This is a genomic window from Paenibacillus ottowii (assembly GCF_050516475.1).
GTDB classification, from domain to species: Bacteria; Bacillota; Bacilli; order Paenibacillales; family Paenibacillaceae; genus Paenibacillus; species Paenibacillus ottowii.
Genome location: NZ_CP191577.1, coordinates 5,247,181 through 5,361,170, shown reverse-complemented (window position 1 = coordinate 5,361,170; position 113,990 = coordinate 5,247,181). Strand labels below are relative to the sequence as shown.

Below are 113,990 nucleotides of genomic sequence, written 5' to 3'. Positions count from 1 at the left end.
CGATCACTCCGGTTATCCCAAGCAAACGCAATCGGCGGGTAAAGCGCCCGTTAGATTCTGAAACGTATAAAGAGCGACACTTAATTGAATGCTTTTTCAACAAAGTAAAAAACTATCGACGCTTGGCCACTCGCTATGAAAAAACAGCGAACATGTTCATGGCTTTTTTGACGCTGCTTTCAATTCGTTTATGGCTCAAATAGGTTTGCGTACAGGCCCTAAAAAGAAAGCACCAAAGAGAATAGATGCAGAGCCCTAAAATTTCAGGTCATTAATGTAAGCGTCGCTTGGTTCTGAGTCCCCTTTGATCTTCCAGGCTTCGTTGGCACGCCATCCCCAAGTGGGGTTTCGTTTACTTAAAATACCAAACGTGAAAAAAGCAATAGCAATAAGAATAAGCATGAATCCCATTTAATCAGCCCCTTTAAGTAAATCATACCAATAATCAACAACGGTTTAAAAGCATACTTAAGTGCTTCAAGGGAATTGTACAAGCCGTGGAGAGTATGAAACGACTTTGAAGAAACTGGGCGATATGATCCAAGAATTATCATGTTCTCTTTCATCTTGTAGGAGACACCTCATAATAAGAGCCTAAACACTATGCGCTGTACTGTATATATGGGTGTGGTAGTATAGACCGATGCATGCTTATAGAAAGGGTAAATGCAAGAGAGATCAGTATAAAATACGGCAGATAAAAACAACTCTAAAGTAAGCACCTTTGAAAAAAAGTGCTTACTTTAGAGTTGTTTTTATTATTAAGGGAATATTTTGTAAATGAAGCCTTGATAAAATGGGCACACTCTATGGTTACCTTTTTGTTGCCATTTATATAAATAAATATTTCCAGCAAAGCCTCCTTCTATGTAAAATTTTGAAGTTGGAACTATCGATTTCATATCATCTTTAACCGTTGCACCTCTGATACCAGTGACCCATTTGGATTCCGCATCAAAGTAGAAGTGCGCTTTGTAATCCAGCTTATGGAGAAGCGCACAAGCACGAAACATATAATTACTGAAATTAAATTTTTGGGACTAAAGTAGAATTAAACATTAAACTAACAGGATACTAATGCCTATATTTGTAGGATGTCATCTTAGAAAGCGGCAGAGGAACGAAAAGGGACAGCATCATGTATTATTCATCTTGGTTCTAAGAGGCCGAAAGAATGCACGAATATCCTCGGCAAAAAACTCTGGTTCCTCCAGAGCGGTAAAATGCCCGCCGCGGAGCATTGGAGACCAGCGGATGATATTGAGGCTGCGCGAAGCCCACTCTTGGGGAGGCTGCAGGATATCGGCCGGAAATAAGGCCAAGCCCGCTGGAACTTGTATGGAGCCGAGCGGCGGCAAAGAGTTTGCATTTTCATAATACATACGTGTTGATGAAGCTATAGTGTTGTTAACCCAATAAATCATGATATGCGTGATTAATTCATCAAGATTGAAGGTTCTCAAAAGGTCGTCCCCACAGTCGCTCCAGGCACGGAATTTTTCGATAAGCCAGGCAGCCAGACCTGCCGGCGAGTCGGAGAGTCCATAAGCAAGAGTTTGTGGACGCGTTGATTGCATGGACATATAACCTCCTTCCTTGGAGATCCATTCGGCAGCGTTTTCTCTATATTGGCGTTCTGCTTCCGAAAGTTTGTCTGGATCCTGTGCAGCCATAAGCTCTCGAATAATGCCGATATCAGTCAGGTGAATGCCTACTAAAAGCTCAGGATGGTTTGAAGCTAGATATCTTGTAACGCCAGAGCCTATATCGCCACCTGCGGCAGCAAATTTTTGATATCCCAATATCTCCGTCATAAGTTTAGCCCACATTTCAGAGACATAAAAATTGTTCACGCCCTCATGGATTGGACGACCAGAGAACCCAAACCCGGGTAAGGAAGGGATGATGACGTCAAAAGCATCTTCAGGATCACCGCCGTGATTGGCCGGATCGGTAAGCAGAGGAATGACTTTCTGATAACGGAGGTAGCTGTCCGGCCAGCCATGTGTAAGAATAAGGGGCAAGGGAGCTGGACCTTTCCCATGCTCATGGACAAAGTGTACATCTATTCCATCGATCTGGCAGCGATATTGGGATAACCGGTTAAGCAAAGATTCTTGTGCGCGCCAATCATATTGATCTCGCCAATAGGAAACGAGTGTTTTTAAAAAATTCAAATCCGTTCCCTGCTTCCAATTCGATTCTACCAACTGGTCCGGCCAACGGATATTCTGCAGCCTGGAATGTAGATCATCAAGAACTTCATGGGATATATGAATGTTAAAACGTCTAATAGCCATAGCGTTGCTTCTCCTTTTCGTCTGGATGTTGACGACGTCATTATATCATTTGGATTGGCGTGCTACACTGTTATAAGTGAAGCATTTAACTATACGATTTGATAGGTGATGACTATGCCACAAATAGACCGCTACAAACAAAGAACCGTAAATATTGAATTCAACGCCATCGAGGATTTTACGGTTTTTCCCCATCCCGAACGGCTTACGCTAATTTTTATTACGTCTGGAAGCATCAAATGGAATTTGAACGAAAGGCCCATATTCGTTAGCGCACCCAGCGTACTATGTTTGACAGAAGACGATAAAGTGCAAGTGATGGAAAAAAACGATGTGGCTGCGCAATCCTTTAGCTTTCACCTTGAATTTCTGAACTCGACCGTTCTGTCCGAAACCAAGGAATATTTTCCGGAAATTCCCAGGATACATACAGGCCTTTCTCTTTTTCAAAGAAATCAGGGTTATTACGGCGTACCTCGTATAACCGAGACGGCTTATCCACTTTTATTGGAATGGTTTTTTGTGCTGGGCACGGAGGTTCAAGCGCAAAGCGACGCGCTTTGGGTGTGCAGAATCAAAAGGTATCTGATTCAAATTTTGGGGTTGTTAGAAGAATTGAATCAACAAAGGGAACACTCACCTGTTGATGCAGTATTGGATTATATCCACACCCATTATTCAAAGAAGATTTCCTTGGAGGATTTAACGAATTGCGCTCATTTGAACCGTGTAACGTTGAATAAGAGGTTTCAGGAGAGATGCGGAAATACAGCAATGGGTTATTTGCTTTCTTATCGGTTGAAGGTTACGCGTGATCTTTTGACTCACACAGATATGAGCCTAAATGAAATTGCCCGTGCTGCGGGTTTCGAGTATGATACTTATTACATTAAACAGTTTACGGCGAAACTAGGTATGTCTCCTACTACTTATCGAAAAACCTCACGTGAGTTGGCTGGTGCTCTATAACCAGCCCTTAAGGTTTTAAATGGTTTTAAGGCTATAACCAGAATGCATCGTTTGATCATCTGTGAGTGCCATTTTCACCTTGTTTTTCCTCCAGACTTTCAGTGTTTCTCTTTCCAAGCGGCCTTAGGGTAACTAGAGCTTCGAAGAGCATAGCGACGACTTTACAAAATGACGAGCATTCTGTATTAGGGAAAAGCCATCAATAAAATAGCTCCGCCTCTCTTGTTAGAACCTATCTTTATATGATCGTTTTAATTCATCTCTATATTGAGTTGGTGAGGCCCCTGTCCACTTTTTGAATTGTTTTGAAAAATACAAGGGATCAGAAAAGCCGCAAGAATTTCCGACCTGTTCAATGCTTATATTTGTGTTCAATAACTTCTTGGCTCTTTCCATGCGAACCTGATTAATGTACTGCTTGGGGGATAAACTGGTAAGTTGTTTGAACACCTTAGTAAAGTGTGTGCGGTGATAGCCAAGAGAAGCTGCTAATTTCTCAATGGAGATTGGCAGCATATACTGCGTTTGGAACCATCTAATCGCTTGTTCTACTAAACGTTCGGAGTCGGTAAGAACTTCAGCTGAAGAATAATGTAATTTATTTGCATTCAAGCGAGCAAATTCTGCTAAGAGTAAGCGAAACCAACCATCAGTAGCTAAGGTAGTGATCGTCTTGCCCGATTTATGTTCTAATTGATGTTCTATTGTTTCAAATATGCTTGCCAGATTTGCAGAATTTGCATCCCTTAAGATGGGATCAGTAATTGTAACCAGAGTGATCTGATATGGGCTTCATCAAAACACAAGCACAAATGGAGATCCAAACCTTATTGCTAAGGCTTGGTACAACTTATATGATAAAAAGGATTGCTTTGAAGATACTTTTCAATAAAAACATCGGCAGACAAGGACAAAAAATAAAATCCTAGTCTGCCGATGTTCGCTTGAACTATCGTGTGCTTTTAGTTCAATCTTTTCTCTTTTCATAAAAGCTGTTGTGCCAAGCTTTCTGCTGTTGAAAACACGTCTTACTCTAAGTCACTTTATAAAATTCTAATTCCCACCGAGTTCAATCGTTTTTGTGGCGACACGGTCATGAAATTCCCGATCATGTTCCACAAATACAATGGTCGGCGTGTACTCAAGCAGCAGTTCCTCAATTTGCATCCGGGAAATCACATCGACAAAGTTGAGTGGTTCGTCCCAAATATGCAGATGAGCCTCCTCACATAGGCTTCTCGCGATCAGGACTTTCTTTTTCTGCCCGCCGCTAAACGCAGATATATCCTTTTCAAACTGGATGCGGGCGAAATCTAGTTTACGCAACACGGCCTTAAATAAGCTTTCGTCAATTCTGTGCTCTGCTGCATAATCGGAGAGTGTTCCTCGCAGATGAGAAGTATTTTGGGATACATAGGAAACGCGAAGCTGCGGGTCCCGCTGAAACGTACCTGTATAATGTAGCGCCTCAGCGTTGAGCAGGTGAAGCAAGCTAGACTTACCTGAACCATTTGGACCTGAAATTGCAATCCGATCTCCGGGTTCAATCGTCAGACTCACGTTCTTGCAAACCGCTCTTTCCCCGTAGTAAATCGTGACATGATCCAGTATCGCCAGTTCGGATTTGGAATACTCAAGCTGAGAAATCGCAAGGCTTTCCGACTGTTCGATATTTCGGAGCAGTTTCGATTTTTCCTCTAAAGCAGCGTGTTGCCGCTGTTCGATGGATTTTGAGCGTTTCATCATTTTGGCTGCCTTATGTCCGACGTACCCCTTGTCAAGCTTGGAACCGGAATTTCGTGTGCCATTTTTCGATTTTTCGGTCTCGAAAGACCAGCTACTAGTACGTTTAGCAGAAGCAGATAAACGCTGTATGTCTTTGTACAGCTTTTCGTTTTGTGCCATTTCGAATGTATCCTGACGAGTTTTGTTCGTCCACCAGCTGGAAAAGTTGCCTTTTTGGATTTCGATATTCGTTTTATTGATCGAAAGAATATGATCCACGCAGCGGTCGAGAAAAGCCCGATCATGTGAAACAAGGATAAAACCGCGCTTTGTATTTAGATAATCGGCAACAAGCTTGCGTGCATGCACGTCGAGATGATTGGTCGGCTCGTCGATGAGCAGAAATCGATTGTCTTGGATGAAGAGCACGGCTAGCAATACCTTCGTCTGTTCTCCTTGGGACAGCGATTCAAATGGCCGGTACAGCACGTCTTCTGACACCTTCAGCAGGTTCAGTTCGCGCATCAGCTTCCAGCTTTCATAGTTTGGCACGATCTCTTCGACGACATCTAAGGTCAAATATTCTGGATGTTCGACGGGGAACGGGAAATAATCAAAGGCCACTGGTGTGGAGATCGTACCGCTGTATTCGTACTTCCCCTGCAGCAGGTTTAAGAACGTCGTTTTACCCCGACCGTTTCGTCCTGTAAAGCCTAACTTCCAGTCTGTATCAATTTGAAAATGGACATGTTCGAATATGGGGTCATAGCTGCCTGGATAGGCAAAAGTAAGATTGGTTACCTGAATGGCGGGCATGGCAATCATCCTTTCGTGTAGAAATAAAAAAAGAGCCGCAAGAAAGGTGCTTTCTTGCGGCTCTAATCCATACGAGGAAATAAGACCCCATTCCAAGGGGCCGTATGACTGTCCGGATAGGGAGCGCAAACGAAATGCAGACCTTTCTTGCAGAGATGAAATAAAACGACCCTAGCCAAATCGCTGAGTCCGTTCTTTTCGAGATCTCAAAACAAGAAAGTCCTACATGTATCCGTTCAACTCCCGTCATCAAATTACATCCAGTTTATCACAATAGCAAATTAACTACAACCTGCGTTGTCTCTTAGGCTAAAAATCCTCGCATAATTCAACTAAACTCATTGCTAAAAAACTAGGAACAACATACAGCAAAAATATAATGAAAAGAATCATACTCTCTGTCGGCAGAAAAGATTAGTGGTAAGTTTTTTTGTGGTCAACTAATGAGAAAAATTAATTAATTATATTAATTGCATAATATATTGACATATGGGTCAATTATGGTGAAAAATGAAGTGTGTTTTTAAAAATTATGGAATTTTTATTCGAAGGGTGGCTATGGAATGAAGCATACACCTACGATTCGAGCTGAATTAGACAGATACCTACAACAAAAGGGTTTGAGTTTAACACAATTTGGTCATATTGCGGATATGAATAGGGGAGCAGTAAGTGCTATCGTGACAGGAAACAAGCCTTTGTCTGTTAACCAACTGGATCGAATTACTGAGGCCATGGGTTTACCAGAAGGCTACTTTTACGACTTGTTCGTAGAAAACTACATCATCGACCATCCTCCGAATATGAGGCGAATTGAGCCATTTTTATATCGCTGTGCGGAGTTGGACAAGTTTGGTGTGATCCGTCGAGTGGTGGGAGTCATCATGGATAATTTACTGTATTCGCCCAAGCTATTTGACATTGCAGAGGAATTATTGGCACAGGGACGGCATGATGCCGCGCTGATACTCTATGAAAACGTGGCAGAAGTGGAGAAATATCAGCACTCTGAACGTTTGGCGATTTGTCAGTATCGCATGTTCACGATCCAGATTGGTGACGATCAAAGTCGTAACCTAAGGGTAGCAACACTGTTTGAGCCTTATGTTGAGCGTTTGAATGAAATAGACCAGCTTGACGCATTGAAGGATTTGGCAAACGTGTACAGGTCTTTACGAAAATGGGACAAGGTTGATGAAGTTGCTCGCAAAATGAGAGCTAAAGCGGAAATCCAATATTCAATGAAACACCAATACAAGAGTCGAGAATACGATGAGGCTACCAGAAAGTTGAGTCGCCCTATGTTTGTATATATTGCCTATGCTGACCTGTTATGTGCAAGTGTCTGTGATGCCCAAGGCGATTATCAGCAAGCTCTACAATATACATACGCCTACGCAGACTTGGATTGGGTCAAAGAAACTGATGACAATACCCTTTATTGGGTTAAATTGTATCAGGATTGGGCGAGATGCAATATTTATGTTAATAAGCTCCTGTCAGGAGATATAAGTGTGCTTCCAGATTATGTTGAATACATAGCTGGAACAGCACATACTATGGAAAGTGAGAAACTTTCGAAGCTATTGAACGTTATGATAGCTGCTAACCGATTTCAGTTAGACGTCAATGATATACTTAAACGGTTTGAAATGATTATTGATTCTTTTGTACAACAGCCATCATCGGATATGTATACTCATCAGGTAGTACCAGAGCAAACAACATGTTTTAAATATGAACTTGCTAAATACTACTTGAACAGAGGCAATTACTCTTATGGCTTCAAATACCTGCTAGATGTGTTATCTAAATCATTAGCCAATAACAAAGAATCCTTTTTCATTAGATGCATAAAATTATTTGAGCAGTTTAAACAATTTGCTGACGTTAGAACTTTTATAAAGTATGAAAGTTTAGTTAGTGTAGGGCAAAGAGAAAGATTATTTTACTATTAATATCCATGTCCTCTTTTTAGAATAAATGTTTAAAATACTAAAAAATGGTACTTTGATCATTGCAGCTAGTTTTTGTTTATTGTTACTGTGACTGTTCAGTCACATAGTCAGGTTATTCAACTAAAGGATGTGAGTTGGAAGGCTTAAACGTAAGCAAGGCCAATCCCTGCAACCTTAACTGAACCGCACCCCAAATCTTAAACACTTGGTATAATCCGCTAAGAAGAAAGGGGGCGGATTTTACTTTATGGTTAAATACAGTGAAGAAATATGAATTAAAGTTGCTATAGATGTACTTGAGGGGCGCTGTCTGAGAACGAAGTAGCACGTAAGTATGGAATGAACCATGTAACGGTTAATGAATGTGTAGCCGCATACTCCAAGCGTGGAGCTGCGGGATTGATCAGGGAACTCACAGGACTTTTACTGGATAACAGAAGCAGTACATATTAGAAGATATGCATGAGAACCATTTGAGTTATAAAGCTTCTGTGAAAAAGTAGACGTACAGGATATATCCATTCGGAATCGGAGCGTATTTATCGAAATGAAGGACCTGAAGGACTCTATATTGAGCGTCGAGGACGTACAGCTAATAAAGAGCCACAGAAAGAATTGGAGGTAAATGAAAGTGTTATAGACGAGCTGAATAAGGAAAACCGACGCCTTCGTATGGAGGTTACGTACCTAAAAAAATTGAATGCCTTAGTACAGAAAAAAATTCATTACAAACGACGACAAAGCTCATGTGATTTACGAGCTAAGGCATGAATTTAACGTCAAAGAGCTTGTCAACATTGCAGGCATTCCTCGAAGAACTTACTATTATCACGTGAAAAAGTGGAACAAGCCTGAAGTACGCCGATGTGAAAACAGGAATGCGGCGTATATTTAATGATGAATTAAAGTGTCGAGCAGGATACCGAACCATGACCAGAGAGATTCGCAAAATGACTTCCTATCAATCATAAGACAGAAGCTACCAGAGCACACAATCTCATTCTGTATTCTGATCAATGAATGGTGGCAATATCAACAAAAGCACTACCGGTATATGCTCTCTGAGAGAGGAGTCACACAAAGTATGTCACGCCGAGGGAACTACCTGGATAACTCCGTGATAGAGAATTTCTTTGGGATTGTAAAGAAGGAACTTCTTTACATACAAGAATTTGAATCCATTGAACATTTCATTCAAGAACTACATCAACATCAATATATACACTATTACAACTATCGAAGAACCAAACAAAAGCTCAGAGGACTGTCGCCGGTAGAATAACGCATTTAGTCCTCTGTAGCAGCCTAAGTCTGTCTGTGTCTAACGTTTTGGGGTCAGTTCATAACGGTGGGCGGGGATTTTTCTATTTACCTAAATGCCCGGTCACAGAGTGTATTTTCACATATATTAAGGTGACGACAAATAAAGGAGGGCTAAAGCTATGAGTGGATGCGCAGGTCCAGCTATTTGCGGTGCGTGGACTTCTACAACGGCAATCTTGGTGCTCTATATCCTCTTGGTTATTATCCTTAAATCGTGTTGGATTTAACTTTCTTAAGATAGCGGTTGGATGCTCTCTCTTCATTTAACTAACACCTTATTGGCTTCGGCTGGTAAGGTGTTTTTAATTCACTTTGTTTCAAAATTTGAAATCTAAGGGTTTATTGGTTATCGTCAAACCAAATGTTTTCAGTTCCGGTTCGGGTGTCTGTCCAAACCGTTACAAGACGGTCTGTCTGCGGGACAACTGCATTGCCGATGTAGTCTCCGATCAAAGTTAACCCTGCCACACTGAATGAAGTGGTCGTTATGCGAGTGTTGGTAAATGTATTTCCGCCATCTCTAGATGTAGCCAGAAAAACGTCAAGATTAGGCGGATTGACTCGATTGGTGTAATAGGAAACGAAAACTGCCCCATCCGATGGAGAAACTGTAATGGCCGGAAAAAAGTTCTGCGATCCCGCCGGACTGTTTGTAATGGGTTGAGGCGGACCCCAATCGACGCCAAAGTTTGTCGAGACAGAGAGGAAGATATCCGAATAGCCTTGCCGAAAGTCTTGCCATACAGCGTAGACATTTCCTCGCGTCGTTGGTGCATTCGAGATATCGCCCCCCATGACAGGGTATGTCAGGCACCTGAACTGGTATCCTGGCAGCGGGGAAGGTGGGACAACGACGGGCGTAACTCGAGTTTCAATTCCAAAGGATGTTCCACCATCTTGTGATGTACGAGTGTTAAATTCACTTATATCGGGGGGCTGGGTAATCCATCCTACGATAAGAATTCCATTTAATGTGATGGCCATCCCGGGGAATTCTTCAAATTCGTTAACTGAAGAGAGAAGGGATGGAGCCGAGTACGTATTTCCTCCATCGATGGAACGATTGAAGAATATCGTATTTCCGGGTATAAATTGCGTGTTGTAGTCGTGTGTATAGCCAGTATAAATGTTTCCAAAAAACGGGCTGGAGCCCGCTTTATCAGTGGTAACAATTACTTGATCGTCATTGACGAATTGTCCAAATCCCTGGTTAACAATAACAGGCGATCCGAACGAAGATGCGTTATCTATGGACGTATAAGTGACGACTGTACCGCTGAGGCCGTCTGAATCAAAGGCATGGGCCGCCACGACAAAGGAATTGGGGAAAATATAATCAACATGTGGAGACTCGATGCTAGCGAACCCGGCTGGTGTTGGAAGTATCGTTGTGCTCCATGTCGCACCAGCATCGATTGACCTGTACAAGCCAATAGCCGCTGGTCCTGTTCTTAAATCTACAGCAACCACCACCATAACAGAGGGATTTAGCCAGTTTACGGCGATGGAGGGCTCAAATTGGCTACTAGTACTTGGTGAGATTTGTACATTTACCATGATGACTTCTCCTTTTGTTAAAGGATAATGGAAGTTTTTTTATGGGTTGAGTTGTGCGATTTGGGTGAGGTCTTGTTGTAATACTTTTTGGTAAGGAATTACGTTTCCAGATGAGTCCGTCCCAAATACAGTAATGACTGTATCCGTCGGAACCGTTCCTGTTACGAGAAACTGAACCTCGTAAGCAAAATTACCTGCAATGTTGAAATTAAGAAGTTGACTCGTGTTGGCATTGATGTTCAGTGAACCTGCATAAACCAGTGCCTTACTCACCGTACTGTTCCATACGTAGATATGATACACAACGTTGGATGAAAAGCTAAGATTATCATTGCCGATGTTAATTGCAAGATTTGTGGCAGAGGAGACAGTTCCTGTATTTGTAATAATGCCCGTTGTAAAAGCCATGAAAACAACACCTCTCTATTCATTTTTTTATAGTATATGAAGTACGTGCTAGTATGGTTTGGACAAAATCACCTCTATGAAAAAGTAAGAGTGAAGTGAAAGTCTAAACTTAGGAACTACAGTCTTGAGGGCCCATCAAATATAAAAATCATAGACAACTTGTCTTGAACTCTTAGGAGTAGTCTTTTTGTTTTGTATGCATGAACCATACACAGAACGTAAATCCGGTGGTGAACCAATCGAGTTTGTAAAAGGTGAGGTCATTGGCTTTACTTATAAGAATAATAGTTCCATAAACCTTTCAGCTAAGTCTCCAAACTTGACTCATTCGCTACATATTCGAAGCAAAATTCCGCTTCATTCGCTTCCTTCAGTTGTAGACAATGCGGATAATTCCAACATGCTGTATACATGGGCAAACACAGAGTATAAACCTGATAGTGAGGATTACTATCGCAAATGTAATATCCAAATCGTTAGAAATGAAAACACAATCCGAGATATTACGTTTACACACGCTTATGTAGATGAGTATCAAGAACAGATTGATACCAGCAAGAGATCCTTGAATTTGAACTTGTTTTGAAACAAAAAGAAGATCAATTGGGAAAAATTCAGTACACTCCTCAGTTAGAACCCAAGGAAATAAGTGAACAGGATCAGTCTGATGTCTCGCAAAAAATACTCGAAGGCGCATATAGTAAGAATATGCTAATGTATGCAGGAAATAATACTTATCCGTTTGAAAATCCGATGGTAGAACTAGAAAAAACTTGGGTGCGAGGCGTAGAGAAGGTAAAGAATTCAACAGATACTGTAATACATTATCCTGATCGTAAAGCATTTGCATTAGTAGCTGTTCCTATAGCTCGAAAGAAGTACGGGGACATTACAGCCAATTTACTTCAACATTCACTTGATTACAACCCAGGAAATTTATACTTTAACGAATGGTCATACGAGGCGCAGCAAATTAAAAAATCTAAAGAACACATCGCAATAGTTAATGACGAAGTCAAAAAAGCTAATGCTAATAAAGCTAAAAGTTTTTCAAATAATGAATCTAAGGGATTAGAAAGCGATAAAGATTTATATAATGCTTTTCACAAGATGTATTATAAAATAAATGGAAACTACGTTGATGGGCAATGGAAAATTACTACAATATATTATGCTATAATAATTCCCTCGTAGAATTTCATTTCAACGGCAGCCGTGGAGAAAATAAAGTCCTAGACTGCCGTAGCTTTTTTTGAATTAACGTTTATCGTTGGCTTATTCAGGAAATGAACTTTAGGGCAGCGCTAATATATTCTTAACTGGCTAGTTTCAGCCCCACAGCAGAGCTTAGGACCAGCCCTATACATAAAATCCGCATTAAACTGCGTGGCTCATTATAAAACATCATTCCAAGGATAGCACCTCCAGAAGCGCCAACTCCAGTCCATACAGCGTAAGCTGTGCCCATCGGGAGTGTTTTCATTGCCAACGATAAAAAAATAAAACTTAGACCAAAACCTGTAATCAAAAGAGTCAGCGATTTCCAACTACGAGTTTGATTGAATTTGTTTATAAGTAATACTCCGATCATTTCAAAAATGCCCGCCAAAATCAAATACACCCAATTCATACTTCGCTTACCTCCTCTTTCTTCTTACTAAGCATTTTCAGTCCAATCACTCCAATAAGCAGCAACGTGATCCAAGCAACTTTTGAAACACTTATGTCTGCGCCAAACCAAAGGATTTCAGTTACCACAGTTCCTGCCGTCCCTAGACCGACAAATACAGCGTATACAGTTCCGACAGCTAATGAACGCGCCGCCCTTATCATCAAATAAAAGCTGATGTAAATTGCGATTACTGTACCAGCCCATCCCCAAAAGCTATCCGCATGCTTTAACCCACTAACCCAAGCAACTTCGAATATAGCCGCCACAATGACTGAAATCCACGTTTTGTTCATAACACGTTCCTCCTTAAACTTCGTAATAAAAAATTAGCCAAAAAAAAGAATAAAAGAGCCTGGGAAATAAAACGCAGATGCGTTTATCTCCCAGGCTTTTATCCCTCCGTGTCACAGCCACTTGGCTGTGCGTTCTCTCTCGGACCAGACCAATCTTGCAATTGCGGAACCCTAGAAAACGTTTTTATTCAGTTATTGGATAAAGTCATACTAACACGCGATATAATGTGAGTCAATTTATAATTCTATCACTAGAATCTTCATACAAGTAGTAAACACCTATTGGATTTGGCTGATCGAGTATTTTTTTGGTTAACTGAATGCCCGGCCACAGGGTCGTAGCCATACATATATTAAGGTGAAAACAAATAAAGGAGGGCTAACGCTATGAGTGGATGTGCAGGTGTGTGGACTTCTACAGCGGCAATTTTGGTGCTTTATATCCTCTTGGTTATCATTCTTAAATCGTGTTGGGTTTAATGTTGTGAAGAAGATTGTATAGTGGCCAACGGAGAAATGGTTTCTTTCATTAGATTCTAGCTGATCCTGCTGGTGTGGTACTTTTTTTACCTGCATGCCCTATCACTAAATATATTCTTACCATATATTAAAGTGATGAAAGATAAAGGAGGTTTAAAGGCATGGGTGCATATGAAGGTAATAATGGCGGCGGTGCATGGACTTCTACAGCAGCAATTTTAGTGCTCTTTATTCTCTTAGTTATCATCACTAAATCACTTTGGGTTTAACTTGTGAAAAGCACTACTGGATAATATCACTTTACTCATGGGCTGTAAAAGGTTGATCCTAATAAGCGCATAAGCTATTTGGCAATAGTCACAGCATTCGCTTTTCTTTTGAGGGGTGCTTGCTGGATGTTTGCCAAAATAGTTTTGCGCTTATTGGCTTATTAGAAGGGCGAATGCCTCATATATGTTTGATACCTATGAAGATCGGAATTCACTTCGACACATCTTATCATATAGAAGATTAAGAAAATAAATTCTCGTTACATACTTAAAAGGGCATAGTATATTACCGGGAAGCCGCTTCGAAATGTATTTCCGAACATACCTTAGAACATGAGAACATAGAAGGAACAGATATTCCAAAAATAGGGAGGTTGTTTTGTCTTTGTATTACTGATTCCATTTTTAAAATATGAAATGGAGGGAATATTGTGCCACGTGCTTCAGTCATACTGCCTGTTTATAATAATGTGGATTTTGTCTTGGAAGCAATACACAGTATTTTGGTTCAAACCTATTCGGATTTTGAATTAATTGTTATTGATGATGGTTCGACAGATGGAACTACCTTTCTTATCTCCCAAATAACAGATCCTAGGGTGATAAAAATCTTTCATAAAACCAATCGGGGATTGATCGCTTCTCTAAATGAAGGATTAAAGAAGGCTAATGGTGAATATATCGTTCGTATGGATAGCGATGATATTTCTACGCCAGATCGACTAGCTATACAAATAGCATTTATGGACCAAAATCCATTGGTTGATGTATGTGGAGCTGCTTTTACTACGTCTAGTGGGGGAACAATGAAAGTAAATCCGGCCAGTCACGAAGAAATTAAAACATGGTTGCTATTTCATTGTTGTATCTGCCATCCTGCAATAATAATGCGTACTAGCATGATCCATCGGCTTGGTGTTCAATATGATAGCAATTATCCCCATGCCGAAGACTACGAGCTGTGGAACCGATTAGCTTTCCAGGTACAAATGGCGAACCTGCCCATAAACGTTTTGTATTATCGTCAACATAATGGACAAGTATCCAATCAGCATAGAGCTATACAGGATGCTACCGCGCGGAGAATTCGTCAAAGACAGTTTAGCAAGTTAGGCTTGGAATTATCAGATGAAGAGAATCAGATTATGCTGGACATTCTAGGGTTCAAGATTAATCCCTATGATTATAATAGTTACACCAGAGCTTTAGGTTTTGCCAACTGGGTACTAGATCAAAACAGTAAGTATTTGCTTTATAACCAGGAACTATTAAACATGGCGTTTTCACGATGCATATCCCATATTCCGTATTAAGCAAGTGATCCGGTTGGATCGGTGATGCTCTTATGACACATTAGTTGGTTGAATATAGAATAGGAGGACTCTACTGGGTATCTGGTATGAGTCTTTTTTGTTTATGGAAGGAATCCCTTTTGTTCTAGTAAATCCTCTGTGGCCTTCCATAGTTTTTGCTGCACCTGAGGATCTCCGCCAGGTAACACTGGTTTAATAGATTTCCCGGTTCCGACGTTAAAGTATCCACCTGTTTTTTTATGATATTCCGGCTCTACAATCAATCGGGTGATGATATCTGCTCCTCTTCGCGGATCCCCAAGGTGGAAAAACTTGAGCAATCGTTCCAATAGAGGGGCAAACCAAAGTTCTCGTCCCAAACCGGTAACATTGAATCCTGGATTTAGTGCATTTACACTGATTCCCGTATCCGACCACCGTTTTGCCAGCTCAGCAGTGAACATAATATTCAATAATTTGGTTTTACCATAAATGGGGGATGAGCCACGAGCGGTAAAGGGGGTTGTATCTGTTAAATCCTCAGGAAGCTTTAAAACTCCATGACGGCGTGAAGCTTCGGAGGCAACATTGACAACTTTGGCCTTACCTACGTTCTGCAGGCACGGTTTTAGCGTATGAGTTAACAGCCACGGCGATAAATAATTTATGGCCATCATTTCGGGTAATCCCTCGGGGGTGATGCGTTGCTCAAAAGCATGGATTCCCGCATTGTTTAACACCACATCAATTTTAGGGTATGCGGCGGTTATTTCACTCCCAATCCGTTGAACATCCTTCAGTACTGATAAATCTCCATAAAAAAAGTCAACTTTTGCTGACGCGTTAACCAGCTCAATCTTTTTTCTTGTAGCTTCAGCACGTACCTTACTCCTGGCAGTCAAAACAAGATCAAAGCAGCCGCGTCTTCCTAATTCAATTGCGACTAGCTGTCCAAGCCCACTTGTGGCGCCTGTTATGACAACAACAGCACTTTTAGACATCGTCATTTCTCCTTCATGTGTTACAATTTATTGGAGCAGTCAATCCGGTGAGTTAGCATATTTGATTGATATATGTCCACTATAATAATTTAGTTGATATATGTCAATCAAATATGTGTTGTGATTTTTTGATCGAGAGAAAGGTGATTGAGGATGAAATATAATAAAGTCAAAGATGCACCGAGGGCGAAATTGGAGATTGAGTTAGGAGAACAGCTTAACGCACTCATCAGTGCTTCACATGCCCTGAATGTCAGAGCTGCTGCGAAATTTGATTCCTCCTTACAACCTGCCGCCTTCCATATTGTTCGTTGGCTGTATTCTTATGGCCCAACGAACGCTGCGACTTTAGCGGAATCAACTGCGATGGATCGAAGTTCAGTGAGTCGTCTTGTCAAACAGCTCCAGTCTTTGGGATATTTGAACAGAGAGACATCCCAAAGTGATGGACGGGGAGTTGTGTTGTCTCTTACCGAGCATGGACAGCAAAAATTAATTGATGCACTTAAGGAAAAAGAGTCAGTTTTCTATGAACGAATTTTGAACTGGAAAGATGAGGATCTCCATGAATTCATCCAAATGCTTAGGCAATTTAACGGATTCGACCACCGGAGCGGAATATAATTTTAGGAAATGACCGCCATGTAAACATTCACAAACGATATCGTCACTTTCCAAAAGAAAATACAAGGAAAAGAGTGAAATTTTCGATTAGTGGTTTAGAAAACCTATTTAACGCGAAACAGGGACCTCTTACGGTTCCAGCAACTTTGAAAATCTTTCTCTGATAAAGCAAAAAATTGATTCTGATTCACCAGTATATGGATGGATTCAATTAGAATCCAAAGAGTGGGTTAAAGCAGGATCAGCTATAATTAAATATTAGAAAGTTCTTAATGTGAGTATAAGTAAACATCGCCAAGCCAACGGTTAGGACCTACAAATGAAGCAGTAACATAATCTCTATTCGTACCATACAGAGTAATCGAGATATTGAAGTCAGTTCCAGCATCTTTAAGATTGGCTGTATTTACAGTAACATATATTCAACATTAGATAAATAAGTTTGAGAAAGCTATAACTGGCAGGACGGGTACTCTGATGTATCATTTAACACAAAACAAGCAGGAAGAATTCTTCCTGCTTTCCTGCTTGCAGCTTGTAAAGGATTATTAGCGTCTACGTTGTCCATCATTCACGCTAAACAGATTAACAGCCAGTGCGTTACCTCTTGCACGCGCAGTGGCTCTCTGATTGGAACGGATGTTTAATCTTCTTCTTCTCAATTCACGATTGCAGTGTCTTCTGCTCATATTATCACCTCCCTTCAAAGAATGAAGGTGTGGTTGAATCTTAGTGATGTCTATGCTTACGTTTGGAAATTTTGATATTCAATGCATTGGTTGCGAGGGCATTTCCGCTTCCAGTTCTCGCAGCTGCCGCTTGAAAAACTTTAACGACCAGATATCTATTTTTTCCGATGCGATGCTTATACGTTTTAACTCTATTTCTGATCATCTGCATGTCTCCTTTGCTTTAGGTCTGCTTTATATATATGTCAATTGTGCTAGTAATGTATCAGCATAAATCTACTAAAGACGAAAAGAAGCTAGTACCTATGTATCTAAATGTTTAACAAAAAAGCTCACGCTTGCCTATGTTCGCCTTCCCACCTTTACGTTATTGGAAGGTTACAGTGGGTTCACATGAGTCAAATTTCCATATGGTTAGCTTATAAAAGGAACAGAAAAGAGCAGACGGAACTATCTCGAATAATGGGGCGGATATTATAGTGGAACAATGTAGGTTACCGAAAAGGGAAGATTAACTGTTAGACGCATACATAATAAAGATAGTAACAATATAAAACCGGCTCACCTAGGTGGCCGGTTTTATATTAGTAGTAGTATAACGGGGAAGAAAGCACGATAAATCAGTGGAAGTCCCGGAAGAGTCCAATAACCTTGCCCAATATGCTGACGTGTGTCAGGCGAAGTGGTTCAAAGGCTGGATTTTCAGGTTGAAGCCGGATATGATCTTTTTCCTTGTAAAAGGTTTTAACTGTAGCTTCGTCTTCATCTGTCATAGCCACAACAATGTCTCCGTTATCAGCGGTCTGCTGCTGACGTACGATTACATAGTCTCCGTTAGCAATACCAGCTTCAATCATGCTTTCGCCTACAACAGATAACATGAATATTTTATCCTCACCAACAAAGTGTTGGGGAAGAGGAAAGTAATCTTCAATATTTTCTGTCGCCGTAATAGGAAGACCAGCGGTTACTTTGCCGACGACGGGAACACGACTAATGGAGTAATTAATCAAGTTGCTGTTATCCGACTCGTCTTGACCGAGTAATTCAATAGCCCGTGGCTTCGTAGGATCGCGACGAATGAGTCCTTTTTTCTCCAGACGATCCAAATGACCGTGAACCGTAGAACTGGAGGCCAATCCGACTGCCTCGCCTATTTCGCGTACAGAAGGGGGGTATCCCTTTAGACGCACTTCATTGCGGATAAATTCAAGAATGGCCTGCTGGCGGCTCGAAATCTTAGACATACCGTATCAACCCCATTTAGTAACGTTTGGGAAAATTATAGCATAGAACCTCCGTTCGTACAAACATAAGTTCTAAATAATCTCTAAAAATATTTACGAACTTTTGTTCTCTTTTCTATTGAACAAAACAAATGTTCGTGTTATATTGTGAAAAAACATAAGAACAAACGTTTGGAGGACGCAGCCAATTATGAAATATAGCACTTATCAAAGTATTTTCCCGATGAATTTAGAAGATTTACAAGAGACCCGAAAAGAGGGGAAGTTGCGTCTGTTACAAATGAATACCAATACTCTTTTACTTAAGCTTCTTGTTCTTGTCATTGTCGTTTGGGTTGCAGGGGCAGGTGTACTTACGGTTTTCGCAGCTCCTTCCGTTTCTAAGGAAGAAGTGATTAAGCTAACCGTACAACCTGGAGATACATTATGGGAGATTGCAGCGAATCACAAGCCAGAACGAATGGATACACGGGTATATATTGAAGGAATCGTGCGTATTAACGGTTTGGAAGATGGAGGAGTACAGGCAGGTCAGGTACTTAAGCTTCCACACTTCTGATCTACAGACTATAGAGCTTGTCAGGGAGCGCAATGTGGGAGCCTTGACAAGCTCTTTTCTACATGTCAAAGTGTATTATATCTTTGCTTTTATGGAGGGGACACAATTTGGATATAGACAGCTTGGTACAGCGCATTAATGAATTAGCGCGCAAAGCAAAAGCCGAAGGATTGACGGAAGATGAAACCACAGAGCGCGCCAATCTTCGGGAAATTTATTTAGGCAACATTCGCCGTAATTTTCGGCAGCAGCTTGAAACCATTGAATTTGTGGACGATGATACGTCGAAGGGAAATGGCGGGCTGAAGCATTAAGGTCGCTAAAGCCTGCATCATTTGCCTTTTGTTTTAGGTATCTTTCCTGGTATCTATATAGATCAGCTCTAAGGCAATTGTTTTAATGTAATATTTATTGGGAAGGGAATTGAGAGATGGCCCGATCATTTGAAAGAAAAGTACGTAAAAACACAGCACATTTAAATAAAACACGCAAGAAACAAGGCATTCAAACCATTAATGGCGCAGGTTCAGCAATGGACATTTTCCGTGGCCGTAATATTACTGTTCCAATCATGCTGGCTGGTCTTGCCGTATTGTACATGCTTATGAGTTACTTTTTGACTAAAACCGGCATGCGGGGAATGGATTGGCTTGTATTTGGCTTGTATTTAATGCTGGCTGTGATCTTCTTCATTCGTCGTCCTTATTTAAAGGTAGGAAAAGATACCCTTTATATGTTAAAAGGTGGTAGAGAACGCCCGATGACAGCAGGGGATATGAAAGCAATCAAAATTGAAAAGGGCTACGTTACCGTTGAAAGAAAAGGCAAGGGCGGTAATTTTATCTTCACAAAATCACTGGGACGCTATGACACGGATGCCATTGCAGAGCGCCTTGAAAAGTTTGCACTATCCAATCAGATACAGGTAGAAAAGAAATAACGGATTTAGCCTGTAGCTCTGTAAGTAAGGCCGTATGATGTTATTTTTTTTCATATAACATGGTGCGGCCACTTGCTTAATATGGGCACACATAATGATCTGATACGTGACCAAACAGACAGACTTTACATATACAGGGGAAAGAGAGTGGATAATTCATATGACGATTCAGGCGATAATGTTTGATCTTGATGACACCCTTCTGTGGGATGAACGTAGTGTAGAAGAAGCATTTGATGCAGCATGCCAAACAGGCTACCGAGAAACAGGTACTGATCCCAAAACTCTGGAAGAAGCTGTTCGCAAGGAAGCGCGCGCTTTGTATGAGTCCTATGAAACCTTTAGTTTTACTCAAATGATTGGCATTAATCCGTTTGAAGGGCTGTGGGCGAATTTTACAGCAGGTGAGCAACCTGAATTCCGTCAATTGGAACAGTTGGCCCCTGTATATCGAAAGGAATCATGGCGCAGAGGGCTTCAGCAGTTGGGGATAGATAATGAGGAGCTGGCGGAAAAGCTAGCTACCCAATTTGCTTCGGAAAGACGTGCACGTCCACATGTATATGAAGAAACGTTTGAGATACTGGAACAATTGAAGGGGGAATACAAGCTGTTATTGCTGACAAATGGTTCCCCTGATCTACAACAGGAGAAACTAGATGGGGTTCCTCAATTGGCTCCGTTCTTTGATCATATTGTCATTTCAGGTTCATTTGGTCGGGGCAAGCCTGATCCTTCGATATTTGAGCATGCTTTGGGACTTTTAGGTATTGAACCTGAACATGCTCTAATGGTAGGAGATAAGCTGACGACTGATATTCAAGGAGCTTTGGCAGCTGGTGTCCATTCGGTGTGGGTGAATCGGAACGCTAAAACCAATACTACAGAGATTAAGCCGAAGTTCCAAATCAAGCATTTGTCTGAACTGCACGGAATTATTCAATCGCTAAAGTGAGAAATCCACAGTCTTCAAAAAGGTATCAAGAAACTCCCTTCGCTCGATATGATACAGAGCAGAGGGAGTTTTCTTATGCGCACCATAAATTATGATTAAGCTTTAATGAATGTTGGATCTTCGAACGGTTCGGCAATCCAGCCATTTTCTTCGATGAACAAGCGGACTGCGACGATCTTTTGATTTTCCATTAAAGTGAAGAAGTGCGGAGTATTTTCAGGTACGGAAATGACGTCACCTGGTGAAAGCTCTACATTAAAATAGCCGATCTCTTCAGAGCCTTTAATGATGAAAATTCCTTTACCAGCAACGATGGCACGGATTTCATCCTCGGTATGGGTGTGAATTTGCTCGAACTTGGCCAACAGCTCGTCCAGATTCGGCGTTGCTTCAGATAAGGTGATAACGTCCCATATTTTATATCCGCGACGTGCAGCTAAATCCTTGATTTCGGATTCAAATGTGTTAAGAACAGCGGCTTTTTGATCATCTGTCAGTGTAAAGTTTTCTTGCAGTTCCCCTGACAGCTTGGAAGCATCCCAGTGTTCATACAATACCTGGTGACTCTCCAAAAATTCACGTACTTGTTCTTCACTGCTAATTCGCTCATTCGTGTTACGTATTAAAATTTCTGCCATATATAATTCACCCTTTTCCACTTGGATTAATGTTATATAAAGAATACCATGTCTTGAACTGTTGTACAATATAGGATTAAAACATTGATAAGGGGAACGTCTATAACTAAAAAATACAGTTTAAAGACGTTCGTCTATAACGATGCATACTTTAAAAATAGATCAGTTAAGTCGTTTATGGTAAAGAACAGCCTGTATAAAACGTATGTTTTTACTTCAATCTATCTAAATGATACGGTTTCTGCTAAACTAGGATTTAACGTTTTGCGGGGGTGAAGAAATTTTGGATAAAGTTAGCTTGCAGGATGCGTTACAACGAAGAATACTGCTTCTTGATGGTGCTATGGGCACTATGATTCAGCAGGAGGACCTTACTCCCGCTGATTTTGGTGGGGAAGAACTCGAAGGCTGCAACGAGATGTTGGTCTTAACGAGACCGGATGTCATTCAAGGGATTCATGAAGCATACTTGGAAGCCGGAGCAGACCTGATTGAAACGAATACATTTGGAGCAACGTCCGTTGTTTTGGCGGATTACGATATACCAGAACGTGCCCGTGAAATTAATCTGGTGGCAGCCAAACTGGCGCGTAACGCGGTGGATAAATACAGTACTGCGGACAAGCCTCGTTTTGTTGTAGGAGCTATGGGTCCAACCACGAAAACCTTGTCTGTCACAGGCGGTGTTACATTTGCAGAGTTGATTGAAAGCTATCAGGAGCAGGCTTTGGCGCTTATTGAAGGCGGGGTGGATGTTCTTCTATTGGAGACTTCACAGGATACGCTGAACGTTAAAGCGGGAAGCATCGGAATTCGTCAGGCTTTTGAGCAGACAGGGATTGAGCTTCCGTTAATGATTTCTGGCACGATTGAGCCGATGGGGACGACGTTGGCCGGACAAAATATTGAATCCTTTTGCATCTCACTCGAACATTTAAATCCAATCTCGATTGGACTGAATTGTGCTACAGGTCCAGAGTTTATGCGTGATCATATTCGTTCTTTGTCTGAAATGTCCTCTGCAGCTATTAGCTGTTATCCAAATGCGGGTCTGCCCGATGAAAATGGTCAATACCATGAATCGCCGGATTCATTAGCTCGTAAAATGGCTGCTTTCGCTGAAAAAGGCTGGTTGAATATCGCAGGTGGCTGCTGCGGTACCACACCAGAGCATATAAGGGTTATGAGTGAAAGTATGGCGCAATACGAGCCTCGTCAGCTCGTAGGTCATCATCCTCCTGCCGTATCAGGTATTGAGCCTGTGTATATTGAACAGGACAATCGTCCATATATGGTTGGTGAGCGAACGAATGTTCTTGGCTCCCGTAAATTCAAACGATTGATCGTGGAAGGCAAATATGAAGAGGCGTCTGAAATTGCTCGCGCTCAGGTAAAAAGCGGTGCACATGTCATTGATATTTGTGTGCAAGATCCGGATCGCGATGAGATGATAGATATGGAAGCATTTTTGAAACTGGTCGTAAACAAGGTAAAAGTACCATTGGTGATTGATACCACGGATATTAAAGTTATCGATAAAGCTCTTCAGTATTCGCAAGGTAAGGCCATTATTAACTCCATTAACTTGGAGGATGGTGAAGAAAAATTTGAGAAAATGGCTCCTATTATTCATAAATACGGCGCTGCTGTTGTTGTCGGAACGATTGATGAACGCGGGCAGGCAATTGCACGTGAGGATAAGCTTGAGGTAGCCAAACGTTCTTATGATCTGTTGGTGAACCGTTATGGTCTGGCAGCAGAGGATATCATTTTTGATACGCTCGTATTTCCGGTAGGAACAGGGGATGAGCAATATATCGGTTCAGCGAAGGAAACGATTGAGGGCATACGTATCATTAAAGAAGCTCTCCCCGGGGTTCATACCATATTGGGCATCAGTAACGTATCCTTTGGTTTACCGGAAGCGGGTCGTGAAGTACTTAATTCTGTCTATTTATACGAATGCACCAAAGCAGGATTGGATTATGCGATTGTAAATACAGAGAAGCTTGAACGCTATGCATCTATCCCTGAGCATGAACGGAAATTGGCAGAAGATCTGATCTATAATACAAATGACGATACGTTATCTGCATTTGTAGCAGCTTTCCGTAATAAGAAAGTGGAGAAAAAAGAGAAGATATCAAACCTTTCGCTCGAAGAACGACTGGCTTCCTATGTCGTGGAGGGAAGTAAGGAGGGACTGATCCCGGATCTGGAGCTAGCGCTCGCCAAATATTCTTCTTTGGAGATTATTAACGGACCGCTGATGAAAGGGATGGAAGAAGTAGGACGGCTGTTTAACAATAACGAGCTGATTGTTGCAGAGGTACTGCAAAGCGCTGAAGTAATGAAAGCATCAGTGGCCTATTTAGAGCCGTTCATGGAGAAAAATGAATCCTCGGTAAAAGGTAAGATTTTGCTGGCAACGGTCAAAGGTGATGTGCATGATATAGGTAAAAATCTGGTGGAGATTATTCTATCCAACAATGGTTACCATATTGTAAATCTGGGTATAAAAGTACCACCAGAACGCATTATTGAGGCTTATCGTGAAGAAAAGGCTGATATGATCGGACTATCCGGTTTGCTTGTTAAATCGGCACAACAAATGGTGCTAACCGCACAGGATTTGAAAAATGCAAACATTGATATTCCAATAATGGTTGGTGGAGCTGCCTTAACGCGCAAGTTCACTAAAAATCGTATTCGTCCTGAGTATGATGGACTAGTTGCTTACGCAAAAGATGCTATGGATGGTCTGGATATTGCCAATAAGCTTATGGACCCTGAATCCCGTAAAAAAATGGCCGAGGAAATGAAGGCCGAGCGTGAGGCCGAAGCGGCAACAGTTGTGGAAACCAAGCCGCTCCCTAAGCTTACTCGGGCTGTACGCTCTAGCATTGCTCAGGATTTGCCTGTGTATATTCCACCGGATACGGATCGCCATGTACTGCGTAACTATCCACTGAATTATATTCTGCCTTATGTGAATATGCAGATGCTGATGGGGCATCATCTTGGCTTAAAAGGGAATGTTGAGCAACTGCTAGCTTCGAGGGACCCGAAAGCGACTCAGTTGAAGGAAACTGTAGACAGCATCATGTTTGAGGCTGTAACAGACGGGATCATTCAAGCGCATGCTATGTATCGTTTCTTTCCAGCACAGTCCCAAGGAGACCAAATTCTGATCTATGATCCGTCGGATGTGAGCAAGGTACTGCACACATTTACGTTCCCACGTCAGCAGGTAGAGCCTTATCTATGTCTGGCTGATTTTTTGAAACCAGTGGAATCAGGGGTTATGGACTATGTAGGTTTCATGGTTGTTACCGCTGGCCATGGTATTCAGCAGCTATCTACCCAGTGGAGAGACAAAGGGGATTATCTGCGCTCACATGCACTTCAAGCGGTAGCGCTCGAAGTGGCAGAAGGGCTAGCAGAACGGCTTCACCATATAATCAGGGATAGCTGGGGTTTCCCGGACCCTGCCGATATGACGATGAAACAGCGGCACGGTGCTAGATATCAAGGGATACGGGTATCATTTGGCTATCCGGCATGCCCCGATCTGGAGGATCAGGGACCGTTGTTCCAATTGTTAAAACCTGAGGACATTGGCGTTGAGCTAACGGAAGGGTTTATGATGGAACCGGAGGCTTCAGTATCAGCCATGGTGTTCAGCCACCCTCAGGCGCAGTATTTTAACGTCGAAAAGGTTTAAAAGGTTTAACACCTTTATCAGATGGGATAGCAAATTACCCTCCGAGCTTCGGAGGTTTTTTGCTGGTCAGCAGGAAGAAGGTAAATGTCATGGAATTATATTTTCTCGGTACAAATGCAGGGGTACCTACAATTCAGCGAAATGTAACGTCCATTGCTCTTCGTTTATTAGAGGAACGTAGAAGCATGTGGTTGTTTGACTGCGGTGAAGGCACTCAACAGGAAGTACTGCGTTCGCCGCTCAAGCTGAGCAGACTTGAAAAAATATTTATCACTCATTTGCATGGGGATCATCTTTTTGGTCTGCCTGGCCTTTTATCAAGCAGGGCATACCAGGGAGGTACGGCACCTCTGACGGTTTATGGACCGCCTGGGCTCCAGCAATATATCGAGCTATCTTTAGGGATCAGCCAATCTCGTATCAATTATCAACTGCATATTGTCGAGCACACGGGCGGGGTTCTGTTCGATGACGGGCAATTTCGGGTGGAATCAGCATTGCTGGATCATCGGATTGACAGCTATGGTTACCGAATTATAGAAATGGATAAGCCCGGTAAGCTTAACCAAGAACTGCTGGAGCGATATGGGATCAAGCCTGGCCCGGTGTATGGTAAATTAAAGCGTGGAGAAAGTGTGGAAGTAGAAGGTGGAGTTATTCTGCATCCTCAGGAAGTATTGGGTTCACCTAAAAAAGGGCGTATCATCACTATTTTAGGGGACACCAGACCTTGTCCGAATACAGTACTGCTGGCACGAGATGCAACTGTCGTCGTTCATGAAGCCACTTTTCTGCATGATCTGGCGGATACGGCGTACGAATATCATCATAGTACGGCGCTTCAGGCAGCGGAAGCTGCAAAAGCCGCAGGTGCAGGCCAGTTAATTATGACGCATTTTAGTTCTAGGTATAAAGATCAGGAGCAGCTTCAGCCTTTGCTGGAGGAAGCGAGAAGCCTATTTCCCAATTCATCGCTTGCGGAGCAGCATGTATTGTTACCGATAGCCGATACCGGTCAATAAACGATTGGAGATACGATATGTGCAAAGGTGCCGGGGCTTGCTCCGGTGCTTTTCTTTTTCACCAGAAATTATTTTCCGGGAAAGCGCAGAATGCGACAAGAGGTGAGACTGCAAGAGAGTAGGGGAGACGAAATTGTTCTACCACATATGGAGGCGTGTCATATTTGAGTTTCTATATATCGAATTTAAAGGATTTAGTTGCTTGAGTCTGCTCAGGAAATACAGGAAATTTCCTTTGAAGACGTGGCATCTTCGATGGAATTCGACGAAGAAATGATCTTATGTAATGTGAGACCGACGGCTTTTAGCGAGGAATGACGCTATTTTGGATGGTTTACCAGCAATTCATGGACTTCATATGCATGTTTGACTTAAGATAGATGAGATGAGTGGAAAGGACCTGTATTTAATGATCTAAGTATTTCAGGTGGTTAAATAAAAAGGGAGAGTACCATTCATGGAGTGAATTAATTATGTTCAATGTTATGATGAAATTGAAGTGGGGGAGGGGATTGCAATAAAATCGTTACTAATTGATCTGGATGGAACACTTTATCATGGGAAGCGGATGATCAAGGGTGCGGATCTGTTCATTTCCCGATTGCGTTCGGAGCAGATATCTTATGCATATGTCACAAACAATGCTTCACGCACACCCGAATCGGTAGCCGAGCATTTGGTTGGTATGGGAATTGAAGCAGCTAGTCATGAAGTATATACTTCGGCGTTAGCAGCTGCACAATATGTTGCCCAGCAAAGTCCTGGAGCTCATGTATATTGTATTGGTGAAACGGGATTACGCGAGGCACTCATGGGAGCTGGCTTGCAGCTTGTTCAAGACCATCCTGATTATGTGGTACAGGGGATTGATCGTCAATTTACATATGAAACGCTTGCAGCTGCCATGCGTTGGATTCGGGAAGGCGCTACATTCATTTTGACAAACCCGGATCTACAATTGCCTTCGGATGACGGACTTACACCAGGTGCAGGTACAATTGGAGCTGCTATTGAAGCTGCGTCACAGGTCAAACCGGTCGTCATCGGCAAGCCTTCAAGCGTGCTAATGAATTATGCACTGAATCGCTTGAACATTAGAGCGGATGAAGCTCTGGTTGTGGGCGATAATATGCTTACAGATATTGCGGCAGGTGCAGCAGCAGGTTGTAAGACAGCTTTGATTCTTTCGGGCGTGACGACCCACGCTAATATAGACGAACATATTCGTGCCGTTGGAGTGAAACCTGACCTGATGTTTGAAAATTTAGACGAGCTGCAGGAATGGATGAAAGAAGACCTGAAGTCATAAAAAATAAACGTCTTAGAAATTTGCGAGTTAAAAGCTATATAGCTACGAAAGGAAAGATGTTGATATGCCGGAGCTTCCTGAAATGGAAAACTACAGAATATTATTATCAAAACAAATTTTGGACATCCCGATTACTGAAGTGACGGTTACCCGTGAAAAGTCCATTAATACTGAAGTAGAAGTCTTTAAGAAGCAATTGCTGGGTGCGACTGTTGTATATTTAGAGCGTCGTGGCAAGCATTTGATTTTTCATTTAAATACGGGTAAACGGTTGGTGCTTCATCTGATGTTGGGAGGATTATTGTATCTGGGAACGGAGGAGCAACGTCCGAACCGTACAGTTCAGATCGAATTGAATTTCAGTGGAATGAAGCTTTATTTTATCGGACTGCGCTTAGGCTATCTCCATTTGCTGACGGCTAAAGAAACAGATGAAGCTTTGTCAGAGCTGGGACCTGATCCGTTAGACCGCCGTATGACGTTGGAGAATTTTACAGCACGATTAAAAGGAAGACGCGGGATTTTGAAAACAACACTGGTAAATCAATACGTCTTTTCGGGGATTGGCAATTGCTATTCGGACGAAATTGCTTATATCGCCGGATTTACGCCGGGTTCCAAGGTACAGAACATTGTACAGTCTCCAGAAAAAGTGGAAAAGCTATATCATGCTACTCAATCCGTACTTCGTGAAGCTACTGCGGAGGGCGGCTATATGGAAATGCCTCTGATGGAGGGAGACACACTAACAGGTGGCTTTGATCAGCAGTGTCGAGTGTACGACCGTGAAGGAGAAGAATCTCCAAGCGGTGGAAAAATTGTAAGAGTCGAGCTGGCGGGAAAAAAAGCATTTTATTGCCCAGTGCAGCAGCATGATGCCTAAATTGCTCATCGGCTCTCACGTGAGTACGCGTGATGGCTTTTCCAAAGCTGCTATACGTGCGCGAGAGCAGGGAGGACGTTCATTTCAATACTTTCCGAAAAATCCTCGTAGTCTTAGGCTAAAGGAATGGAATCCCATTGATGCGGCTGCTTGTAAAGCTTACTGTTCAGAGTACCAGCTTCAATCCATTGCTCATTCGCCATATCCCGTTAATCCGGCTCACGGTCGGGAACGGGGGCAGGAACTTTATGACCTGATGGTTACTTCATTACGCAATGATCTGGATATTGCTGAAGCCTGTGGATCGAAGGGGATAGTTGTTCATTTTGGGCATTTGCATTCGTCTGACCCGTTGGAGGGCTATCATAACATTATTAACTGCCTCAATGATGTGCTGGAAGGCTGGCAGGGAAATGCTAAAATATTGATTGAAAACCAAGCTGGGGATCACGGTCCCATGGGAACCACGCTGGAGGAAATGGTCCAAATTCGCCAACTGTGTCGAGATTCTGGCAGCATCGGATTTTGCCTGGACACTTGTCATGCATATGCAGCAGGTTTGTGGAACGGTGGAATAGACGAAGCTTTGCTTGAAAAAGGAGATCGTCTTGGCTATTGGTCAGCGCTATGCGGAGTTCACTTGAACGATTCCAAATACCCATACGGCTCAAAAAAAGACAGACATGCGCGCGTAGGGCAAGGTTATATTGGTACTGAAGGTTTGCGCTGGATAACAGAACAAGAAGCTGTAAGAGGTATTCCCGTCGTTTTGGAGAGTGAAGCGGGATCTGATGGTACACATCAGGAGGATATTCAAATGATTCAAAGTTGGCAGTAAAATATACAGATGATAATAGTACTAAGCGACTTATGTAAGCTTACTTTTTGGGAAGAAGGAGGAGAAGTTGATGTATTTGTTTATGGACGATTATCGACCTTGTCCTCCAGGTTTTAAGCTGGCAAGGGACGCGGATGAGTGTCTGCTTCTGCTTCATGAATACCCTATTTCGATCCTGTCGTTAGATTATGATTTGGGTCCGGGTCAACCGACGGGAAAGGATGTAGCTGCTGTTATTGCAAGTAAGCAATTATATCCGCGTGAAATTTACTTGCATTCCTCCAGTCCACAGGGGCGGCGAGCCATGTATGAACTGCTTTATGCGAATAAGCCTGAGGGAGTCACTGTGCATAACGGACCCATTCCTGAGGCGCGTATGCAAGAGATCATAAGCGAGTCCAAGCGATGAAAGAGGTCGGACAAAAAGAGGCACGCCGTGCCATATGGGAGGGATGCAAGCTGGCTTTGTTTGTATACACTCCCATGTGCGGGACATGCGCGGCAGCCCGTAGAATGTTGGAGGTAGCAGAGCATTTGCTCCCCGAAGGAGCAGTGGTGCAGAGCAACATTAACTATATTCCTGAACTGGTGCAGGAGTATCGGATTTCCAGCGTCCCCGCGCTTCTTATATATAATGGTGAAAATAAAAATCCTGAAATCATCTACAAAATGGAATCTGTAGAACACTTGCTGAGCAGGATAAGGAGCGTGATGGAATGATATCCATGAAAAACATTACATTACAGCGCGAAGAAAGACGTATCTTGGACGATGTAAGCCTGGAAATACGAGATGGTGAACATTGGGCTATTTTGGGTCGAAATGGTTCCGGCAAAACAACATTGTTGGAAATGATGACAGGGTATATGTTTCCAAGTTGTGGCACGGTTGAGGTGCTTGGGCATACGTATGGTCAATGTGATGTGCGGGAAGTTCGCAAGCAGATCGGATACATTAGCCAGACATTACTGGAAAAGCTGGCGCTAAAAGATCCCGTTTGGGAAGTAGTGGCTACAGGTGCGTATGCTTTTTTACGTTTTTATCAGGAGATTCCGACGGAGGCAAAAGAAAAAGCCGTATCTCTGCTGGAAGGTATGAATTTAGGCGATCTGATTCATCACCCGTTGGGCACATTGTCGCAAGGAGAACGAAAAAAGGTGATGCTGGCCCGCTCGCTGATGGCTGAACCTCGTCTGTTGATTATGGATGAGCCTTGTGCCGGGTTGGATTTATTTGAACGGGAAAAAATGTTGGTCGAGATTGATCAGCTTCGCAAGCGGGACTTATCAGTGGTCTATGTAACTCATCACATTGAGGAAATTGTCCCCCTCTTTACGCACGTTGCGTTGATTCGGGATGGCAAGATTGCAGCTGCTGGACCGAAAAAAGAAGTTTTAACGAAAGAATTGATTATGCATACTTATGAAATTCCAGTTGAGCTGGAATGGGATGGAGAACGTCCCTGGATTCGGGTGTGCGCTGGAGGATAACGTTATTTTGGAGGAACTATACATGAATACAGATGAACAGAGTGAGTCCACTTTGTCGACATCGAGATTTGTTTGTACGGCCAACCATGGCTTTGCACCCTATGCTCAAGAGGAGCTTAGAAGATTATTTGGCTCTGTGAAAAGCACGATGCTTCTACCTGGTGAAATTTTTTTAGCAACATTACCCGCAGGAGAAATGGAAACAGTGAGGACGATTGTAGGCCAACCACCGATGTTTCTGCGTCACTTGTTCCCTGTTCATTTTCAGGAGGAAGGAACGGATCTAGTTCATGTGCAAGAGCGCCTGGTTGCATTTATCCGTAACCGTAAGGAACTGATAGATCAACGCGTTTCTTTGCAAGTACGCAAGGGAGCTAATAGCAGTTGGACTGAAAGCGCAGGTGCGCTCAAGCTGGCCTTGAGTGAACAATTAAGTGATCTACCTATCGAGTTGGTAGTACAAGGCGCCGATGTTATTGTGTCCGTTTTTGCAGATACGGATACGTGGTACGCTGGCGTATCACATCCTCAGGACAACCTATCGGATTGGAGCGGAGGCGCAGTTCGTTTTCAGAAGGAAGAAGGACAGATTTCTCGTGCTAAATTCAAACTATTGGAAGCAGAAGCGACATTCGGCATTGATTTTAGCGCTTTCCATCAGGGCCTTGATATTGGGGCAGCACCTGGCGGATGGACTTCCTTCTTGCTGGAGCGGGGACTGAAAGTTACTGCTGTTGATCCAGCCAAGATGGATCCCTCACTGATGAAGTACGCTAATTTGACATTTTTACGTAAAAATGCAAGTGAAGTTAAATTTAAAGAGAATTCGTTCGATCTGCTGGTTTGTGATATGAGCTGGAGTCCAAAACAGATGGCAAGGCTCGTTACTGATCTACTATACAGTTTGCGCAGTGGTGGTACGGCTATTGTAACAGTCAAGCTAATGCATAAAAAGCCTTTGGCGCTCATTCATGATGTGATTGCTTCGTTTGAGGAGTCCGGCATGCAGATTCAGCGGGCTAAGCAGCTTTTCCATAACCGAGATGAGATTACCCTGTACATGATCAAGTATGGAAAATAATTCTTTACAATAGATTAGGTATGCTATATAATAAAGCCAAATTGTTCCTTTAAAAAATCATTATGTTAAATCAAGGGAAAGCATCCCGCGAAAATTGTTTTCATGACCTCATGAAGACTTTATTTTGCGGCGGCTTTCCCTTTTTTGCTTTGTCTGGGTATAGAAGGGAGGTAAGAAAATGATGAACCATCCATCACATTTAGAATTTGGGTCAATAGTCGGTGAACGTTACCGAATTATTCGCATGTTAGGTTCGGGAGGAATGAGCCGCGTGTTCATGGCCGAAGATTTAAAGCTGCCGGGCAAGCAATGGGCAGTGAAGGAGTCGGTAGCCGATGTAAAAATGATGAAGTTTATTCGGACAGAGGCCGAAATGTTGATTTCGCTAAGCCATCCACGTCTGCCGAGAATTGTTGATTTTTTTGAACATCCTCCATCTGGTGCGGTATATCTGGTCATGGACTATATCGAAGGAATTACACTAGAAGCATACATGAGGGGCTACCAAGGCTATATTCCACAGGAGCAAATCATTCCCTTCGCTTTGAAGGTGCTGGATGTACTTGATTATTTGCATACCCGTCAATTGCCAGTTATTTATCGGGATCTCAAACCAGCCAACATTATGCTGACACCGGAAATGGAATTTAAGCTGATTGATTTTGGGATAGCAAGGAGTTATAAGACTGAGCTGGATCAGGATACGATCAAGCTGGGCACAGTAGGCTTTGCGGCCCCTGAACAATATGGAACAGGTCAGACAGATGCTCGTTCGGATTTGTACAGTCTGGGGGCTTTACTATTGTATCTATGTACGGCTGGTAAATATAGCGAGTGGACAGCAGGAGTTGAAGGGTATATTCGCGGGGAATTGCCTCGACATTTGATCCCGATAATTCGAAAGCTGCTGCGGCATCATCCTGAGGAACGATTCCAGTCTGCTGAGGAGGTCATTGGAGAACTGAGGCGTAGTGCAGATTTTAAGTCTGTTCAACCAGGAAAATCTGTTAGTAATGCTTCAATTGATTATGCGGGTACAAGGGTAGTAGCTGTGCTGGGTGTGTCTTCCGGTTCCGGTGCTACGCACACAGCAATTGCGGTGAGCCACTATTTGGCTCGAAGGACCCGCTGCTCTGTAGCATTAGTTGAACTGCATAATACAGCTAAGGCATTTGCCCGACTTCAAGAAGTCGTGGAAGGCATAGCTGCTGGACAAGCGAGTTCAAGTCGGCGTTTTGAAGTCGATGGAGTCCATTATTGGCGGCAAACATCTCGTGCGGATGTCATTTCTTTGCTGGGCGGCTCCTACAGATTTATCGTATTGGACTTGGGGAGTGGACAGGACAATGAACGACTGGAAGAATTTTTGAGAGCCGATTACCCGCTAGTTGTTGGCTCAGGTGCCGAATGGAGAGTTCAGGATATAACGGCTCTAGCCCGATCTCTTCAGCGTCATCCGCAACACAAATGGAATTACTGCTTGCCATTGGCAACCTCAGAGTCTGTCCGCAGGTTACGAAAGGAACTGGATCACGATAAAGTATTTGCGCTGCCATTTCATTCTGACCCCTTCGAGCGTGATGATGAAATGGATCAGGTATTGGACGAGCTTTTTCGTGGAGTCATTACAGTTGCTCGTAAAAAACGTTTTAGGTTCCTTAACGGCAGCGCTAAATGATAGGTATATATTATAAAAAGAGGCAGGGGAGAAGCTGTGTGTCCAAGCTAAGAAAAAGCAGCAGGCAAAAACTATATGCAGGCTGTATTGGGGCAGGAATGGTAGGCATTATCTTTGTGGGCTACCTAATGGTAAATACCCATCAAATGAGTGAGATCAGGAAACAGGCAGAGGTCGAGGCTGAACAGAAATGGAAACTGTATGAACAAGAGCAACGGACGGCAAAAACAGGCTGGGTGGTTGTTCGTGACATTTCGCCAGGTGAACAGATAACATCTAAAGATTTGAAGGAAATTAAAGTTCCTGGTTCTCAAGCTCCGTCTAATTTATTAGCAAATAGGAGCGAAGTTTCTGGCACCACAGCCAAGATTGAGCTTAAAAAAGGATCCGTGCTTACAACGGCTATGATTACAGCTGATGAACCTACATCTAAGGATCTACGCAACCGTGAGTTGAAAGTGGTAGTACTACCCAGCAGCCTGAAGTCAGGGGACGAAGTAGATATCCGCATTCAATTTCCAACAGGTCAGGATTACATCCTATTATCCAAAAAGAAGATATCGCGGCTGGAAGGCACAGTGGTATGGGTTACTATGAATGAGCAGGAAATACTGTCACTTTCGAGTGCGATTGTAGATGCCTATCTACATAAAGCATCCATCTATGCTTTGACATATGTAGATCCCCAATTTCAGCCCAAGGCAATCCCGACTTATCCGCCTAATGCGCAGGTGTTAGCGTTAATGAATAGTGATCCGAACTTGATCCGTGTTGCTGAACAGAAACTGTCCAAGCAGCTACGAGATTCTCTGGAAAATGCTATTAATTCGTCAAACAACGTGATTTCAACACCTGTAGAGAGGAGTCTTAGTGAGGGGATTGCATCTCAGCATGCAGGCGCAACTATTGAAGACGCAGCAAACGGAATTGTCGATACAGGGAGTGAAGAACAGGATCACAAAGAACAGACGAAGATTCTAACGCAGGGCGGTAGCTCTGTTCCGTATGCCCAATAAATGAGAGAAAAGGAACGGAAGTATGAAAACATGGATATTTGCCGGTCTTTGTGACAAAAGCGATACCTTATTAAACATTAGCAGTGTATTGGCAGCTTCCGGCCAACAGGTACTGCTTGTGGACGCTACACGGCAGGGACGGTACCGGTATAGTATAGGAATGCTCGATAAACCACTACCCATTACGAAGTTTTGTGGATTTGATGTAGCGATTGGATTTACAGCGTGGGAAGATCTGCATATCGGTATGTTGGCTGATCAAAAAGCAGAACAGACTTATGACATTGTTATCTTGGATATAGAGCTACCTAATTTTTGTCCGATTTCTGTTTGGAAAAAGGCGGAACTACGAGTTTGGGTTAGTGATTATAGCCGCATGCTCATGCATTACGGACAGAGTTGGCTTGACCATTTGTTTGACCAACCTGATTTTCCCAAAGATCTTGTATTTCACAAGTTATTTATACAGGCAGTGGATTGCGGTGTAGAGGAGTCGTATTTGTGGGAATACATGAACCACTTTCCTGCCTTATGGCAGCAAGAGCCGTATGTACTGCCATGGGATGAGGGGCAGCTTGCTCTAAAGCTGGAAAATGAGCATAAAAACCAGCTTTTGCTAAAACCTCTATCCAGAGTATATAAGAGAGAATTGTGTCGTTGCATCGGAGAATGGATGAATTGGGAGATAAAAGAGAGTCGTCGTGCGCTAAAGCGTGCGGAAAGGAGGAGAGTATGAGCACCATTTTGTTTTGGAGTCCCATTAAGGGAGCAAGTGGAAGTAGCTCATTAGCAGCAGCAATAGCCATTACGCTAGGTAATTTATATAGAGGAAGACTATTATTGACTCATTTGGGCCGTAGGCATACTGGTATTGAATCAGGATTTCCTGTACAGGAGTACGGTATGGATGATCCGAATTTACAAATTAAGGAAGGAGGCTGGGATGCTGTTTCACGTTTAGTTCTAAGAGGGACGCTGTCTAGAGAAAATATTCGTAACTATACGGCACCGGTACTGGAACACACACTGGATATGCTTGAGGGAACCTCCGGTTTTGGAGCTACACCGCCGCTACTTTCCCCTGATCTTGTAAGGGTGGTGATCAATACAGCGAATCAATATTACGATTTAACGCTGATTGATGCAGGGAGTGGAGTAGGCTGGGGGGCTGTGCAGCATGAAGCATGTGCACAGGCCAAACTGACCGTTCTTTCGCTCACTCAGAATATGCGTGAGTTGGACGCTTATTTTGATTCTGTGTCTCCGTTATCCACATATTCGTCATTACCCTTATTAATTGTCCTTGGAAAATATGATGTGTGTTCACAAGCAAATGAAGCGAATATCCGCAGGAGATATGGCTACAAGGGGACTTTGCATACAGTTCCTTACAGCACCGAATTTATGGACGCATGGAACCGAAGGGATGTGATTGGTCATGTGCAGCGCGAGGTGCGAAGTGGAAAAGAGCAACAACGTAAACTTTTTATGTCTGTAGGTTGGGCGCAGAGCGTACGGCAAATAAGCAAAGCTATTCTGGAGGCGGTGGAGTCCGATCTTCGGCTTAAGGCTTTTGAGAGGGGCGCTTAATGCTGTCTGCTCATGTGATCAACGGATTAATAACTACGTGTATTTTGTTGTTGTGCATCGTACTAATTATTGTTAAATATCGAGGGAAGTTTCACTCGCAACGTTCAGCTCTTCAAGTAGAAGCAAAGAGCGAAGATGCCACATTCGAAGCATTGCTAGAGTATATCAAAAATGCGCTTCATGAACTAAGTCATAGCCAAATGGCGGATGCTGGATTACATGAAGAGGAGTATAGGCGACGTATCCATCAAAGGGCGGAACTACGAAGAGCGTTAAAGGACTGTGCCAATGGGAGTATTGGGGATAAACGCTTTGTTAAAAACCTGATGAGTGAGCTTCTGGTTAACGGTTACGGTTTGAACGAGAAAATCGCCGATACTGTAATGCCATTCTCCAGACCTGAGTTGTTAAGCACACAGGATCAATTCGAAATTATTTTTTACCAATACCAGCAAAAGTTTGGCGCGGATGCACTATCACGTTTATTGGATACCTATGACTTAGCCGAAATGAGGTACTCACAGCCAGGCGAAGAGGATGGGAGTTATTTCGTAACGAGAGAGGATATCCGCTACATCTATGACTGTGAATATCGTCCCCTGTCTTTCATGGAGAAAGTGGATATTATTGTGCAGCGGATGTATCAGCATTACAAAGGCTTTTCTGTCATTGATGATATTCGTGACCAGAGGATCGATGGTGTAAGTGGGGGCGTCAGTGGTATGCTGGAAGATGGCTTTTCTTCTTCATCACATTGGCCTTCGGATAGGTATGTGTTTGAACAAACTTCTGCACCCACAACGAATGGATATGAAAGCATATGGATTTTCTACAAAGGTAAAACTATCCATCTTGCATTCCTTTCCTTCGGGTCGGAACGTGAGCTTAAAAGGGTGTGTCAAAATATTTACAAATACAATTATCCGGGACAGCTTTCTGAAGCGAATGGTTATAAGGTCAACGAAATGAAGGATGGATCACGGGTAGTAGTAGTGCGCCCTCCTTTCTCAGAATCATGGGCCTTCTTTGTTCGCAAATTTGATATTCAAAGCGCATCGCTGGAACAGTTAATTAGGGGGGGAAACGCTGATTTTCCAATCCAGCTACTATCTTATCTAATGAAAGGCAGTCGGATTACTGCAATTACAGGCGCGCAGGGTTCAGGTAAGACAACATTGTTAATGGCGATGGTCAAACATATTTACGCTTCGTATACACTTCGCGTTCAAGAAATGGCTTTTGAGCTGCATTTGCGTAGCATTTACAGTCGCCGTAATATTCTTACCTTTCGAGAAACAGATCATATTTCAGGACAACAAGGCCTTGACTTGCAGAAAAAAACAGATGGAACCGTCAATATTCTGGGCGAAGTAGCGAGTGATGAAGTAGCTGCCTGGATGATTCAAATGTCGCAGGTTGCCAGTTTATTCACTATTTTTACTCACCATGCTAAAACATTTCGTGATCTTGTATTTTCACTTCGTAATTCACTGCTCAAAACTGGAGTATTTCAGCATGAAGGCATTGCTGAAGAACAGGTAGTGCATGTCATTAATTTTGATGTGCATCTCAAGCGTGATGCGGAAGGGCGGCGTTATATCGAACGGATCACAGAATGTGTGCCGCGTAATCCAGAGCATACGGAAGTAGGTCCCAATGCTTCATCAAGCTATAGCTATCGCCATGTCATGGAGTATAGAAATGGAAGCTATATACCCATGGAGCCCTTAACACCTACAAGTGTAGAAGAAATGTGTGAGCAGATGAATGCAAAGGATGCTGCAGATTTCCGCAGCTTTTTGACCCGTAATTGGGAGGAAAACTATGAGTCTTAAAGAAATTTTGTTGTGGGTTTTGCTTATATCAGGTGGAGGATTTGCAGTTCTATTTATAGCTTTGAATTGGTTGCATAAGCATCAAAGCTATGCAGTACGCAAAGGTCGAATTCATTCTGTACAGGAAGGACGAAAGGGAAAAGCGTTACTTTCACGGGAACTGCAATCTCTAATGCACAAATTGTACACGCTGTGTATGAGGGTTCCTATCACATCCGGATACATCACGAGTGTACGTAAACGACTAGCTGGTCATTATGCATACGATGAGTATAAGCTTCGTCTACAAACCATGAAGATGATATTGTCCATCTGGTGTTCTTTTGCTTGCAGCAGCGTTGTACTGTTGATGATGAAACCAGGAATAGAGTTTGCCATATTGGCCGTTCTATGCGGAGTGGTAATTAACAGCCTTATTATAGATGTAGCTACTAGCCAAGTGGAAAAAAGGCTACTTGCGCAAATGATCGAGTTGTTTGCCAATGTACGTCATCACTATCATCAGCACGGTATGGTAGAAGAAGCTATATCCGAAGCGGCTGATATAGCAGGAGCAGAGGCTGGAAGACATGCACGACTCATCCATGAGGCATTGACAGATGCTGATCTGCACGAGGCACTCGAAAGATATTACGAATCGGCTCCCAATCGGTTTTTGAAAGCTTTTGCCGGTATCTCGTATATGGTAATGGAGTTTGGTGATCGGATTGAGGAAGGTGGTTCCATCTATTTAAAGGGACTAAGCAGTCTTGCGCGTGAAATCCAGTTGGAGTTGCTGCGGAGAAATAGACTGGACTATCTGCTAAAAAGTTTGAACGTGATCGCACTGGCCCCCGTCTTCTTTACTACCCCAATCGAGAGATGGGCGAGATCCAGCTTTCCATCCATGGATGAGTTTTATCAGGGAAAATTGGGCTATATCATCAAATTGACTGTGTACATTGTTATCATCCTATCCTACTTTCTGTTGCAGAAACTGCAACAGTCCGACGAGACAGGATATCGTGCGGGTAAAGGACGGAGAGTGTGGGAGCAGAAGTTATACCGTTTGCCAGTCATTCGAAATATGGTGGATTCTTTAATACCTCGGCAGCATATGTCATCTTATTTCCAGATAACCCGACTTTTAAAGGAAAGTGGTACGGAGGTAAAGCTGGAGTGGCTCTACATACGCAGAATCGCTCTTTTTATCATAGGATTAGTGCTTAGCATCAGTACTATATTTGTTTTACATGAAGCTGAAAAAACGCACATCCTTCAAGCACCAGTACAATCAGGCCAAATGTTTGGACGTTTAAGTCCGATCGAGGAAAAGGAAGCTTTGAAGCAGAGTGAAATTGACCGCACAATCATGCAAACGCTGAACATGAAAGCGGACAGCACATATGAGCAAACGTACGCTACTTTAGAGCATTATGCTAATGGCACAGCTACTCCAGAGGAGCTATCCAGGAATACTCAACGAATCATCCAGAAGCTGAAGGAGTGGAATGATGAATACATCAAGTGGTGGGAAGTACTGATTAGTATGGTTGCTGGGTATGTAGCCTATCAACTGCCCATGCTTTTATTATATTTGCAGCGGAAAATGCGTCGTTTGGATATGAAGCATGAGGTATATCAGTTTCAAACGGTTATTTCCATTTTACGGGCCATGGAACGAATGTCTGTTGAGGAAATATTGGAGTGGTTGAACAGATTCTCAGTTATCTTCAAAAGACCTCTGCAAAAATGTCTGCTTCATTATGAACATGGACCAGAGGCAGCTCTCGATTTGCTGAAAGAAGAAGCGCCTTTGCCAGAATTTCAACGTCTAGTGGACAAGCTATATTTGTCTTTAGGCAAAATTACGATTCGAGAGGCATTTGATGATTTGGAATCCCATATGTCCTACTATTTTGAACAAAGAAAACAGGAGTATGAAAAAATAATAGACAGCAAAGCGATCTGGGGGAGGGTGATTGGGTTTGCGCCGATGTATGGTCTTATCTTTTTATATTTGGTGATTCCGCTGATCGGTATGAGCTTTGTTCAAATGGATAGCTATTATGAGCAAATACAAAAAATTCAGTAAGTAATTTCATTGATGATTAATCCAAAATTAACAAGTTGAGGAGAGAAAAAATGAATAACGCATCAACAGCATTAAAGGTAGCTGCTGGGATATTTTTGACCATCGCACTAATTACGATTGTAGTTATACTGTTTATCTCAGCTCAGGAAGCCACTAAAACGGCACAAAACAATTTTGCCGATATCCAGACTGAATTGTCTCAGGCCTCTTTTACGGTATACGACGGCACTACGATTAGTGGTTCCCAGGTAACCAATGCGCTGCGGAAATTTCAGGGAAAGGACCAGTTCGGTATTCAGATTAAAACTGGAAAAAACATGGCAGGACAGTGGTACGGAAATGCTTTGAATATTAGTCCAGACAGTGAGCAGTATGGTGCTGTGAATGGCGGCAGTGATAAGACGGGGAAAATTGCGAATACACTAAATGAGAAGGAGAATGAATACGTAAATCCAAGTGGTAAATTCAAGGCTGAAATTGTTAAAGACAAATCAAACGTGGTACGTGGGTTGCTGTTTACTCAGTCTTAGGTAGTACAGCAAAGATCAATAGTCATAAGGGAGAGGTCAGCATGTCTGATCACGCTTCAAGTATGCTGCGGCTTGGTGTGTCAGTTATTTTATTTATAACCGCATGCGTAACGGCAGCAAACTTGTCTTGTCAACTGGGAAGTGCACTTGAATTAAGGTCGCAGCAGGAGGAACAATCTGAGGGACGGATATCCCGTACTATTAAAGTGGAGACACCGCAACGGATTAAAGGGACTCAAGTCATCCAAACCATTCGTATGAACTTACAGGAGGGAATCTCTGTTCAAGTTGACGGTTTAGAGTATAATGTGTACTCTGAACCGTTTGAGCCGGATGTATCTACCTTGGATGCTTCCTCCGCATATGCTATATACCCACAGCGAAATGGGAACGGAGATATAACATCAGTACGTTTTGAGAAATTGGGGGAGGACTAAAGTGGTTCAAACAATATCCAAACTTTTGGGGGCGCTGCTCGCTGTATTGCTTTTGTATATCGTACCCGCAGCTCAAGCTGCTGAACGGCAGGATGATATATCCGGGTTAAATGCATATCATTCAACTGTACATTTTGTTGATATGGTCAGAACCAAAGGTTACATTACACCGACGATGTATAACGATTTTATGCGTGATCTGGAGCTGACAGGCAGTACGTATGAAGTTAACTTGGAGCATATGCACAAAAAATATGTACCGAACTATGCAGACGCAGCGAAGCCAGACAGTTTTCTGGGTAATTATGAAGCCGTATACGATGGTTACTATAACCCGCAAATCCTACCTGTACTGTTTCCAGATCATTCGCAGCCTAAGTCGGAACAGACGCGTCGGTATACCTTGATGGCCGGTGATTATTTTACAGTACGATTACATAATACGAATCGGACTCCTGCGGATTTGTACAAATCATGGCTTCTGGGTGGATTAGATAACGGTAAGCCGGCAGTAGCAGCTTCTTACGGGGGCATGGTTTTGAATGAAGATTACTGATTTTGCAATTATTTTTATCCTGCTCTTTTTGCCTTTTGGTGTGGTTAGTGATATACAGGTGCAGAATCAGCGTGAAGTGCAGCAGCTTGAAATGAAATATACGTCTGCTCTTCGTACCGCAGTTCAGGATGCAGGTGTTGTGCTCTCACAGAATGAACGCCAGGAACGTGAGGCAGGATACGGATCAGATAAGTTTTTTCGTGTAGATAAAGAAGAAGCATTGACCACGTTTCTGCATACTCTTTACCTTAATATGGGCATTGATGGGGATACAGCAGCACAACATGCATTATTGGATTACATACCTGTCATTGTGGTTCTGGATTATGATGGCTATTATACGTTTGCTTTAGCAACCTACCAAGACGTGCATGGACAAGCAACTATAGACCACAAGTGGAGCGTAAAAAAATCCTATGCCTATGTTGATTCCGCAGGAAATAGTGTGGGATTTACCCTGGATAATTATCTACATGCCTATGATACCCAGAATCACAGATGGGTGGAGGGTTTTCAAAAGGAGCTTGAGGGCCAGACCCCCATTTCGTTACTGAATGATTCAAAAACATTTGAGCAAATACGCCGTTCTACCATCGTTAGCAGTGTTCAGGAGGACTTAGCGCGAATAATTAATATCCACAACGAAAAAGCAGCACGTAATGGTATTTCCTATACGTTCACCCTACCACTTATTCCACAAGAGGAGTGGTATAACACGATAGATGATGTGGGGATGATTGCATTTATTCAAGGCATTCCAGTTGGAGATAGGTATTACAATAACTACGGGTTTGGTGGTGGGAGAGTCGTCAGAAAGAAACCTATTATCGGGGCCATAGAACCGGATACTGGAATCAAATATTTTTATAGAGATTCATGTTCAGTTCCCTTTAAAGCGGTTGAACATTTTACAGATGAACAATCTGCGGCAGCTGCGGGATACTTCGAATATCTATATGATAAACGCTTAAAATAATCGACTAAAAGCTGCTAGACATAGCACTGAAGCAAAAAGCCAAATTCAGCCGAAGCTTCTATCAAAATATCATTTTTGAGGGCATGATTACCTTATTACTTGCTTTTCAGTCTCAACTTGAGATATTGGAGAAACAGAAGGAGGAAATTGCACTTAATCTTCCAGGAGTGTATAGCTCAGGTAAGTTCACAACAATGAATAATCGGATTACAAAACGGGGATCAAAGAGACTACGAAAAGCAATTCATTTGGCCGTGCAATGTAGCCTGTGACAAGGAGCAAATCAAAAAAATAAAGAACTGTTAGGAAAAGAAAAAGAAAAAAGGCAAGTCTTACAAGGTAGGTGTGTTTGCCTGCGCCAACAAGCTTATATATCACATATACACCATCCTTAGTAAAAACGAGCCTTATCACTTGTAAAATACCATATTCATTCAGAAGCTTTCTGTAGGAATAGTAGGTTGCTTAGCCATACCTATAAAGAGACCATATCAAGTTTATGATTTATTCAAAAAGAACTTTTGATGGGTGTTCAATGAAATAAAGTATTAGACTGGCAATGCGTGATTAAGCTAACGAAAAAATCTAGTACAATATGAATCGACGGGAGCTAGCCACAAACGGTTGTCAGTTTTCATTGAAGTAACGGACCGGGAAGGAGTTTAGTTGCAAAGACGAACAACAGGGCACTCTTCAAAGTAGAGTGCCCTACTGCAAAAATGTTTTCATTACATATAAAATATTATTTCAAGAGTAAAATGATTAGTTTAGTTTCTGTACACCTTTGAACCATACGGCTTTAATGGACAAGGAATCCGAGATGTTGGTTATGGGATCACCGTTTACTAGTATAAGGTCAGCGCGCGCACCCTCAGCAATACGGCCGCGATCGATAAGACCAAAGCAACGGGCTGGTTTCGAGGTAGCCGACTGGAGCGCTTCTATCGGAGTAAACCCGGCCTTCACCAGCAATTGCATTTCATGATGGACGCTGGCTCCATGAGCAAGGCCTCCAAGATTCGGAATGGGAACCGGAGCAACATCCGTCCCTACCAGAATATCAACTCCGGCACGGTGTAGGTCCATCACATTCTTAAAACTGTCCTCCATATTGCCTTGTGGAAATGTATTGAAACTGGAGTTCAAGATATCGATCCAATCCGGACTTAATTTGGAATGAACACGCGGATCATTCGCCAATTCCGATGCCGGATTTCCAGTAATAGATGAATTCAACACCAAGCACGGTGTAACAAAAGCGCCTGAACTCGCTATGGATTTCACTAACTCGGACGTGTACTCGGGTCTGTCAATAAACAAGTGGCCCAAACCGTCGACTCCAAAATCGATGGCTTCTTGCGATGAACGAGCCGTTAAGACGTGGGCGATGACCAACTTATCGAACTTGTGGGCTTCTGTCACAGCTGTTTTTAGAATCTCGTCGCTTAGTACAGGCAAGCCAGGTGCACCCATGACTGTTCCTTCTTCAAGCATGATCTTAATATAGTCGGCTCCATTTTCCATTTGAGTATGCACATGTTTAATCGCCTCTTCCACCGTCGTCACTTGTGGTATTTCTTCGTGATCGTGAGCATATGCAGCCAACATCGCTTCCCGGTCTTCTTTCGATAACTTCTCTAGTTCCTTTAATACGAATTCCGGTATTTCGTCTCCATCCGGCAGTAATTCATCTGGGTGTCCGCCCGGAGCGGTGATCGCTATGCCAGCAGAACGGACGTCTGCGACGTCATTCACATTTTTTAACTGAATCTCGCGCCCTCTTTTAGTAAAATCGCCGTTCATTTCGAGTTCTGTTGTAACGCCGAATTTTAAGGCATCCCGTAATCCTTCGATTGAGGTATGGACATGTGCATCAATCAGACCAGGCATTAGAATCGCATTTTCTCCATCGATAATCGTTGCATCGGCCGGAATGTCTCCACCCACTGAAATAATGGACTCCCCTTTAATGACAACATATCTGGGGGTAATAATTTGATCTCCATCAAAGATACGTACATTTGTAATCGCCGTAACTTGTTCTAATGCAGCATTTTGAGCTACCTTCTCCATTTGAATTCCTCCCAAGTGTTTGCTGTCCAACAATTCGGAGTATAACTGTTAGATATCTAACTGTCAATAAACTAATGTTTGTTTGACACGAAAGTTAGATCTCTGTATAGTTTATTTACTTACAGTTAGCTTTCTAACAATATGGGGAGGTACAATCATGAAGCCTCGCAAGTATACGCCTTATCTGGATTTGTTTCAGGTTATTGGCCTTAAGTTAAAGAAAAAAGCGGACGGTAGTATAAAAGAGTTAGGATTAACCGCTCAACAAGGAAAAATAATTTTGTATATTTACGAGAATCAAGAGACTGGATTGATTCAGAGGGAGCTTGCTGATCGGTTCCATCTGCGTGGGGCTAGCATTACAAGTGTGCTTCAAGGTCTTGAGCAAAGAGGATTTATCGAGCGTAAAATCCCAGCCAATAATGAACGACAAAAAAATATTTATGTTTTACCAAAGGCCGTTGAGTTGATTGAAGAATTTAATGACTCCTTCCAAAAGGTGGAGGACGAAATCGTTCAAGTCCTTACCGAAGAGGAGAAGAAAACCTTGAAGGAATTGTTGACCAGAATTAATGAACGCTTATAATTCCGATTGGAATCTGCATCGAAGGCCGCTTGGAGTTCTTTTTTCATTAGGATATGTAATATTGTCCAATAAGCGGAGATTAAAGGCTCAATTGTAACTACAACGAATGTTACGCTACTGGGAACGATAGTTGAATGAATGATAACAGCGGCAGTCTAAGACTTTATTTATCAAGTCTTAGTTCGCCGCTGCTTCTTTTTTGGGACAGTCTAAAACTCTTATTCTTCAAAAGTTGACGATTCTTCAATTCTAAAATTGCGTAATATCAACGACTCCAGTCTAATCCTTTATTTTCTGCTGACAACAAATCAGCAGCTTAGTGAGAAAGATATTTTAATATAGAAGAAGTGAGTATGCCCTACTTGAGATTAACGGAAAACTATCTGCCTAAAAGAAGGAACTGCAAAACCGTGACATTAAAAGACCTGCAGTTGAATGCAGGCAATGCCCCACAGCTCCCAATTGAGCTTGTAATCGACGGATAGCTTTTGCATGGCAATTTAGACTGTAACCATTTTTCTGAATCCTGGATGAACTCCCAACTCAAAACACGCGGCAAAAAGTTAGAGGACGTATTCTACGTCGTTAAAGGCAGCAACGGCCAACTTTATGTGGATGAATATAAGGATAATATTCAGCATCCAATTGATATGGAATGGTACTGACTTTCAGAAAATAGCCATCTGCTCCTGTAAGGGAGCCAAATTGATCAATTCACTGTAGAAGAATTTATCGTTACCGCTCCCCTTATACCGCTTCCTTTCATTTGTATTGTTTTTGAAAACCTGTGTTCCAGATCGGTACAAAATCGGCCCACATATAATATGAATTCCCCCAGTAAGAAGGTACTTGATACTAGTTTGTTCCTCCTGATGTTAGCTTTTAGAAATTATATGCGCATCTGCCTATGTCAGTTCCCACATTAGGAAAATGGATGTTCCGGACACTCCTAGTCGCCCTTTTCTTGTGAAGTAATACTGGTGGCTATTTGACTTATCAACTTACTGGGTTGATTATACTGATGATAGCTAACCCCGAGGAAGAACTCACTAAAAGATCAATTTCGATTAGTGTCATAGTTGAGAGTACTACATCTATAAGCTTCCAGATAATCAAAGCACCTATGAATACTCATACTGCTTGTTTCGGGGTGATACGGGTACGCAAGCTATAAGTGATAGAGGAATAGACAAGGCACCCCTTGACAAACATTTGCTGGTTTTCTTTTTAGACTAATCCATATGAAAACCTTAAAATTCGCTGTTTTCATATTCCGATAAGGTTGCCGGATGTGCTACAATAAAGCTTTGAAAGAAATCAAATGTATTATATAAGAACAGTCGGCAGCGCCGATGACAATAAGGAGCCAAAAACAGCTTATGAGTTTATTGACTGTAGAAAATGTATCCCACAACTTTGGGGACCGTGCATTATTTAAAAATGTTTCCTTTCGATTGCTTGCGGGGGAACGTGTAGGATTGGTAGGAGCTAACGGTGTTGGTAAATCGACACTCATGAACATTCTGACTGGAAAATTGCTTAAGGATGAAGGCAGAGTGGAATGGACTCCACGTGTGCGTTATGGTTATCTAGATCAGCACACCAAGCTGACACCAGGTAAAACAGTACGTGATGTATTAAAAGATGCTTTTCTTCCTCTGTTGGAGCTGGAAAAGGAAATGATGCAGATTACGGACAAAATGGGAGATGCTTCTCCCGAAGAGTTGGAAGTCCTGCTGGAACAGATGGGAGAAATTCAAGAGCAACTGGATATGGGGGATTTTTATCTCATTGATGTGAAGGTTGAAGAAATGGCGAATGGACTAGGGCTTTCTGCCATAGGACTGGATCGGGATGTAGCTGCACTTAGTGGTGGACAACGGACAAAGGTCCTGCTTGCTAAGTTGCTGTTGGAAAAGCCGAATGTATTGCTGTTGGATGAGCCTACCAACTATTTGGATGTGGAGCATATTGAATGGCTTACGAGATATTTGAAGGATTATCCTTATGCTTTTATCCTAATCTCACATGATACTGAATTTATGAACCAAGTCGTTAATGTCATCTACCATCTTGAATTCGCTAAGATGACCCGTTATTCAGCTAACTATGAAAAGTTTCTTGAAATGGCGGATCTGAACAAAGCCCAGCATATTGATGCATATGAGAAGCAGCAGGAATATATTAAGAAACAGGAAGATTTTATTCAGCGCAATAAAGCGCGCGCATCTACATCAGGCCGAGCAAAAAGCCGTGAAAAGCAGCTTGACCGGATCGAACGTATTGATAAGCCTGAAGAAGCTGCAAAGCCAACCTTTCAATTCAAAGAAGCCCGTGCGAGTGGGAAAACGGTTTTTGAGGGTATTGATTTTGAAATTGGTTATACACATGCCCTTCTGCCTAAAATGTCCATGACGATCGAACGTGGCGAAAAGATTGCAATTGTCGGCTGCAATGGGGTCGGGAAGTCTACGTTGCTCAAAACCATTTTGGGAAAAATTCCGCCAATCAGCGGAAAAACCTATCAAGGTGATTTCTTGCAGCCTGCTTATTTTGAGCAGGAAGTAAAGGCTGGAAAAATTACGCCGATTGACGATGTGTGGAATGAATTCCCACATTTGAATCAGCATGAAGTACGAGCGCATTTGGCACGCTGCGGTTTGAAGAATGAGCATATCACACGGCCTCTATCTGCGCTTAGTGGTGGAGAGCAGGCTAAAGTCCGTCTTTGTAAACTATTAATGCGTGAGAGCAACTGGGTACTGTTTGATGAGCCTACCAACCACTTGGACGTCAAAGCAAAGGATGAATTGAAACGCGCATTGAAGGAATACAAAGGGACCGTATTGCTTGTATCCCACGAACCGGACTTTTACGAAGATTGGGTAACCAAAACGTGGAATGTGGAAGAGTGGTCTAGTAAAGTAAACTAAAATCCAGTTCTGGCATATTTCACACAATATAGGGTTTGCAGAATTAGGAAAATATGCTAAGCTATCCTTAGCTGATACAATAAAATAGTCACACTAGGGGAGCCGCCCATGCGGCTGAGACGGAATAAATGGATTTCGGACCCTTTGTACCTGATCTGGGTTATGCCAGCGTAGGGAAGTGAGCACCGTACAAACAAGAGACGCTCTTTACTTTTGTTCGTGCGGGGAACGATATACGTTTACGGATATATTAGTCCGTTTGATTTTGAACGTTCGTCTAACCACTTCCTTAGGGAAGTGGTTTTTTGTGTTTCGTTCTTTTCATTAGTTCGATCTTCCGTAGACGAATTTACATATGGTCTCCTTTCATTATTGCTGGCACATGTGGCTAGCTCTGTATGATATTACCTATATGGAGCTGCAACAATATAAGTTCAGCTAATACGATTATATTTTTTAGCTCAAGTGAGGTGAAATTGAAATCGAATTACACGTAATCACGATGGAAAGTGTGTCCTGTGTAGATGTCCCTCAAGTGGCTGCCGCTATTTATCCTTACATTCACTATGTACACGTACGTTCAAAACAGAAAGGCGCGTCTGCTTTGCTTTCTTTGACTCGTAGCATGCTGGAGCAGAAAGTTCCTTTGCAGAAAATTGTAGTAAATGATCGTGTGGACGTAGCTTTACTTACCTTGGCAGGAGCTGTCCAGCTACCGGCTAATGGGTTATCTGTAGTAGATGCAAAAAGTCTACTGCTAGAGGGCACACGCTGTGGAGTATCTGTTCATTCATTGGAGGAGGTACAGGCTGCCGAGCAGGCAGGAGCGGACTATGTACTGTATGGTCATGTATATGAGACCTCTTGCAAGGCCGGACTTGTACCACGGGGGATAGCACAGCTAGAACGCATATGCGGATTGTCGGACATTCCGGTGATTGCGCTCGGCGGCATACAACCGCACCATGTTCCAGAGCTTTATCATGCCGGAGCAAGCGGAATTGCCGTGATGTCTGGTATTTGGGAAGCTGAGTCCCCCATTGCAGCAGCGATGGAATATAGGCGAATGGTGGATCTTGTAATTCTCGAATCTGAAGCTAGAAAACGGACTAAAGAAAGTTGAATACTCACCAGATAGGAGACAGGGGATAAATGTCAGAGACACATACAGAGACCAAAGCGATAGCACACGCTGAATGTTTGGTCATAGGTGGAGGAGTGATCGGCAGTTCCATTGCTTATCATGTGGCCAAGGAGGGACGAAGTACAATTATGCTGGAACGATGGATCCCCGGTGAGGGAGCATCAGGAGCAGCGGTGGGAATGCTGGCAGCGGAAAGTGAAGAGTTCACAGACCTTGAACTGGCACGATTTGCCCGTGCAAGTCGGGATGCATTCCCTGAACTTGTCAGTGATTTGGAGCGTTTATCGGGTATTTCAGTGCAATTTCGTACAGAAGGCTTTGTGACTCCTTTTCGTTCGGAAGCAGAGGGCCAAAAACGCTGGAATGCTGCTAAGATGCGAGAGGATGATTGTCCCGTTTGGTGGGATGCCAAGGAACTGGCGCGACGGATTCCGGGCTTGGCAGATCAAGTAATTGGGGCTATCTATCGTTCGAAGGAGACACAAGTGGCCCCTGTCCAGCTTTGCCGTGCTTATGCAGGGGCAGCTGCGGTGCTGGGGGCAACAATATGGTCTGGAACTCAAGCTGAGGAACTGGTTATACAGGACGGTCGAGTTTGCGGTGCGCGAACGGACATTGGTTTCTTTTCCTGCGATCAGGTCGTGATTGCTGCAGGTTTGGACAGCTTAAAATTGTTAGAGCAGATTGGATTTGATTATCCACTTTATCCGGTTAAGGGCGAAGCGGTAGCTGTATCTTTGAAAGATCATCCGTTGGATTATACTATTTATGCCGATGATGTTTACCTCGTACCTAAACAGAATAACGAGCTTTGGATTGGCGCCACGAGTCTTCCACATCAATATGACAAAGAGGTGACCGCGGGTGGATTAAAGGGACTGTTGGAACGTGCATCGTTTTGGTTACCGCGTGTACACGAAGCTTCTTTTATACGTGCTTGGGCGGGCTTGCGTCCGCAGGCAGCAGCGGAGCGGCCTTTTATTGGCCCTGTTCCTGGAGTGGAGGGCGCCTATGCTGCAGTCGGGCATTATCGCAACGGTGTCCTGCTTAGTGATGCGACTGGGCGAGCGATGGCCGCTATGCTTAAAGGGGCTGATGTGGCTGAACTTGGAATAAGCAAATTTTCTTCTGAACTTCTCAAGGAGGAAAGTTTATGAAGCTGACCATTAACGGACAGAGCATGACCGTTTCTAATCGGATCACTCGTGTGGATCAGTTGCTGCATGAACTTGATCTAAAGGTGAAAACCGTAGTGGTGGAGCTGAATCGGCATATATTGACCCGTGAAGATCATCATGAAACGGTACTTAAGGATGGAGATTGCTTGGAAATTGTACATTTTGTAGGAGGCGGTTGATCATGTTAACCATTGGAAAAGCATCTTTTACCTCTAGGCTGTTACTGGGAACAGGGAAATTCTCGGATCTGGACATCCAATCCCAAGCTGTAGAGGCTGCTGAGACGGAAATATTAACGTTCGCCGTACGCAGACTTAATTTGGAGGAACGAGACAAGCAGCATTTTCTCGATACGTTGGATTTGAGCCGGTATACACTTCTTCCCAACACAGCAGGAGCAACTACAGCAGAAGAGGCCATCCGTATTGCCAAGTTGGCAAAAGCCTCCGGCTTGTGCGATATGATTAAGGTGGAGGTCATTGGGGATAGCAAGACGCTGTTGCCTGACCCTTTTGAAACGTTGAAAGCTAGTGAAAAGCTGCTAGAGGAAGGCTTTGTTGTACTGCCCTACATATCGGATGATGTGATACTAGCGAAGAGGTTACAAGAGCTTGGAGTACATGCCGTTATGCCTGGGGCGTCACCCATTGGTACAGGACATGGGTTGCTCAATCCATTTTCATTAGAGTTGATTATTGAACAAGCGGAAGTTCCGGTCATTGTCGATGCTGGTATTCGCTCACCTGGTGACGCAGCAATGGCAATGCAGTTGGGAGCAGATGGTGTTTTGCTGAATACAGCTGTCTCGGGAGCGAAGGATCCTGTAAAAATGGCTGAGGCCATGAAGCTGGCTGTACGTGCAGGTAGATATGGTTTTGAGGCAGGGATGATTCCTGTAAAACGCTATGCTTCAGCAAGCAGTCCGGTAGAAGGTATGGTTCAGGGATGAGGATAACTGAAAAATCCGGTGCTGAACCACCACAAAGTGACCGTTATTCCAGACAGGAAAGGTTTGCACCCTTTGGACCGACAGGACAACGCCGGCTTGCTTCCTCTCATGTACTAATCATAGGCGTTGGAGCGTTGGGTACAGGTATTGCAGAAACGCTAGTTCGTGGAGGCGTAGGTACGGTAAGTCTCGTAGACCGGGATTATGTGGAATGGAGCAATTTGCAGCGCCAGCAGCTTTTTCAGGAAAGTGATGCTGCGCAAAGGTGTCCCAAAGCAGTAGCTGCCGAGCGAAGATTAAAGGATATCAATTCGGAAACAGTCATACATGCACATGTCTTGGATGTTGGGGTAGAAGAGCTGGAGGAGTTAATCCAGGGAGTGGATCTCATGATGGACGCAACCGATAACTTCGATACCCGGCTTCTTATGAATGACATGGCACTCAAGCATCGTATTCCTTGGATTTATGGAGGATGTGTGGGCAGCTACGGTGTAACTTACACTTTTTTACCGGGTCAAACGCCTTGTCTACATTGTCTGATGGGAACTGTACCGTTTGGAGGGGAGACTTGTGATACGGCCGGCATTATTCCGCAGGCCGTACAAATGGTCACGGCTAATCAGACTACAGAAGCTTTCAAACTTCTTGGTGGGTATCCCGAGGACTTGAGAGGGAAATTACTTTCGTTTGATTTGTGGAAAAATGAGTATGTAGCAATAGCAGTGGATCGTCTTAAAAAGGCGAATTGTCCTTCTTGCGGTAGCCAACCGACGTATCCCTATTTATCGGTCTCTCATCGGCAGAAAACAGATATTTTGTGCGGCAGGGAGACCGTTCAAATCAGACCCGCGAACCGGGCACATCTAGATCTCGCAGAGATAGCAGATAGATTTGCAGCATTGAGCGAGGGGAACGTAGAGTGGAATTCGTATCTGGTTTCCTTTAGTGTAGACGAGCATCGCTTGGTTGTTTTTGCGGATGGCAGAGCATTGATTCATGGGACAAAGGACGTGGCGACAGCAAGAAGTCTGTATCATCGCTATTTGGGCTAAAAACAATATAAACAAAAAAGCAGAAAGCCATTCTTCAGAGAATGATTTTCTGCTTTTTTGTTACACTAATACAAATATGTTTAATGGCTTATAACAAACTTGTTCGTATCCAAATATGTAATGCGATGTCCAAATTAGGTGGGTGAAAAGATGAGCCCGTTAATTGTACTTGTGGATGAAAATGAAGCGCCCGCTGTAATCGTTCGTCCATTGGAGCAGGCAGGTTATCAGGTGGTTCATGTTCGCAATTTGTCGGATGCAAACTCTTATACAGCTCAGAATCCTGTAAGTCTGCTACTCCTGAACGTTAAAGATGAACGGGATGGTGCTGAAGGCTTGATTCGCATTTTGCAGCAGAGCTATCCTCATGTACCGATCCTTGCAATGATTTCTTCAAATGAGGAGGCACATATTGTTTCCTGCTTTGAACAAGGAGCACATGATGTAATGGTAGTGCCCTTCTATCCTAGAGTTCTTCAGGCTAGAATAGCTAATTTATTACGAATTTTCGGTGTAGAACGTGATGTGAAGAGGGCAATCGAAGCAGGAGATTTACATATAGACACGGCAAGCAGAACGGTGAGGAGAGGGGAGCGAAAACTGGAATTAACTCCGAAAGAATTCGATCTTTTGCTGCATCTGGCAATACATCTTAACCAAGTTTGTAGCAGGCAGCAAATATTAAAGGATGTTTGGAAACATGATTATATCGCTGATACGAACGTAGTAGACGTGTACATCAGACATTTGAGGGTTAAAGTAGATAAGGGACAAAAGTTTAAAATGATTCGAACCGAACGAGGGATTGGCTACTCACTCAGAACGCCAACCGAAGCAATTTAATCAGCATAAATGATATAAAAAGCCGGAACGTTTTCGTCCCGGCTTACCTATTTCAAATGAGTTTTACATTACAGCACGCGACGTGCTTTAATGTATGTTCTTTTCCAGTTGCCAGAGTTCAAATCAGAGATGGTCACCCCAGGTGCACCATAGGTGTGTAAAATTTTACCCCCGCCCATATAGACTGCTACGTGAGTAATGTTATGTCCTGTGGCACGGCTACCGCTTGAAAAGAACACTAGGTCTCCTTTTTTCAAATTAGACTTGGATACGGCGTGTCCGACTTTAGACTGTTCAACAGAAGTGCGCGGCAAATCGACTCCGTATTTTTTGAAAATGTGCTTCATGAAAGAAGAACAGTCAAAATTGCGGGTGGTGCTGGTGGAAGCTCCAAACTTATAAGGAGTACCCATATATTTTTTACCGTAGTCAATTACTTTTTGACCTACAGAAGTAGTAACAGTAGCAGCTTGTGCTGTATTTGTTCCCTCAATGGCAAAAGTACCAAAGCCGATCGTGGCAGCGACTCCTGCGATAATTACCTTTTTTATGATTTTATGCATATTCATGTTGTAAGTACCTCCAAAAAATGATTTGTGCAATATTTTGCTGAGTTGCTAACTAACTGACAGCGTTGAGTATAACAGTTTTGAAGCCGCCTAATAGTTGGAAAACTATGCTCAAATGCTTGTGGGACAAGGCATACATCGTGATTATTAAAAAACGATTAAAAATTACAATTTGTAAAAAATAAATGGATTCTTGAACATGGGTAAACGGAAAAACCCTTGATTAATAAGGGTTTTGGGTGGTTGAACAGTCTTTGTAATAGTTACAACAATGTCATAATTAATCTTTACTTTGAATAACCAGTAGCAGACCACTTTTGATGGAGATCGTGCCTTTTTCAGCTGTTAGCTTATTACTTACACCACGTGATTGTCCCATTTTGAGGGTGGCATTGTGAAGTGGATACATAAATCCTTCCAGTTCTATACCTGTTACTTCGGGGGTCAAAGGAATGAGCGATGTATATGTATAGCCCATAGGCTGGATTTCCAGCGTTGATCCGGTGAGCTCAATAAAATTATGTTCGTCCATGATAGCGCAACTAATGTGATGCTGCATGGCCCGTACTAATATTTGAACATTGGCTAAGGTGTGGTCCATTCGAGTGCCAGTAACACCGAGCAAGAGTACATGATCTGCTTGTTCTTCCATAGCAATTTCTAAAGCAAGCTCTGTATCAGTTAAGTCCTTATGTACTGGATCGCAGGCAATCATACGTTGGCTTGCTGATTTTACCTGTTCTTGTTCCTCAGGTGTAATCGAATCAAAATCTCCTACAGAGACATGTGGTGTAACACCGTGCTTTATCAGAAAAAGAGCGCCTTTATCTGCACCTATAATAAAATCATCGGGTTGTATTTGTTGTAAATCTTTTTCAATAAGACGACCGCCTGAAAATACAATGGCTCGTTTTTTCGTCATGTCCAACATCCTTTCTTTCTGTATACGGTCCCATATATACGCTCATTTTAAGTATACCGCTTTAAATATGGCTTGCACAATTTTGGAGGACCTGGCTACAATGGAACAGAAAAAGAAGTGTAACGTGAATAGGAAGGGGAATGAAATGATTAACGTTTTGTTTGTGTGTTTGGGCAATATTTGCCGCTCTCCGATGGGGGAGGCCATACTGAGACATAAGGTAAAGGAACGGGGACTAGACGCAGAAATCCAGGTGGACTCGGCTGGAACAGGCGACTGGCATATTGGAAATCCTCCGCATGAGGGAACGCTAAAGCAACTTAAGCTACACGGAATTAGCGAGCAAGGCATACAGGCACGGCAAATAACAGAACGTGATTTTGATGCGTTTGACTATATTGTGTGCATGGATGACTCTAATGAACGAAACATGCGCAAACTTACAGGTGGAGCAGATGCTGATATTCTAAAATTCATGGATTTGCTTCCTCAAGAAACGTTAAGAGAAGTACCTGACCCGTATTTTACTGGAAATTTTGAAGAGACCTATCGATTAATGGACGCTGGATGCAATGCCTTGCTGGACATGATCATAGAAGAAAAGCTATAATGTGAACGATAGATAACGGCAATCATTGCCGTTTTTCGTTATACATTTTTGAAAGCGCAACCAAAATACGAGAAAGAGGAAAGAGACTTATGACCTCGAAGGTCAATGCTCCATTCCTCATTGTTGCCCAGGATCTTTATTATTCAGGCGTGATCCAAAAAATACATTAGCGCGTCAGGCAGCTCGTTTTGCCAAAAGCCCCACAAATGTTTGCCATCCTTTTCACGATAAGAAACTTCGGCGTTCCGTTCGCGCAGCAAATCTGCGCATTGTCGGTTCAGTTCTACAAAGTTGTAAATGCCGGTATCACTCTCAAAAGCATCTTCCTGAAGGCCAACTGTCATCCAAACACGCAGATGAGACAGTTCTTTCTCACGGGCAATAATTTCTTGCGAAGCTTCATAGTAGGCACCTGAGAGACTAATAATGCGGTTAAACAGCTCGGGATACAACAGTGCCAAGTGCAGAGACACACTGCCACCCAGTGAATCTCCAGCCAGAATGCGGGACGCTGCATCTTTTCTTATAGGATACTTTTGTTCCACATAGGGAATAATCTCTTCTGCAAAACAGGCAGTGTATGCCGCAAAACGATTACCGAAGGGAGCGTACTCCTGAGTTCTGATCTTGGTGTTCACTTCCACGCCTACAATAATGAAGGGTTCTACGCCTTCATCCAGTATGAGCCGGTTGGCGTGTGTTGCAATGCGTCCAAAATTGAAGAATTCCTCTCCATCCTGACAGTAGACAACCGGGTAGCTCAATATTTCATTATAGCCGGGCGGCAAATAAATCCGGAGAGTGCGGGTTTCGCCAAGTAAGCGGCTCTCTACTTCGTCTTTAAGGATGGTTCGTTTTAAATACCGAGAATCCGTCATTTTTCGTCACCTTTCTTGGGTATTATTTTGCATTAAGGATCACAATAAGTTAAGATTACCCTGATTGCAATAGATGTTTAAAATTTCAATCATGTACTAAGCTGTTATAGTAAAAAACTCACCCTGTTACATACACAAAAATGTGCCAAACTCAAAAAAAATAACTAAATCTTTGACGCGAGCGATATAACAGGTGTATAATAATCCTATAACAGCGGAACTTGATATTCAAATTTTTTTGTTGAGGTGAAGAAAATGAGCAAGGTTCCTTATGAAGTTTACACAGAGGAAGTTGAGGCTCTGTCCGTGCTTTCTCCGGATGGTGAAATTATCAATAAAGATAAATTGCCTAAACTTACAGATGATCAATTGAAAGAAATTATGTATCGTATGGTATTTACACGTACTTGGGATGACCGTGCTGTTAACTTGGGCCGTCAAGGACGTCTCGGCTTCTACGCTCCGGTATCCGGACAAGAAGCAACAATGGTTGGTAGCGAATTTGCGCTCCAAAAAGAAGACTTTATTGCACCAGGCTACCGAGATATTCCGCAACTCGTTTGGCATGGCCTGCCATTATATCAAGCTTTCTTGTATTCCCGTGGCCATCAACATGGTGGTCAAATACCGGACGGTGTTAACGTATTGATGCCGCAAATCATCATTGGTGCGCAAATTCTGCACGCTATGGGTATTGCAATGGGCTACAAACTGAAAAAACAAAAACAAGTCGTCATTACATATACAGGCGACGGCGGTTCTTCCGAAGGTGATTTCTACGAAGGTCTGAACTACGCTGGTGTATACAAGTTGCCAGTTATTTTCTTTGTGCAAAATAATGGTTACGCGATCACAACGCCATTCTCAAAACAAACGGCTGCTCTTTCGATCGCTCATAAAGCAGTAGCTGCTGGTATTAAAGGCGTGAAAATTGACGGTATGGACGTGCTTGCCGTTATTAAAGCTGTTCAAGAAGCTGCAGAGCGTGGACGTAATGGCGAAGGTGCAACATTGATTGAAGCGGTTACTTACCGTTTCCGTCCACATTCCCTTTCTGATGATGCGACGAAATATCGTTCTAAAGAAGAAGAAGGCGAATGGAATGCGAAAGATCCAATTGCCCGCTTTGCGAAATACCTTGAGAAAAAAGGTCTTTGGACTGAAGAAGATACAGCTCGCGTAAAAGAAGAAGCTAAGGCAAAAGTCAACGAAGAGATCAAAAAAGCTGAGAAAACAGAAAAAATGACAATTCCTGGCTTGATCGATAGTATGTTCGAAACTACGCCTAAGCACTTGGAAGAGCAAAAAGCTGATTTTAAATAATTGAATTTGAAAGAGACCGGGCGGCAACCCGATCCGGTCTGTTTTTCGATTGACCTGAACTGAAACTGATCTGTCAATGTTTAAGGAGGAAATGAAGCAAATGGCACAAATGAACATGAAAGAAGCGATTCGTGACGCACTGCGCGTAGAGTTGAAACGCGACCCTAACGTCCTGCTTTTCGGTGAAGACGTAGGTCATGTAGGTGGCGTATTCCGCGCTACAGAAGGTCTGCAAAAAGAATTTGGCGAAGAACGTGTATTCGATACTCCGCTGGCGGAATCCGCAATCGGGGGTCTTGCTGTCGGTCTGGGTATCCAAGGCTTCCGCCCTGTAGCTGAAATCCAGTTCGTAGGCTTTATCTTTGAAGCGCTCGATCAAATGGCAATTCAAGCATCCCGTATGCGTTACCGTTCCGGTGGACGTTACAATTCTCCAATCGTATTCCGTACACCTTTCGGTGGCGGCGTTAAAGCAGCTGAGCTGCACACAGACTCCCTGGAAGGTCTTTTGACTCAAACACCAGGTATTAAGGTTGTTGTTCCTTCCAACCCTTACGATGCTAAAGGTCTTATGATCGCGTCTATTCGTGATAACGACCCAGTATTTTTCATGGAGCATTTGAACCTGTACCATGCATTCCGTGCTGAAGTTCCTGAGAATGATTACACAGTTGAACTAGGCAAGGCAAATGTAGTTCGTGAAGGTTCCGATGTGACGATCATTACTTACGGTATGATGGTACACACTTCGGTTAAGGCTGCTGAAGAGCTGGAAAAAACAAAGGGTATTAAAGTGGAAATCATTGATTTGCGTACAATCAGCCCGATTGACATTGATACCATTGTTGCTTCCGTTCAAAAAACGAACCGTGCGATCGTTGTTCAAGAAGCGCAAAAGAGCGCAGGTGTGGCTGCTGAAGTTATTGCACAAATTAACGAAAAAGCAATCCTGCATCTGGAAGCGCCAGTTCTGCGTGTAGCAGGTCCGGATACCGTTTATCCATTTGCTCAAATTGAAGATACTTGGTTGCCAACGCCAACACGTATCATTGATGCGGTTAATAAAGTAATGGAATTTTAATTAAAGCACACCGTAAATTTGGGAGGTTTTAAACGTGGCAAAATTTGAATATAAATTTCCGGAGCTGGGTGAAGGTCTTCACGAAGGCGAAATCATCAAGATGCACATCAAACCCGGCGACAAAGTAACTGATGATGATATCATCATGGAAGTACAAAACGATAAGGCTGTAGTTGAAGTTCCATGTCCGGTTAATGGTACAGTACAAGAAGTATTTGCCAAAGACGGAGACGTTTTCAACGTAGGTCAAGTCGTGGCTGTCATCGACGCAGAAGGAGAACTTCCTGAGCAAGAAGATGCACCAGAAGCACCAGCTGCTAGCCCTGAGCCAAGTGCTGCCGCACAAAGCGGAGCTGCAGGTGCAGCTAGATTTGAATATAAATTCCCAGAGCTGGGCGAAGGTCTGCACGAAGGTGAAATCATCAAGATGCATATCAAACCCGGCGACAAAGTAACTGATGATGATATCATCATGGAAGTACAAAACGACAAGGCTGTAGTTGAAGTTCCATGTCCGGTTAATGGTACGGTACAAGAAGTATTTGCCAAAGACGGAGACATTTTCAACGTAGGTCAAGTTGTGGCTGTCATTGCTGCTGAAGGTGAACTTCCAGAGCAAGAAGAAGCACCAGCTGCTGTTAAACAAGAAGAGGATGCTGCAAAAGGTGGAGCGAACACGAAACCAGGTGTAACACCTGCTGCTTCAAACAAAGACGTATTAGCTACTCCTAGCGTACGTAAATTTGCTCGTGAGCAAGGTGTTAACATTGCTCAAGTGAGTGGCTCCGGTAAAAATGGTAAAATCACTAAAGAAGATGTAGAAGCTTTCAAAAATGGCGGAGGCCAAGTGGCTGCACCAGTAGCAAAAGAAGCTGCAAAAGCGCAAGAGCCAGCTAAAAAAGAAGCGAAAGCAGCAGCACCATCCGCACCAGCTGCAGATCCGCGTGCTGAGGAAGAGCGCGTACCATTTAAAGGTATCCGTAAAGCTATTTCCAATGCGATGGTTAAATCGGCTTACACAGCTCCACACGTTACAATTATGGACGAAGTGGATGTAACTGAGCTGGTTGCTTTCCGTACTCGCATGAAACCAATTGCAGAGAAGAAAGGCACCAAAGTAACTTACCTGCCATTCATCGTAAAAGCTTTGGTTGCTGCTTCCCGTCAATTCCCGGCTTTGAATGCCTCGATCGACGAAGAAGCTAACGAAATTGTCTACAAAAAATACTACAACATCGGTATCGCTACAGATACAGACAACGGCTTGATCGTTCCTGTTATCAAAGATGCTGATCGTAAGAGCATCTGGATGATCGCTGATTCTATCCGTGATCTGGCTGTACGCGGTCGCGATGGAAAATTGGCTGCCAATGAAATGAGAGGAAGCACGATTTCCATCACTAACATTGGTTCCGCAGGCGGTATGTTCTTTACTCCAATCATCAACTTCCCTGAGGTTGCAATTTTGGGTACTGGCCGCATCAGTGAAAAAGCAGTCGTGAAAAACGGTGAAATTGTTGCCGCTCCAGTAATGGCCCTTTCCCTGAGCTTTGACCACCGTATTATTGACGGTGCAACTGCTCAAAACTTCATGAACTATATTAAACAGCTGCTCGCTAACCCTGAGCTGCTTGTAATGGAGGTGTAATCAATGGTAGTAGGAGACGCTTCTCTGGATATTGACACATTGGTTATCGGTGCGGGTCCTGGCGGCTATGTAGCTGCCATCCGTGCCGCACAATTGGGACAAAGCGTATTGATCGTTGATAAATCTGAGCTGGGCGGTGTTTGTCTGAACCGTGGATGTATTCCATCCAAAGCTTTGATCTCTGCGGCTCATCAATACGAAGCAGCTAAACATGGCGAAACTTTCGGTATTACAGCTGAAAATGTAAAAGTTGATTTCGCTAAAACACAAGAATTTAAAAACGGTGTTGTTAAGAAAATGACAGGCGGCGTAAGCGGCTTGCTCAAAGGTAACAAAGTTGAAGTTTTCAATGGTGAGTGTATGTTTATCAATGAAAACGAAGCGCGTGTATTCAACGAACATGAATCACCACGTTACCGTTTTAAAAATGCAATTATCGCAACAGGTTCCCGTCCTATCGAATTGAAGCCATTCCCATTTGGCGGACGCATTCTGTCCTCTACAGAAGCATTGAACCTGCCTGAAATCCCGAAAAGCCTGATCGTTATCGGTGGTGGATACATTGGTGCAGAGCTTGGACAAATGTATTCCAAATTCGGTTCCAAAGTAACGATCATTGAAGGTATGGATACTGTTCTTCCTGGCTTTGACAAAGATATGACTTCCATCGTTGCGAAAAGCATGAAGAAAACAGGTATCGAAATTTTCACTGGCGCTAAAGCGGAAAGTGCGGAACAAACTGATAAAGATGTAACAGTGAAATTCTCTGTTAACGGTGAAAGCAAAGAAGTAACTGCTGAGTACCTGCTGGTCACTGTTGGACGTCGTCCAAATACAGACGGAGAACTGGGTCTGGATCTGATTGGTGTAGAACTAGATGAACGTGGATTGGTGAAAGTTGACCACCAAGGACGCACTAGCATCCCTCACATCTTCGCAATTGGCGATATTGTTCCTGGTCTTGCTCTGGCTCACAAAGCTTCATATGAAGGTAAAGTAGCTGCTGAAGCAATCGCAGGCCAACCATCTGTTGTAGACTACAAATGTATTCCGGCTGTAGTGTTCACAGATCCAGAATGCTCTAGCGTAGGCTACACAGAGGCACAAGCCAAAGAAAAAGGCTACAATGTCAAAGTTGGCAAGTTCTCTTATGGAGCAAACGGCCGTGCTGTTTCCCTGAACGCTGCTGAAGGCTTTGTAAAAATCGTTGCTGACGCAGATACAGGTCTGGTCCTGGGTACGCAAATCGTAGGTTTGGAAGCTTCCAACCTGATTGCTGAGCTGGGTCTGGCGATTGAAATGGGTGCTACACTCGAAGATATCTCCCTGACTATCCATGCTCACCCTACACTGGGCGAACTCGTGATGGAAGCAGCGGAAGTCGTAATGGGTCATCCGATCCATGCATTGGCACCACGTCGCTAATTCCATTCCATTTCACTCATCTTGTTTTTGGTTTTCATACATGAAAAAAGAGGCAAGGAGCGCTTATCTGCGCTCCTTGCCTCTTTTTTTTAACTTTAACATTATCGGGCTAACATGAAAATTCACACAGTACATGGTCAACAAAGTACCGTACATGATAAACTAAATATAGATAATGGTGCAGATTGAGAAATTTCAAATGTTTCAAAATTAAAAATCGACGATGCTGTTTTTTATTCATGCTCAAAGGAGAGAAACAACGTGCGCAACTATTTGGAATTGCTAGAGGATATTTTAGAGAACGGAGTGGAGAAAGAGGATCGGACAGGGACGGGAACAATTTCTGTTTTTGGAAGACAGCTTCGTTTTGATCTGGCCAAGGGCTTCCCGCTGGTGACGACTAAAAGAGTGCATTTGAAATCCGTTATACACGAGCTATTATGGTTTTTGCGAGGGGATACCAATATTGCTTATCTCAAGGAGAACGGGGTTAGCATTTGGGATGAATGGGCAGACGAGCAGGGGAATCTGGGGCCAGTATATGGGTCGCAATGGCGTGCTTGGGAGACAAAGGACGGACAACATATTGACCAAATTGCGAATGTCATTGAGGCTATCAAAAACAATCCGGATTCACGTAGACATATCGTCAGTGCATGGAATGTGGCTGAAATTGAATCTATGAAGTTGCCGCCATGTCATTTTGTATTCCAGTTCTACGTAGCTGGAGGAAAGCTTTCCTGTATGTTGACGATGCGTTCAGTGGATACCTTCCTGGGGCTGCCGTTTAACATCGCTAGTTATGCATTGCTAACGCATATGGTTGCACAGCAGTGCGGCTTGGAGCCGGGAGAGTTTATTTGGTCAGGCGGCGATGTGCATATTTATTCAAATCATATACAACAAGTGCATACGCAGTTGGAACGTGATCCTTATCCCTTGCCACAGTTGAAAATTCTGCGCAAGCCAGAATCCATTTTTGATTACACTTATGAGGATTTTGTTTTTGAAAATTACGAGCATCACCCAGGGATCAAGGCGCCTGTCGCCATCTGACTAGAGGAGGTGGAAAGATGGGCATTTCAATGATATGGGCTATGGCACAAAATGGTGTGATTGGCCGGGATAATAAGCTTCCTTGGCGCCTTCCCAGAGACATGGCCTTCTTCAAAGAGCAGACGATGCATAAAACGGTACTCATGGGACGCAAAACGTGGGAGTCCTTCGGTGGGAAAAGCCTTCCTAACCGACGCAACGTCATCTTGACTCGAGATGAGCACTACCAGGCGGAAGGTGCGGAAGTGATCCATACACTGGCAGAGGGGCTTCAGCTAGCGCAAGACGGAGAGCTAATGGTCATTGGCGGAGCGGAGATATATTCACTGTTTTGGCCACATGCTGATCGGCTGATTGTGACTCGAATCGAGGAGACTTTTGAAGGTGATACGACCTTCCCTGAGCTGGATTGGAAGGGCTGGAATATAGTCAGTGAGACCCCGGGTATCAAGGATGAGAAAAATCCCTATGAGTATCGTTTTGTTGTTTACGAGAGAACGAAATAAGAATAGGCTGTATCCGACCCCACTCATTTGAAAAATTAATAAACCATATAAAAAATCCTTTTGGCTGTTGATGCAGAAAGTTGCATAAGTTTTCATCACTTTTACGCTGTATTGTGATACAATAAATCAAATTCAACGAGAATAGACCCTTTCATAACACAAACAGACAAGTTCGAATTTGACTTAAATTCTGAATGGATGATCGGGGTTCATAAGCGAAGAGATGGGGGAACGTAACATGTCTACACCAACTGGATTTATGGAATACACACGACAGCTTCCTGCAGACCGGGACCCGGCGGAGCGTATTAAGGATTGGGAAGAATTCCATAAGCATATGTCTGAAGAAGAGCTGCGTACCCAAGGGGCACGTTGTATGGACTGCGGAACTCCTTATTGTCATACGGGAATGGATCTCATGGGAGCGACTTTAGGCTGCCCGGTTCATAATCTTATTCCGGAATGGAACAATCTCGTTTATCGTGGTTTGTGGAAGGAAGCGTTAGAGCGGTTGCACAAAACGAATAACTTTCCCGAATTTACGGGGCGTGTCTGTCCTGCACCATGTGAAGGTTCATGTACTGTAGGCCTTATCGGACAGTCTGTTACCATTAAGACAATTGAGGAAGCGATTATCGAAAAAGGCTTTGAGGAAGGCTGGGTTGTTCCTAATCCGCCAGAAAAACGTACAGGCAAACGAGTGGCTATTGTTGGCTCAGGTCCTGCGGGATTGGCAGCGGCAGCACAGCTTAATAAAGCAGGGCACAGTGTGACTGTGTATGAGCGTGCAGATCGTGTGGGCGGGTTGCTGATGTACGGAATCCCATCCATGAAGCTGGACAAGAAGGTTGTACAGCGCCGTGTAGATTTGTTGGAGGCTGAAGGTATTCAATTCATCACGAATACAGAAATTGGCAAGGATATCCCCACTGAGCAGTTGATTGCTGATTATGATGCAGTTGTGCTGTGTGGTGGATCTACAAAGCCGAGAGAATTCAATATTGAAGGCAGCAATTTGAACGGCGTCCATTATGCTATGGATTATTTGAATGGCACTATCAAAAGTTATCTGGATTCCAACCTCGAAGACGGCAACTATTTGTCCTCCAAGGGCAAGGACGTTATTGTTATCGGTGGCGGTGATACAGGCTCGGACTGTGTAGCTACTTCCTTGCGGCATGGTTGCCGGAGTGTCACTCAATTTGGCACACATGCCAAAGCTCCACTGGAACGTGATCCAATCGCGAATCCTTGGCCGCAGTTTCCGAATGTGTACTCTCTCGATTATGCACAGGAGGAAGCCAAAGCACTGTTCGGGGAAGACCCGCGTGAGTTCTCTATCATGACAACCAAATTTGTGGGTGATGAGAATGGTAATCTGAAAGAACTGCATACCATTCAAATTCAACGTATTGTTGATGAGACAGGACGTAAAATCTATCAACCAATTCCAGGTACGGAACGCATATTCCCGGCACAAATAGCACTGATTGCGATTGGATTTGATGGACCTGAGCAAACAATTGTGAAGGAAATCGGCTTGGAAACGGACCGTCGCTCCAACGTTAAGGCACGTTATGGGAAATATGTGACGAATGTGGATAAGGTTTTTGCTGCCGGTGATATGCGCCGCGGACAAAGTCTTGTTGTGTGGGCTATTAATGAAGGCCGAGAGGCTGCACGCGAGGTTGATAAATACCTCATGGGTGCTACCGTTTTGGTGTAATTATAAATTTTAGGTTACAAATCAAGTAAGGGCTCCATCTTAGGATGGGGCTTTATTTGTGTTTCAAACCTTTAGACTACTTGTTCAATCGGAATTTATAGAATGCTATACATAATGTTGTTATTTGAATGTTATATAATATGACATTAATTTGATTACTTAATCTTTTTGTTGTTATCTACAGTGATCATAACATAAGTAGTAGGGCTATGTGTAGCTTTTTTATAGAAAAACGTACATTTATTTAACAAAAAAATAAAGGGGACTTAATTATGTGTCACTTTAACTTACATAATTATGACTCAATTTGCTTTGAATGTAGTTTCGATTTGGTTTTACTAATTTCATATTTACTTTAAAGGAGAAAGATATGATCTTTTCTGAGGATACATAAAATCATGACCTGAGAGAACCATGATATCTATGGTATAATAGACGTATATTGTTGAAGCGCTAGACGAAATGAATTTACAAAGGAGCTTTCGCCATGGAGAAGGCTCCTTTTGCATGAGGCCGGAATACCTGTTTTTCATTTGTGTTCCATGTATTTTATGGTTCATGAAGGAGAAACAGAAGGCCGTCAGGAAGGAATGGAATGAATGAAGACGTTGATTATTGCTGAGAAACCAGATATGGGACGGACGATTGCTGCTGTTATGGAGCCGCGTGCTAAAAATAACCGTACCTATTTAGAAGGGGAGAAATACATTGTAACGTGGGCGATCGGTCATTTGCTGGGCCTGGCTGAGCCGGATGCTTACGATGCTAAGTACAAACGATGGAGTATTCAAGATCTTCCGATTATCCCTGAGCAGTTCAAAATTAGTACCCAATCCGAAAACAAAAGATCAGCTAAAAATAATTGGTGAGCTGGCCAAACGCTGCAATGCCATCGTGAATGCTTGTGATGCTGGACGTGAAGGGCAGTAAATGGGAAGTAAATAATGTAAATCTCGAAACCCCTTATCTTATCTATGGATAGGGGGTGAATTATTGTTGTCAGAATGCAACGTATTGTGTAGAATTAAAGAAAATTATGGAAACATAATTGAGGTGGGGGTGGTCCCTCTATACTCAACTTATACAGAGGAATGAATAAAAATGCTTGGGAGAGGGGGGGAGTGTGTGTATAAAGAGCTTCTGAGCATAGCACAGCTAATGGGGGAAACAATGCGATTGGTTGGGTATGCCCGATACTACAAATCCCTTAACATTGATGGTTTACATTACATACATCAAGTAGAAGGTACCCAAGTGATCGCTATTGTTAAACCAAATCATAGTACTCATCATGAAGCTACAACATTTTTAATGAATCTATTATTAACGGAAAAGCTAAAAATGAATACGGTTACAGGGCATGCCCAGAATCTGAAAAAGTTCTTGGATTACATGATGTTCTGGAGGCTAGAGGAAGATTTTGAACATATCCATAATATCGAAGTAAAAGCAGGTGGACCGTATCCTATTGAAGTAATATTACTGGGATTTGCGGATTACCTTCGATGTATTCCAAAAGGTTACAAGCCATTTGAAGATTTAAAGGTGGCGACTCACGGGATTCATTGGTCTATGTTAAAGAATATCCCCCTTAACAAACATGCAATGGCAGAAGGGAAGCTATCAACCGTAATTCGAAGCAGTCATAACGATTTAAAGAAAACCAACTGGTGTGAGTACCCGTCTGGTGCACTTGCTCCGATCATCTATACTGCATGTGCATATCTGAAGTTCTTGCGTGATAGAACAACAAGATTTAAATACCTGCCATTAGAGCAGGTTCCGAGAAAAGAAATAAGAGATAATCATTCATTAATAGCGGGTACTGCGGGTAGTAGGGTGCGGATAGTGTTTGATGTGGAAAATATTGCTCGAGATTCCGGTACTGCAGGACCTAGAGGAGGGAAGAGCAGGCAAGCCTCTCCCATTAACCACGACAAGGTCTTTAGTGAGACCGAAGCAGACATGTTCTTTGAATTGATCGATCCGTATGAAAATGCTTTGGATCTTCTTCTCTTTGCGATATTGCGTTACTTTGGATTACGCCCTGGTGAAGCAGCTGAGATTCGAATTGAGCCGTCAACAATTCCTTCCAACTTAAACGTGTATCATACAGCAAGAGAGGAATTAACCGAGTCTCTTTCCGGGAACTTGCAGTTTGTAAAAGAACGCGGGTTGCGGGGGAATTGGGTCATTGATACGGGATGGAAAACGAAGGCTTCCTGCAGGGACGTGGCGTTGATAACTCACAAAACAATTGATCCATTTAGCAGGAAAAATATCCGATTTCCAACACAAGAGGAGTTCACTGATCTTCTGTATTGGGCACTTCTTCAGCGGCGGGAACTTTTGTCTTATTACACAAGTGAAGATCATGGCTATCTATTTGTATCAGAGTCAAACAATTCAAAAGGGAAGCCATTAAGTAAGAAAGGCGTTTACAGTAAGTATGATAATTTGGCTGATGACTTATTTCAACGAACTGGGGGAAGCGTAGACCTACGTTCCTACTATCCACACACCTTCCGACACTTATTCGCGACATCACTTCTCCTAAGATATCGCAGACCAATCGAAGAGATCAGCAAGTGGTTGGGGCATTCTTCTGTCGTGATTACGCGCGATACATATATTCATTGGATACCTGAGTCAAATAATGACACAGAAAAAGGTAAAGTAGATCATTTAGGGAGGGTATTTATGCGACAGGCGGAGATCTCAGAGGGAATCCACGCGCATGAGGAGGACTCGGAATGACACTAGAATGGACTCCATTATCGGAATTTCGCAAATTTTTAAAAAACACGCTGCGTTTGAATCATGTGAATCAAGTATTTTCTTCTATAAAAAATCCCGCCCTTCAATTATTTACTACATTTCCGGCCCCGGATAACTGGTTAGCTGTACCGCCTGAAGAGAGACCAACCTTTCGGCATCGCGACAGTCGAGACCTATGGTATGTCATTTTCTGGGCTTGGCATACAGGTTTTTGCAAGGGAAATGATGTAGTAGCACAATATCGTCGAAACGACTTGGTTTGTTACCTGTCAACCAGAGGTCGTGTTAATCTGTCGGATTTCCCCGTCAAAATGGGCCTCCTCAAAAATTCAGAAGCAGAACACATCCGCAAAAAAGACTCAAACCGTATAGGTTTGTTCAACAAACTATCTATACACCTTCTAGGTGTTATGAAACCGCTGGGCGATTTCACGGAAGAAGATATAGCGTTAGCGGATGTAATGCGTCCGAACGACAAACGTTATAACGCCAAGTGTTTAAAGGACATTCTTTTTGAGCTTGGATATTCGGATGAACCAGGAAGACGTAGGCAAAGAATACTGTTTGACGATTGCTGTGAGCATCCAAAGTGGGGGAATATCGCACGTGAGTTTCGCGAGCATTTAAAACGAAGTAATTCGCTAGACTATTATATTCGTAAAGCGGGCAGTGCTTTGCATAAATTTTTCAAATGGCTTGACCAGCACGGGGAGTCGGATGCTTCATCTCTCGAGTATGAAGATTTCCTCGATTTGTTTGATTACATTTCAAAGAATAACGATGGAGAGGAGTTTTCAGCTAAGTATACCGGGAACAATCTTCTACACATAAAGTTATTCTTTGATTGGGGGAAAGGTTCTCATACATTTTTTCCAACATACGTTGACTGGCCCAGTGATTTATATTCTGGAATTCATCGTGAGGCCCAAGAAGAAACATATTCCGGTGATGGCCTCGCTTTCGATGACCCAAACTTCCCGATGCTCATGAAGGAAGCAATTGAAAATTATCATCCCGAAGATGATGTTGAAGTTTTATGTCGCGCTTTTTGGTTAATTATTGCCTCATCACCGGTGCGTAAAACGTATCTGCTCAATCTTCAGGCTGAAGAATGTATGCTGCCATTGCCTAATGCTCCATCAGCGGTAGGATTATACAGCCCATATTCAGGTATTGAGAAAGCTAAACATCGTAACGGCCAATTTCCTATAATTGATTCTGCAGGTCTTAGAGCGGTCGAATTTTTACAGAAAAGATCGAGCGATAAAGCCTTCCGACCGATACGGAACGAAAGAGCGGATGCATCGTATGTGCATCTTTTTCAATTGGAGAAATATCCCTGGATTTTGAATGAAAGACAAATATATAGGTTTTTTGACAAGATAGCAGAATTTATTGGACATGGAGATAAAAAAGGGAAGGCTCATGGTTACAGACACTATCTCATAACTCACATTGCAATCGAAACCGGGAACAGTGAGTTAGCACGACTTGCTGCAGGTCATGAAAATCAAACCATGCTGAATCGATACTTACGAAGTAATCTCTCCCGTCAAGCATTGTTATTTGCTACTATTAAGAAATATCAGGATGGTGAGATTGCGGGACGGTTTATTTGGCGAATCTTCGAAGCACTTGCCAGCGAACAAACTGAGCCTGACGAATTGATAAAAGCTTTGGGATCTGAAGAGCTATCTTTAGATGAATTCTTTGCAAAATTTGGGCTTCCAGCTCCTACAGGTGTAGGAAGATGTTTAATACAGGGGGCTTGCCTTTTTGAGGCAAAGTGTTTTTCCTGTCATCATTTCGCCATACGAAAAAGTGAAGCAGCACAGGCATTTCATACTTTGGCCAGATTAACCAAGGACATGTGGAACATGATGCGAGGCAGTCGGGATTTTACAACCAAAAACGCCAAGGCGGCCGGATTAGCTACGCAAATAGCGTTGCTTGGGGACATGATTCGGCATTTCGGCTATAGTGACGAACAGATTCAAATAGAGGTTATCAGTCGACTAGTCTGAGCTTAGATTGGAAAGAGGTGAAATCGTGTCGCAAATATTAGCTTGGCAATCCCTGAGATTTGGACCCATTACTGTAAGGCGAAAGGGACAATTCGAGAGTAGAGAGCATCTGACAAGATCGGAGTATGAACAATACAGATCGGCAGAGACTTGGGGACGGGTTGAACCTATTTTATCAAGCTCCTTAACGGATTTGGTACAACCCACAATATTTTTCAAGTTACCCGGCACCCAAAGAGATTACGTATTACTGCTTGCCTTTTTACAACGGATCAGTTTGCCTTTAGAGATCGTATTTCCAACCAAGACCGAATTCAATAAATTTCCTTTTCCCGAGTTACCGAATTTTGAGTACTTTGATGCGCTTTACGATAAATACTATCCGGTATTGTATCCGATGGATAGCGAAAAACAACTACAAAAGGCAAAGAAAAGGATTCCTTTGCTTCGAACTGTAGTTTGCTTATGGTTCGCAGGTTACGCCCTTAAGGAAGGGTTAGAGGGTAATCATATTATTACTTCCTCTGTATTAGCAAAAGCAAGTAAGATCGCTAAATATCATAGAAGTAGTTTAACCCTCCTAGGTAAGATGTTAGCTAAAGAAACAGATTCCTTGATTGAAAATAAACCGGTCATACCTTGCGATGAAGCGGAAAGAAGTCTCTGGATAGCCGCGGGAATATATCCAACCCAAACGCCGTTTGAGGAGAGTCTCTATACCTTTGCATTTTCTTACTTGAGGCAACGTGTGAATGATTCAATAACTGATGATTATTACGACGATGAAGGAAATTTACTTTTCAGATACGGTAAAAAAACTATCAGCATAAATTATTGGAAAGCGATAGTCAAGTACATCCGGTATTTTGCAATCAAATGTCGATCAAAAGGTCTTACTGACATAAGCGAGAATTCAATATCAGAAGTATACACAGAGATTTTTGGCCAGATGAAGGGACAAGAAGATAAGACGTTTTTCCGAGTGGCGCTTCGACATTGGCTTAGGTGGCTTATAAGAACTACAAATGCTTCATACAACATAGAACGGATTATGCCAAGACCTAGACGTGTTATGTCAAAAGATCATGGACGAGTATTTAGTATGTCCAAAGCTTATATTCTTGTGCAGACCTTAATGAACGATCAAACTCCTTTAATTAACGAGAACATTCTGATGGACTTTCGTCATAGGCGGGCTTGCCTGTTGATGTTATCAACTGCAGCAAGGCCTCATGAAATAGTTAATTTGCTTCAGAATGCTTTATTTATAGATTCGCAGGATAATTCCTGAATTCGTTTTCACAAAACCAAGACCATTCGCAATCAACCCGATCGAAACGGCTATGAATGGGTTCATCACGCTCTAGTGAAGAGCGATGCTGCAAGATGGTTTAACGAATTGATTCATTTTGCCCCATCAGAACCTATATTTTTTCCAAGAGAGTGGGGTGGGGATGGCCTTACGGAACTTCGTTTACTGGCTTCAAAACATAATGATGGCCCTATACGAACTAGCGGACTGTATAATTTTTTAACTCGCATTCAATCGAAGTTATGGCCTGAACTTAGGAAGCCATATTTCACACCCCATAATCTAAGAGCGCTCCATCTTACTTATCGGCGTATCTTAGGAGACAATGATGAGCTACTAGAGAGGCAGGCCGGACATAGTCATCCTTCCTCAAAAAAGCCTTATACGGAAACAATGCCTGCAGAAGAAGTTGCAAAGTTTGGTCATCTACTTCAAAAAGGCGTTTGGAGAAAGAAACCGGAAGGGGAGGATGCTGATAAGACAGAAGGGGCTGGAATTTCGTCTACTGAATATGTAGCCATTGATGAGATAACCGAAATTTCATCTAAGTTTGAGGTCACGCCTCAAAAGCTAGATGAAGCATATAAATTAACCCAGAAAATTATAGAGGAATCACCACGTTTCCAAGGTAAAGTTATTGATTTGGAAGATGAGTTACACGAGGTTAACGTAGGTGGTTATACGCATAATTGTAATGCACATGTCTTGCTAAACTGTGGTCATACACCCGGGCATTGTAGAGCATGTGATGATTATAGTCCTGATGAGGGTACAGAAGATGCGCACAAGGCCGACATATTTCGTGAAATGTTGCATTATTACTATTGTCTCGATGCAGAGAAAAATTTCAAGTCCACAGGACAACGAAAAATGGTTTTTCAGAAGGCTGAGGATATAAAGGAACGGTTGAACAAAACAGAAAGAAGTCTCTGGGTAAATAAATTTAAAATGCCGCCAAATGAGGCGAAAAAACTGCATTCATTGCTCTTTAAGAAAGCAAAGGCATACTTTCGTGAACAGTCTAAAGAGAAGCCTAATCCAACTAATGCAGAAGTGCTTTGTTATATTTTAAGTGGGGAGGTAAAGTAAATTGGCTCGTCCGGTTTCTTTCAGTAGCAGCGACTTGGCATGGGAATGTGCACAAGTAAAAAGAAAGCTTTTAAATGATGTCAAAAAGGGGCGATTATCGCGTCTTTCAAAATCAGATGTGTACGATATGATTGCAAAACGCCCGCGAATCAGATTGAAAAGCTCGCGAATGTTGTGGACGGGTTCCTATAAGGAATATTTGGAAAAATGGTTCACCAAATTGAATGAGGAAATACAATTAATCCTAGACTCGGCCTCTGAAGGAGAACCAACGATTACAAGTCCTGAGATTGTAGCCCAGGAGCACCGGGAATTGCAAGCCAAGGTTACTCATTTAACACAGCTTATAAGTACGTATAAAGATGCTTTGGACGAATTACGCATAGAGAACGGACAGTACCGAGAATTAATCAGCCAGCGTTTCGGAGATATTGACTTATTCTAATGATCCTGAATGTCCCGTGTACTGATACCCTTCGCCAGTCTCGGAGCGTTCCTGGTTCTGGTCAATATCGGAACGCTTAATGTCGCATTGCCGGAATTAAGCCAGCAATTTCATGCGAATGCGGCAGCTTCCAGCTGGATTTTACTTTCCTATATGCTGGTAAACACTATCCTGATTTTAATCTTCGGACAAATTTCGGATATTTTCGGAAGAAGCCGAATGTATTTAATAGGAATGGCCATCTTTACCGTATCCAGTTTACTACTCGGTTATGCTTTTAATGTAGAGGTACTAATCCTTCTTCGGATCGTACAGGCTGCCGGAGGAGCGCTCGTAGTGACGAACACAACACCGCTGATTACCGATGCGTTTCCCCAATCGCAGCTGGGCACCGGTCTCGGTCTGAATTTATTGTCCGCTTCCGTCGCGCAGGTGCTTGGCCCGGTCGTCGGCGGCGTGGTCACGACCGCCTGAGGCTGGAGGTGGGTGTTCTGGTCTAATGTTCCCTTCGGGATCATTGCTCTCATCTGGGGGCTCTGGATTCTAAGGGTGAAGCCCCTAGCGCAGCTCCATAAAAAAGTGGACGGATATGGAGGCATCATGATCTTTGTCGCTTTAGCGGGTCTAATCATTGCTTTATCCAAGGGGGGAGAACTGGGCTGGGGAGACAAGCAGGTGATCGGAGGTTTTGCGATATTCGCCATATTTACTACTATATTTTTATGGCATGAGCATCGTTCAGCATCACCTCTACTAGATTTAAGCCTTTTTGAAAGCTGGACGTTCAGTATGGGGAACATCGCTACATTCTTTAATTCTTTTGCCCGTACGGCGGTTGCTCTGCTCTTCGCTCTCTATTACCAATTTGCCTTCCACCAAAACGCGCTTAATGCCGGTCTAAGGATCCTTCCAATTACGATAGGGATGTTGGTCATTTCTCCGATTGCTGGCATGTTGACTAAGAAGGCGGCCATTCGAGTTCTGGCCTCACTTGGAATTCTTATTTCTATAGCAGGACTACTACTACTCCTATTCGTGGTCGGTGGAAATTTCTCTTACGGGGTCACCGCTTGCGGCATGTTGTTAATCGGGGTCGGGACCGGTTTATTCCTTACCCCCAATACGACGGAGATCATGTCAAGCGTTCCGGAGCAAAGCCGCGGGGTGGCGAATGGACTGCGGTCCATGCTATATAACTTGGGTCAAGTGCTGAGTACGGCTCTTTCTTTAACCATCGTCGGCGCAGCGCTGCCAGCCCACCTGAAGAACGTGCTGTATTCCGGAAAGAACAATGTGATTTCTGCCGTTGATTTTGCTTTCGTCATTCACGGTTACCGCTGGGTCATCATCGCACTAATAGGGACTTCTCTACTCGCTCTTGCTGCCTCGTGGTTCCGTCCGCAACAGAAAAAAGCTTACGAAAGCTCTTCAGCGGCCTCTTGACTTTGACGCATTGATGCCGCGTCAATCCGTCCGATCCTCATCGATCGGTCCTGCGGCTGCCGCCATAACCCCAGCGCGTCCGGTAAGCCCAAACTTCTGGAGCTAGCGATATATATCCGGCGGGTAGTGGAGCGTTGACGATAATATTGCTTACCAACCTGTAACTAAAGAAGTTTTTATTAGAAGGATACCTTTTTACTTCTACAAACCCGATACACGCTCAAAAAATGTAGGTGGCTTCCTTGCTATAATACGTTGCTCTCATTTTAAGATTTCCAGCCTAATAAAAATTTCAAGTAAAGTAGAACTTATGACCTATTGGAATTATTTTCATATTACTGTATTATCATTGAGTGTAAACATGATCGATCAGGACTTTTTAAAAGAACACATAAAGGATAAATACGGATACGAAAGACTCATCACTTATTTCTCAAGACATGAAGTAATTGGGGAAGAAATTTTTCCGTATCTTGGTACTGCCATTCACTAAACGGACTGGTATATTTGCGTTTATGGGAGGATTTCACGGAATGTCGCTGGGGAGTCTGGCTGTTACCAGCAACATTCAGAAAAGATCTTCCTCCGGCATAGCATTATCCGATGTTACCTTTTTCCCATACTCCGAGAGTCCAATTGACTCATTCGATACTATTGAATACATGGAAGCCGTTCTAAACGACGGTCACTCGGGAATCGAAAAACCGGCGGCTATTATATTTGAAACCATTCAGGCGGAAGGCGGCGTAAATATAGCTTCACCCGAATGGATGCTCAGGCTGAGGGAACTTAGCGACAGACACGGTATTCTACTGATTTGCGATGACATTCAGGTTGGCTGCGGACGCACCGGACCGTTCTTTTCATTTGAACGTGCCGGGATGATCCCTGATATTGTACTGCTTTCCAAGTCAATCAGCGGGTATGGCCTTCCCATGTCTATTCTGCTGATGAAACCGGAACTTGATGTCTGGAAGCCTGGTGAGCATAACGGTACGTTCCGGGGAAACCAGCTTGCTTTCATTGGAGCTACAGCTGCGTTGGAATATTGGGAAATGAATAATTTGGAACAGTCTGTGAAATATAAGGAAGCATTTGTAAGAGAATATTTAACCAAGCAGATTTTGTCATTACATAAGGGCCTGACCATTCGGGGTGCAGGTTTGATTTGGGGTATTGATTTTTCCAATGTGGAGGATGAGCGAATCACGCAAAAAGTAGTAGAGGAATGTTACCAAAACGGTTTAATCATCGAAAGCGCAGGAAGAAAAGACAGTGTTATAAAACTTATGCCTCCGTTAACCATCGAGCTTGAACTTTTGCAGCAGGGTTGTTCAATTATCAGACAAGCTATTCAAGAGAATATAAATAAAGTATTGGAGGTCGAAAGTTATGGATAAAATCGCCATTATAGGAATAGGATGCCGTTTGCCAGGAGGAATAAGGGGGCCTGAGGAGTTCTGGGAAGCATTGACTGCGGGAAAAGATATGACTTCCGATTTACCCGAAGGCCGCTGGGATTTAGAAAAGTTTTATGATCCTGACAAATCAAAGCCAGGCAAGCATTACACCTGTCATGGTGGATTTTTAGATAAAATAGATGAGTTTGACCCTTTGTTTTTTGGTATTTCTCCAAGGGAAGCGGCCTTTCTTGATCCACAGCAAAGACTGATGCTGGAGACATCATGGGAAGCAATGGAAGATGGAGGCTTGGATCCGGCCAAGCTAGCAGGAACCAATACCGGTGTCTTTGTAGCGGGCTTCACCCTTGACTATCAAGCAATACAATTTAAAAACGAATCGGTTGAAAGTTTAGATACACATTCGGCAACGGGTATGATGATGACAATGTTGTCCAACAGGATTTCATATATATATGATTTCAGAGGTCCAAGTTTGTCTGTAGATACAGCGTGTTCGGGCTCTTTGGTTGCAACACACCTTGCATGCGGGAGTTTATTGAATAATGAATGTAATCTCGCAATAGCAGGCGGAGTAAGTGTTATAGCTACACCTGAGTATACCATAGCGGAAAGTAAGGGTGGTTTTTTATCTCCCGATGGACGGTGCAAAACTTTCGATTCCAGTGCAAACGGTTATGCAAGAGGAGAAGGAGCCGGCGTTGTGGTTTTAAAACGCCTGTCAGATGCTATCGAAGACGGAGATAGGATTTATGCCGTAATAAGTGGATCGGGTGTAAACCAGGACGGCCACACAGACGGGATTACTGTTCCAAACGGGCAGGCTCAGGAAAACTTAATGAAGGAGGTATACAAAAAGGCAGGAATATCACCTTCAGATATAACATATATTGAAGCTCACGGCACCGGCACTCCGGTTGGAGACCCTATTGAGGCTAATGCAATAGCACGAGTGGTTTCAACAGACAGGCCAAAAGATAAAAAGTGTATTGTCGGATCTGTTAAGACAAACATTGCCCACCTTGAGGCCGCTGCAGGAGTTGCCGCACTGATAAAAGCTTCACTAATCATAAAGCATAAGCAAATACCTCCACATCTGCACTTTAAGAATCCAAACCCTAAAATTCCCTTTGACGATTTATGTATACGAATTCCTCAGACCCTGGAGCCTTTGCCGCAACCCGCATTGGTTGGCATAAATTCATTCGGTTTTGGAGGAACAAATGCCCATATCCTCTTGGAGGAAGCTACAGATCTCCAAAAACAGGGTACTCCTGAAGTTAATGTAAATACCGGATGGCCATATATGATTCCCATATCTGCGCGCTCAGAAAAGGCGCTAAAAAACTATGCGCAAAAGTATGTTGATTTTATTAATGGAAGTGGAGAAAGTATTTCTTTATATGATATTGGAAGCATGATGAGCAAAAAGCGCACCCATCATGACTATAGACTAGCGGTTTCGGCATCTTCAAAGGAAGAACTTGCAGGAAACCTGGAAGCGTATATTAAAGGACAAGCACGCCAGGGGATGTCTGCGGGAAATGTTGAGGCAGGAAAGTACAATAAAGCTGTTTTTGTATATACAGGTATGGGGCCCATATGGTGGGCTATGGGCAGACAGCTCCTTGAAAAAGACCCTGTGTTTAGAAATATGATAGAAAAATGCGATAAACTTACACGTCAGTATGCTGGATGGTCTCTACTGGAGGAACTTCTCGCCGATGAGGAGAATTCACGTCTGGACCAGCCCCAGTTTGCTCAACCTGCCAATTTTGCTGTTCAGGTGGGTTTGACTGAAGTATGGAAATCCTTGGGTATTATACCCCATGCGGTGGTAGGACACAGTGTTGGAGAAGTGGCTTCTACATATGTTGCAGGAATTTACAGCCTTGAAGATGCCATGTTGGTAAGTATTCACAGAAGCCGTGCACAGCAAAAAGCAGTAAACAAGGGCACAATGCTGGCGGTAGGTTTACCAGAAAAAGAAGTTGTGGCCCTGCTGGATGAGAACATAAAAGGTGTTTCAATGGCAGCAATCAATAGCCCAAATTCGGTAACTTTGTCAGGTGATCCTGATGCCCTTGAGCAGATCCAAAAACAGTTGCAGGATAAGGGGGTTTTTGCGCGGCTTTTAAAGGTCAATGTAGCGTATCACAGTTACCAAATGGAACCATATGAGCAGGAGCTATTGGAGGCATTAAAAGGAATAAAGTCCCAGCCTGCCGGGATACCGATATATTCCACGGTTACAGGGAAAATGCTGACGGGTACAGAGTGTGATGGACATTACTGGTATAAAAATGTAAGAGAGCCGGTACGTTTTGAAGCAGCAATGTATGAAATGATTTCGTTGAATTATAACTTATTTATTGAGGTGGGCCCTCACCCTGTTTTAGCAGCTTCTATTTCTGATTGTCTGTCAGCTAAAAACGTTGAAGGTAAGAAGTTGTTCTCTATAAAAAGAAATGAAAACGAACAGGTTTCAATACTGGAGAACTTAGGGAATCTATATGCACTGGGATACCCTATAGATTGGAACAAGATTTACCGGTACCAAGGTGAGTTTGTAAGTCTCCCTCTTTATCCATGGCAATGGGATAAATACTGGATGGAAACGCAGGAATCAAGTGAATTTAGGCAGGGAAAAAATAAGCACAAGTTTTTAGGACGCCGTTTGAAAACTTCCAGCCCTATATGGGAGATTGAACTTAATACTACCTATATGACGTATCTTTCTGATCATAAAATACAAGGTATAGAAGTTTTCCCCGGAGCAGGGTATGTAGAGCTGGGAATGGCTTGTGCCAGAAGCTATTTTGGAGAGGGTTTTTATACAGTTGAAGATATAAAGTTTGAAAATGCTTTATTTTTAAATCAAGGAGTATCACCTGTGGTGCAGGTGGTTTTGGATCCAAAAACCGCAAAATTCGAGATTTCAAGCAGGATACCGGGACAAGATAAGACTTGGACATGCAATGCATCCGGCACAATAAGAAAACGGCAAAACATAAAGATCACTGCTAAAGATGAGTTGATTCAAATACTTGGCAATTGTACCAAAGAATACGGAAAAGAAGTATGTTATAAAACCTTCTATCAAATGGGTTTCCATTATGGTCCTTATTTCCAAGGTATAGACAAGATATGGAAAGGTGATAACGAAGCTCTTGGCAGGATCGAGATCCCTAAAATACTGGAGATTGATAGCTCTATCTACGGTCTTCACCCGGCGGTATTGGACGCCTGTTTCCAGGTTACCATTGCGGCAGTTGCACCACTTAATGAAGATGAAAATAACGAAGGCCAATCATTCCTACCTGTAGGAATAGACAGGGTGCAGCTTTATGGAAGGCCGGAGCCTGTCATGCTTTGTCATACGCAGATGGTAGATAGGAAAGATAATAATTTGAACGCCAACATCCGTCTATATAGTGAGGATGGAAATCTAATCGCCGAAATACTGGGCATAAGAACTAAGGAACTTGGAAATAGTGGAGGGTCTGATGCTGGAAGAGTTAAGGATTATCTTTATGAGATAAACTGGGAGCTTCTAAAAAGTGAAGAAGTTGATACCCGCACAGCTGCTGCTAACTCTGGAGCATGGCTTATTTTTGTGGATCATAAAGCAGCAGGAAAAGAACTGGCAAATCTCCTTGAAAAAAGGGGAGAAGAATGCTTTATGGTATATCCTGGTGAGAATTTTGGTTGGCAGTATGAAGAGCGTGAGATATATATAAACCCTCGAAGCATTGAGGATCTTAGAGCGTTGTTTGATGAATTCTCAAAAATTAAAACGAAGCTAACAGGTATTGTATATATGTGGAGCCTCAATATCCTTGAGATCCAGGAAGTTAGCAATACAGCTATAGAAAAAGCTTGTTTTGAAAACCTGTTTGTATTAAAACACCTGGTACAAGCAACCACAAATCTGGGGTTAAATTTTAAGCTGTGGGTTATTACAAGAGGAGCCCAAATGATCAACAGGGCTACTCCAAATTCTGCATTCTTACAGTCGTTGGTATGGGGCCTTGGCACCGTCATAGGTTACCATGAGTTGCCTTCAAATTGGGGAGGCCTTGTAGACCTTGACATAGAGGCCAATGCGGGTGAAATGGAAATGCTGTTAAAAGAAGTCTTAGGTAATGGAGAGAACCAAATTGCTTTCCGTAATGGGAATAGACTTGCAGCAAGAATCGATAAACTGCGGATTGATATGCAGCATCAAGTACCCGTACATCTTCGCCCCGATGGAAGTTATGTTATTACAGGTGCTTTTGGTGGCATAGGTATGATTACAGCCCAGTGGATGGTTGCCAAGGGAGTAAGACATCTGGTACTGCTTGGACGCGGAGAATTTCCAAAACGTTCTGAATGGAACAATGTAGAGCCAGGCAGCAGCCTTGCAGAGAGGATTGAGTTTGTTCGTAAGCTGGAGTCCCAGGGGGCAACAGTATATATTGGATCAGTGGATGTAACTGATGAGGAAAAGCTTGCTGGATTTTTTAAAGATTTTGATAAGGAAGAAAGACCTCCTATTCGAGGTGTTGTACATTCTGCTGGTATTACGGATGATCAATTTCTTGAGGTTAGTAAAGATGAGACTTTTTATAGGGTCCTTTCGCCTAAGGTAAATGGTGCATGGAACCTTCACCGTATGACAGAGGGACGGCCTATTGACTTCTTTATTTTATTTTCTTCAGTTGCTTCTGTATTTGGTTCACCAGGCCAGGGAGCATATGCAACTGGGAATGCCTTTTTGGACTCACTTGCACATTACCGTTTATCGAGAGGACTTCCTGCACTGAGTATCAATTGGGGACCATGGTCAGAGGTTGGAATGGCTGCAAGGTTTATGGAACGTGATCCGGAGTATTATATACAAAAATCCATAGAATCTGTAACGGTAGAAAAGGGAATTAGGGCTATGGAGCACCTTGTTGGAGAAGCTGTTGCACAGTCTGTGGTTCTACCTATACTCTCGTGGCAAACGTTTGGGGAAAAATGGTTCTCACCCATGAGTTCTCCACATGTGCTTAAAACTCTTTTGCAAGATGAGTCAGGACAACAAGAGAATATAAATAAATCAAAGGTGGATGTTGATATCCTGGAGGATATTATTTCATCTCCAATACAGAGCAGGCAGAATATCGTTGAAATGCATATTAAAACAATAGTAGCGAAGGTTTTGCGTTATAATCCTGAGGATCTAAGTACCAAACAACCACTAACTGTTTTTGGGATGGATTCATTAATGGCCACCGAAATAAAAAACAGGATGGAGGTTGCCTTTAAAACACCTGTTTCCATAGTAGAACTTCTTAAGGGTTCCAGCATATACGATCTTTCCGAGCGAATGATATCAAAGCTATACGAATCGGGAAAGATTTCAGAACAGGATTCCCTAAATATGGGTAAGGCTGAGCTTGAAAGAATACCTAAAGTTTCTGAAAAAGAGTACTATGAAACCTCATCTGCACAAAAGATGATGTATATCATTAATAATCTTGAGGGTAACAACATTGGGTATAACATACCTGTGGGAATTTTATTTGAAGGTGGGATTGAAAGGGTTGCCCTTGGGGAAGCATTAAAAACATTGATACAAAGGCATGAAGCATTTAGGACATCCTTTGAGATGATTGATGGGGAGCTTGTGCAAAGGATACAAGATGAAGTTGATTTTACTATAGAATATTTTGAGTCTGAGGAAGACGGAGTAGAGAAAATAATCGATGAATTTGTAAGACCGTTCGATTTAAGCAAAGCACCCTTAATAAGAGTAGGTCTTATAGAAATCCATGCTAGCAGGCAAATACTTTTGCTTGATGTACATCATATAGTCTCGGATGGAACTTCAATAATCAGGACTTTTGATGAAATAGTTTCTATATTAAGTGGTGAAAGCCTTCCGGCAATGGAGGTGCAATATAAGGATTTTGCCCAGTGGCAGAATGGCTTGTTTAGCACTGAGGTTTACAAAAAGCAGGAAGAATACTGGCTTAATAGGTTCAAGGGTGAAATTCCTATCCTTGATATGCCTACAGATTATCCTAGGCCTGTCCTTCAAAGCTTTGAAGGAAATAGGTTGCTATTTGATTTAGACAGTCATTTGATGGATAAATTAAATGTACTTTCCTCCCAAACAGGAGCCACCGTGTATATGATACTTCTTGCGGCATTAAATACACTAATGTATAAATACTCAGGACAGGAAGACATAATTATTGGTACTCCTATAGCGGCAAGAACTCATTTTGATACTGAAAGAATACTGGGGATGTTTATAAATACCCTGGCATTAAGGAATTTCCCAGAGGGAAATAAGGCCTTTACTGAGTTCTTGGAAGAAGTAAAAGAAAGCTCCTTAGAAGCATATGAAAATCAGGAATACAGGTTTGATCAGTTTGTGACAAAACTTAACGTAAAGAGAGATTCAAGCAGAAATCCTTTATTTACTGTTATGTTTAATATTGTTCCTTCTGATGAGCATATTATGGAACATCGTGGTGAATTAAAGTATTCCAAATATCCGGTTGAAAGTAAAACATCAAAATTTGACCTAACATTCCAGTTGATACCAGATGGTCATAATATAATATTATGGATGGAATATGCTACACGTCTGTTTAAGAAGGAGACGGTAGAAAGGCTTGTTCAGCATTACTTTAATATCCTTGAAGAGATAACCTCAAACCCTGAAAAAAAACTATCAGAAATCAATATGTTATCCCAAGAAGAAAAGGAGCGAATAATATACGGCTTTAACGATACGAAGGTTGAATTTGAACATCACCTGACGGTACACCACCTGTTTGAGCAGCAGACGAAAGTACGTCCAGACAATATAGCAGTAGCGTATGAAGGCCGTAGATTTACATATGGCCAGATCAACCAAAGGGCAAACAGGATAGCAAGGTACATGCTAAAGGCTGGCACTGGTAGAGAAGAAGCCGTAGTTGTCATGCTGGAGAGGGGACCCTTATTTGTAGAATCGGTACTTGGTATATGGAAAGCAGGGGGGGCTTACATACCTGTAAATCCAAAATACCCTACACAAAGGGTGCTTGATATATTTAAGGAATCTAAAGCTGCCTATGTGTTGACCTTATCAGATTATGTGACCCAGCAGCTTAGTGAGAACTATAAAGGCCGAATTATATACCTTGACCAGTGTGAAAAAGAGATTGAGGCTGAAAGTGGCGAAAACCTAGATCTAGATATAGACATAAATAGTTTGGCCTATGTTATATATACATCTGGTTCAACTGGTGTACCAAAGGGAGCTATGATAGAGCATCTTGGCATGATAAACCACATCCATGCGGAAATAAAGGAACTTTGTATAACTAACAACAGCATAATATCCCAGAACTCGCCTCAATACTTTGATGTATCTGTATGGCAGTTCTTTGCAGCCCTAACCATAGGAGCTCAAATTATCATCTATCCAGATGAAATAGTAAAGGATGTTGCAAGGTTTACGAATCGGATCATAGAAGATGGCATAACGGTCCTTGAGATGGTACCTTCATACCTTGCTTTAATGCTTGAGTATGTGGAAAATACAGGGAATAAACTGGAAAAACTTCATTACTTGCTGATAACGGGAGAAACCGTAAAATCCGGCATAGTAAGGAAATGGTTTGACCTATGTCCAAATACTAAAGTAGTTAATGCCTACGGACCTGCAGAGGCAGCGGACGATATTACTCTATATACTATGGAAGCTGCTCATGAAGGAGAGAACATTCCTGTAGGCAAGCCTATACAAAATATGAATCTATATATAACAGATAAAAACATGAACCTGTGCCCTATCGGAGTAAAAGGAGAGATCTGCGTCTCTGGAACAGGTGTAGGAAGGGGTTATTTAAATGACCCTGAAAAAACAGCCCATGTATTCCTTGAAGATCCTTTCAGAGAAGAAAAGGGGATAAGGCTGTACAAAACAGGAGACCTGGGAAGATGGCTGCCTGACGGGAATATCGAATTCCTGGGCAGAATAGACCATCAGGTTAAGATCCGCGGATACCGAATAGAGCTTGGAGAAATAGAAGCTCAGCTTCTAAAACATTCTTCAATAAAAGAAGTTGTGGCAGCAACAAGGGAAGACCCCCAAGGGAACAAGTACATCTGTGCATATATAGTTGGAGAAAGTGAATTGACAATACCGGAATTAAGGGAGTATCTCTCCAAAGATCTGCCAGACTACATGATCCCTTCATATTTTGTACAGTTGGAAAAACTGCCTTTATCAGCGAATGGCAAGGTAGATAGAAATGCCCTGCCTGCCCCTGATGGAAATATTAATACAGGGGTAGACTATGCTGCACCATTCGGTGAAATTGAGGAGAAGCTTGTACTGATATGGAGCCAAATCCTTGGAGTCCAGAAGATTGGAGTAAATGATAACTTCTTTGAATTAGGAGGAGACTCATTAAAGGCAACCAATCTTGTATCAAGGGTTCATAAAGAATTTGACATAGAATTTGCATTAAAAGAAGTGTTTATGGGTCCTACAATTTCGGCAATAGCAAAAAGTATTAAAAATAGACTTAACGATACAGTGGAAATCGAAGAAATTTTAAGCATGATTGAAAATCTATAAATAGGAATTAAAAGAGATGAAATAGAGAAGAGGGACGAAGTTATGGATAATTTGATGAAAAGAATAGAATCTCTTTCTCCAGAAAAAAGAAAGCTATTTGAGACGATGCTAAAAGAAAAAGGAAAAGATGTTTCAAAATATACGCCAAATGCCTTTTCTGGAATACCTTCTGCCAGAGAGCAGGAATTTTACCCTATGTCATCTGCCCAGAAAAGGCTGTATATACTAAACGAGCTTGAAGGAGCAGGTACTGCATATAACATGCCAGGCGTCGTACTGCTGGAAGGAAACATTGATGCAGTACGCTTCGAACAGGCATTCAAGGAGCTAGTAAAAAGACATGAGGCTCTGCGCACATCATTTCATATGGTTGAGGGTGAACCAGTACAAAAGGTTCATGATTACGTGGATTTCAGTATTACGTACCTGGAACTGGATGAAGAAAAAGCAGCAGAAATAGTCAAAGAATTCATAACGCCCTTTGATCTTAGCCAAGTTCCATTACTGAGAGTAGGACTTGTAAAAACGAACGAAGACAGGCGTGTTATGATGTTTGACATGCACCACATAGTATCAGATGGTATATCAGTCAATATACTTATGAGTGAGTTTTTGGATTTGTACCAAGGGAAGACCCTTTTGCCACTACGGATACAGTACAAGGATTTTTCTGTATGGCAGAAGGAGATGTTTGCCGGAGACTCAATAAAGAAGCAGGAAGAATACTGGCTCCAGACATTTAAGGGTGATATACCGGTACTGGATATGCCTACTGACTATCCAAGACCGGCGGTACAAAGTTTTGAAGGAGATGCTGTAAGCTTTGAAATAAACCCTGAACTTTCAGTCAAACTAAATAAGCTTGCAACAGATAATGGAGCTACCTTATACATGGTACTGATGGCTGCATATAACGTACTCCTGTCCAGATACACTGGACAGGAAGACATCATAGTTGGAAGTCCTGTAGCCGGAAGGCCCCATGCTGACCTGCAGGGTATCATTGGTATGTTTATAAATACCTTGGCCATAAGGAACTATCCTGAGGGAGAAAAGACCTTCGTCCAATTCTTGCAGGAAGTAAGGGAAAATGCGTTTTTGGCTTTTGAAAATCAGAACTACCAGTTTGAAGAACTTGTAGAAAAACTTAATCTCATGAGGGACATGAGCAGGAATCCTCTTTTTGACACTATGTTTGCACTGCGCACTTCAAACAAGACAGAATTTGCAGCATCGGGTATAAACTTCAAACAATACAACAACTGGCTGGAAGGCAGAAAGGCAAAATTTGACCTTATGCTTGAAGTGGTAGAGGGTCAAGAAGGTATAACATTTAACCTTGAATATTGTACCAGGCTGTTTAAGAAGGAGACAATAAAAAGGTTTGGAACCCATTACATTTCCGTTCTTGAAGAGATAACGGCATGCCCTGAAAAAAGGTTGTGGGAAATTGATGTACTGTTACAGGAAGAAAAACAGCAAATCCTATATACCTTTAACGCTACAGAGGCACAGTATCCTAAAAACAAGACTATCCATCAGCTTTTTGAAGAGCAGGCAGAGAAGAACCCTGATCATGTAGCTGTGGTATTTGAGGGTAAAAAGCTTACATATAGTGAACTCAATAAAAAATCAAATGGGTTGGCCCATGTATTAAGGGCTAAAGGAGTCAAACCGGACAGTATCGTAGGTATTCTGGCAGAACGCTCACTTGAGATGATAGTAGCAATCCTAGGGGTATTAAAAGCAGGAGGGGCATATCTTCCCATAGATCCAGATTATCCTGAGGAAAGAATAAGTCATATGCTGGAAGACAGCCGGGCAGTGATCCTGTTGACCCAATCACATTTTATAGACAAATATACATCAATAGGTACAGTAATAAATTTAGAAGATGAGCAGGAATATTCAGATGAACAATATAACTTATCGGAGGTAAATAAACCTTCCGATCTAGCTTACTTAATATATACCTCAGGCTCTACAGGTAAACCCAAAGGGGCAATGATAGAGCATAGAAACATAGTAAGGCTGTTATTTAACAGTAAAATGCAGTTTGATTTTAACGAAAATGATGTATGGACTATGTTTCATTCTATGAGTTTCGATTTTTCCGTATGGGAGATGTACGGGGCGTTGTTATATGGGGGCAGATTGGTGGTAGTTCCTAAAATGACAGCACGCAGCAATGTAGAGTATCTGAGACTTCTAAGGAATGAGAAGGTGACCGTATTAAATCAGACACCTTCAGCCTTCTATAATATAGCCAATGAAGAAGTATCATATGAAGAAAAAGAACTTAAGATAAGATATGTCATATTCGGAGGGGAAGCATTAAAGCCTGCATTGTTGAAGGAATGGAGAAAGAAGTACCCGCAGACTAGACTCATCAATATGTATGGAATAACCGAGACAACAGTGCATGTCACATATAAAGAGATAGAAGAGGAAGAAATTAGATCTAATGTGAGCAGCATAGGAAGGCCTATACCAACCCTTACAACATATGTAATGGATAAGAACATGAAAGTTGTTCCCATTGGAGTAGCCGGAGAGCTTTGTGTAGGAGGAGACGGAGTTTGCAGAGGATATCTTGGAAGACCGGAGCTTACAAAGGAAAAGTTCGTTCAAAATCCGTACAAGCCGGAAGAGAGGTTATATAGATCTGGAGACCTGGTCCGGTTATTATCTGATGGAGAAATGGAATACCTGGGTAGAATAGACCACCAGGTAAAGATAAGAGGCTTTAGGATAGAGCTTGGTGAAATAGAAGCACAACTGCTAAAGCATCCTTCAATTGAGGAATCTTTGGTGATTGCAAAGGAAGACCATCAGGGCAGTAAATACCTGTGTGCATATATAGCGGGAGAAAATGAGCTGACAATATCAGAACTAAGGGAGCATCTCTTAAAAGAACTGCCCGAATACATGGTACCATCATACTTTGTGCAGCTTGAAAAAATGCCATTGACAGCTAATGGCAAGATAGACAGGAAGGCATTGCCTGAACCCGAAGGTAATATAAATACGGGAATAGAGTATGAAGCGCCTATAGGCGAATTTGAAGAGAAGCTTGCACTGATTTGGCAAGACATCCTTGGAATTAAGAAGATAGGAAGAAATGACAACTTCTTTATGTTAGGTGGACACTCTTTAAAGGCTACAAGCCTTGTAGCGAGAATTCACAAAGAGTTCAATTTAGACATGCCTCTTAAGGAAATATTTAAGGCTCCAATTATAGCGGAAATAGCAAGGTATATGAAGGAAGCAAAGGAGAGTATATATCAATCCATCCAAACTGCTAAAGAGATGGAATACTACCCTATGTCATCAGCCCAAAGAAGGCTGTATATATTAAATCAGTTTGAAGGAGCAGGGACAGCATACAATATGCCAGGCAGCTTGCTGGTTGAAGGCAGTATTGATCTGGAGCTTTTTCAGAAGACCTTCCAACAGCTTATAAATAGGCATGAGACCCTTCGAACATCTTTCCATTTCATAGAGGGTGAACCCGTCCAGAAGATCATTGATCCTGTGGGTTTTAGTGTAGTGTATCTAGAATCTGACGAAGAAAAAGTGGGGGAAATCGTAAAAGAATTTATAAAGCCGTTTGATCTTGGAATTGCTCCGCTGCTAAGAGTAGGCCTTGTGAAAACGGGAAAAGACAAGCATGTCATGATGTTTGACATGCACCATATCATATCTGACGGTACGTCCATGGATATACTGGTACATGAGTTCATGGATATGTATGGAGGAAATAACCCTTCTTCCCTCCGTATACAGTACAAGGACTATTCTGTTTGGCAGAAGGAACTATTTGCTGGGGACAAAATAAAGAAGCAGGAGGAATACTGGCTCCAGGAATTTAATGGAGAAATTCCTGTGCTGAATATGCCAGTAGATTACCAAAGGCCTGCGGTTCAAAGCTTTGACGGAGGTTTTATCCGTTTTGAAGCAGGCAGTGAGCTTACGGGAAAACTTATTAAGCTTGCAAGGGATAATGGGGCTACTCTTTACATGACATTGCTTGCTTCATACAACATACTGCTGTCTAAGTATACGGGGCAGGAAGATATTATAGTGGGAAGCCCTATAGCTGGAAGACCTCATACAGATTTACAAGACATAATAGGTATGTTTGTAAATACTTTAGCCATGAGGAACTATCCCCAGGGAGAAAAGACCTTTGCTGAGTTTCTAAAGGAAGTAAGGGAAAACTCTATAAGGGCTTATGAAAATCAGGACTACCAGTTTGAAGAACTGGTGGAAAAGCTTAATGTAAAGAGGGATATGAGCAGGAATCCTCTTTTTGATACTATGTTTGTATTGCAAAATACCGGCTCATCAGAATTGAAGATAGATAGGCTTAAGTTTATACCCTATACAAATGAATTTAGAATATCCAAATTTGACTTGACATTAAATGCTCGGGAAACCCAGGAAGGTATTGCATTTGATTTGGAATATGCCACAAGGCTGTTCAAGAAAGAGACTGTAGAAAGGTTTGCAGCCCATTACCTTAATGTTCTGGAAGAGATAACGGTTTATCCTGGAAAAAGGTTGTCAGAAATTGATATGCTTTCACAGGAAGAAAAGCAGAAAATACTATATGACTTTAACGATACAAAGGTCCGGTATCCTAAGGATAAGACTATACATCAACTGTTTGAAGAGCAGGTAGAAAAGACACCCAATAATATTGCTGTAGTGTTTGAAGATAAACAGCTGACTTATAAGGAAGTAAACGAAAAGGCAAACCAGCTGGCCAGAAAATTAAGAGAAAAGGGAATAAAACCTGATAGTGTAGTGGGAATTATGGTAGAACGTTCCCCGGAAATGATCATAGGGATCATGGCTGTCCTAAAAGCTGGGGGGGCTTATTTACCCATAGCTCCTGAATACCCTGAAGACAGGATCCAGTTTATGCTTGATGACAGTGGTAGCCAAATTATTCTGATACAGGATAAATTTATAAATGCTAAAGGTAGTTACAGAAATGCTGAATTTATTAGCATAGAAAATCAGGAACTATTTACTGGGGATGTATCAAATCCAAAGTTAATTAGTAAACCTGAAAACTTGGCTTATGTAATATATACATCCGGTTCTACCGGCAAACCCAAAGGGGTAATGATAGAGAACTACTCCGTAATCAACCGGATCAACTGGATGCAGAAGCAATACCCGATAGCTGAAGGTGATGTGATCCTGCAGAAAACTCCCTATACCTTTGACGTATCGGTATGGGAATTATTGTGGTGGAGCTTTACTGGGGCCAAAGTCTGCCTGCTGATACCGGGAGGAGAAAAAAATCCGGAAGAAATCGTGAAGGCAATCGAAAAAAATAAAGTTACCACAATGCACTTTGTACCATCCATGTTGAGTGTATTTTTAGAGTATGTAGAGGAAAAGGGGATAATAGAGGAAATAGCAAGCTTAAAGCAGGTATTTGCCAGTGGAGAAGCACTGAACCTGAAGCAAGTAGAAAAGTTCAACAAGCTGCTGTACAAAGAAAAAGGAACAAGCCTGCATAACCTGTACGGACCAACAGAAGCAACAGTAGATGTATCCTACTTTGGCTGCTCCACGGAAGAAGAATTGGAGCTTGTACCTATAGGAAAGCCCATAGATAACATTAAGTTGTATGTTGTGAGTAAGGAAAAGGGCCTGCAGCCGATAGGAGTAGCGGGAGAACTATGCATAGCAGGGGATGGACTGGCAAGAGGGTACTTGAACAGACCGGAACTTACAGAAGAAAAATTCGCAGCAAACCCATTCGCACCGGGTGAAAGGATGTACAGGACAGGTGACCTGGCAAGGTGGCTGCCTGACGGCAACCTAGAATATCTGGGCAGGATCGACCATCAGGTAAAGATAAGAGGCTACAGAATAGAACTGGGTGAAATAGAGAACCGGTTATTAAAGCATGAAGCAATAAAAGAAGCAGTGGTATTGGACAAAGAAGGAGCTGACGGAAATAAGTATCTTTGTGCGTACGTCGTACCGGATCAAGAAATAACCGTACAGGGGATGAGGGAACACTTGTCAAAAGAGCTCCCGGACTACATGATCCCTTCCTACTTTGTGCGGATGGAAAAGCTGCCATTGACCCCTAATGGAAAAATAGACAGGAAAGCATTGCCTGTGCTCGATAGCAATGTTAATACCGGCGTAGAATACGTAGTACCTTCGGGAGAAATAGAGGAGAAACTTGCGCTGTTGTGGCGGGATATCCTTGGAATAGAGAAGGTAGGAAGAAATGATAACTTTTTTATGCTTGGGGGACACTCGTTAAAGGCAACAAGCCTTGTAGCAAGAATTCACAAAGAGTTCAATATAGACATACCTCTTAAGGAAATATTCAAGACACCAACCATCTTAGAAATTGCCAGATATATTAAAGACTCAAAGGAGAGCCTATATCAGTCAATCCAACCGGCAGGAGAAATGGAATACTACCCTATGTCATCTGCACAAAGAAGGCTGTATATACTAAACCAGCTTGAAGGGGCAGGGACAGCATACAACATGCCTGGTATTATGCTGCTGGAAGGAAGCATTGATACAGCGCGTTTCCAGGAAGTCTTCAGGCAGTTGGTAAAAAGGCATGAGACTCTTAGAACATCGTTCCACATGATCGATGGTAACCCGGTCCAGAAGGTTCATGACCATGTGGAATTCAGCGTGATGTACTTTGAAACTAACGAAGAAAAAGCCGCAGAGTATGCTGGGGAATTTGCCAGACCTTTTGATCTTGGCAAGGCTCCTCTGCTAAGGGTAGAGCTTGTAAAAACGGGAGAAGACAGGCATCTTATGATGTTTGATATGCATCACATTATATCCGATGGTGTCTCCATGGACATACTGATTCGTGAGTTTATGGATCTTTATGAAGGAAACAACCCTCCAGCACTTCGGATACAGTACAAGGACTACGCTGTATGGCAGAATAAACTGTTTGATGAGGGCGGAATTAGCAGCCAGGAGGAATACTGGCTCCAAGCATTCCAGGGAGAAATACCTGTACTGAATATGCCGCTAGACTATCCAAGGCCTGTAATACAAAGCTTTGAAGGGGATTTTTTTAGCTTTGAAGCAGGCAGTGAGCTTACGAATAAATTAAACAAGCTTGCAAGGGATAATGGGGCTACGCTTTACATGACACTGCTCGCGGCATACAACATATTGCTGTCTAAGCACACCGGACAGGAAGACATAATCGTTGGAAGCCCTATAGCCGGAAGGCCACATTCAGACCTGCAGGATATCCTTGGTATGTTTGTAAATACCTTGGCTATGAGAAATTACCCCAAGGGAGATAGTACCTTTGTAGAATTCTTGAATGAAGTAAGAGAAAACGCTCTAAGGGCTTATGACAATCAGGATTACCAATTTGAAGAACTGGTTGAGAAGCTTAACTTGAAGAGGGACATGAGCAGAAACCCACTGTTTGATACTATGTTTACCATGCAAAATGCCTCTAAGGTAGAATTTGCAGTACCTGGTATAAGCTTCAGACCTTTTAATAACGGGCTAGAGTATAGAATATCAAAATTTGACCTATCCATTGATGCAATAGAGCGTGAAGATGGTATGGCTTTTAGCTTTGAATATTGTACTCGGCTTTTCAAAAAAGAGACTATAAAAAGGTTGGCGGCTCATTACCTTAACGTGTTGGAAGAGATAACCGCAAATCCGTTTAAAAGGTTGTCGGAAATAAATATGTTGTCCCAGGAGGAAAAACAGCAAATAATCTATGGCTTCAATGATACAAAAGTAGAATATCCTAAGGATAAGACCATACAAGAGCTATTTGAAGAACAAGTGGAAAAGACGCCTGATAACATAGCAGTAGTATTTGAAGATAAATACTTGACTTACGGAGAACTTAATGAAAAGGCCAATCAACTGGCTTGGATCTTAAGGGACAAGGGATTAAAACCTGACAGTGTAGTAGCTATAATGGTAGACCGGTCCATAGAAATGATAATAGGTGTAATTGCTGTATTTAAAGCAGGAGGCGCGTATTTACCCATAGACACCGAATATCCTGAAGAACGAATCAGATATATGATCGATGACAGCTTGGCTGGAATTATTCTTACGCAAGAACATCATAAAGAAAAAATTAAATTTGATCTTGATATTATAAGCTTTGATGACTGTGTGAATTACAACGGGAGAACAGAAAATCTTCCTGTCATTAATAAATCTTGTAATTTAGCATATGTCATTTATACATCAGGAACCACAGGAAAGCCAAAGGGGATCATGATAGAGCATAGAAGTCTTGTCAACATATCTTACGCATGGAAAAAGGAATATAGGCTTGCGGATATGGATGTAAAGCTGTTGCAAATCGCAAGTTTTTCTTTTGATGTATTTGTGGGAGATGTTTCGAGAACGCTGCTCAACGGAGGCCAAATGGTTATTTGTTCATCCGAGGAGAGATACGATCCTGCACGATTATATTCACTTATTAAAACCCATAAAATAACCATCTTTGAATCCACACCGGCACTGATTATTCCTCTTATGGATTATATCCATGATAATGCTTTGATTATTGATAGCCTCAAGTTGCTTATACTTGGATCAGATACTCTCTCTGTGGAAGATTATGAAAGATTACAATCCTGGTATGGAGAGAAACTGCGGGTTGTTAATAGCTATGGGGTTACTGAGTCCACCATAGATTCCAGTTATTACGAAAAGAGACTGGGAAGCTATTTGGAATCCGGGAGTGTACCTATCGGAAAGCCAATGCAAAATATAAAATACTACGTTGTTGACAAACACTTGAGACCTCAGCCTACAGGGGTTTTGGGTGAGTTGTGCATAGGGGGAGAAGGGCTTGCAAGGGGATATCTAAACCGGCCCGAACTGACAGCTGAAAAATTTGTACCTAACCCGTTTATACCAGGGGAAAGGATGTATCGTACAGGGGATCTGGCCAGATGGCTGTCTGATGGGAATATGGAATTTTTAGGAAGAGTAGATCATCAGGTAAAGATAAGGGGATTTAGAATAGAGCTGGGGGAAATAGAAGCACAACTGCTAAAGCACGTTTCAATAAAGGAAGCAGTGGTTATTGCAAGGGAAGATCAGAAGGGAAACAAGTATCTGTGTGCCTATGTGGCAGGGGAAAATGAATTAACAATAGCAGAACTAAGGGGACATCTCTTAAAGGACCTTCCAGACTATATGATACCATCCTATTTTATGCAGTTAAAAAAGCTGCCGCTGACTCCCAATGGCAAAATAGATAGGAAGGCATTGCCCGAACCTGACGGCAATATCGATGCTGGAATAGAGTATGTCGCACCCTTGGGTGAAGTGGAGGAGAAACTTGCGGGGTTGTGGCAGGATATCCTTAGTATAGAGAAAGTGGGAAGAAACGACAATTTCTTTGAGCTGGGGGGACATTCCTTAAGGGCAGCAAATCTTATTGCCAGGATTCACAAAGAGTTCAATGTAAACATACCGCTTAAAGAAATATTTAAGAGCCCAAATATGTCTGAAGTTGCCGAGTGCATCAAGATTGCAAAGGAGAGTGTATTTCATTCTATTGGGCCGGCTGGGGAGATGGAGTACTATCCAATTTCATCCGCCCAGAAAAGGCTGTATATTCTAAACCAGCTTGACGCAGTTGGGATGGCATACAACATGCCTGGTATTATGCTAATTGAAGGCAAACTCGATAAACTGCGCTTTGAACAGGCTTTTAGGGAGCTTGTTGACAGACATGAGTCTTTCCGTACCTCATTCCATATGATAGATGGTAAACCGGTACAAAAGGTCCATAGCAATGTGGATTTTAGTGTTATGTATATGGAAACCGATGAGGAAAGAGCTGCGAAAATAGCCAGTGAATTTATTAGGACCTTTGACCTTGATGAGGCTCCTTTACTTAGGGTTGGGCTTATAAAAGTTGGAGAAGACAGATATATTATGATGTTTGATAAGCACCATATTATATCTGACGGGGTGTCTGACGACATACTGGTAAGAGAATTTATGAGCCTGTATGAAGGTAAGGAACTTCCGGAACTTAAGATTCAGTACAAGGATTTTTCCGTATGGCAGAACAGGCTGTTTGCTGATGGGACAATTAGTAAGCAGGAAGAATACTGGCTCCAAGTATTCAAAGGAGAAATTCCTTTGCTTAATATGCCGCTAGACTACCCTAGGCCAGCTATACAGAGTTTTGAGGGAGATGTGATCAGTTTCAAAGCAGGCAAGGAGCTTGCTGTTAAACTGAACAAACTTGCAGTGAATAATGGTGCCACGCTCTACATGGTACTGTTAGCTTCATACAATGTCCTTTTATCCAAGTACACCGGACAGGAAGATATTATAGTTGGAAGTCCCGTTGCAGGAAGGCCGCATACTGATCTTCAGGACGTTATTGGTATGTTTGTAAACACGCTAGCCATGAGGAATCACCCTCAAGGTGGAAAGACTTTTGTGGACTTCCTTAATGAAGTAAGAGAAAACTCCTTAAGGGCTTACGAAAACCAAGATTACCAATTTGAAGAACTGGTAGATAAGCTTAACCTGGAAAGGGATCTGGGCAGAAATCCACTTTTCGATACTATGTTTGTACTGCAAAATATCGAGGCATCAGAAGTGAAGATGGATGGGCTAAGGTTTATGCCCTATGACAGTGAAGTAAGAATATCCAAGTTTGACTTGACTTTAAACGCTGAGGAAACAGAGGACGGTATTGCATTTGAATTGGAGTATGCTACCAGGTTGTTTAAGAAAGAGTCAGTTATAAGGCTTATTGCCCATTACCTTAATGTATTGGAAGAGGCAGCAGCCTTTCCTGAAAAAAGGCTATTAGAAATTGATATGCTGTCACAAGACGAAAAACATCAAATATTATATGAATTTAATAATACAAAAGCAGGATACCCTCGGGAAAAGACCATCCATCAGATTTTTGAGGAACAGGTGGAACGGACACCCAATAATATTGCTGTAGTGTTTGAAGATAAACAGCTGACTTATAGGGAGCTAAACGAAAAGGCAAACCAACTGGCCAGAAAATTAAGAGAAAAGGGAATAAAACCTGATAGTGTAGTGGGAATTATGGTAGAACGTTCCCCGGAAATGATCATAGGGATCATGGCTGTCCTAAAAGCTGGGGGGGCTTATTTACCCATAGCTCCTGAATACCCTGAAGACAGGATCCAGTTTATGCTTGATGACAGTGGTAGCCAAATTATTCTGATACAGGATAAATTTATAAATGCTAAAGGTAGTTACAGAAATGCTGAATTTATTAGCATAGAAAATCAGGAACTATTTACTGGGGATGTATCAAATCCAAAGTTAATTAGTAAACCTGAAAACTTGGCTTATGTAATATATACATCCGGTTCTACCGGCAAACCCAAAGGGGTAATGATAGAGAACTACTCCGTAATCAACCGGATCAACTGGATGCAGAAGCAATACCCGATAGCTGAAGGTGATGTGATCCTGCAGAAAACTCCCTATACCTTTGACGTATCGGTATGGGAATTATTGTGGTGGAGCTTTACTGGGGCCAAAGTCTGCCTGCTGATACCGGGAGGAGAAAAAAATCCGGAAGAAATCGTGAAGGCAATCGAAAAAAATAAAGTTACCACAATGCACTTTGTACCATCCATGTTGAGTGTATTTTTAGAGTATGTAGAGGAAAAGGGGATAATAGAGGAAATAGCAAGCTTAAAGCAGGTATTTGCCAGTGGAGAAGCACTGAACCTGAAGCAAGTAGAAAAGTTCAACAAGCTGCTGTACAAAGAAAAAGGAACAAGCCTGCATAACCTGTACGGACCAACAGAAGCAACAGTAGATGTATCCTACTTTGGCTGCTCCACGGAAGAAGAATTGGAGCTTGTACCTATAGGAAAGCCCATAGATAACATTAAGTTGTATGTTGTGAGTAAGGAAAAGGGCCTGCAGCCGATAGGAGTAGCGGGAGAACTATGCATAGCAGGGGATGGACTGGCAAGAGGGTACTTGAACAGACCGGAACTTACAGAAGAAAAATTCGCAGCAAACCCATTCGCACCGGGTGAAAGGATGTACAGGACAGGTGACCTGGCAAGGTGGCTGCCTGACGGCAACCTAGAATATCTGGGCAGGATCGACCATCAGGTAAAGATAAGAGGCTACAGAATAGAACTGGGTGAAATAGAGAACCGGTTATTAAAGCATGAAGCAATAAAAGAAGCAGTGGTATTGGACAAAGAAGGAGCTGACGGAAATAAGTATCTTTGTGCGTACGTCGTACCGGATCAAGAAATAACCGTACAGGGGATGAGGGAACACTTGTCAAAAGAGCTCCCGGACTACATGATCCCTTCTTACTTTATGCAGATGGAAAAGCTGCCATTGACCCCTAATGGAAAAATAGACAGGAAAGCATTGCCCGAGCCTGACGGAAGTATGAGTACGGGAACAGAATATGTAGCGCCGCGGAATGAAGTGGAAGAGAAACTGGTTGAAATATGGCAGGAAGTGCTTGGAGCAAAACAGGTAGGAATAAGGGACAACTTCTTTAAAATAGGCGGAGATTCTATACGTGCAATATCATTAGTCAGCACAATATGCAAAAAGTTGGATATAAACATCCAAATCAGGGATATATACATGAATCCTGATATTGAGAGATTGTCTGCATTCTTAAAAGTAAAAGATACGGAAGCTTTTAACAGTAAGATGGGTAAAGCAAGGGAAGAACTGGAGTTATTTAAACAGCGAATATTGATGAATGAAACTCTCTCAGAAAAGTTACCTTCGGACATGGAAGATATATATCCGATGAGTCACATAGAGCTGGGTATGATTTATCATTCCAAAAAAGACTATGAAAATGCAGTTTATCATGACCAATTTGCATTTCATCTGAATGACAAAGACTTTGATTTCCCAGCATTTAAAGAAGCGATGCTTCTAATGACGTCAAAACATGATATTTTAAGGACGGTTTTTAATTTAGAGGATTTTGAAACTCCTGTGCAAATTGTTTACAAGGGCAGTAGTCTTGATATTGAGCAGATAGATATCATGAATTTTAGCAGGACAGGGCAGGTTGAGTATATAAACAAATATTTGGAAAATGACAGAGCGAATCCGTTTGATATATCAAAGCCCCTTTGGAGGATAAGAATATTCAAACTTGACGCAAACCATATTTGTCTGGTTCTGATATTCCACCATGCTATCCTGGATGGCTGGAGTGTTGCTTCATTGATTACGGAAGTTTCAAACCTATACTCTAAGCTTAAGCAAGAAAAAGATTATATACCAACACGGCTTAAATGCAGCTATAAAGATTATATAGCAGACCAAATGACAATTAAGGACAACCAGGAAGTAATTAATTATTGGAGAGAGGAATTAAGTGAATATAAAAGGTTGAATATGCCTGCAAATATTCATGGAAAAACAAAAAAATCTTATAAAGTAGACCATGTAACACGCCATTTAAGTCAGGAATTTTTAGGTGATTTAAGAAGTACTGCCAGAAGATATGATGTAAGCTTAAAGACACTTTGCTTTGCTGCATACACTTATATGCTCAATATGCTTTCATACGAGGATGACTTTGTCGTAGGTTTGGTAGAAAATAACAGACCTGTATGCGAAGATGGAGATAAGATGCTGGGGTGCTTCTTAAATACGGTTCCCGTCAAAATGTGTTTTGATAAAATCGATATATGGGAGGAATTGATAAAAGTTGCAGAAAAGAAATTAATAAACTTAAAGCTTTATGGAAGACTGCCTTTATTTGAGATCATAAATATCCTGGGCGGAAAAGCAAACAAAGAGGAAAATCCTTTATTTGATACCATATTCAATTATGTGGATTTTCATATATATAACGAGATAATAAACAAAGAAATCGGTGATGTTAAAGATAGAATTTCAGTTGATGAATATGAAGCAACCAATACAAGTCTTGACTTTACAGTAAGTAATACATTCGATGATCTTAATATAAGCTTGATCTACTCGGACAAAGTATTGGAAAGAAAACAGGCAGAAGAGTGTATAGACTATTTTATTAATATTTTAAATATGTTTATCCATAACCCCAAAGGGTCAGTTGACAAGCTTATTATATTAAGTCATGAAGAAAGAAAGCAGTTGCTGATAGACTTTAATGATACTAAGAAAGACTATCCGCAGGACAAAACCATACATGAGCTGTTTGCTGAGCAGGTGGAAAGGACACCTGACAACATAGCTGTGGTATATGAAGACAAGCACTTGACTTACAGGGAATTGAACGGAAAGGCAAATCATTTGGCCAGAGTATTGAGGAACAAAGGGGTAAAGCCTGACCGTATTGTAGGAATTATGGCCGAACGTTCATTTGAGATGATTGTGGGGATATTTGCCATATTGAAAGCTGGAGGGGCGTATCTGCCGATAGATCCTAATTATCCTGATACAAGGATAAAGTATTTGTTGGACGATAGTGGTTCCCAGATCCTTTTGACCTCCAGGACCTTTATGGAAAATAAGCAGATTGATGCGGATATTATATATCTGGAGGAAGAATATTTAAATGAAGAGAACTCAAAGCTTGAAAATGTAAACAAACCCTCGGACCTTGCGTACGTCATTTATACATCAGGTTCGACAGGGAAGCCCAAAGGTGGAATGATTGAGCATACTAGCGTTGTAAACATAATTACAGCCCTCCAGGCCATGTATCCGCTTAAAGCGGAAGACGCTTTTCTATTTAAAACAACTTATACCTTTGACGTATCCGTAGCTGAGATATTTGGCTGGTTCCTCAACGGAGGAAAGCTTGTAATATCACGCCAAGGTGTGGAAAAGGAAGTTATGGAGTTAGTAGAGGTAATAAACAAGCATAAGATAACCCATGTAAACTTTGTACCATCAATGCTGAATATAATGGTACAGACTTTAAAAGATAATGGTATAAAACTGCCATCAACTCTCAGGTATATTTTTGCTGCTGGAGAAGCGCTGCCCAAAAAGCTTGTCCATGAGCTTTTCGATGTCTCAGAGAACACATCTCTGGAAAATATCTATGGGCCTACAGAGTCCACGATATATGCAGCGGGTTACAGTATAACAAAGAAAATAGCAGAAGAACTTATAACAGTACCTATAGGGAAAGCTTTACAGAATGTATACCTTTATATACTGGACAAGCACAACCAATTAACTCCTGTAGGAGTGGCCGGTGAACTTGTGATAGGTGGAAGCGGTCTTGCAAGGGGCTATTTGAATAGACCTGAACTGACAGCAGAAAAATTTGTACCTAACCCGTTTATTCCCGGCGAAAAAGTGTACCGCACAGGGGACTTAGTAAGGCGGCTTCCTGATGGGAACATCGAATTCATGGGCAGGATCGACCACCAGGTAAAGATAAGAGGCTTTAGAATAGAGCTTGGAGAAATTGAAGCACATCTGGTGAAGCACACTGCTATTAAGGAAGCAGTGGTTATTGCAAAGGAAGAGCAGCAAGGGAAGAAGTACCTGTGTGCATATATTGTAGGGGAAAATGAATTGACCATTTCCGAGCTAAGGGAGCATCTCTTAAACGAACTACCTGACTACATGGTACCAGCATATTTCATGCAGCTGGAACAGCTGCCATTTAATGCCAACGGTAAAATTGATCGGAAAGCATTGCCTGAACCACAGGGGAATATTAATACCGGAGTAGAGCATGTAGTTCCTAGAAACGAAAGAGAAGAAATACTGGCCAAAGTATGGGAAGACGTACTAAAAACTGAAAACATCGGGGTAAAAGATAATTTCTTCAGCCTTGGAGGAGACTCAATAAAAGCCATACAGGTAATGTCGCGTCTTAACGTCCATGGGCTAAAGCTTGAAATGCGGGACTTATTCAAACATCCTGTAATTGAGGAACTCGTCGAATATATACAATCTACAAGCCGAAGAATTCATCAAGGCCCGGTAGAAGGCATAGTACCGATAACACCTATACAAAGATGGTTGTATAAACAAGACAGCAAGGATATCCATCATTTTAATCAGGAAATAATGATATATGGGCGTAACGGATTTGAAGAAGCTATTATTCGAAAAGTATTGTCAAAGCTTGTAGAGCACCACGATATTTTTAGAACAGTGGTAAAAATAGAGGATCAAAATATACTCCAATACAACAAAAACCTTGAAGGTGAACATTTTTCATTGGAAATTGTAGACCTTAGGGACAGCTATAATTACCGGGAAAAAATAGAGCTGGAAGCGTCGAGGATTCAGAGGAGCATGGACTTGTATAACGGTCCTTTAGTTAAGGTTGGTCTGTTTAAGACTAAAGAAGGGGACCACCTGCTAATAGCTATTCACCACCTTGTAGTTGATGGGGTATCGTGGAGAATCATACTGGAAGATTTGGACATAGGATACAGACAGGCGCTAAACAATGATGAAATAAAATTCAGCAACAAGACCGACTCTTTCAAAGATTGGGCACAGAGGCTTGATGAGTATGCCAATAGCCCTGAACTATTAAAAGAAATAAATTACTGGAATAATTTGGAAAAAACTGAAACAATACCGCTTCCAAAAGACCGAGAGATTGAAGAAAGAAGGTATATGAATAACAATAGCGTCAAGATCGAGCTGAGTATTGAAGAGACTGAGAAGATGCTAAAGCGGGTAAACCATGCTTATAACACAGAAGTAAACGACATATTGCTTACCGCCTTGGGATTAGCAGTGAGGGAATGGACCGGAAATGATAAGGTTCTGATCAGTCTGGAGGGGCACGGCAGGGAGGAAATCATTAAAGACATTGACATAAGCAGGACCGTGGGATGGTTCACCACCCAGTATCCCGTGGTGTTAGATGTCAGCGGACAACTCGATATTTCCCGCATGATCAAATCGGTAAAAGAAAACATCAGGCAGATACCTAACAAAGGGATAGGTTACGGCATACTAAAATATCTTACCTTGCCGGAAAACAAAGCCGATTTAAACTTTAATCTAAACCCTGAAATAAGCTTCAATTACCTCGGTCAATTCAACCAGGATAATGTAGACAATTTATTTGGAGTGTCTGATATTCCTGCCGGAGAGTCTACAGGACCAAACTATAAAAGTGAGTATTGTATTGATATTAACGGCGGAACTGTAGAAGGCGGGAAGCTGGAATTAAACTTTAGCTACAACCAGGGCGAGTATGAGAAGAGTACTATTGAAGGGGTAGCGGTGAGTTTTAAAAAGCATTTAGTAAACATAATAACCCATTGTGCAGAAATGGACTATTCAGAAGCTACACTCAGTGATTTTACAGTAGACGATCTGAATATGGATGAGTTTGAAGACGTATTGAATAACTTCGAATAAAAAGAGTTTGTATTTAAGGAGGAGTACTTATGAGTGATTTGAAGAAACAAAACATAAAAGATATGTACCGGCTCACTCCTATGCAGCAAGGGATATTGTACCACTATATGATGGATAAAAATTCAGACGCCTACTTTGAGCAGATATCACTTTCTATAAAAGGCATCCTGGACATTGATTGTGTTGAAAAGAGCGTTAATATCATTATTGAAAAGTATGACGCTTTGAGAACAATTTTTTTGTATGAAAATGTAGCCAAGCCCTTACAAGTAGTCATGAAGGAAAGAAAGCTGTCTGTCAGCTATGAGGATATTACCTCCCTTGCCGAAGAACTAAGGGATAGGTATATAGAAGAATACAGGGTTAAAGACAGAAAAAAGGGCTTTGACTTATCAAGGGATATTTTAACAAGATTAAGTGTAATTAAAACAGGCTACCAATCTTATAACATGGTATGGAGCTTTCATCACATCATTATTGATGGGTGGAGTCTCGCAAATATATTTAGAGAATTTATGGAAAACTATGAAGCCCTGATGAATAGCCGGGAGCCGGAGTCAGGAAAGGTATATCCTTACAGCCGCTATATCAAATGGTTGGAAGGCAGAAATCAGAACGAGGCCGCAGATTACTGGGAAACCTATCTTAAAGGTTACGAGCATCAGACAGTCCTTCCCCAAAACGGCAGGTCTGCAAGTGATGATTTCAGGATTGAAGAAACGGAGTTTAAAATATCTGAACAAATAACTAGCGATCTTGAGAAGTTTGCAGCCAAAAACAATACAACCATGAGTACCATTATAAAGACCATATGGGGGATATTATTACAGCGGTATAACAATACCGATGATGTGGTGTTTGGTGAGGTGGTATCGGGAAGGCCTCATGAAATACAGGGAATTGAGAGCATGGTGGGTTTATTTATAAATACCGTTGCAGTAAGGGTGAGTTGTGATGAGGATAAAACTTTTACCGAACTGATCAAAGAGATGCAGCAATCGGTGCTTGAATCTGACCGGTACAGTTTCTATCCTCTGGCGGATGTGCAGTCAAAAACATGCTTGAAAGATGCCTTGATACATCATGTCATGGCTTTTGAAAATTACCCTATGGATGAAGCGGTTAATGCTTCATCCAGTAATGGCATTTTAAATGTAGTTGGAATGGAAATATTCGAGCAGACGAATTATGATTTTGGGATACTCGTTGATGGCGGTAAGGAATTATCTATTAAATTCAGTTACAACTCACTGGTATATGATGGTAATTTCATAGAAAAAATCAAGGGACATTTTCAGTCGGTAATAGAAATTGTAACCGATAATCCCGATATGCATATTAGGAATATTGATATACTTACCGAAGTGGAAAAGAAAGAAATAGTACACTGCTTCAATAATACAACGGAGGAATACCACAGGGAAAAGACCATTCACCAACTATTTGAGGAACAAGCGGTGAAGACACCTGACAATGCGGCAGTGGTGTTTGAGGGTAAGCAGCTAACCTATAGGGAACTCAATGAGAAGTCAAATCAGCTTGCAAGAGTGTTGAGGGATAAGGGAGTTAAACCAGACAGCATAGTGGGTATTATGGTAGAACGCTCACTGGAGATGGTCATAGGTATATTTGGCATACTTAAAGCCGGAGGGGCATATATGCCTATAGATCCTGACTACCCTAAGGCAAGAATCGAATATTTACTCGAGGACAGCGAGATAGGGGTGCTGATTTCCCAAAAGCAATTCCTGGAGAAAGTGGAGTTTTACGGGAAGTATATAGACATAGAAGATGAAAGCCTTTATGCCGGAAACCCTATGAACCTGGAAGTGGTATGTTCACCGCAAAATTTGGCATATATCATTTATACATCTGGGTCTACAGGAAAACCTAAAGGGGTTATGGTAGAACATAAAGGGGTAGCAAATCTGGAGGCGTTTTTCAAGACCCGCTTAAATGTAAGTGAAAGCGATAGGATTATTCAATTTGCATCAATTTCATTCGACGCTGCAGTTTGGGAAATATTTATGGGACTATTGGCAGGAGCAACACTATATATATCTTCAAGCGATATTATCAATGACTATCGAAGATTTGAAGAATACCTAAATGAAAATGAGATAACTATTGCTACTTTACCACCTCCGTATCTGGCAAATCTGGACCCGGAAAAAGTAACTTCCTTAAAGAAGGTAATTGCAGCAGGTTCGGCTTCCACTCCCGAACTTTTAAAGAAATGGAGCAACAGGATTTCATATATAAATGCTTATGGACCTACTGAGACAACCGTATGTGCAACGGTATGGAAAGCAGATGATTGTGAGACGGCCGATAAGTCGGTACCTATTGGTAAACCTATTACCAATACCCGGGTGTTTATAGTTGATGAAAACAATAATCTTAAGCCCATAGGTGTTGAGGGTGAACTCTGTGTTTCCGGGGCAGGATTGGCGAGAGGATACTTGAAAAAACCGGAACTTACCAGGGAAAAGTTTGTACCGAACCCATTTATGCCTGGAGAACTGATGTATAAAACAGGAGATCTTGCAAAGTGGCTTCCTGACGGGAATATTGCATTTGCCGGCAGAAAAGACCACCAGGTTAAAATAAGAGGGTATAGAATCGAGCTTGAGGAAATAGAAGCAGCCCTTTTGAAGCATGCTGATATAAATGAGGCGGTGGTCATTGACCGGGAGGATTCAAGTGTAGGCAGGTATCTTTGCGCTTATATAGTGTCTGACCGAGAAGTGACAGTGACCGAAATAAGGGAGCTTATATCTAAAGAGCTGCCCGATTATATGATTCCATCCTATTTTATGAGGATAGCAAAAGTACCGTTAACCATAAATGGAAAATTGGACAGAAAGGCGCTGCCGCTGCCTGATGGAAGAATAAATACAGGAACAGAGTATGCAGCGCCTTCAGGTGAAGTGGAGGAAAGGCTTGCGCTGCTGTGGCAGGACATCCTTGGAATAGAGAAGGTAGGAAGAAATGATAACTTCTTTATGCTCGGAGGACACTCGTTAAAGGCAACAAGCCTTGTAGCAAGAATTCACAAAGAGTTCAATGTAGACATACCTCTTAAGGAAATATTCAAGACACCAACCATCTTAGAAATTGCCAGCTACATTGAAGACTCAAAGGAGAGCCTATATCAGTCCATTCAACGTGCTGGGGATATGGAATATTATCCCATGTCATCCGCCCAGAAAAGACTATATATATTAAACCAGCTTGAAGGAGCTGGAATCGCCTACAATATACCTGGCATAATATTGCTGGAAGGTACTGTTGATAAAGCACGTTTTGAGCAGGCTTTTCATAGTCTGATAGAAAGGCATGAGAGCTTTCGAACCTCCTTCCATATGATCGAGGAAGAGCTGTCTCAGAAAGTCCATGACAAGGCGGACCTAAGTATCATGTACCTGGAAACCAGTGAAGAGAAGGTTCCCGAAATAGTGGAGAAATTCATAAGGCCCTTTGACCTTGGAAAGGCTCCACTATTAAGAGTTGGACTTGTAAAGATTGGAGAAGACAGACATATAATGGTGTTTGACATGCATCATATCATATCGGATGGAGTGTCCAACGACATACTGGTAAGAGAGTTTATAAGCTTATATGAAGGGAAAATACTTCCTCCACTGCGTATACAGTACAAGGACTACTCAGTTTGGCAGAGGGAATTGTTTGCAGGAGCTGCCATAAGTAAGCAGGAGGAATTCTGGCTCCAGACCTTTCAGGGAGAGATCCCTGTGCTGGATTTATCCACCGACTACCCAAGACCCGCAGTACAAAGCTTTGAAGGAGACTACATCAGCTTTGAAGCTGATAGCGAGCTTGCGGTTAGACTTAACAAGCTTGGATCAGACAATGGAGCTACATTATATATGACGCTTCTTGCTGCATACAATGTGCTGTTATCTAGATACACTGGACAGGAAGATATTATTGTGGGAAGTCCTATAGCTGGAAGGCCTCATGCTGACCTTCAAGACATCATAGGTATGTTTGTAAACACTCTGGCCATGAGAAACCACCCGCAAGGAGAAAAGACTTTTATTGAATTCTTGAAAGAAGTTAAAGAAAATGCTTTGAAAGCATACGACAATCAGGACTATCAGTTTGAAGAATTAGTGGATAAGCTGGACATAAGGAGGGATATGAGCAGGAATCCCCTCTTTGATACCATGTTTGCCATATACAATGTTGGAAAAGCAGAGCTCATAACGTCTGATCTAAGCTTCAAGCCGTACAACAAAGGGATAGAAGGCAGAATATCAAAATTTGACATCACCTTAAATGCATTTGAGACTGAGGATGGTATAGCCTTTGAACTCGAATACTGTACAAGACTGTTTAAGAAAGAAACAGTTGAAAGACTTGGGGCTCATTACATCAATTTGCTGGAAGAAATTGCAGCATACCCCGAAAAAAGGCTTTATGAAATCGAAATGTTATCACAGGAAGAAAAACAGCAAGTATTATACAGCTTTAACGATACTGCTCTCGAATATCCCCTGGATAAAACCATACACCAAATGTTTGAGGAGCAAGTGAAAAAGACTCCTGATCATATTGCAGTGGTTTTTGAAGGTAAACAATTAACCTACCGAGAACTGAATCAAAAGGCAAACCAATTGGCCAGGGCATTAAGAGAAAAGGGAGTAAAGCCTGATGATATTGTAGGCATAATGGTGGACCGCTCGCCTGAAATGGTTATAGGTATAATGTCAGTAATCAAGGCTGGGGGGGCGTACCTTCCTGTAGATCCTAATTATCCATTGGAAAGAAAAAGGTATATGATGGAGGACAGCAAGGCCAAAATTTTACTCACCCAAAATCATCTTATGGATCGTGATGATTTCGATGGTGAGATTATTGATTTATCTGATTATGATTATAATTTTATAAACGATGTGAATATAAAATGTATAAATAAGCCTGGTGATACAGCGTACATCATCTATACCTCTGGCTCAACGGGAAACCCTAAAGGTGTTTGCATTGATAATAAGAGTGTATTAAACCTGGTAGAGGGTCTGTTCCAGAGAATATATAGCAAATATGAATCACCGTTGAATGTTTGCCTCATTGCCCCTTATGTTTTTGATGCTTCGGTGCAGCAGATTTTCGCAGCACTGCTAATGGGGCATGCATTGTACATTGTACCGGAGGAAGCAAGGAAAGACGGTAAAAAGCTGCTGGACTTCTATAGTGAAAATAGGATTGATATTTCGGATGGAACGCCCATACACGTAAATATGATGTTAAATTCTCCTCCTATAGATAATAACCTAAAAGTGAGACATTTTATTATAGGCGGAGATGTTCTTCCATTTGATGCAGTAAAAGACTTCCTAAGCAGATTTGAGGATGTGCAACCTTGCATCACAAATGTTTATGGTCCTACCGAATGCTGTGTGGATTCTACGGAATATTTGATTACTGCGGCGGGGCTTAGTAGATTGGATAATATCCCCATAGGCCGTCCTTTGCCAAACACCAGAGCATTCATACTTGGTAAGAAATTAGAAGTAAATCCTATAGGTATCGCTGGGGAATTATATATATCTGGGGATGGTCTTGCCAAAGGCTATTTAAACAAGACGGGGCTTACTGCAGAAAGATTTGTATCTAACCCGTTTATAAAGGGAGAAAGAATGTATCGTACTGGGGACTTGGCAAGATGGCTGCCTGACGGGAATATAGAATTTTTAGGCAGGATGGACCACCAGGTAAAGATAAGGGGATTTAGAATAGAACTTGGAGAAATAGAGGCTCAGCTATTAAGACATGCTTCAATAAAAGAAGTTGTGGTTATTGTAAAGGAAGACCAACAGAAGAACAAGGATCTGTGTGCATATTTCGTTGGGGAAAATGAACTGACAATAACTGAACTAAGGGAATGCCTTTCAAAAGAATTGCCCGAGTATATGATCCCGGCATACTTCATGCAGCTGGATGAAATGCCTTTGACAGCCAATGGTAAGATAGACCGGAAGAACTTGCCCCACCCTGCTGCTCATTTAAATACTGGAGTAGAGTATGAAGCACCTTCAGGTGAAGTGGAAGAGAAGCTTGTACAATTGTGGCAGGATATCCTGGGGGTTGAGAAAATAGGGAGAAATGATAATTTCTTTGTGCTTGGGGGGCACTCATTAAAAGCAATAAACTTTGCAGCCAAAATTCACAAAGAGTTCAATGTAAATATATCTCTTAAGGAGATATTCAAGCTGCCGACAATTGCAGAAATTGCCAAGTACATCCAGGAAGCCCAAGAGAGTATTTATCAATCTATCCAGCCCACTGGAGAAATGGAATACTATCCTATGTCGTCTTCCCAAAGAAGGCTGTATATATTAAATCAGCTTGAAGGAGCAAGGGTGGCATACAATATGCCAGAGTTTATGTTGTTAGAAGGCAGTATTGATATAGAACGTTTTGAGAAAGCCTTAGATCAGCTGGTAAAAAGGCATGAGGCTTTCCGGACCTCCTTCCATATGGTAGATGGTGAACCGGTGCAGAAGGTCCATGATGAGGTGGAATTTAGTATCATGTACATGGAAACCGGCGAAGAAAAAGCCTCAGAAGCAGCAAATGAATTCATAAGGCCATTTGACCTTGGCAAGGCTCCTTTACTAAGAGCAGGGCTCGTAAAAATTAGAGAAGACAGGCATGTCATGATGCTTGATAAACACCATATCATATCTGACGGGGTGTCGGATGAAATACTTGTAAGAGAATTCATAAGCTTGTATGAAGGAATGAATCTTCCAGCACTTCAGATTCAGTACAAGGACTATTCCGTATGGCAGAATAAATTGTTTGCTGACGGCACAATCAGTAAACAAGAAGAATACTGGCTCCAGGCATTTAGGGGAGAAATACCAGTACTTGATATGCCGGTAGACTACCCAAGGCCGGCTATACAGAGTTTTGAAGGCGATATGGTCAGTTTTGAAACAGGCCGGGAACTTGCACATAAACTGAACAAGCTTGCCGTGGATCATGGAGCAACACTGTATATGGTGCTTCTAGCTTCATACAATGTGCTTCTTTTCAAATACACCGGACAGGAAGATGTCGTAATTGGAAGCCCTATAGCAGGAAGGCCACATACAGATTTGCAGGACATCATAGGCATGTTTGTCAATACCCTAGCTATGAGGAATTACCCTCAAGGTAAAAAGAATTTCAGCGAGTTTTTGATGGTAGTAAAAGAAAACGCTCTAAGGGCTTATGAAAACCAGGATTACCCATTTGAGGAACTTGTGGAGAAGCTTAGCATTAAGCGGGATTTGAGCAGAAATCCGCTGTTTGATACTATGTTTGTCTTGCAAAATAAAGAGGCATCAGAATTTAAGATGAATGGGCTAAGGTTCATGCCCTATGATAATGAGTTCAGGGCGTCCAAATTTGATTTGACCCTAAACGCCCAAGAGACCCAGAATAATATTGTATTTGGGTTAAAGTATGCTACTCGTCTGTTTAAGAAAGAGACAATAGAAAAACTTGGGGTCCATTTCATCAATGTACTGGAAGAGATCACAGCTTACCCCGAAAAGATGCTGTCCGAAATAAATATACTATCTCAGGATGAAAAACAGCAAATACTAAATAGTTTTAATGATACAAAGGCAGAATACCCTAGGGATAAGACTCTACATGAGCTGTTCCAAGACCAAGTGGAAAGGACACCTGATAATGTAGCTGTAGTGTTTGAGGACAAGCAATTAACCTACAGGCAACTCAATGAAAAGGCAAATCAGCTTGCCAGAGCACTAAGAAGTAATGGTGTAAAGCAAAACAGCATAGTTGGAATAATGGTAGAAAGATCCGTAGATATGCAGGTTGGAATACTGGGAATTTTAAAAGCAGGAGGTGTCTATTTACCAATTTCAACCAAACTTCCTGAACTAAGAATAAAAAAATTACTGGAAGATAGTAATGCAACTATGCTGTTGACGCAATCACATTTAGCGGATAAAGCAGAGTTTTACGGTAATATATTACTGCTTGATTCCCCTGAAATATACATTGGAAGTGCTGAAAACCTTGATAAAATAAATAAACCAGAGGACTTAGCTTATATCATTTATACATCGGGATCTACTGGAGTTCCGAAGGGTTCAATGATAGAGCATCGAAGTGTAGTTAACTTGGTTTATGGACTAAGAAAGCTTGTCTATGAAAATTATGATAATTATTTAAATGTTGCCCTTGTGTCCCCTTACTTTTTTGACGCATCTGTAAAACAAATATTTGCGGCTTCTCTCCTTGGCCATACGCTGTTTATAGTTCCTGAGGATACAAGGCTAGATGGTGAGGGCCTTCTAAAGTACTATAACAGGAATTCAATTGCTGTTTCAGACGGAACACCAGCACATATAAAGCTTTTAACAGATACTGCCAGGCCTGGCGAAAGTCTTTCAGTTATGCAGTTTATTATCGGAGGGGAAGAACTTTCATGTAAAGGTATACAAGGTTTCTATGATCGGTTTAAAGATAATAACCCTACTATAACAAACGTTTATGGTCCAACAGAATGCTGCGTAGATTCAACTTATTACCATTTAAGCCGTGAGAAGGTGAGAAATCTAACAAGTATACCTATAGGTATGCCATTGCAGAATTATAAGATATATATACTTAATGAAGACATGAATATCTTACCGGTTAATACAACTGGTGAAATATATATATCTGGAGATGGGCTGGCAAAAGGCTATTTGAACAAACTTGAATTGACTACGGAAAAATTTGTAGCTAATCCTTTCAGCTCTGGAGAAAGAATGTATCGTACCGGTGATCTTGGAAGGTGGCTTCCTGACGGAAACATCGAATTTATAGGCAGAGTAGACCATCAGGTAAAGATTAGGGGCTTTAGGATAGAGCTTGGGGAAATAGAAGTGCAGCTATTAAAGCATCCTTCAATAAAAGAAGCTGCGGTAATTGCAAAGACAGACCAGGAGGGCAACAAGTATTTGTGTGCTTATATAGCAGGGGAAAGTGAATTTACAATATCAGATTTAAGGGCGCTTCTCTTAAAAGAACTTCCCGATTACATGATACCACAATACTTTGTTCAGCTGGAAAAGCTGCCTTTGACAGCCAATGGCAAAATAGATCGGAATAATTTACCCCAAAATGACGGTACTTTAGCTACATCAGTAGAGTATGTAGAGCCTTGCGGTGAAGTTGAGGAGAAGCTTGCACTGCTGTGGCATGATGCCCTTGGAGTACAAAAAATTGGTGTGAATGATAACTTCTTTGAACTGGGAGGATACTCACTGAAGGCAATATCCCTTATAAGCAGAATTTATGAACAGTTAAATGTTGAGGTACCACTAAAAGACTTTTATATGGCCCCAACCATAAAGGAAATTGCCCGTTTTATACACAATACGTACGCCAATGATTATATTACACCAAGTCCGGCAATTCATTTTAATTCAGCAATGGAGAGTCTTATGTTTGCATTCCCTCCAGGAGGAGGAAATGGAATAGCTTATGGTAGTTTATCAAAACAAATGAATGCTTATTCCATATATTCCTTTGACTTTATAGAAAATGAGAGCAGGATGGAGGAGTATGTGAAGGCAATTACTTCTGTCAAACCCGAGGGCCCATATATTCTATTTGGTTACTCGGCAGGAGGTAATCTGGCATTTGAAGTTGCTAAAGTATTAATTGAAACTGGACATCATGTATCCGATATAATCTTTCTGGATTCGGCTAAATCATTTGTCCTTATTGAGGAAGAAAGCGAAGATGCTAAGAAACTTGCTGAGCAACAGGATAAAGAATTTATAGAAGAAAATGAGAAACTTATAAAAGGCATGTTTGGAGATAACCAGGCAGTTATTGAAAAGGCCATTGAAAGAATGAGAAATTATCATAAATACACTAGAAGTGTTATAAACTCGGGACAGATAAACTCCAATATCCATCTTATTATATCACAGCAGCAAGACAATGAAGGTGAAGCTGATTTATGTGAAGGATGGAGAGAGGCAACAACGGGAGAGTTCAAAGTATATAACGGATTTGGCAGTCATTTTGATATGTTAAGTACAGGATATATAGATAAAAATGCGGCTATTATTAAAGAAATATTGGAAGAGATCAACCAATAGTTCAGATATAAGGGGTAGATATAATGGATAAGATTAAATTGTTTTGTCTGCCGTATGCAGGAGGTTCTGCAGCAGTATATAAATATTGGGAACAATACTTGCATGATAGGATTGAGCTTTTCCCGATTGAGCTTGCGGGAAGAGGCAGCAGGATTGGTGAACCGTTTTACGGAAGTGTTGAGGAAGCGCTTGAAGATATACACCGTATTATCATAAGCAACCTTGAAGAACAACCTTATGCGTTGTTTGGCCACAGTATGGGTAGTGTACTTGTATATGAACTTGCCTATAGAATAAAGGAGCTCGGACATCCATATCCTGGCCATATGTTTATTTCCGGCAGATATCCTCCGGGTTTTGTAAGTAAGAAGAAGGTACTCTATGATTTGCCGGATAAGGAGTTTGTGGATGAGGTATTTAAGCTGGGAGGCACGCCCAAAGAGGTTCTGAAAAGCAATGAATTAATGGAGTTGTTTTTACCGATACTCAGAGCGGATTTTAGTATTACTGACACATACAGGCACATTGAAAAAAACGCTAAGCTTGACTGCGATATAAGTGTATTGTGGGGAAAAAGAGAAAAGGGAGCCACTATTTTTGACGTTGCAAAATGGCATGATTATACGTCCAAAAGTTGTAAAATTCATATGTTTGACGGGGATCATTTTTTTATACACGATTACAAAAAGGATGTAGCAGCAATAATAAATAGTAGTCTCATCGACTTTGCAGACAATGGTATGTGAAGACTGAAGTTTATTTAAAATTTAATATGAAATCAAGAGGCTAAGTTTTTAGGTTGACTTTAATGACCTGTAGACTTAGCCTCTTTCCAGTCTAATCAAAAATTTCAAGAAAGTAGAACCTACGTCCTATTGGAATTATTTTCATGTTTCTGTATTATCAGAATTGTAATCATTTGTTTAAGCGCTTTAATTATGGAATGAACTTGAAGTATTTGTGAAAACAAAGGGGGGAAATAGTGCTGATAAATGTTGAAAATGAGCAACACAGGAAAATATCAGAAGAAAAATACAAGGAGGTTTGAAAATGACTAGCAAAAAGTTTTCTTTTAAAGCCACATCACTTTTGGTAGTTTTAGCAGTATTCTTATCCACCTTTTGCGCAGTCTTGCCGGTGAGCGCAGCCGCTAGGGGAGCATGGGCACCAAATACTGCCTATGCAGTAAATGATACAGTAACATATAGTGGAAGTACTTATACCTGTCGTCAGGCACATACTTCCCTCGTAGGTTGGGAACCACCTATTGTTCCTGCTTTATGGGAGAAAGGCGGCAGCGGAACTACGCCACCTACAACACCGCCAACAACGCCACCAACAGGTCCTTCAGTAACAAAGCCTTCCGAAGTTCCAAGCCACATATGGACATACACAATGAATGCGGGCGATAAATTCGGTAAAGGCGGAGATTCTGCTTTATTGCTGAGTGCTGTGATCAAAAAGGAAAGCAGCTTTGGAGCAGGCTTACCAGGCAGTCCATCAGCCGGCGACGGATTGATGCAGGTAGAACCAAACACACGTAATGCTTATTTATCTCAATTCAGTTCAAAATTTGGCCGTGCTTATAATCACGGCAGTGAACAAGATCAGGTATACTTGGGCGCCCTGATTTTAAATGAAAAGATTATTAAATTCGGCAATATATATAACGGCTTATTACACTATAACGGAGGAGATTACTGGTATCCGGGAGCTACAGATTCTTATGGCCGTCCTATTCTGGCCAATCAATATGCAGATGCAGTTTACTCTACTTATAAGGGCTATGGCGGTAAGAACTAAGGTGGATTTTAAAAAAAGATAAGCAAAATCGGGCTGAAAAATGCGTTTTTTCAGCCCGATTTTTTTAGGGCCTGTACGCAAACTGTACAACTCGTAGAAATCTAGTAAAATAAGGCACATGAGACGAAGATACGAGTTAACGGATGAAGAATGGAATATAGTTGACCCCCTGTTGCCTCCAGCCCGAAAAAAACAGGGAGGACGTCTGCCCAAGGATCGGCGCCAGATGCTCAATGCCGTGCTTTGGGTTGCTCGAACGGGCGCGCCATGGCGGGATTTACCGAGTTACTATGGCCCTTGGTCTT

78 protein-coding genes, 5 pseudogenes and 2 riboswitches are annotated in these 113,990 nt (G+C 42.1%); of the genes and pseudogenes, 66 read left to right on the top strand and 17 right to left on the bottom strand.

The features are described 5' to 3' along the window. The coding region (locus ACQQ6X_RS24735) for a transposase (protein ID WP_305167999.1) at positions 1-203 on the top strand (203 nt) is incomplete at its 5' end. 52 nt (positions 204-255) lie between these two features. Here the strand turns inward: ACQQ6X_RS24735 and ACQQ6X_RS24730 are convergent. Next, positions 256-402, bottom strand: coding sequence for a DUF6199 family natural product biosynthesis protein (locus ACQQ6X_RS24730; protein WP_369425881.1), 147 nt, complete (start codon positions 400-402; stop codon positions 256-258). Positions 403-1,136: 734 nt separating this feature from the next. Next, a complete protein-coding gene (locus tag ACQQ6X_RS24725) occupies positions 1,137-2,300 on the bottom strand; it encodes an epoxide hydrolase family protein (protein ID WP_305167998.1) in 1,164 nt (387 codons plus the stop codon). Between the two features lie 114 nt (positions 2,301-2,414). Here ACQQ6X_RS24725 and ACQQ6X_RS24720 point away from each other — a divergent pair, with 114 nt between their 5' ends. After that, a complete protein-coding gene (locus ACQQ6X_RS24720; protein WP_305167997.1) occupies positions 2,415-3,269 on the top strand; it encodes a helix-turn-helix domain-containing protein in 855 nt (284 codons plus the stop codon). Positions 3,270-3,494: 225 nt separating this feature from the next. On the opposite strand, the gene ACQQ6X_RS24715 is transcribed toward ACQQ6X_RS24720, so the two are convergent. Both ACQQ6X_RS24715 and abc-f read right to left on the bottom strand, forming a co-directional pair. Then, a complete protein-coding gene (locus ACQQ6X_RS24715) occupies positions 3,495-3,881 on the bottom strand; it encodes a helix-turn-helix domain-containing protein (RefSeq protein ID WP_305167996.1) in 387 nt (128 codons plus the stop codon). A 441-nt stretch (positions 3,882-4,322) separates the two neighbouring features. Beyond that, positions 4,323-5,810 (bottom strand): ribosomal protection-like ABC-F family protein, encoded by a 1,488-nt coding sequence (gene abc-f / locus ACQQ6X_RS24710; RefSeq protein ID WP_305167995.1) that lies wholly within the window; start codon positions 5,808-5,810, stop codon positions 4,323-4,325. Between the two features lie 563 nt (positions 5,811-6,373). Here abc-f and ACQQ6X_RS24705 point away from each other — a divergent pair. From ACQQ6X_RS24705 to ACQQ6X_RS24690, 4 genes and pseudogenes are all read left to right on the top strand, one after another. Next, positions 6,374-7,768, top strand: coding sequence for a helix-turn-helix domain-containing protein (locus tag ACQQ6X_RS24705; RefSeq protein ID WP_305167994.1), 1,395 nt, complete (start codon positions 6,374-6,376; stop codon positions 7,766-7,768). A gap of 654 nt (positions 7,769-8,422) precedes the next feature. Beyond that, positions 8,423-8,607, top strand: a pseudogene (locus tag ACQQ6X_RS24700) (IS3 family transposase); the annotation flags it as partial. Positions 8,608-8,783: 176 nt separating this feature from the next. Further along, positions 8,784-9,050 (top strand): annotated as a pseudogene (locus ACQQ6X_RS24695) (IS3 family transposase); the annotation flags it as partial. A 160-nt stretch (positions 9,051-9,210) separates the two neighbouring features. Continuing rightward, the gene (locus ACQQ6X_RS24690) at positions 9,211-9,318 is read left to right on the top strand and encodes a YjcZ family sporulation protein (protein ID WP_231116802.1); all 108 of its coding nucleotides are present in this window, start codon (positions 9,211-9,213) and stop codon (positions 9,316-9,318) included. A gap of 112 nt (positions 9,319-9,430) precedes the next feature. Here the strand turns inward: ACQQ6X_RS24690 and ACQQ6X_RS24685 are convergent, their stop codons facing one another. Together ACQQ6X_RS24685 and ACQQ6X_RS24680 are read right to left on the bottom strand one after the other, a co-directional pair. Continuing rightward, positions 9,431-10,648, bottom strand: a complete 1,218-nt coding sequence (locus ACQQ6X_RS24685) for a sialidase family protein (protein WP_305167993.1) — start codon at positions 10,646-10,648, stop codon at positions 9,431-9,433. 39 nt (positions 10,649-10,687) lie between these two features. Next, positions 10,688-11,056: a hypothetical protein gene (locus ACQQ6X_RS24680; protein WP_305167992.1), complete on the bottom strand. Its 369-nt coding sequence runs from the start codon at positions 11,054-11,056 to the stop codon at positions 10,688-10,690. A 196-nt stretch (positions 11,057-11,252) separates the two neighbouring features. Between ACQQ6X_RS24680 and ACQQ6X_RS24675 the strand changes: the two genes are divergently transcribed. Both ACQQ6X_RS24675 and ACQQ6X_RS24670 read left to right on the top strand, forming a co-directional pair. Beyond that, positions 11,253-11,642, top strand: coding sequence for a hypothetical protein (locus ACQQ6X_RS24675; RefSeq protein WP_430493510.1), 390 nt, complete (start codon positions 11,253-11,255; stop codon positions 11,640-11,642). Next, positions 11,639-12,250, top strand: a complete 612-nt coding sequence (locus ACQQ6X_RS24670; RefSeq protein ID WP_430493509.1) for a hypothetical protein — start codon at positions 11,639-11,641, stop codon at positions 12,248-12,250. Before ACQQ6X_RS24675 ends, ACQQ6X_RS24670 begins: the two co-directional genes overlap by 4 nt. A gap of 121 nt (positions 12,251-12,371) precedes the next feature. Here the strand turns inward: ACQQ6X_RS24670 and ACQQ6X_RS24665 are convergent, their stop codons facing one another. Beyond that, positions 12,372-12,686, bottom strand: a complete 315-nt coding sequence (locus tag ACQQ6X_RS24665) for a DMT family transporter (protein WP_305167991.1) — start codon at positions 12,684-12,686, stop codon at positions 12,372-12,374. After that, a complete protein-coding gene (locus tag ACQQ6X_RS24660) occupies positions 12,683-13,021 on the bottom strand; it encodes a DMT family transporter (protein WP_305167990.1) in 339 nt (112 codons plus the stop codon). The genes ACQQ6X_RS24665 and ACQQ6X_RS24660 overlap by 4 nt, the downstream gene beginning before the upstream one ends. Before the next feature lie 85 nt (positions 13,022-13,106). Beyond that, positions 13,107-13,207, bottom strand: a riboswitch (guanidine-I (ykkC/yxkD leader). 201 nt (positions 13,208-13,408) lie between these two features. On the opposite strand from ACQQ6X_RS24660, the gene ACQQ6X_RS24655 reads away from it, so the two are divergent. The 3 genes from ACQQ6X_RS24655 to ACQQ6X_RS24645 all read left to right on the top strand — a co-directional run bounded on the left by ACQQ6X_RS24655 (position 13,409) and on the right by ACQQ6X_RS24645 (position 15,083). Then, on the top strand, positions 13,409-13,501 hold the full coding sequence (locus tag ACQQ6X_RS24655) for a YjcZ family sporulation protein (RefSeq protein WP_225683653.1): 93 nt from the start codon (positions 13,409-13,411) through the stop codon (positions 13,499-13,501). A 161-nt stretch (positions 13,502-13,662) separates the two neighbouring features. Further along, positions 13,663-13,770, top strand: a complete 108-nt coding sequence (locus ACQQ6X_RS24650) for a sporulation protein YjcZ (RefSeq protein WP_149033336.1) — start codon at positions 13,663-13,665, stop codon at positions 13,768-13,770. A 431-nt stretch (positions 13,771-14,201) separates the two neighbouring features. Continuing rightward, positions 14,202-15,083 carry a glycosyltransferase family 2 protein gene (locus ACQQ6X_RS24645; protein WP_305167989.1) on the top strand — a complete coding sequence of 294 codons (882 nt, stop codon included), beginning with the start codon at positions 14,202-14,204 and terminating at the stop codon, positions 15,081-15,083. Between the two features lie 101 nt (positions 15,084-15,184). On the opposite strand, the gene ACQQ6X_RS24640 is transcribed toward ACQQ6X_RS24645, so the two are convergent. Next, complete coding sequence (locus ACQQ6X_RS24640; protein ID WP_305167988.1) at positions 15,185-16,063, bottom strand: SDR family NAD(P)-dependent oxidoreductase; 879 nt, start codon at positions 16,061-16,063, stop codon at positions 15,185-15,187. A gap of 153 nt (positions 16,064-16,216) precedes the next feature. Between ACQQ6X_RS24640 and ACQQ6X_RS24635 the strand changes: the two genes are divergently transcribed. Continuing rightward, positions 16,217-16,687: a MarR family winged helix-turn-helix transcriptional regulator gene (locus tag ACQQ6X_RS24635; protein ID WP_305167987.1), complete on the top strand. Its 471-nt coding sequence runs from the start codon at positions 16,217-16,219 to the stop codon at positions 16,685-16,687. A 548-nt stretch (positions 16,688-17,235) separates the two neighbouring features. Here the strand turns inward: ACQQ6X_RS24635 and ACQQ6X_RS24630 are convergent. The 3 genes from ACQQ6X_RS24630 to lexA form a co-directional block, all read right to left on the bottom strand. After that, positions 17,236-17,376: a hypothetical protein gene (locus ACQQ6X_RS24630; protein ID WP_305167986.1), complete on the bottom strand. Its 141-nt coding sequence runs from the start codon at positions 17,374-17,376 to the stop codon at positions 17,236-17,238. Between the two features lie 40 nt (positions 17,377-17,416). Continuing rightward, positions 17,417-17,581: a hypothetical protein gene (locus ACQQ6X_RS24625; protein ID WP_167669708.1), complete on the bottom strand. Its 165-nt coding sequence runs from the start codon at positions 17,579-17,581 to the stop codon at positions 17,417-17,419. 415 nt (positions 17,582-17,996) lie between these two features. Continuing rightward, positions 17,997-18,623, bottom strand: a complete 627-nt coding sequence (gene lexA / locus ACQQ6X_RS24620) for a transcriptional repressor LexA (protein ID WP_063212612.1) — start codon at positions 18,621-18,623, stop codon at positions 17,997-17,999. A gap of 190 nt (positions 18,624-18,813) precedes the next feature. Here lexA and ACQQ6X_RS24615 point away from each other — a divergent pair, with 190 nt between their 5' ends. The 4 genes from ACQQ6X_RS24615 (at position 18,814) to ACQQ6X_RS24600 (ending at position 21,077) form a co-directional block, all read left to right on the top strand. After that, complete coding sequence (locus ACQQ6X_RS24615) at positions 18,814-19,182, top strand: LysM peptidoglycan-binding domain-containing protein (protein WP_305167985.1); 369 nt, start codon at positions 18,814-18,816, stop codon at positions 19,180-19,182. Between the two features lie 107 nt (positions 19,183-19,289). Continuing rightward, a complete protein-coding gene (locus tag ACQQ6X_RS24610) occupies positions 19,290-19,496 on the top strand; it encodes a DUF896 domain-containing protein (RefSeq protein WP_305167984.1) in 207 nt (68 codons plus the stop codon). A 116-nt stretch (positions 19,497-19,612) separates the two neighbouring features. Beyond that, the gene (locus tag ACQQ6X_RS24605) at positions 19,613-20,122 is read left to right on the top strand and encodes a hypothetical protein (RefSeq protein WP_305167983.1); all 510 of its coding nucleotides are present in this window, start codon (positions 19,613-19,615) and stop codon (positions 20,120-20,122) included. Positions 20,123-20,282: 160 nt separating this feature from the next. Next, complete coding sequence (locus tag ACQQ6X_RS24600) at positions 20,283-21,077, top strand: HAD family hydrolase (protein WP_305167982.1); 795 nt, start codon at positions 20,283-20,285, stop codon at positions 21,075-21,077. Between the two features lie 95 nt (positions 21,078-21,172). Here the strand turns inward: ACQQ6X_RS24600 and ACQQ6X_RS24595 are convergent, their stop codons facing one another. After that, on the bottom strand, positions 21,173-21,715 hold the full coding sequence (locus ACQQ6X_RS24595) for a 1,2-dihydroxy-3-keto-5-methylthiopentene dioxygenase (RefSeq protein WP_305167981.1): 543 nt from the start codon (positions 21,713-21,715) through the stop codon (positions 21,173-21,175). Positions 21,716-21,998: 283 nt separating this feature from the next. On the opposite strand from ACQQ6X_RS24595, the gene metH reads away from it, so the two are divergent. The 20 genes from metH (at position 21,999) to ACQQ6X_RS24495 (ending at position 43,026) form a co-directional block, all read left to right on the top strand. Continuing rightward, entirely contained in the window at positions 21,999-25,439 is a 3,441-nt protein-coding gene (metH, locus tag ACQQ6X_RS24590) for a methionine synthase (RefSeq protein ID WP_305167980.1), read from the top strand. Positions 25,440-25,528: 89 nt separating this feature from the next. Beyond that, positions 25,529-26,461 carry a ribonuclease Z gene (gene rnz, locus ACQQ6X_RS24585; protein WP_305167979.1) on the top strand — a complete coding sequence of 311 codons (933 nt, stop codon included), beginning with the start codon at positions 25,529-25,531 and terminating at the stop codon, positions 26,459-26,461. A 499-nt stretch (positions 26,462-26,960) separates the two neighbouring features. Further along, positions 26,961-27,770 carry a TIGR01457 family HAD-type hydrolase gene (locus ACQQ6X_RS24580; RefSeq protein WP_305167978.1) on the top strand — a complete coding sequence of 270 codons (810 nt, stop codon included), beginning with the start codon at positions 26,961-26,963 and terminating at the stop codon, positions 27,768-27,770. Between the two features lie 64 nt (positions 27,771-27,834). Next, positions 27,835-28,653, top strand: coding sequence for an Fpg/Nei family DNA glycosylase (locus ACQQ6X_RS24575; protein WP_305167977.1), 819 nt, complete (start codon positions 27,835-27,837; stop codon positions 28,651-28,653). Continuing rightward, positions 28,643-29,491 carry a deoxyribonuclease IV gene (locus ACQQ6X_RS24570; protein WP_305167976.1) on the top strand — a complete coding sequence of 283 codons (849 nt, stop codon included), beginning with the start codon at positions 28,643-28,645 and terminating at the stop codon, positions 29,489-29,491. Before ACQQ6X_RS24575 ends, ACQQ6X_RS24570 begins: the two co-directional genes overlap by 11 nt. Before the next feature lie 70 nt (positions 29,492-29,561). Next, on the top strand, positions 29,562-29,900 hold the full coding sequence (locus ACQQ6X_RS24565; RefSeq protein ID WP_305167975.1) for a cyclic-phosphate processing receiver domain-containing protein: 339 nt from the start codon (positions 29,562-29,564) through the stop codon (positions 29,898-29,900). Next, complete coding sequence (locus tag ACQQ6X_RS24560; RefSeq protein ID WP_305167974.1) at positions 29,897-30,211, top strand: thioredoxin family protein; 315 nt, start codon at positions 29,897-29,899, stop codon at positions 30,209-30,211. The genes ACQQ6X_RS24565 and ACQQ6X_RS24560 overlap by 4 nt, the downstream gene beginning before the upstream one ends. Beyond that, positions 30,208-30,981 carry an ABC transporter ATP-binding protein gene (locus ACQQ6X_RS24555; protein WP_305167973.1) on the top strand — a complete coding sequence of 258 codons (774 nt, stop codon included), beginning with the start codon at positions 30,208-30,210 and terminating at the stop codon, positions 30,979-30,981. The genes ACQQ6X_RS24560 and ACQQ6X_RS24555 overlap by 4 nt, the downstream gene beginning before the upstream one ends. A gap of 22 nt (positions 30,982-31,003) precedes the next feature. Continuing rightward, positions 31,004-32,062, top strand: coding sequence for an SAM-dependent methyltransferase (locus ACQQ6X_RS24550; protein WP_305167972.1), 1,059 nt, complete (start codon positions 31,004-31,006; stop codon positions 32,060-32,062). Positions 32,063-32,240: 178 nt separating this feature from the next. Next, complete coding sequence (locus ACQQ6X_RS24545) at positions 32,241-33,740, top strand: serine/threonine protein kinase (RefSeq protein WP_305167971.1); 1,500 nt, start codon at positions 32,241-32,243, stop codon at positions 33,738-33,740. A 38-nt stretch (positions 33,741-33,778) separates the two neighbouring features. Continuing rightward, complete coding sequence (locus ACQQ6X_RS24540; RefSeq protein WP_305167970.1) at positions 33,779-34,756, top strand: SAF domain-containing protein; 978 nt, start codon at positions 33,779-33,781, stop codon at positions 34,754-34,756. A 22-nt stretch (positions 34,757-34,778) separates the two neighbouring features. After that, positions 34,779-35,492 (top strand): hypothetical protein, encoded by a 714-nt coding sequence (locus tag ACQQ6X_RS24535; protein ID WP_305167969.1) that lies wholly within the window; start codon positions 34,779-34,781, stop codon positions 35,490-35,492. After that, a complete protein-coding gene (locus ACQQ6X_RS24530) occupies positions 35,489-36,346 on the top strand; it encodes a hypothetical protein (RefSeq protein WP_305167968.1) in 858 nt (285 codons plus the stop codon). The genes ACQQ6X_RS24535 and ACQQ6X_RS24530 overlap by 4 nt, the downstream gene beginning before the upstream one ends. After that, positions 36,346-38,181 carry an ATPase, T2SS/T4P/T4SS family gene (locus ACQQ6X_RS24525; protein WP_305167967.1) on the top strand — a complete coding sequence of 612 codons (1,836 nt, stop codon included), beginning with the start codon at positions 36,346-36,348 and terminating at the stop codon, positions 38,179-38,181. Before ACQQ6X_RS24530 ends, ACQQ6X_RS24525 begins: the two co-directional genes overlap by 1 nt. Continuing rightward, positions 38,171-40,255: a hypothetical protein gene (locus tag ACQQ6X_RS24520; protein WP_305167966.1), complete on the top strand. Its 2,085-nt coding sequence runs from the start codon at positions 38,171-38,173 to the stop codon at positions 40,253-40,255. Before ACQQ6X_RS24525 ends, ACQQ6X_RS24520 begins: the two co-directional genes overlap by 11 nt. Positions 40,256-40,305: 50 nt before the next feature. Next, positions 40,306-40,785 carry a hypothetical protein gene (locus ACQQ6X_RS24515; protein WP_007430644.1) on the top strand — a complete coding sequence of 160 codons (480 nt, stop codon included), beginning with the start codon at positions 40,306-40,308 and terminating at the stop codon, positions 40,783-40,785. Between the two features lie 41 nt (positions 40,786-40,826). Beyond that, positions 40,827-41,222 (top strand): hypothetical protein, encoded by a 396-nt coding sequence (locus ACQQ6X_RS24510; RefSeq protein WP_305167965.1) that lies wholly within the window; start codon positions 40,827-40,829, stop codon positions 41,220-41,222. 1 nt (position 41,223) lies between these two features. Next, positions 41,224-41,778, top strand: coding sequence for a hypothetical protein (locus ACQQ6X_RS24505; RefSeq protein ID WP_305167964.1), 555 nt, complete (start codon positions 41,224-41,226; stop codon positions 41,776-41,778). Then, on the top strand, positions 41,765-42,754 hold the full coding sequence (locus ACQQ6X_RS24500; protein ID WP_305167963.1) for a hypothetical protein: 990 nt from the start codon (positions 41,765-41,767) through the stop codon (positions 42,752-42,754). The genes ACQQ6X_RS24505 and ACQQ6X_RS24500 overlap by 14 nt, the downstream gene beginning before the upstream one ends. A gap of 83 nt (positions 42,755-42,837) precedes the next feature. Further along, positions 42,838-43,026 carry a transposase gene (locus tag ACQQ6X_RS24495; protein WP_369425877.1) on the top strand — a complete coding sequence of 63 codons (189 nt, stop codon included), beginning with the start codon at positions 42,838-42,840 and terminating at the stop codon, positions 43,024-43,026. Positions 43,027-43,516: 490 nt separating this feature from the next. Here the strand turns inward: ACQQ6X_RS24495 and ACQQ6X_RS24490 are convergent, their stop codons facing one another. Continuing rightward, positions 43,517-44,827, bottom strand: coding sequence for an amidohydrolase family protein (locus tag ACQQ6X_RS24490; protein ID WP_305167962.1), 1,311 nt, complete (start codon positions 44,825-44,827; stop codon positions 43,517-43,519). 157 nt (positions 44,828-44,984) lie between these two features. Here ACQQ6X_RS24490 and ACQQ6X_RS24485 point away from each other — a divergent pair, with 157 nt between their 5' ends. The 8 genes from ACQQ6X_RS24485 to ACQQ6X_RS24450 all read left to right on the top strand — a co-directional run bounded on the left by ACQQ6X_RS24485 (position 44,985) and on the right by ACQQ6X_RS24450 (position 53,515). Continuing rightward, positions 44,985-45,413 carry a MarR family winged helix-turn-helix transcriptional regulator gene (locus ACQQ6X_RS24485; RefSeq protein WP_305167961.1) on the top strand — a complete coding sequence of 143 codons (429 nt, stop codon included), beginning with the start codon at positions 44,985-44,987 and terminating at the stop codon, positions 45,411-45,413. Between the two features lie 1,379 nt (positions 45,414-46,792). Further along, the gene (locus ACQQ6X_RS24480; protein WP_305167960.1) at positions 46,793-48,346 is read left to right on the top strand and encodes an ABC-F family ATP-binding cassette domain-containing protein; all 1,554 of its coding nucleotides are present in this window, start codon (positions 46,793-46,795) and stop codon (positions 48,344-48,346) included. 85 nt (positions 48,347-48,431) lie between these two features. Then, a riboswitch (TPP riboswitch) is annotated at positions 48,432-48,540 on the top strand. Between the two features lie 308 nt (positions 48,541-48,848). After that, positions 48,849-49,469, top strand: coding sequence for a thiamine phosphate synthase (locus ACQQ6X_RS24475; protein WP_305167959.1), 621 nt, complete (start codon positions 48,849-48,851; stop codon positions 49,467-49,469). Positions 49,470-49,498: 29 nt separating this feature from the next. Further along, on the top strand, positions 49,499-50,647 hold the full coding sequence (gene thiO / locus ACQQ6X_RS24470; RefSeq protein ID WP_305167958.1) for a glycine oxidase ThiO: 1,149 nt from the start codon (positions 49,499-49,501) through the stop codon (positions 50,645-50,647). Beyond that, positions 50,644-50,847: a sulfur carrier protein ThiS gene (gene thiS / locus ACQQ6X_RS24465; protein WP_305167957.1), complete on the top strand. Its 204-nt coding sequence runs from the start codon at positions 50,644-50,646 to the stop codon at positions 50,845-50,847. Before thiO ends, thiS begins: the two co-directional genes overlap by 4 nt. Before the next feature lie 2 nt (positions 50,848-50,849). Then, positions 50,850-51,617, top strand: coding sequence for a thiazole synthase (locus ACQQ6X_RS24460; protein WP_305167956.1), 768 nt, complete (start codon positions 50,850-50,852; stop codon positions 51,615-51,617). Then, positions 51,614-52,672: a ThiF family adenylyltransferase gene (locus ACQQ6X_RS24455; RefSeq protein WP_305167955.1), complete on the top strand. Its 1,059-nt coding sequence runs from the start codon at positions 51,614-51,616 to the stop codon at positions 52,670-52,672. The genes ACQQ6X_RS24460 and ACQQ6X_RS24455 overlap by 4 nt, the downstream gene beginning before the upstream one ends. A 150-nt stretch (positions 52,673-52,822) precedes the next feature. Beyond that, the gene (locus ACQQ6X_RS24450) at positions 52,823-53,515 is read left to right on the top strand and encodes a response regulator transcription factor (RefSeq protein ID WP_305167954.1); all 693 of its coding nucleotides are present in this window, start codon (positions 52,823-52,825) and stop codon (positions 53,513-53,515) included. 68 nt (positions 53,516-53,583) lie between these two features. On the opposite strand, the gene ACQQ6X_RS24445 is transcribed toward ACQQ6X_RS24450, so the two are convergent. Both ACQQ6X_RS24445 and ACQQ6X_RS24440 read right to left on the bottom strand, forming a co-directional pair. After that, complete coding sequence (locus tag ACQQ6X_RS24445; protein ID WP_305167953.1) at positions 53,584-54,084, bottom strand: C40 family peptidase; 501 nt, start codon at positions 54,082-54,084, stop codon at positions 53,584-53,586. A 280-nt stretch (positions 54,085-54,364) separates the two neighbouring features. Next, on the bottom strand, positions 54,365-55,006 hold the full coding sequence (locus tag ACQQ6X_RS24440) for a thiamine diphosphokinase (RefSeq protein ID WP_305167952.1): 642 nt from the start codon (positions 55,004-55,006) through the stop codon (positions 54,365-54,367). 145 nt (positions 55,007-55,151) lie between these two features. Between ACQQ6X_RS24440 and ACQQ6X_RS24435 the strand changes: the two genes are divergently transcribed. Further along, entirely contained in the window at positions 55,152-55,616 is a 465-nt protein-coding gene (locus tag ACQQ6X_RS24435; RefSeq protein WP_305167951.1) for a low molecular weight protein-tyrosine-phosphatase, read from the top strand. 143 nt (positions 55,617-55,759) lie between these two features. Here ACQQ6X_RS24435 and ACQQ6X_RS24430 read toward each other — a convergent pair whose 3' ends face one another. Beyond that, positions 55,760-56,494 carry an alpha/beta hydrolase gene (locus ACQQ6X_RS24430; protein WP_142611903.1) on the bottom strand — a complete coding sequence of 245 codons (735 nt, stop codon included), beginning with the start codon at positions 56,492-56,494 and terminating at the stop codon, positions 55,760-55,762. 255 nt (positions 56,495-56,749) lie between these two features. Here ACQQ6X_RS24430 and pdhA point away from each other — a divergent pair, with 255 nt between their 5' ends. From pdhA to ACQQ6X_RS24325, 21 genes and pseudogenes are all read left to right on the top strand, one after another. Further along, the gene (pdhA, locus tag ACQQ6X_RS24425) at positions 56,750-57,817 is read left to right on the top strand and encodes a pyruvate dehydrogenase (acetyl-transferring) E1 component subunit alpha (protein WP_013371457.1); all 1,068 of its coding nucleotides are present in this window, start codon (positions 56,750-56,752) and stop codon (positions 57,815-57,817) included. Positions 57,818-57,917: 100 nt separating this feature from the next. Next, on the top strand, positions 57,918-58,898 hold the full coding sequence (locus ACQQ6X_RS24420; protein ID WP_017427718.1) for an alpha-ketoacid dehydrogenase subunit beta: 981 nt from the start codon (positions 57,918-57,920) through the stop codon (positions 58,896-58,898). A 34-nt stretch (positions 58,899-58,932) separates the two neighbouring features. After that, a complete protein-coding gene (locus tag ACQQ6X_RS24415; protein ID WP_305167950.1) occupies positions 58,933-60,546 on the top strand; it encodes a 2-oxo acid dehydrogenase subunit E2 in 1,614 nt (537 codons plus the stop codon). A 3-nt stretch (positions 60,547-60,549) separates the two neighbouring features. Continuing rightward, positions 60,550-61,971, top strand: coding sequence for a dihydrolipoyl dehydrogenase (gene lpdA, locus ACQQ6X_RS24410; RefSeq protein WP_063212648.1), 1,422 nt, complete (start codon positions 60,550-60,552; stop codon positions 61,969-61,971). 261 nt (positions 61,972-62,232) lie between these two features. Next, positions 62,233-63,027, top strand: coding sequence for a thymidylate synthase (gene thyA / locus ACQQ6X_RS24405; protein WP_305167949.1), 795 nt, complete (start codon positions 62,233-62,235; stop codon positions 63,025-63,027). Between the two features lie 17 nt (positions 63,028-63,044). Then, entirely contained in the window at positions 63,045-63,533 is a 489-nt protein-coding gene (locus tag ACQQ6X_RS24400) for a dihydrofolate reductase (RefSeq protein ID WP_305167948.1), read from the top strand. Between the two features lie 238 nt (positions 63,534-63,771). Next, positions 63,772-65,259 (top strand): glutamate synthase subunit beta, encoded by a 1,488-nt coding sequence (locus ACQQ6X_RS24395; protein ID WP_305167947.1) that lies wholly within the window; start codon positions 63,772-63,774, stop codon positions 65,257-65,259. A 599-nt stretch (positions 65,260-65,858) separates the two neighbouring features. Beyond that, positions 65,859-66,186 (top strand): annotated as a pseudogene (locus tag ACQQ6X_RS24390) (toprim domain-containing protein); the annotation flags it as partial. A gap of 198 nt (positions 66,187-66,384) precedes the next feature. After that, positions 66,385-68,016, top strand: coding sequence for a tyrosine-type recombinase/integrase (locus tag ACQQ6X_RS24385; protein ID WP_305167946.1), 1,632 nt, complete (start codon positions 66,385-66,387; stop codon positions 68,014-68,016). Beyond that, entirely contained in the window at positions 68,013-70,061 is a 2,049-nt protein-coding gene (locus ACQQ6X_RS24380) for a hypothetical protein (protein WP_305167945.1), read from the top strand. The genes ACQQ6X_RS24385 and ACQQ6X_RS24380 overlap by 4 nt, the downstream gene beginning before the upstream one ends. 25 nt (positions 70,062-70,086) lie before the next feature. Then, a complete protein-coding gene (locus tag ACQQ6X_RS24375; protein WP_305167944.1) occupies positions 70,087-71,352 on the top strand; it encodes a hypothetical protein in 1,266 nt (421 codons plus the stop codon). 75 nt (positions 71,353-71,427) lie between these two features. Beyond that, entirely contained in the window at positions 71,428-72,462 is a 1,035-nt protein-coding gene (locus ACQQ6X_RS24370) for a hypothetical protein (protein WP_305167943.1), read from the top strand. A 1-nt stretch (position 72,463) separates the two neighbouring features. After that, a complete protein-coding gene (locus tag ACQQ6X_RS24365) occupies positions 72,464-72,907 on the top strand; it encodes a hypothetical protein (RefSeq protein ID WP_023988780.1) in 444 nt (147 codons plus the stop codon). 9 nt (positions 72,908-72,916) lie between these two features. Continuing rightward, positions 72,917-74,350, top strand: a pseudogene (locus ACQQ6X_RS24360) (MFS transporter). Between the two features lie 491 nt (positions 74,351-74,841). After that, a pseudogene (locus tag ACQQ6X_RS24355) lies at positions 74,842-75,750 on the top strand (aminotransferase class III-fold pyridoxal phosphate-dependent enzyme); the annotation flags it as partial. Then, entirely contained in the window at positions 75,743-84,382 is an 8,640-nt protein-coding gene (locus tag ACQQ6X_RS24350) for a non-ribosomal peptide synthetase/type I polyketide synthase (RefSeq protein ID WP_305167942.1), read from the top strand. The pseudogene ACQQ6X_RS24355 and the gene ACQQ6X_RS24350, both read left to right, overlap by 8 nt. 42 nt (positions 84,383-84,424) lie before the next feature. Beyond that, positions 84,425-101,743, top strand: a complete 17,319-nt coding sequence (locus tag ACQQ6X_RS24345; protein WP_430493508.1) for a non-ribosomal peptide synthase/polyketide synthase — start codon at positions 84,425-84,427, stop codon at positions 101,741-101,743. Between the two features lie 29 nt (positions 101,744-101,772). Beyond that, positions 101,773-111,882, top strand: a complete 10,110-nt coding sequence (locus tag ACQQ6X_RS24340) for a non-ribosomal peptide synthetase (protein ID WP_305168253.1) — start codon at positions 101,773-101,775, stop codon at positions 111,880-111,882. A gap of 23 nt (positions 111,883-111,905) precedes the next feature. Beyond that, positions 111,906-112,628, top strand: a complete 723-nt coding sequence (locus ACQQ6X_RS24335; protein WP_305168254.1) for a thioesterase II family protein — start codon at positions 111,906-111,908, stop codon at positions 112,626-112,628. 304 nt (positions 112,629-112,932) lie between these two features. Next, on the top strand, positions 112,933-113,685 hold the full coding sequence (locus ACQQ6X_RS24330; RefSeq protein WP_305168255.1) for a carbohydrate-binding protein: 753 nt from the start codon (positions 112,933-112,935) through the stop codon (positions 113,683-113,685). A gap of 118 nt (positions 113,686-113,803) precedes the next feature. After that, the coding region (locus ACQQ6X_RS24325; protein ID WP_305164338.1) for a transposase at positions 113,804-113,990 on the top strand (187 nt) is incomplete at its 3' end.

Bases quoted from the DNA above. Each gene is read 5' to 3' on its own strand.
- ACQQ6X_RS24455 (WP_305167955.1), top strand. From the start codon at position 51,614: ATGAGGATAACTGAAAAATCCGGTGCTGAACCACCACAAAGTGACCGT.
- ACQQ6X_RS24665 (WP_305167991.1), bottom strand. From the start codon at position 12,686: ATGAATTGGGTGTATTTGATTTTGGCGGGCATTTTTGAAATGATCGGA.
- ACQQ6X_RS24515 (WP_007430644.1), top strand. From the start codon at position 40,306: ATGAATAACGCATCAACAGCATTAAAGGTAGCTGCTGGGATATTTTTG.
- ACQQ6X_RS24600 (WP_305167982.1), top strand. From the start codon at position 20,283: ATGACGATTCAGGCGATAATGTTTGATCTTGATGACACCCTTCTGTGG.
- pdhA (WP_013371457.1), top strand. From the start codon at position 56,750: ATGAGCAAGGTTCCTTATGAAGTTTACACAGAGGAAGTTGAGGCTCTG.
- ACQQ6X_RS24510 (WP_305167965.1), top strand. From the start codon at position 40,827: ATGTCTGATCACGCTTCAAGTATGCTGCGGCTTGGTGTGTCAGTTATT.
- ACQQ6X_RS24675 (WP_430493510.1), top strand. From the start codon at position 11,253: ATGCATGAACCATACACAGAACGTAAATCCGGTGGTGAACCAATCGAG.
- ACQQ6X_RS24445 (WP_305167953.1), bottom strand. From the start codon at position 54,084: ATGAATATGCATAAAATCATAAAAAAGGTAATTATCGCAGGAGTCGCT.
- ACQQ6X_RS24730 (WP_369425881.1), bottom strand. From the start codon at position 402: ATGCTTATTCTTATTGCTATTGCTTTTTTCACGTTTGGTATTTTAAGT.
- ACQQ6X_RS24560 (WP_305167974.1), top strand. From the start codon at position 29,897: ATGAAAGAGGTCGGACAAAAAGAGGCACGCCGTGCCATATGGGAGGGA.
- ACQQ6X_RS24420 (WP_017427718.1), top strand. From the start codon at position 57,918: ATGGCACAAATGAACATGAAAGAAGCGATTCGTGACGCACTGCGCGTA.
- ACQQ6X_RS24545 (WP_305167971.1), top strand. From the start codon at position 32,241: ATGATGAACCATCCATCACATTTAGAATTTGGGTCAATAGTCGGTGAA.
- ACQQ6X_RS24535 (WP_305167969.1), top strand. From the start codon at position 34,779: ATGAAAACATGGATATTTGCCGGTCTTTGTGACAAAAGCGATACCTTA.
- ACQQ6X_RS24685 (WP_305167993.1), bottom strand. From the start codon at position 10,648: ATGGTAAATGTACAAATCTCACCAAGTACTAGTAGCCAATTTGAGCCC.
- ACQQ6X_RS24555 (WP_305167973.1), top strand. From the start codon at position 30,208: ATGATATCCATGAAAAACATTACATTACAGCGCGAAGAAAGACGTATC.
- ACQQ6X_RS24625 (WP_167669708.1), bottom strand. From the start codon at position 17,581: ATGATCAGAAATAGAGTTAAAACGTATAAGCATCGCATCGGAAAAAAT.
- ACQQ6X_RS24450 (WP_305167954.1), top strand. From the start codon at position 52,823: ATGAGCCCGTTAATTGTACTTGTGGATGAAAATGAAGCGCCCGCTGTA.
- ACQQ6X_RS24650 (WP_149033336.1), top strand. From the start codon at position 13,663: ATGGGTGCATATGAAGGTAATAATGGCGGCGGTGCATGGACTTCTACA.
- ACQQ6X_RS24330 (WP_305168255.1), top strand. From the start codon at position 112,933: ATGACTAGCAAAAAGTTTTCTTTTAAAGCCACATCACTTTTGGTAGTT.
- ACQQ6X_RS24655 (WP_225683653.1), top strand. From the start codon at position 13,409: ATGAGTGGATGTGCAGGTGTGTGGACTTCTACAGCGGCAATTTTGGTG.
- ACQQ6X_RS24345 (WP_430493508.1), top strand. From the start codon at position 84,425: ATGGATAATTTGATGAAAAGAATAGAATCTCTTTCTCCAGAAAAAAGA.
- ACQQ6X_RS24640 (WP_305167988.1), bottom strand. From the start codon at position 16,063: ATGTCTAAAAGTGCTGTTGTTGTCATAACAGGCGCCACAAGTGGGCTT.
- ACQQ6X_RS24595 (WP_305167981.1), bottom strand. From the start codon at position 21,715: ATGGCAGAAATTTTAATACGTAACACGAATGAGCGAATTAGCAGTGAA.
- ACQQ6X_RS24525 (WP_305167967.1), top strand. From the start codon at position 36,346: ATGCTGTCTGCTCATGTGATCAACGGATTAATAACTACGTGTATTTTG.
- ACQQ6X_RS24680 (WP_305167992.1), bottom strand. From the start codon at position 11,056: ATGGCTTTTACAACGGGCATTATTACAAATACAGGAACTGTCTCCTCT.
- ACQQ6X_RS24725 (WP_305167998.1), bottom strand. From the start codon at position 2,300: ATGGCTATTAGACGTTTTAACATTCATATATCCCATGAAGTTCTTGAT.
- ACQQ6X_RS24430 (WP_142611903.1), bottom strand. From the start codon at position 56,494: ATGACGGATTCTCGGTATTTAAAACGAACCATCCTTAAAGACGAAGTA.
- ACQQ6X_RS24460 (WP_305167956.1), top strand. From the start codon at position 50,850: ATGTTAACCATTGGAAAAGCATCTTTTACCTCTAGGCTGTTACTGGGA.
- ACQQ6X_RS24495 (WP_369425877.1), top strand. From the start codon at position 42,838: ATGATTACCTTATTACTTGCTTTTCAGTCTCAACTTGAGATATTGGAG.
- ACQQ6X_RS24380 (WP_305167945.1), top strand. From the start codon at position 68,013: ATGACACTAGAATGGACTCCATTATCGGAATTTCGCAAATTTTTAAAA.
- ACQQ6X_RS24575 (WP_305167977.1), top strand. From the start codon at position 27,835: ATGCCGGAGCTTCCTGAAATGGAAAACTACAGAATATTATTATCAAAA.
- rnz (WP_305167979.1), top strand. From the start codon at position 25,529: ATGGAATTATATTTTCTCGGTACAAATGCAGGGGTACCTACAATTCAG.
- ACQQ6X_RS24690 (WP_231116802.1), top strand. From the start codon at position 9,211: ATGAGTGGATGCGCAGGTCCAGCTATTTGCGGTGCGTGGACTTCTACA.
- ACQQ6X_RS24400 (WP_305167948.1), top strand. From the start codon at position 63,045: ATGGGCATTTCAATGATATGGGCTATGGCACAAAATGGTGTGATTGGC.
- ACQQ6X_RS24335 (WP_305168254.1), top strand. From the start codon at position 111,906: ATGGATAAGATTAAATTGTTTTGTCTGCCGTATGCAGGAGGTTCTGCA.
- ACQQ6X_RS24720 (WP_305167997.1), top strand. From the start codon at position 2,415: ATGCCACAAATAGACCGCTACAAACAAAGAACCGTAAATATTGAATTC.
- ACQQ6X_RS24520 (WP_305167966.1), top strand. From the start codon at position 38,171: ATGAGTCTTAAAGAAATTTTGTTGTGGGTTTTGCTTATATCAGGTGGA.
- ACQQ6X_RS24635 (WP_305167987.1), top strand. From the start codon at position 16,217: ATGAAATATAATAAAGTCAAAGATGCACCGAGGGCGAAATTGGAGATT.
- lpdA (WP_063212648.1), top strand. From the start codon at position 60,550: ATGGTAGTAGGAGACGCTTCTCTGGATATTGACACATTGGTTATCGGT.
- ACQQ6X_RS24660 (WP_305167990.1), bottom strand. From the start codon at position 13,021: ATGAACAAAACGTGGATTTCAGTCATTGTGGCGGCTATATTCGAAGTT.
- ACQQ6X_RS24475 (WP_305167959.1), top strand. From the start codon at position 48,849: ATGGAAAGTGTGTCCTGTGTAGATGTCCCTCAAGTGGCTGCCGCTATT.
- lexA (WP_063212612.1), bottom strand. From the start codon at position 18,623: ATGTCTAAGATTTCGAGCCGCCAGCAGGCCATTCTTGAATTTATCCGC.
- ACQQ6X_RS24530 (WP_305167968.1), top strand. From the start codon at position 35,489: ATGAGCACCATTTTGTTTTGGAGTCCCATTAAGGGAGCAAGTGGAAGT.
- thiS (WP_305167957.1), top strand. From the start codon at position 50,644: ATGAAGCTGACCATTAACGGACAGAGCATGACCGTTTCTAATCGGATC.
- ACQQ6X_RS24615 (WP_305167985.1), top strand. From the start codon at position 18,814: ATGAAATATAGCACTTATCAAAGTATTTTCCCGATGAATTTAGAAGAT.
- ACQQ6X_RS24605 (WP_305167983.1), top strand. From the start codon at position 19,613: ATGGCCCGATCATTTGAAAGAAAAGTACGTAAAAACACAGCACATTTA.
- ACQQ6X_RS24550 (WP_305167972.1), top strand. From the start codon at position 31,004: ATGAATACAGATGAACAGAGTGAGTCCACTTTGTCGACATCGAGATTT.
- ACQQ6X_RS24630 (WP_305167986.1), bottom strand. From the start codon at position 17,376: ATGAGCAGAAGACACTGCAATCGTGAATTGAGAAGAAGAAGATTAAAC.
- ACQQ6X_RS24340 (WP_305168253.1), top strand. From the start codon at position 101,773: ATGAGTGATTTGAAGAAACAAAACATAAAAGATATGTACCGGCTCACT.
- ACQQ6X_RS24500 (WP_305167963.1), top strand. From the start codon at position 41,765: ATGAAGATTACTGATTTTGCAATTATTTTTATCCTGCTCTTTTTGCCT.
- ACQQ6X_RS24395 (WP_305167947.1), top strand. From the start codon at position 63,772: ATGTCTACACCAACTGGATTTATGGAATACACACGACAGCTTCCTGCA.
- ACQQ6X_RS24485 (WP_305167961.1), top strand. From the start codon at position 44,985: ATGAAGCCTCGCAAGTATACGCCTTATCTGGATTTGTTTCAGGTTATT.
- abc-f (WP_305167995.1), bottom strand. From the start codon at position 5,810: ATGCCCGCCATTCAGGTAACCAATCTTACTTTTGCCTATCCAGGCAGC.
- ACQQ6X_RS24565 (WP_305167975.1), top strand. From the start codon at position 29,562: ATGTATTTGTTTATGGACGATTATCGACCTTGTCCTCCAGGTTTTAAG.
- ACQQ6X_RS24350 (WP_305167942.1), top strand. From the start codon at position 75,743: ATGGATAAAATCGCCATTATAGGAATAGGATGCCGTTTGCCAGGAGGA.
- ACQQ6X_RS24440 (WP_305167952.1), bottom strand. From the start codon at position 55,006: ATGACGAAAAAACGAGCCATTGTATTTTCAGGCGGTCGTCTTATTGAA.
- ACQQ6X_RS24480 (WP_305167960.1), top strand. From the start codon at position 46,793: ATGAGTTTATTGACTGTAGAAAATGTATCCCACAACTTTGGGGACCGT.
- ACQQ6X_RS24705 (WP_305167994.1), top strand. From the start codon at position 6,374: ATGAAGCATACACCTACGATTCGAGCTGAATTAGACAGATACCTACAA.
- thiO (WP_305167958.1), top strand. From the start codon at position 49,499: ATGTCAGAGACACATACAGAGACCAAAGCGATAGCACACGCTGAATGT.
- ACQQ6X_RS24490 (WP_305167962.1), bottom strand. From the start codon at position 44,827: ATGGAGAAGGTAGCTCAAAATGCTGCATTAGAACAAGTTACGGCGATT.
- ACQQ6X_RS24435 (WP_305167951.1), top strand. From the start codon at position 55,152: ATGATTAACGTTTTGTTTGTGTGTTTGGGCAATATTTGCCGCTCTCCG.
- ACQQ6X_RS24570 (WP_305167976.1), top strand. From the start codon at position 28,643: ATGATGCCTAAATTGCTCATCGGCTCTCACGTGAGTACGCGTGATGGC.